The following is a 114,395-nucleotide window of genomic DNA, read 5'->3' on the forward strand; positions in this document are numbered from 1 at the left end:
CTCGAGCGCGGAAATATGCACCATTTCGCCGAGAGGTTCGGCGTGCCGGTCGTGGCCGACGAAATTGTCACGGCTCCAATAGGGAATATGCCGCATCCAGAAGGTCGCCTGTCCGGCGTAATTATTGATTGATCTATGCACGAACGGCCGGACGCAATAGGTCAATGATCGAGAATTATGTTGGTCCGCCGTCGCCCAGCTTGGATCGGGGCCTTCCCAGACATGGGGATCATCGAGCTTGACCGGAAAATCAGGATAATGGGCGCGAACCCGCCGGAGCATCCAGTCCAGGGTTATGTCGTCCAACGCTTTCTTTCGCAGCCAGCCCTCTTGGGTGAAGGTCCGGCGTTCCTGCTCGGGAATATAACCGCCGCCGACATCGGCATGGGCGCCGGCGAACCAGACTTGCTCCACCGTCATCTCGCGGCTGAAGGCCTGGAATTTTGGCTTGCGCCAGGGCGTCGCCTCGAACGGCTCCCGATGCTCGTCGATCGCCAAGGCGTGCAAGTTGCATTTCGTGATCGAACCCAAGTCGACGTTGTGAAATCCATAGGCTTCGCGATTGCGCAGCCTGAACTGGGGGAGTGGAACGCCGAGCGCGCCGACCGTGTCGAAAACGCCGACGCAGCTGATCGCGAAAGCTTCACGGGGATGCACATGCTCGGTCAAGCCGTCAAAGACCGAGGGGAGTCGGTCGTTGGGTTTTGTGTGGTAGAAGTCCCACACGCGCGCCTCGAGCTCGGGATTGCAGGAGGCTCGCTTGAGAAGCCCGGAGCAGGCGATGAGGCCGACCAGCGAGCGCGCGGTATAGGCTCCGCGAGAAAATCCGAAAATGAAAATCTGGTCGCCGGGCGCATAATACCAGGACAGAAATTTGTAGGCCCGCCGCACATTGTCGCCGAGACCGCCGCCGAAAGCGCCGCCAAAAACCCTATCGACGAGCGCGCCGGTTCCGACCCCTCGCTCGTAGAAGATGATGCGCTGCCGATTATCCTCGCTATATTCGCGGCTGCCGGCGAAATGTTTTGCGCCTGTCGCCAGACGATCCGGCTCGAGGCTCTTGTTGATCAGCTCCCTCAGCCGAACGATATTCGTGTCGTAAGGTCCGATGTCGGCGTCGTTCCAGGTGCCGTCCAACAGCAAAATCAATTGTTTCGAATCGCTTGAAGCCATCGCCGCACGTCCCCCGACAAGGCGTTGAAACAGGGATCGCCCTGCGGCGCGCCGCTTTGTCCCCAGAGGGAACGCAAAATTGCGCCGCCGCCGCTCCTCGCGCCTTGCAGGCGCTTGAGCCCCCGTAAAAAGCTAACGAATCACAATGTCTCTACGTGAGAATTTTCATCATATCACACCGCGATCGGCGCTTCGATGCGCGGATGCGGATCGTAATTCTCGAGCGCAATGTCTTCGTAGCGGAAATCCAAAATCGAACGCACCGCGCCGTTTAGAGCAAGTCGGGGCAGGGGACGGGGGTCACGCGAGAGCTGGAGGCGGGCCTGGTCCAGATGGTTCAGATAGAGATGGGCGTCGCCGAATGTGTGGATGAATTCGCCGGGCTCGAGCCCGCAGACATGGGCGATCATCCTGGTCAGAAGCGCATAGCTCGCAATGTTGAAGGGCACGCCGAGAAACGCATCGGCGGAGCGCTGATAGAGCTGGCAGGAGAGCCGCCGCGCGCCGTCAGGCGCCTCCGCGACGTGAAACTGGAACAGGCAATGGCAGGGCGCGAGCGCCATGGCCGGGAGATCCGCCGGGTTCCAGGCCGAGACAACCAGCCGGCGCGAGAAGGGATTGCGCCGGATTTCCGCGACGACGTCTGAGAGTTGATCGATGGTCCGCCCGTCGGGCGCTTGCCACGAGCGCCATTGCTTGCCGTAGATCGGGCCAAGATTGCCTTCCGCATCGGCCCATTCGTCCCAGATGCCGACGCTATGCGCCTTCAGATAGGCGATATTGGTGTCGCCCCGCAGGAACCAGAGCAATTCATGGACAATCGACGTCCAATGCAGCTTCTTGGTGGTGACGAGAGGAAAGCCGTGGGACAGGTCGAAACGGATCTGATGCCCGAAAATGGAGAGCGTTCCGGTGCCGGTGCGGTCGGCCTTTGCGTCGCCTTCGGTCAGGATCTTGGCGAGAAGGTCGAGATAGGGGCGCATGGAGACCTCGCCTGAGCGGGATGAGAGCTGTATGTCGCGCCATTTTTGGCCCGCCTGTCGCTTCTTGGCGACGGGAATTGACCGCAATATCCAATCGACATAGACGAAGCCGGAGGCGCAATCGCGACGTCTTGGGCTGCCACTTTAAGCTGAGCCGTTGGGTCGGAAACAAAGCGACAGAATGGCTCGAAGGTCGGCGCATTCGGCGCGCAGCCGATCGCGGTCTTTGATCAGGGCGGCGTTCGCGTCGCGTAAGACGGCGACCTCAGCGTTGAGCTTGTCCAACTCCTCAAGCTCATCGAGAAGAGGCCGCGCCTTGTCTGGAGCGATCATTTTGACCGGCCAATCTACGTAATTTTGTTCAATAATCTTCATCTGATAGTATTTGTGACAGATCGATGCAAGACTTTGCAATTGATCGCAGCAAGATCTCTCATGAGATTCATGGACGAAATGCGAATCGCGCAGCGTGCAGAAAATTGACAAAATGAGAACGAAAATTCCGCTGAGGGATGGCGGAGACGGAGGGATTCGAACCCTCGATAGGGCTTTACAACCCTATAACGGTTTAGCAAACCGCCGCCTTCAGCCTCTCGGCCACGTCTCCGAATCCGCCGGCGCCGACGAGTCGGCTGCAGGTCGGCGACGAGATATGCCCGAGTGGACGGGCGAAGGCAAGGGCGCTCTCCTCCTCTCTCAAGCACGCCCTTGCGCAAGCGTGGCGCTAAAGACACAACGGGCGACGGAAAGGCACTAAGCTCCTAAAAGTCGTTTTACATAGCGCGACCCGAAGCTAATGTGGCGTTGCGAACGGGGGCCAACCCGATCGTGTAGTTGGATCGGACGAGCTGAGCGGCGCGGGGCGCCTGGCGTTCGTTCGATCCGATCGAGAGGGGGGACGGCATGCTTGGCCGCCTTGATCGCTGCAGCGGGCATCTCGCCTGAGCGGCTTTGGAGACGACAAGCAAGCCGGTCCCGATCGGGTTTTTGCAACGGAGAATTGACATGAAGCTCTTCAAGGGTTTGCTCCTGGGATCGGCTGCGGCCCTCACGAGCGTGGTCGCAGCCCAAGCGGCGGACCTTCCCGCCAACAAGTCTGCCCCTATCGAATATGTTCGCGTCTGCGACGCTTACGGCGCGGGGTTCTTCTATATTCCGGGCACCGAGACCTGCTTGCGGGTAGGTGGCTTGGTTGCGGCGGAAACACGGGCCTTCAACCCGAGCTATAGCATTTCGGGCACGAGCTTTTACGCGAACGGATCGGCGCCTACGCATGCCCTCTCGGGTGGAGCGACCGCGGGCTACGGCTATATCCCGAGCGCCAGCCAATACTCCAATCAACGTTCACGCGACGCCTACTCCTTCAACGCCCTGGGCCGCGTCGAACTCGACGCGCGAACCAAATCGGATTGGGGCACGGTCCGGACCTTTCTGCGCGTCGACTCCTATTATGGCTCTGGCGGCAATTCCGCGACGGGCGCGCTGAACGGCCTAGGCCAAGGCGTGATCAATACGACCGCTGGAACGACCGTCCAACGTGAGACGACGATCGTCAACAAGGCCTTCATCCAATTTGCCGGGTTGACCGCTGGTCGCGCGCAATCGATGTTCGACTTCTACGCCGACGCTTATAACTATGACAGCTTGCGCGGCTCCAACGCGACCGTCTCTATGCTGGCCTACACGGCGACCTTCGGCGGCGGCTTCTCGGCGACCCTTTCGGTTGAGGATCAGCCTTCACGGCGCGCGAATGTCGGCAGCACATTCGCTGGCCCCCTTAATGCCGCGGGCACAGCAGCGACGGCTGTCACGGTCGGCGGCATCACTGCAACGAGCTTCCAGGCGCAGCCGGCCGGTTCCCGGATCCCTGAAATCGTCGGAAACGTTCGCTTCGATCAGCCTTGGGGCGCCGTTCAGCTCTCTGCCGCCGCCCATCAGGTCGCCGCGAGCCTTTGGGGATCGGGGTCTCTCGCTACCTCTGCGACGAGCTACGCTTACCCGGCTTTGACGACCAATTCCTACGGGTTTGCGGTTCAGGCCGGCGTCCAACTGAACATGGATTATCTCTCTCCAGGCGACAAACTCTGGCTGCAGGCAGCCTATGAAAGAGGCGCGTTCGGCTATATCGCCGGCAATAACCTCGGCTATAACTACGGCAATGGCGTCAACGCCAACCGCTATGCCGGCTCTGGGTTCACGCCCATGGATTATTCCTACGGCTGGAACCCCAATCCTGGTTCGGATTGCGTGTTCACGGGATATGGTCCTTATGCCGTTGGAGGCGGCAGCTGCCAGCTCACCTCGGGCTGGGACGTCACGGGCGCCTACAAGCATTACTGGCTCCCGACATTGGCCTCCGCGGTCTATGGCTCCTACATGGTTTACAATAATCCGCAGAACGCCCTCAACGGCTTTGGCGGCGCTGTCGGCGCGGCCAATATGAAAGAAGGGCGGGTCGGCACCAATCTCGTCTGGACGCCGCTCAAGGGCTTCGATATCGGCACGGAGTTCATGTACGTTCATCTGACGCAGTCGCGGCCCGTCGGTCTCGCCAGCGACACCCAGCTCATCAACGCCGGCTTGCCCGCGTTCAAGGCGAACAGCAACGAATATGAAGGCCGCCTCCGCATTCAGCGCGCCTTCTGATAATTGGCTCTATAAAAGGCTTCATCGATCTGGCCCGGCGTGAAAGCGCCGGGCCTTTTCCTTATGCGGTCCGAGCCGCGTGGCGTCGTGCAGCGAGCAAAAAAAAGCGGAAGGCCGCTTTATTGCGCGCCTTCCGCTTTACTTGCCTGGGTTTGGACCGGCGGCCGCTGCGGGACCCCGGAGTTATTTGATTCCTTTGCGCGTTCCTACCGGTCGCCGAGGCTCCCGCCGGCGTCGGCGAGCGCGGCGCCGACCTCGAGGCCGAGATCATCCATTGTCGTCTCCTCGACGACATTGACTTCCTCGCCCTTCGCCTGCCGTTCGGCTTCGGCCTCGGACCGCGCCACGTTGATCGTGACGTCGGCGCTGATTTCCGGGTGCAACTGGACCGGAATCGCATGAAGTCCGATTGTCTTGATCGGGGTCCTCAGGATGATTTGAGTCCGGTTCGCGCTGAAGCCGCCGGCCGTGATGGCGTCGGCGATGTCGCGGGTCGAGACCGAGCCGTAAAGATGGCCGGTCTCTCCGGCCTGGCGGATGACGACGAAGGTCTGGCCATTGAGCTTCTCAGCGATCGCCGCGGCTTCGTTCTTGGTTTCCAGATTGCGCGTCTCGAGCTGCGCGCGCTGGCTCTCGAAGCGGTTCTTATTCGCTTCGGTCGCGCGCAAGGCTTTGCCGCCAGGAAGGAGGAAATTGCGGGCGTAGCCATCCCGCACGCGGACCGTGTCGCCCATCTGGCCGAGCTTGGCGATGCGTTCGAGCAAAATTACTTCCATTATATCGCGTCCTTCATATTGATTGAACGAGGTGATTCTCAGAGTTTGCGCGCGACGGCTTTGTCCCTACGCTCGCGCAGGGAAAAGGCGGCCTCGGCGAGCCCAACCAGGCAGAACACTAGGAGCGGCCAGGGCATCAGGGTGAATAGGCCGAAATAGACGATGATGAGCACAGGCTTGCGGAACCGCCCTCCATGCGTCAGATCGTGAATGACCGAGAGCCCCTGCAGCGCGAAGGCCATCCCGAGCGCAGTCGCGACAATGGCGCTGATGAGGCCCGGAAGACGGGTGAGGAAATAGGCCGCGACGAGCGCGGCGGCGAAGACGAGGGCGTAGATTCGCGGCAGCTGAAGCTCGCGGGCGATGTTTGGCCATGGCCGTGGCAGCCGACCCGACACCTGGACGACTCGCCCAGCCAACCACAGATTCGCCAGCAGCATCACAAGGGTCGATGCGGCCATCATCGGCGCCATCGCGAGCGCCACCCATCTCGCGACGGCGTGAATATCGAGCTTGCCGGCGAGCATGGGCTGGTTGGCGGTCAGGCTCTCGAGGATCGGCGTCGCTTCCTTGATGGCGCCGTCGAGCGCGGCCTCAAATCCGCCGGCGCGAAAGCTCGCATAAAAGGCTGCGCCAACGGCGAGCGTCGCGGAGATTGCGATCGCATATGTAAAAATGCGCTCGAGGGGGCAATATTCCCGCGAGAAGGTTCGGCTAGCCGCTGAGGCGATGCTCCAAGGAAGGTTTCCCTTCGCTCGGCTCAAGGAGGCGAGATAGCTGAGCCAGAGGGCAGGGAGGCCCAAGCTGAGGAGGAATGTCAATGCTGCGAGGCCGGCGTCGTCGAGGTTGCTCGACCATTCATGCGGGCGTTGAGCCGCCGCGAGCAGAAAGACGATCAGGGGCGCAGCGGCCGTGGCGCCGATGCCGGCGACCCGGCCAAATCCGAGCATGGCGATCATGATCGGAAGAGGCGCGAGATAGGCCAAGGCGATGGCCAGCCAAGTTCCTTGGCCGACGAGGCTGAACAAGAGAGCCCCGGCCGCGCCGGCCCCGACCGCGACGGCGTGAGATGTGCCGAATGTAAAAAAGCGTTTTTTGATCATGCTCTGCTGTCCCGCTGACGGCGGTTAGGGGCGGGTCGGACTTTATCGGCTCCGCCCGTCCCAGCAATTCCGTACGGCCCGGCCGACGGTCGCTGGATATTCTACTTCTACACAAATGGAAGCCGGGCGACGATCGCGCCCGGCCCGTTCAAACTGTCAATGATCCGACCGGCGCCAAGCGCGTTCAGCGAATCACATAAGGCAGAAGCCCGAGGAAGCGGGCGCGCTTGATCGCCTTAGCGAGCTCGCGCTGCTTCTTGGCCGAAACCGCGGTGATGCGCGACGGCACGATTTTACCGCGTTCAGAAATGTAGCGCGACAGAAGGCGGGTGTCCTTGTAATCGATTTTCGGCGCGTTCGGAGCCGAAAAGGGGCAGGTTTTCCGCCGGCGGAAGAAGGGGCGGCGGGGAGCCGCTGCGGTGGTCGACATCAGAAAGTTCCCTCCTCGCTCGAGGCCGCCTCATCGCGCGGCCGGCGCGGGCCGCGGTCGCCGCGATCCCCACGGTCCGGACGGGGGCCTCTGCGGTCGCCGCGGTCAGGACGGTCGCCGCGATCATCGTCGTCGCGCTTGCGCATCATGACCGACGGTCCCGATTCGTGCGCCTCGACGCGGATGGTCATAAAGCGGATGATGTCCTCGTTGAGGCCGAGCTGACGCTCGAGCTCAGCGAGCGCCGCTGCAGGGCCGTCGATATTGAGAAGCGTGAAATGCGCCTTGCGGTTCTTCTTGATCCGATAGGCGAGGGACTTGACGCCCCAATATTCCGCTTTCTCGATCTTGCCGCCCAAGGACTCGATCACGGATTTGCATTGCTCGGTCAGGGCTTCCACCTGCTGGGCGGAAATATCCTGACGCGCGAGATAAATATGCTCATAAAGAGCCATTGCGCCTGCCTTTCTTACAGAGCGCGGCGTCGGCGCAAAGCCCTTCGAGCCTCGGACAGGCTCGATCAGACTGCGAAGGCGGAGACACAGGAAAGTGGATCAGCGCGATCCGTCCCGATGGAGTCGGGTTTCCGTTCAGCCCCCGGCCGAAGCCGCGAAGGGCGCTTTATACCCCGAATCAGCATGGAAGCAAGGCGCGCGGCCGCAGCGCTTCGAATTATCTCTAAATCTCGGTTTTGCGGCGAAAGATAGCGATGCGCAGGCCTCAAATACACGGCCCCCATTCGCCATTTGCGCGAATGCGCCAAGCCTTGAGACCTGCCTTGGCGACGACGATTCGCCCGGCCTTGGCCATGGCGACGAGATGCTTGAAGACGATCGGCGTGCGCCAGGCCAGGGGCTTCGCCGGATCGCAGACCGCCCGGTATTCGTCGCTGTCAGGATCCTCCATCAGGATCGCGCCGACACGGTCCGGCCGCAGTTGGACGCTCATGCCTCGGTCGCTTTTCCACAGGCATTCATAGTCGCGGCAGACGTCTGGTCGAGTCGCGTAGACGCCGCAGCCGCCGCTTTTCTGGCAATGCGCGCACCAAGCTCCGGCGGGCTTCGCAAATTCGGTGATTTCCAGCGCCTTGCAGCAAAAACTGCATGCGCCGCAGTCCTTTCCGGGAATGGCCAACATCGACGTCTCGCCTTGGGACCGGTTCGGATCAGGCCCAGCCTTGATGGTTTCGGATTGGATCGATCCGAAACCATCTCACTCGATTCGTAAAGTAGGAAGGCGCTTCCGTTGGGTGAAAGGCGCATGTATCCGGCGGCGCCCAGAAAGTCGCCGCGGCCTAAGAATGAAGAAGGGCGGATCGGGTGTCCGATCCGCCCTTGCGCTAGGCAGGATATTTTGAAAAGGCGTTCAATATTTGGCGACGATGGGCGCGGGCGGCGCGCCGAACTTATAGGTCAAGCCGATGCGGCCGGTGTGCAGATTCTCAGACACCGTGTGGCCCGGGAAGTAGCCCGTGTAAGCGCCGTAATTGAGGGAGTCGTAGTAGCTCTTGGTGCCCCAATTGTAGTAGCGATATTCGGCGCGCGCCGTCCAATTATCGGCGAAGGCGTATTCGACGCCGGCGCCGACGTCCCATCCATAGAGGTTCGAGCCATAGCTCCGGTCGGAGGCGAAAGCGACGGCCGAAGAGATCGGGTAGCTGATCGAATTGCGCGCGTCGGCATAGGCGAAGCCGCCGATGGCGTAGAGAAGCACGCGGTCCAAGGCGACGCCGACGCGGGCGTCGACCGAGCCGAACTGGCGGATCGCGCTGGTCGTCGTGTTGAGCGGATAGGCGATGGCGTTGCCGCTGATCCCGGCGAAATTATACTCGGCCTGCAGGCCGACCACGAACATGCCGGCTTGGATGTTGTAGCCGAAATTCAGGCCGCCGAACGGGCCGCTTTGATTGAAGCCGTAATTGGCGGAGTACGGAATAGCGTCGGGGTAGGTGAGCCCGTTATAGACGTCGAACCCGCTATGGCCGACGCCGCCGCCGACCTGCAAGGTCACGTAGCCGCCCGTCCAGGAAAAGACCGGCGGAGGCGGCAACGGCGCAGCAACGCGCGAAGGCAGGTCGGCCGCGAGCGCCGCGGTTCCCGCTGTGAGCAAAAGTCCGGCAAGCGAGCCGAACAGCCGCCGCGTGAATGCGTGTTTCATGTTGCCTCTCCCCGTCATTGTTTGGGTTTCTCTGTCGAGATCACGTTATTTCCTCATAACCATTAGCACTGGGTCGCGACGGGACAAGCTGAACTTCGCGAAAATGGCGCGCATCGCCTATGTAGAGCCAACTATTCTGACGGATGTTGCATTTTTGCGCCACGATGATGGCTTGCGACGGCGCGACAGGGGCCTCCCTGTTTCGACATCGAGCGAGCCGCAAACTAATGGCTCGGCTAGCGGCGCGGCCGCGAGGCCGAGGGGAGCGACGACTTTGGAAATCCCCATATAATGTGGGGCGATGCGCGCATTTTTGTCGCGGCCAGCGAGGATACCCGCGTCGGGCCTATGTCATCGTGAATGATTTATGGCGGCAGCCGCTTGACTTGCGTTGCCCGCAATGCGAGTCGCACTTGCTGAAAAAAGCGACAAAGCGGGATGGGATGTTCAAGGCTTTTATCTTTCCAGGGCAGGGGTCTCAATCCGTCGGCATGGGCAAGGCCTTGGCCGATTCGTTTCCCTCGGCGCGCGATGTTTTCGCCGAGGTCGATGATGCGCTGGGACAGAATCTTTCCGCGCTTATCTTTGAAGGCCCGCTGGACGAACTCACCCTGACCGCCAATGCTCAGCCAGCGCTGATGGCCGTGAGCCTCGCCGCCGTTCGCGTCCTCGAGGCCGAGGCGGGCTTGGATCTGGCGCGCGACGCGGGTTTTGTCGCTGGCCATTCTCTCGGCGAATATTCCGCTCTCGCGGCCGCCGGCTCGCTGACGATCGCTTCGACGGCGCGGTTGCTCAGACTGCGTGGCGAGGCCATGCAGGCGGCCGTGCCAGTCGGAGCGGGCGCCATGGCTGCGCTGCTCGGGATCGAATGCGAAGTGGGCGACGCGATCGCCCACGAGGCGGCCGAAGCCGCCGGGGCGGGTGAAATTTGCCAGGTCGCCAATGATAATGGTGGCGGCCAGGTCGTCGTCTCCGGAACGCGCGCCGCAGTCAATTGCGCGATCGAGATCGCGAAGGCGAAAGGCGCCCGCCGCTCCGTTCTCTTGCCGGTGTCGGCTCCTTTTCATTGCGCTCTGATGCAGCCGGCCGCAGCGGCTATGGCGGCGGCGTTGGCCGAGACCGAGATAGCGCCGCCCTGCGTCCCTCTCGTCGCCAATGTTCTCGCCGAGCCTGTGACCGCATCGGAGGACATTCGCCGCCTTCTCGTGGCGCAAGTAACGGGCGCGGTGCGCTGGCGCGAGAGCCTAGCCTATATGGCGTCGCATGGAATCGAGCTTTTCGTGGAATGCGGCGCCGGCAAGGTCCTCTCCGGCCTGGTCAAGCGGATCGCTGAGACGGCGCGGGCGCTTCCGGTAGGCGCGCCCGCGGATATCGATCTCTACAAAGCCCAGGCCTAAGGCGCGTCGGGCAAGATTTGGAGTCTCCTCAAGACATGTTCGACCTATCCGGCAAGACCGCTCTCGTGACGGGGGCGAGCGGCGGCCTCGGCCAAGCCATCGCTCGGGCGCTGCATCAGCGCGGCGCCGCCGTCGGCCTATCCGGCACGCGCGTCGAGGCGCTTGAGAAGCTCGCCCATGAACTTGGCGCGAAGGCTTTTGTTTTGCCTTGCGACCTCTCTGATAAATCAGCTGTCGAAGCGCTGGTTCCGGCCGCGGAGGCCGCGTTGGGCGGAGTCGATATTCTCGTCAACAACGCCGGCGTGACGCGCGACAATCTCTTCATGCGCATGAAGGATGAAGAGTGGGATACGGTCATCAACGTGAATTTGACCGCAATTTTTCGACTGTCGCGGGCTTGCCTCAAAGGAATGTTGCGCAAGCGCTACGGCCGCATCATCGGGATCAGCTCTGTCGTCGGCGTGACCGGCAATGCGGGGCAGGGCAATTATGCGGCCTCGAAGGCCGGCATGATCGGAATGAGCAAGAGCCTCGCCGCCGAAGTCGCGAGCCGCAACGTGACGGTCAATTGCATCGCGCCCGGCTTCATCGAAAGCCCGATGACCGATGTCCTGAACGACAAGCAGAAGACCGCAATCCTCGCCCAGGTCCCGATGGGACGCCTCGGAACCGGCGACGAGGTCGCGGCGGCGGTTGTCTATCTGGCGAGCTCCGAGGCTGCCTACGTGACCGGCCAGACGCTCCATGTCAACGGAGGAATGGCAATGATTTAAAGGGGTTATGGTGTTTGTTGGGGCGCGTCCCCCGGCTCTCGCCAACGGGAATGAAGTGTGTTACCAACCGTCGTTGAGCAGTCAGGGCGGCAGATTTTTTGGGGGATTAAGCGCTCAGGACTCTGAGCTCCCTCCAAAGCACGGTCCTTCCGGCGCGCGGATTTCGAGATCCGCAGCCGTCTGCGCCGTGATGCAGCCTAACGCCGCGCATCGATGTCGGCCAATGTCGGCAAGTTTAGTGAGGACGAGGATCAAACGACCATGAGCGATGTCGCCGAGCGCGTGAAGAAGATAGTAATTGAGCATCTTGGCGTGGATGCTGAAAAAGTCGTCGACAATGCCAATTTCATCGAGGATCTCGGCGCCGATTCCCTCGACACTGTCGAGCTGGTCATGGCTTTCGAAGAAGAGTTCAGCGTCGAAATTCCCGACGACGCGGCGGAGACCATCGTGACGGTCGGCGACGCCGTTAAATTCCTGGAGAAAGCGACCGCGGCCTAAGGCTCCGGCCGCGCCGGGGATCCTGGCCGGAATTTCTTGAATTTCAATGCGTCCAAGTGGCGGCGGCGGGATCGCGAAAAGCGGTCCCGGCGCGGAGGATTCTTTTGACTAGGGCCTAAAATGAGAAGGGTTGTCGTCACCGGTCTCGGCATGGTCTCGCCGCTCGCCTGCGGGGTCGAGCCCACTTGGAGCCGCTTGATCGCGGGTCGAAGCGCAGCGCGTCTGATCGAGGGGTTCGACACCTCCGACCTCGCATGTAAGGTCGCGATGCAGATCCCGCGCGGCGACGGCTCCGACGGGACCTTCAATCCCGACGATTGGATGGAGCCGAAAGAGCAGCGCAAAGTCGACGACTTCATCATTTACGCCATGGCGGCTGCGACTCAGGCGCTCGCCGACGCTAAATGGAAGCCGGTCTCCTACGAAGACCAGATCAAGACTGGCGTGCTGATCGGTTCTGGAATCGGCGGCCTCGTCGGCATCGCGGAGACCGCGGTGATCTTGAAAGAGAAGGGCGCGCGCCGGGTCTCGCCTTTCTTCATTCCGGGCCGCCTTATCAATCTCGCCGGCGGCTACGTGTCGATCCAGCACGGCCTCAAGGGCCCCAATCATGCGGTCGTGACCGCTTGCTCCACAGGCGCGCATGCAATCGGCGACGCCGCGCGGCTGATCGCGCTCGAAGATGCAGAGGTGATGGTCGCGGGCGGCGCCGAATCGGCGATCAGCCGCATTGGAATCGCCGGATTCTCGGCGTGCAAAGCCTTGTCGACAAATTTCAACGATCGGCCGACGCAGGCCTCGCGTCCTTACGACAAGGATCGAGACGGCTTTGTGATGGGCGAGGGCGCCGGTTGCGTCGTTCTCGAATCCTACGAGCACGCCAAAGCCCGCGGCGCGCAAATCTACGCCGAAATCATCGGCTACGGCATGTCGGGCGACGCCTATCACATCACGGCGCCGGATCCGAGCGGCGACGGCGCCTTCCGAGCGATGACGACGGCGGTCAAGCGCGCCGGGATTTCGCCGTCCGAGATCGACTATATCAATGCGCACGGCACCTCGACGCCGCTCGGCGACGAGATCGAGCTTCAAGCGGTTCAGAGGGTTGTCGGCGACGGGGCGGATACGCTGTCGATGTCGTCCACAAAATCCGCGATCGGGCATTTGCTCGGCGCGGCGGGAGCCGTCGAGGCGATTTTCTCCATTCTGGCGATGAGGGATCACATCGTCCCCCCGACGCTCAATCTCGACAATATTTCCGTCGAGACGAGGATCGATCTGGTCCCGCATCAAGCGCGAAAGCGCAAAGTCGATTGCGTCTTGTCCAATTCCTTTGGGTTTGGCGGCACCAACGCCTGCTTGATTTTCCGCCGGGCGAATTGAGCGGCCTGCAAAAATTGCCATGGGCTAAGTTGATCGGACCAGATTTCGCCATATTTTTCACGCCGGATGCGGACCAAGCCTGGATAGGCTTTGCACTTGAGAGTCGCGCCGCTCCACGAAATCGTCGAACGGCGACGCTGAATTGAGTTGATGGCGGCATGGCTTCTGAATCCGACCACGGCAGCGAGGATAAGCCCGAATCGGGGCGCGCGAACGGGCGTTTTTCTGGCCAGAGGGTGACGCCGCAAAGCCCGAATGAGGCTTTGCAGCCGGAGGCTGCGCCGCCGCCGCCGCCCATACCGCCGAGCCGGCGCCGTCCGGCTCTTTCGGCCCTGAGCGGCTTTCTGACCTTCCTTTTGCTCCTCGCGGTCGCGGCCGTGTTCGGGGTGGTTTGGAGCCAGCAGCGCCTGCGGGAACCAGGGCCGCTCGCGGCTGATAAAGTTCTCTACATCACGCCCGGCGCCGAAGTGGCTGACATTATCGCCGAACTCGACCGAGAAGGGGTGATCGACAGCCCCGTCTCGCTCAATTTGGCGCTTCTGATCGAGGGCAACCGCTCGAAGGTCAAGGCGGGCGAATATTTATTCAAGCAAAGCGCTAGCCTGCGCGACGTGATCGACACTCTGGTCAGCGGCAAGCAGGTGCTGCACGCGATTACGATTCCGGAAGGCCTGACGAGCGAGCAGATCGTCGAAAGGCTTCGCGAGAACGACGTCTTGCTCGGCGAGGTCAAGGATCTTCCCAAGGAAGGCAGCCTTTTGCCCGAAACCTATAAGGTTGCGCGCGGCACGTCGCGATCCGACGTCGTGAAGAAGATGCAGGACGACCAAAAGCGCGTCGTCGATCAGATCTGGGCGCGCCGCGCCGCGGACCTACCGCTGCGTTCGCCTTATGAGCTCGTGATCTTGGCGTCGATCGTCGAGAAGGAGACGGGCAAGGCGGATGAGAGGCCGCGCGTCGCGGGGGTCTTTATCAATCGGCTCCTGAGGAGGATGCGCCTTCAGTCTGATCCGACGATTGTTTACGGCCTCGTCGGAGGCAAAGGGACTCTCGGTCGTGGCATTACCCGAGCGGAGCTGGAGAAGCCGACGCCTTATAACACCTATGCGATCGACGGATTGCCCCAGGGACCAATTGCGAATCCCGGCCGCGCCGCGCTCGACGCCGTCGCCAACCCGTCGCGCACGCAGGAGCTCTATTTCGTGGCGGACGGAACCGGCGGGCATGTTTTCGCCGAAACGCTCGATCAACATGCGCGCAATGTCCAGAAATGGCGCCAGATCGAGAAAGACGCCAAGGACAAGGCGGAAAAGCCTGCTTCGGACATAGATAAATCCACGCCGGCGGTCGTTCCCGCGCCGGCGGGCCGCGGCGATCAGCGTGGCGCGATCGGCGGGGCCTCCGTCTATGGCTCGCTGTCCCGGCCGTCCGAGGCCGCGGCCGCGCCCGGCCTTGGTGCGGCCGCCTCGGCGATCGCGGCTGTCGCTCCTGCGGCGGACGAAAGTCGCTCTCCCGCCGGCCGCGCCGCCAATGGCAAGAAGCAGGCGAAGGGCGGCGGTGAAAAGCATGGCTCGCCGCTCAGCGCGTTCACCATGGGGCCGGGGCTTGAGGAACTCGGCATCACCGTTCGAGGACTCCAGCCTTCCCCAGCTTCGCTCGACGGCCCGATCGGCCCCTCCGAACTTGCGGACGAGCCTCCTGCGCCTGCGGCTCCTCCCGCTCGCCGAATGGCTGAGCAAAGCGCGCGCACGGATCGGGCGGATCCTTCCTGGGCCAATAATGATCAGCTGTTGGAAGTGGATGTCGCGCCGCCTCAGCAAGGGCCGGTCGCGCGGGCCTCGCGTTTCCGCTCGCTCGACGCCTCCGAGGGCAAGCCTTTCGATCCGCTGCTCGATAAGACCTACGATCTGAATTACGCCAAGACCGTGCCGGCGATGAAATAGCCGAGCCCGTCACACCGCCGTGGCGTGAAGGTCATAGGCGTCGCTGCTTTCGATTTTCACGGTTACGATATCGCCGACGCGAAGCGGCCGTCGCGAGGCGATGTGCACTTTGCCGTCGATCTCCGGCGCATCGCCTTTGGTGCGCCCCTCCGCCGATCGCGGGCCTGCGCTATCGACGATGACCGACATGCGCTTGCCGACCTTTTCCCGCAGCCGACGCGCGCTGATAGCTTGGCTCAATTCCATGAATCGGCGATAGCGGCTCTCTTGAATTTGCGGGGGCACCGGCTCGAGGCCGAGTTCATTTGCCGCGGCGCCCGCGACCGGCTCGTATTTGAAGGCGCCGACCCGGTCGAGTTTGGCCTCGGCAAGCCAATCCAGCAAGAACTGATAGTCCTCCTCCGTTTCGCCCGGAAAGCCGAGGATGAAGGTCGAGCGGATGGTCAGGTCGGGGCAGGCCGCGCGCCATTTCCGGACGCGCTCGAGCATTTGCTCATGATCGCCGGGACGCTTCATCGCCCGCAGCACATTCGGGCTCGCGTGCTGAAATGGAATGTCGAGATAAGGCAAAATCTTGCCTTCCGCCATCAACTCTATCGCCGCGTCTAGATGCGGATAGGGATAGAGATAATGGAGCCGCACCCAGACGCCGAGCGCGCCGAGCTCACGGGCGAGCTCGATGAATTTGGCCCGCACAGGTCGCTCGTGAAACAGGCTTTCGCTATATTTCAGATCGAGCCCATAGGCGCCGGTGTCCTGCGCGATGACGAGCAGCTCCTTGGCGCCTGCCGCGACAAGCGCCTCGGCCTCGCGCAAAACCTCGCCGGCCGGCCGCGAGGCGAGATCGCCGCGTAGCTTGGGAATGATGCAGAACGAGCAGCGATTGTTGCAGCCTTCTGAAATCTTCAAATAGGCGTAGTGGCTCGGCGTGAGCTTGACACTTGGTTCTGGCGACGGCTCGATCGTTCGGATCTGAGCCGGCTTGGCCGCCGCATGAACGGCCTCCATGACGGAGTCGAAGTTCTGTGGGCCCGTGATCCAGAACAGGTTCGGAAATTTGGCGCGAATGGCGTCTGGCTCGGCGCCCATGCAGCCGGTGACGATGATCTTGCCATTTTCCGCGGCGGCGGCGCCTATGGCGGCGAGCGATTCCGCCTTAGCGCTGTCGAGAAAGCCGCAGGTGTTCACGATGACTGCGTCGGCGCCGCGATGCGTCCGCGTGAGCTCATAGCCTTCCGCCCTGAGGCGATTCAGGATCTGCTCGCTGTCGACAAGGGCCTTGGGGCAGCCGAGCGACACGAAAGAAATTTTCGGCGCGGGAGCAGGTTCATCCTGCGAGGGGGCGCCGGCTTGATGTATATCGCTGATCATGCGGTTGCTTGGCACGCGCGCCTGCTCCTTGCAAGCGGGGGCGCTATGTCCAGTGGCGGCTGCGAGGCTTTTCTTCGGGCTCTCGGCTGGAAAAGCAAAAACCCGGCTTGAAGCCGGGTTCTCGCTTGCTATTCGCTCAATATTTGGCGACGACGGGCGCGGGCGGCGCCGGCGGATCGAACTTGTAGCTGAACCCGACCTGCACGCGGTTTTCCGTCGGGTGATGCGTGACGGAGGTTCCGGCGGAGTAGACCGGGATATTGGCGAAGTTCGGATAGAGCGTGTAATGTCCGAAATCGCTGTAGCGATATTCGGCCCGCACCGACCAATTATTGGTGACCGCATATTCCAGCCCGCCGCCGACCGTCCAGCCGGTGCGGCCGGTCGAAATGCTCGCCGCATAGGGAGAGCCGAACACATTAGCGCTGTGGTCGTTCTCGAAATCGGCGAAAGCGACGCCGCCAGTTCCATAAAGCAGGACACGGTCGAAGGCGACGCCGACGCGTCCGCGAATCGAGCCCTGGATCGTTTGGCGCTCGGTCGCGCTGGCCCAGAATGGGTAGCCTCCAACCGAGTAAGTGCGGCTCAGGCTCGAGCCGTCCACATCGCCCTCGAGGCCGAGAACCCACATGCCGAATTGTTGATTATAGCCGATATGGGCGCCGCCGATCACGCCGCCCGGATTAGACGAAAAGGAAAATGCCTGAGGGTAAATGAACTCCGCGCTGTCGATGCCGAAATCGCTGGCGTAGGCGCCCGGAAAATTGAGGCGCGAGGGATCATTGGCCCAGACATAGCCGATCTGCGCACCGATATAGATTCCGGTCCAGGTGAAGGGCGGCGGGGGCGCAACGATCGGCGCGCGCGACGGGAGATCCGCCGCGGCGGCCGAATGGCCGAGCGCGATGGCTCCGACCGAAGCAAGAAGAAGTCGGCGCAGCATGGGAACCTCCCTCAAATAAATTGATCTGGAAGTAGACTACGCGGATTCTTCGGACGGACAACAAAAGTCGTCGCCGGATAGGACCAGAGGATATGCAATCGGGACCTGTGTGACCGTGGAGCAACGAAGCGTGATCGCGCGGCGCGCACATAAAAAACCCGGCCATTTCTGGCCGGGCTTTCTTTCGTTTCTCGCGAAGCGCAAGCGCGCGCGAAAGACTCAGTATTTGGCGACAACCGGCGCCGGGGCGTAGCTGTCGAACTTGTAGCTGAAGCCGACCTGGACCCGGTTCTCGCTCACGTGGCGCTGGATCCACGTATTGCCGTAGACGCTAGACGGGAACACGAAGGAATTGACCAAATTGGTCTGGTAGCGGCCGAAATCGGTGTAGCGATATTCGGCGCGGACCGACCAATTGTTGGTGACGGCATATTCGAGGCCGCCGCCGACCGTCCAGCCCACCCGGGTGCTGGAGAGGCTGTCGCGGCCGCTATAGTTATACGCGGAGTAGATGGTGCCGTTCGCCGCCCAGCCATAGGCCGAGTTCACGTTTCCGCTAAATCCGCCGAAGGCGACGCCGCCTGTTCCGTAGAGCAGGACGCGGTCCCAGGCGACGCCGACGCGGCCGCGGATCGAGCCCTGAATGCCGAGATTCGTGGTCACGTTGGCGCCGATGGCGGAGTTGTAATAGGGCGACCAGCCCGACACGTTGACGGTCTTGCTGAGGCTCGAGCCGTCGACGTCGCCTTCGAGGCCGAGAACCCACTGGCCCAACTGGAGGTTGTAGCCGACATGGGCGCCGCCGATGACGCCATTATTGTTCAGGTTACGGTTGCTGAAGCCGCTGAAGATGTAGTCTCCAGCCGCATCGCCGTAGTTGCCGTTCCAGCTGACGTTATTGTTCGTCCAGGCATAGCCGATCTGGCCGCCGATATAGACGCCGGTCCAGGTGAAGATCGGAACCGGGGGAACATAGACCGGCGGCGGAGCGCGCGAGGGGAGATCGGCCGCAACGGCCGATCCGGCCAGCGCAACGGCGCCGACCGAAGCGAGGAGGAGTTTACGGATCATAGTGCTGTCTCCTTTTGGAGGGTTGGAAGCATCTGCAAATTACCCTGATTGAGTCCACCTACAATGAATAACAGGGCGAATTAGGGGCCGGCGATGCGCAATTTGGAGCGGTGTGGCTTAGCTGCAACGAACTCCCATAGGGAGTCTCCGAAAGCCGCGCTTTCCTGAAGGAAAATCGCGCGCGATCTTTAAATTTTTCGTGAATTAATGCGTTTTAGTCGCCAGTTCGTGGCGCGGCCGGGTCAGGGGCGCTCGGATTCGGCAAGGCCGGAGCGACGACTCGATGACGGCGCCCTGCCTCGCGCAAAGAATCTGAAGGCGCTGCGACATATTCGTCCTATTTTCGGCCAAAACAGGTGGGAGCGCCCGCCGGCTAAACGATCGCAAGATCATGCGGGCTGGCTCCGCCCGAGCCGGGCGGATGATAGCGGAGCGACTGCAGGCGGGGCAGGGCCTGTCATGGCGTTTTATGCCATGACGCCATGGGCGCCGATGTTCGGCGTCCATGACGGAGATTTGGAGCTGGATGCGCTATTCAATATCTCGCGACGGCGGGCGCCGCGCCGAAGGCGTCGAACTTATAGCTGAATCCGGCTCGCACCGCATTGTTGGTTTCGTGATGCTGAACGGAGGTCAAAGGCGCTGAGCCGAATGTGTTGTTCGTGAATGTTCCAAAATCCGAATAGCGATATTCAGCGCGAACTGACCAATTGTTCGTGACCGCATATTCGAGGCCGCCGCCGACCGTCCAGCCCGCGCGCCCATTGTCGATGGAATCATATCCGACATAGGTCGAATAGGTATTTGTGAAGCTGGCGAAGGCGACGCCTGCGGTCCCGTAGAATAAGACGCGATCCATGGCGAAGCCAACGCGGCCGCGGATCGAGCCGTCGATTGGCGCCTTTGTGCCATAGGTGAAGACGCCGGCGCTATAGGTCTTGTTATAGCCCGACCCCTCTATGTCTCCTTCCAATCCGAGCACGATCTGGCTGAGCTGCAAATTGTAGCCGGCATGCGCGCCGCCGACGACGCCGCTGGGGCCGAAGCTGTGGCTTCCATAGGAGCCATAAACGCCAAAGACGTTGTAATTGTCCGAGCCCCAAGCGTAGCCGATCTGTCCGCCGATATAGAGGCCGGTCCAGGTGAAGATCGGGACGGGCGGCGCATAGGCCGGCGGCGCCTCGCGATAGGGAAGGTCGGCCGCAAGGGCCGATCCGGCGACGAGGAGAGCGGTCGTCGACAGGAGTAACCGACGGATCATTGTGTGGTCCCTTTCATAGCCTTCATATCGTCTGGACGCTCCATCGGCGCCGAGCGTGAGGGCAAAGCCGCGGCGCTTCATGCGCGAGATTGGGTCCGACTCAGAGCATCTGGCCTCCATCTGCAGTTCTTGCAGGCGTTTCCGCTTCGTCAGAAGCGCGCAGGTCGAGAGGCGTACGGAGCAACAATCGGAATTGCTCAAGGGAACATGCTGAAAAAACCTTACTAAAATGTCTCGAAAGGTCCTTAGCGAAGCGCGTTAAAATTGAAGTTCAGCGTCAAATTTCTTAATTCGTGTAGCGGAAAGATGGCGGGCAAGCGTGGAAACTTGGCGAGCGCGGCCATATTTGGCCGGCGGCGAAGTGGCTTGGACCTAAATTTCCTTTGGCAGGAAGTCACTGCGCCTTGATAAGATTTGGCTGGCGGCGCGGTTTCCGTTAAAACGCCCCCATTCCATGACCGTCGGGGGCTGCATCCGCAGCGCATGCCGGGAATTTGATCGAGACCGCGTTTTGAATGGAAGGGTGGCCGAGTGGTTTAAGGCAGCGGTCTTGAAAACCGCCGTGGGTGTGAGCCCACCGTGGGTTCGAATCCCACCCCTTCCGCCAATGCGGCCGATTTTTCACTATGGCCGCCCCGCCTCTGAACAGCCCGGCGGGTTCGGCGAAAACCTATCCACGCAGGGGATGGCGAAGCCGATGTTGCCATCGGCGACGTATTTCGGCTCGGCAGTGTGATCATCGAAGTCAGGTAGGCGCGGCAAGCCAGTCGGACGGTCAATGACCGCAATGGCGTCGCCTACATGGTGCTGCTTGTTCAGAAAAGCGAGCAGACTGGCACGTATTACCGCGCCTTGGAAGAAGGCGCGGCCGCGTCCGGCGATGACCAGAATCACAGCCGTCCAGAGATGACGCGCCCGACGATCGAGCGCCAGTAGGATTTAGGCGTGAGCGACCTTGGCCGGCTCGCTTCCGGGATAGGAAAGCACCACGACCCGCGCGCCGACGGACGTCTTTTGATAAAGATCCATCACGTCCTGATTGACCATGCGGATGCAGCCGGAGGAGAAGCTTTGCCCAATGGTCCATGGCTCATTGGTGCCGTGGATGCGAAACAACGTATCCCTGTTCCCTTGCCACAGATACATCGCGCGGGCGCCGAGCGGATTTTCCGGGCCGCCATGCATGCCGGTCCCGCTTTGCAACTCGGCCATATGTTTCAGGAGATCCGGCTGACGCTCGAACATTTCCTTCGGCGGATACCAGTCCGGCCATTCCTGCTTGCTCTTGATCATCGCCTCGCCCGACCAGCCGAAGCCCTCGCGTCCGACGCCCACGCCATAGCGCGTCGCGCGTCCGCCCGATTCGACATGGTAGAGAAGATGATCGCCGGTATCGACCACGATCGTGCCTGGCGCTTCCTTGGTCGCATAGGCGACGCTCGTGCGTAGGAACGCCTGATTGACCTGCCCGTATTGGAAAGCCGGGATGGCGTAGGCGCCGTCTCTGACCTCCGCATAGATCGCATTGTAATTCGGCGTCACTGCGTCCACCGCTGGCGCGACTGAAACCGCGGCGGCGGTGACGGCGGGGTTAGGGTCTGTGCTTACGCATCCTGCGAGGCATGCGGCGGCGGACGCGGAGGCTCCGGCGACCATGGTGCGACGGTTGAGTAAAATCATAATGAGACCCAATCGAAAATGGGTTGGCGTAGTTTTGAATTTGTAAAGCGCAATTTCAGCCGGCGATATGACCTTTATGCCACGCTCGCGGGTTTTCTTTGGCCTTGCTCAGGCTAAGTTTGGACGGTTTTGAGTCCAAAGGGGGCTTCTCGCTGGCCGTTTCGCGGTCGCAGAAGGAGCTAAATCTTCATATGCCGCGCGCGACCCGTCGCCGCGCTGTCTGGGCGTTTATCAGCACGCGCCGAACCATTGGCTCAATAGTGGAAAAAGAATTGTAATAGATCACCTGTCGAGAGCCGCCTTATAGAGTTCGAGGCCGAGCGCACTGCTGCTTGTTTCAAGAACTCGGGTCAATACTGCAGGATCGTCACGTTCCGTTGGAGGGAAATCCTTGCCGCAGCCTATGATGCGCGAAACGGTAGCATACGTCGGCTCGCGCTTCTCGCTGGTCGCTCCGTCCCGCATTTCCACAGGCTGATCATGGGGCCGAACAGCCCGACCGCAATCCGGACGCGCGCGATGAATTCGATCTTCATTGAAGTGCGCAAATGTAGGTGAGACGTCGCCCACAGGGGCGCGCGTCCTGACGGCTCGCGCCAGACGTACGGAAAGCGGATGGTCCGGCTAGGAAGCGCAGCTTCGCCGCTGGCCACAGTCCAATGGCTTTGTCTGATCGACAGAGATTGCCTCGCGCTTCACCCGAGCGGATAGGCCGCCTCGACGACATAGGGTCCGCCGCCAGTTGAGGCCCGCGACGAGAATAAGACAAATCGCCGGGCTTCAAACTGTCGGGACAGAAAATAGCCCCGCGCGGATAAATATTCTGCGACCGAGCCGGCTGAGGCCGCGCGCAGGCGCGCCAGGGTGACATGCGGCGTGAACTTGCGCGGCTCTGGCGGCACGCCGATGCGCCTCAGGAGCCGCTCATGTTGCGCCTGGAGTTCGACCAAGGCGGAGGCGGGCTTCGCCTTGGCGACGATCGCGCGCGGCTTGGCGCCGCCGAACGTGCTGAGCTCCTCCAGCGTCACGGTGAAAGGCCGGCGGCGGATCTGCTCTAGCGATGAATGAATTTCATCGGCGGTGGCGTCGTTTATGTCGCCGATGAAGCGCAAGGTCAGATGATAGTTTTCGACGTCGATCCAGCGGGCGCCGGACAGGCCCCCGCGCATCATGGAGAGGTCGATGGCGAGATCGGAGGGGATCTCGAGGCCCGTGAACAAACGGGGCATAATCCCTCCTCTTGCGAGTTCGACCGTCGCGAGCGGAGGCGCGGGGCCGGGCGGATCGCGCCGCCGAAAACCCTTTAGCAGATTCGCGCGCGCCGGAAAATCTCGCCGTCGCTCCGGTCGGAAACTTATCGCGTCGTGGCCGCCTTCTGGCCGAGCCGGTCCAACAAGGCGCGGACGCTCGGCAGAATTCCCGCCACGATGCGCTCGACTCCCGCTTTGTTCGGGTGGACGCCGTCCTTGAGGGTCAGGCTCGGGTCGCCCATCACGCCGTCCAGAAAGAACGGATAGAGCAGGGCGTCATATTTTTCCGCGAGCTGCGGGAAGATCGGGTCGAAGCGTTCCTTGAACTCCTTGCCGAGGCTCGGCGTGGCCTTCATGCCCGCGATCAAGACCGGTATTTTTCGTGTTCTAAGTTCTTGCAGAATGGCGTCGAGAGCGCCGCGCGCGACCTCGGGATCGAGGCCCCGCAGCATGTCGTTCGCGCCGAGCTCCAAGATCACGGCGTCAGCGCCGTCGGCGAGGCTCCACCCGACGCGGGCTAGTCCGTCGGAGGCGGTGTCGCCCGAGACGCCGGCGTTCGTGACGTCGACGTGATAGCCTTCCTTGCGCAGCGCCGCCTCGAGAACTGCCGGGAAGGCCTCCTCCGCCGGCAAATTATAGCCCGCGGACAGGCTGTCGCCAAAGGCGACGAGCTTGACCGCGCCGCCGTCCTCCGCCGCGCGCGCCGGCGAAGACAGGAGGGCCGCCGCGAGCAGCGCCGCCGCCAATATTTGGAGACGAGCGCCAAAGGTCCCATATAGGGCTGGCTCCGACCGCGTTTTCGGAGGCGTCGGCCGGCGTCGGCGAAATCGAGGACTCATTGGGAATGGCATTGCTGGACGAACCCGCGGTTGAACTCGAAAATGTGCATTTGAGCCTGGGACGCGGCCCCGCCCGCGTTCATGTCCTGAACGGAATATCCTTGAGCGTCGCTCGCGGCGAAACGGTCGGCCTGGTCGGGCCGTCCGGGTCGGGAAAATCCACCTTGCTCATGGTCATGGCCGGGCTCGAGCAGCCCGACGCCGGAAGCGTGAAGATCGACGGGGCGCGGCTCGATGGTCTCGGCGAAGATGCGCTTGCGCGGTTCCGCGGCGCCAAGATCGGCATCGTCTTCCAATCGTTTCATCTCATCCCGACGATGACGGCGCTGGAGAATGTGGCGATTCCGCTCGAGCTTTCTGGCGTCGCGGACGCGTCCCCACGCGCGATGCGGGAGCTCGAGGCGGTCGGGCTCAAGGATAGGCGCGCCCATTATCCCGCGCAACTCTCGGGCGGCGAGCAGCAGCGCGTCGCGCTCGCGCGGGCCTTGGCGCCCAATCCTTCCATTCTCGTCGCCGATGAGCCGACCGGCAATCTCGACGAATCGACAGGGGAGAAGATCATCGAGCTGATGTTCGCGCTGAAGCGAGATCGCGGCGCGACTTTGATCCTCGTGACCCATGATCTCACGCTCTCGGCGAGATGCGACCGCGAAGTCAGGCTGCGCTCCGGCCGCATCGAAGCGCCGGCCAATGTGCTTTGGCCCAAGCTCAGAGCCTGACCATGGCCTGCGCGATTCCTCATGCGCTTGCCGGCGAGCGGGTTTTTCGCCACAGACTATTTTGTTGAGTGGAGTATTGGGACCATCGATGGCTAGCTTCATATCGCCAATCTATCTTCAATCCTTGGCTGGCGGCGCGTTGATCGGACTCGCGAGCGCTCTTTACCTGCTTCTCGATGGCCGCATCGCCGGCGTGAGCGGGATTGTGAGCGACGCCCTCCGTGTCGGCGCATCGGGCCAGACGCGCGGTCTCGCGTTCGTCGTCGGCCTCGTGCTCGGCCCGGTGCTTTATCGCCTCGCATTCGGCGCTTGGCCTCCGGTTCATCTGGGCGCCCCATTATGGTTGATAGGAGCGGCGGGCCTTCTCGTCGGCGTCGGGACGCGGCTCGGATCGGGCTGCACCAGCGGGCATGGCGTCTGCGGGCTTGCGCGCCTTTCGCCGAGATCCATGGTCGCGGTCGCGACTTTCCTGGCCGCCGGCGTCGTCACGGTCGCGACAATGAACGCTTTGAGGATTCCATGACGTCAAAGGCTCAGACGGCTGCGGCGCTCGGCGCCGGCGCAATCTTCGGCTTCGGCTTGGCCCTGTCCGGCATGCTCGACCCGGCGCGGGTGCGCGGCTTTCTCGACATTGGCGGCGCCTTCGATCCGAGCCTCGCCTTCGTGCTCGTCGGCGCCGTGACGGTCTCGAGCCTCGGCTATCTCGTCTCGCGCCGGTTGCAGCACCCGGCCCTCGTCGGCTCGTTTCATCTGCCGACGAAAACCGTCGTCGATCGGCGGCTCGTGCTCGGCTCGGCCATTTTCGGCGTCGGCTGGGGCGCTGCCGGCTTCTGCCCTGGACCGGCGGTGGCGGCTCTCTCGCTCGGCCTCGCGCCGGTCTTCCTGTTCGCCGCGATGATGTGTCTCGGCGTCCTCATTCATGATCATTGGCCGGAGCTTCGCCGGCTGGGCGCCCAACGCGGAGCGGACGCGCAAACCTGATCGCCATTCGCCATGTCGCCGCCTCAAACCGGGATCTTCGCCAATCTCTTTGATTTCGCGCTCGTCGACGCAAAGGCGGAGCATTTCGCCGCCTTGGTCGAAGCTCGCAATGTCAAAATCGAGCGGATCGTCTCGAACGGCCAGGCGAGTCCGGTGGGGTTTTGGTTCGATCAGGACTGGGCGGAATGGGTTGTGCTTTTGTCCGGTTCGGCGGGGCTGCGTTTTGAGGGCGAGCCGGAGGTCAGGATCTTGCGGCCCGGCGACCATATCCTGATCCGGGCGCATCGGAAGCATCGCGTCGAATGGACCGACCCGACCTGCGCCTCCGTTTGGCTCGCCGTCCATTTTCCTGAAGGCGCCTGACCGGCCGTTGAACGGCCATTCCCCTTCCCCTGCGGACTGCTTTTATGAAATCGCTAGCGCCCTCTATAAGCCGTGTTGATAAGGCTCCGACCCGAGGCTGGTCCGTCCGGCTCATCCTGCGGGCGGCCTTGCGCGATTTCCGCGGCGGGCTTCACGGATTTGGGATTTTTCTCGCCTGTATCGCGCTCGGCGTCGCCGCCATCGTCGGCGTCGGCTCGGTCTCGCTTTCCCTCGGCGACGGGCTCGCGCAGCAAGGCCGGGCGATCCTCGGCGGAGACGTCTCCTTCACGCTCGTCCAGCGCGAAGCGACCCGCCCCGAGCGCGATTTCCTGGCGGCGCATGGCCAATTATCCGCGGTCGCGGTCATGCGCGCGATGGCCCGGCGCGCGGGGGGCGATGCGGCGTTGGTCGAGATCAAGGCGGTCGACGAAGCCTATCCTTTGGTGGGCGCCGCCCTTCTCGATCCGGATCAAAAGCTCGATCTTGCCCTGGATGCGCGCGACGGCGACTTTGGGATCGTCGCCGAGCCCGCGCTATTCGCGAGGCTCGGCCTGGCGCTCGGCGATCGCGTCGACATTGGCGACGCGCATTTCGTGCTGCGCGCCACTCTCACCGGCGAGCCTGACCGACTGGCGGCTGGAATAGGCTTCGGTCCGCGCGTCGTCATGAGCGAGGCCGCCCTGCGCGCGACAGGCCTGCTGCAGCCGGGCTCTTTGGTTCATTGGATTTATCGCGTCGCGCTCGCGGATGGCGCGGCGCCTACGAGCGACGCCGACGCTGAGGCCTTTCTGCGCGCTGCGCATGAGGCGTTTCCAGAAGCGGGCTGGGAGGCGCGCAGCCGGAAGAATATTTCGCCCCAGTTCTCCCGCAATCTCGATCGCTTCACCCAGTTTCTCACGCTCGTCGGGCTGACGTCCCTCATCGTCGGTGGCGTCGGCGTCGCCAACGCCATCCGCGGTTATGTCGAGCGCAAAAGGACGACGATCGCCATTCTGAAATCGCTCGGCGCGACCGGATCCACCGCTTTCGCCTTGATGCTGACGCAGGCGCTTTTTGTCGCGAGCGTCGGCGTCGCCATCGGCGCGTTCGTGGGGGCGCTTCTGCCCTATGTCGCCGTTTGGGGTTTCGGCGCGATGATTCCATTTCCGCTCGCGCCTTCGATCCACCCGACGGCGATCGGGCAGGGCGTTCTCTATGGCTATCTGACGGCGCTGGCCTTTTCGATTCTGCCGCTCGGCGGAGCCCATGATTCGCCGGTCCAGTCCATTTTCCGGGAGGAGATCGAACCCGGCCGGCGCCACGCGAGGCTCCGTTACATCATCATGACCCTGGCCGCGAGCGCCGGCCTCATTGGGGCGGTCTTCGCCTTCACCTCGGACCGCGCGCTCGCAGGGATCTATCTGGCCGCGACGCTCGCGGCCTTCGTCTTGCTGCGCGGCGTCTCCGCGCTCATCATGCTCGCCGCCCGCCGCGCGCCGCTCGCCGGCGGCTTCGCCTTGCGCCTCGCTGTGGCGAATATCCATCGGCCCGGCGCGCTCACGCCGTCCGTCGTGCTCTCTTTGGGTCTCGGCCTCGCCCTCCTCGTGACCTTGACCCTGATCGACGGGAACATACGCGCGGAGCTCAAAAACGGTCTTCCCGGCGTGACGCCGAGCTTCTTCTTCGTCGATGTTCAAGATGCGAAGGTCAAAGCCTTCGCCGAATTCCTTCAGGCTCACGCTCCGGATGGGAAGATCGCCTTCGCGCCCATGCTGCGCGGCCGCATCGTCAAGCTGAACGGCGTGCGCGCCGAGGCGGCGCAGGCGAAGCCCAACGTAGCCTGGGCGCTGCAGGGAGACCGCGGCGTCACTTACGCCGATGCGGTTCCCGAAGGCTCCGAGCTCGTCAAAGGCGCCTGGTGGCCGAAGGATTACACGGGGCCGCCCTTGATTTCGGTGGACGTCGAGATCGCCCAAGGTCTGGGCCTAGCGCTTGGCGATGAGATCACGGTCAACGTCCAGGGTCGCAATATCGACGGCAAGATCGCGAATTTCCGCAAGGTCAATTGGCGGACGTTCGGGATTAATTTCGTCCTTATCTTCTCGCCGAATAGTTTCGCTGGCGCGCCGCATGGCGATCTCGCGACCCTCACCTTTCCCAACGGCGGCGATTCGGGCTTGGAGCTCGCATTGCTCCGCGAGACGGCGCGCGCCTTTCCGGGGGTGACGAGCATTCGCGTCAAGGAGGCGCTTGACGCCGCAAGCGAGATCGTCGGGCAGCTCGCGATCGCGGTCAGGGGGGCGTCGAGCGTCGCGCTTTTGACCTCGGTCCTGGTGCTCGGCGGCGCTCTCGCGGCGGGTCGCCGGGCGCGGACGCATGAGGCGGTCGTTCTCAAGACGCTGGGGGCGACGCGGCCGCGCCTTCTCGCGGCTTATTTTTATGAATACGGGCTCATCGGCCTCTGCGCTGCGCTATTCGGCGTGGCGGCGGGCGGCGGCGCCGCATATGCTATCGTGCGGCGGGTGATGGAGCTCGACTTCGTCTGGCTCTGGCCGCAGGCCCTGAGCGCCGCCGCCGCCGCGCTTGCAGTCACGATTTTCCTCGGCCTTCTCGGCGCCTGGCGCATTCTTGGCCGCAAGCCGGCGGCTTATCTGCGCGAGCTTTAGCCAACGGAAAACAAAGGCGAAATAGAGAATTTGACTTGGCTAGATTAAGGATAGTTCATGCGCCGCGGCCTTGTGCCGATGCCGCTGCTGCGCCATATTACCATCGACGCTCGTCCTGCAAAGGCAGCGGCCGGAGGCGGTCAAGCCTCCACAAACCTTAGAGGAAAACATGTCCGACTACGACCGTAACGCTGGAGCCCGCTGGGGGCAGAGCGTGGCGCGGGCCGGTCGCGCCGAAATCGACCAGGGCCTGCGCACCTATATGATGGGCGTTTACAACAACATGGTGGTGGGCCTCGCGCTGACCGGCTTGGTGGCGCTCGGCGTGAACATGCTCGCCACGACCACGGATCCCTCGATGGCGGTCGCCCATATGGGGCGTATTGGGCTGACCCAATTCGGCGTGACGCTCTACGGCAGCCCGCTCAAATATGTGGTGATGCTGGCGCCGCTCGCTTTCGTGTTCTTTTTCTCATTCCGCATCAACCAGATGTCGGCTTCGGCTGCGCGGACCTTGTTCTTCGTCTTCGCCGGGACCATGGGTCTGTCCCTGTCGTCGCTGCTTCTCGTCTACACGGGAACGTCAGTCGCGCGCGCCTTTTTCATTACGTCGGCGGCTTTCGGCGGCCTGAGCCTCTACGGCTATACCACGAAGCGCGATCTTTCGCCGATCGGCTCTTTCCTGGTGATGGGCCTCATCGGTCTCGTCCTCGCGAGCGTTGTCAATCTGTTCGTGCAGTCGAGCGGCTTCCAGTTCGGCCTGTCGATCCTGTCCGTCCTGATCTTCTCGGGCCTCACCGCTTGGGACACTCAGGCGATCAAGGAAATGTATTACGCAGGCGACGGATTCGAAGTCGCGACCAAGAAATCGGTAAATGGCGCTTTGATGCTCTATCTCGATTTCATCAATATCTTCACGGCGCTTCTGAACCTCACGGGCTCACGCAACGACTAGTCTCACGAGGGACCCGCTCTATCAGGCTCCGCGCAAGCGGAGCCTTTTTTATGTCGGGTCAGCCGGACACCAGCTTCAGCTTTTTGTCGAGAACCGCGATGACGCGGTCGAGTTCATGGCCGCGCTTGAGCACGAGCCCCGTCGCCGTCACAACAGCATAAGCGCCTTGCTTGCGCGCGAGCTTAGGCGTCTTCTCGATTCGATAGAGGGCGCATTCCGAGGCGCGCCGGTAAATCGAAAAAACCGCCTTATGGGCGGTGAAATCGAGAGCGTAATCGCGCCATTCGCCTTCGGCGACTTTGCGGCCGTAGAGATTGAGAATCTCGCGCAGTTCCCGTCGATCGAAGGAAACCGTCTCCGCGGCCCCGGCCGACGCGACGGGCTCGCATGCCCGCATGGACAAAGGCCGCGCATCCTTCGTCTTGGCGGCGAAGTCCAGGGCGCGAAAATCTTCGCTCGGCTCTGCGTCGCTCATGAGATCCGTCGCGGCTCCAACTGGCGATCCTGGTTCATCATCGCGCGACCCTTGGCTAGCGGCAAGCCGTATCTTGACGATTGGGTGACAAGTTTTTCCGCGTTTCGACTCGCGCGGCCCCTCAATATGGATTGAGCGCCGTCCAGCGGGGCGCCGAGGATCGCCCTTGCATCGACGCGGCGCAAACGCAATATCAGCGCCGTCGACCATCAAGGCGATCAATTTCGGAGGAAGGTTGGAAATGTCCGAGGCTGCGGGTCAAACGCATGCTTTTCAAGCCGATGTCGCGAGGCTTTTGCATCTGATGGTTCACTCGGTCTATTCGGACCGGGACATTTTCTTGAGGGAGCTTCTCTCCAACGCCGCAGACGCCTGCGAGAAACTTCGTTACGAAGCGCTCGCCGATCCTGCCCTCGCCACGGCGCCCTTCGCCATCGAGATCCGCATCGACAAGGATGCGCAAACGCTCGCCGTCGAGGACAATGGGATCGGAATGTCGGAGGCCGATCTCGCCGATGCGCTCGGCACGATCGCGCGTTCGGGAACCCGGGCCTTTCTCGAGCGTCTGAGCGCGGAAGGCCGCGAGGGGGCGGAGAGCCCGCAAGGCGCAGGTCCGAACCTCGATCTGATCGGCCAATTCGGCATCGGTTTCTATTCAGCTTTCATGGTCGCCGACCATGTCGACGTCTTCACGCGGCGGGCTGGATCGCATGAGGCTTTTCATTGGCGCTCCGACGGCAAAGGGAGCTTTTCGATCACGCCTTTGCCGCTCGCCGACGCACCGGCGCATGGGACGCGCGTCGTCCTGCATTTGAACGAGGCGTCCAAGGACTATCTCGAACCCGGCCGGATCGAGCGGATCGTGCGCGAGCATTCGAGCGCGCTGACGGCGCCGATCGACCTGATCGAATCGCCCGGCGCCGAAAAGCGCCGACTGACCGATGGATCGGCCCTCTGGACCAAGCCGAAAAGCGCAATCTCCGAGCATGAATATACCGAATTCTACAGGGATCTCGCGGGCCAGTTCGACGAGCCGGCGCTGACCGCCCATTGGCGCGCCGAAGGCCGCCACGAATATACCGTTCTCGCCTTTGTTCCGGGGTCGCGGCCGCTCGATCTTTTCGATCCGGCGCGCCAGGGCAGGGCCAAGCTCTATGTCCGCCATGTTCTGATCTCGGACGACGCCGACGTCTTGCCGAGATGGTTGCGCTTCGTGCGCCTCGTGGTCGATTCGGCGGACCTTCCGCTCAATGTCTCGCGCGAAATGATCCAGGAGAGCCCGCTCTTCGCCGCCATCAAGAAAGGCGTCGCCAATCGCCTGCTGCAGGAGCTGACCAAGCTGGCGGAGAGCGAGCCGGAGAAATTTGCTACCGTCTGGACGAATTTCGGCGCAGTCTTGAAGGAAGGCCTTTATGAAGACCCCGAAAAGCGCGACCCCTTGTTCGGGCTTGCGCGTTTCGCGACCTCGACCCATCCCGACGGCGGACGCAGCCTTAAGGATTATGTCGCCGGCCTGCAAACCAACCAGACGGCGATCTATTATCTTCTGGGCGAGGATGTGAAGCGGCTCGCGGCGAGCCCGCAGATCGAGGGATTCCGCGCTCGCGGCGTCGAAGTTTTGCTTTTGCCCGATCCGATCGACGCCTTTTGGGTCGCAACGGCGGTCGGCTTCGATGGGAAGCCCTTCAAATCGGTCACGCAAGGCGCGGCCGACATCAAATCCATCCCGCTGCAGAAAGGCGAGGCCGAAGAGCCAGCCCCTGAAGAGCCGCCGGCCGCGCGGCTCGCCGCTCTCTTCGCGCTCATGAAGCAAGTCCTCGGCGAGTCTGTCGCCGATGTGCGGGCGTCCGATCGGCTGGCAGAGAGCCCGGCTTGCCTTGTCGCGTCTGATTTTGGGCCGGATCGGCGGCTCGAACGCTTGCTCGCCGAGCACGGCCAGCTCGGCGCGGCGAGCAAGCCGATCCTGGAGGTCAATGGGGGTCATCCATTGATTCGGGCGTTGGTCGGCCTCGTTGGCGGGCCCGACAAGCAAAAAATCGAGGATATTGTCTGGCTTCTTTTCGACGAGGCGCGGCTGATGGAAGGCGACAAGCCGGCCGATGCGCCGCATTTCGCGACGAGGCTGACGCGAATTCTGCTCGAGGCCGCGAGCGTCGCCACGGCGTGACCATGAGCCTCGATCCGGGCGCCGGGTTCGCCTTTGTGGGAGCGACGCCGCGCGACGAGGCGCGCCGCGCGCTGGCGCGCGCCTTCGCGGCCGCCGCGATTGATTCGGCCGAGCTCGATGCGCGCCTGCTCTTATGCGCGGCGTTGGAGATCGATCACGCGGGCCTGGTCCGCGATCCAGACCGCCCGCTCGGCGCGGCCGCGGCGCGTGTCTCGGCCTTCGGGACGCGACGGCTTCGCCGCGAGCCCGTTTCTCGCATCATAGGCTACAGGGAGTTCTGGCGATCGCCGTTCAAGATCGATTCTTCGGTCCTCGACCCGCGCCCGGACACCGAAACCCTGATCGAGGCCGTGCTCGATCGAATTAGCCCTGATCTGCACCGTGAGCGCCGTCTTCTCGATCTCGGCGCAGGGTCTGGGGCCATTCTCTGCGCGCTTTTGCAGGAACTGCCGCGATCCTTCGGCGTCGGCGTCGATCTTTCGCCGGCGGCCTGCGCCATTGCACGGGATAATTTGGCGGCGCTCGGCCTCTCGTCGCGCGGGGCGATTCTCTGCGGCGACTGGACCCTCCCGTTGCGCGGCGGGTTCGATGTTCTCGCCTCCAATCCGCCCTACATAGTGCGGGACGAGATCGCCGGCCTTGAGGCGGACGTGCGCGATTTCGATCCGCGCCTCGCCCTCGACGGCGGCGAAGACGGGCTCGCGGCCTATCGGGCGATCATTTCGGCCGCGCCGGCCCACTTGGCGCCGGGCGGGACGATCGCGCTCGAACTCGGGCAGGGCCAGCGCGCGGCGGTCGAAGGGCTTTTGCGCGCCGCGGGGTTCACGCGGATCGCCGTCCGGATGGATCTTGCCGGCGTCGAGAGAGTTATCGTCGGCGAAGGCGGCGGGATCGCAATCTGATTGGCGCAGGGCGCGGAGATAATCGTAGAGCTTAGATCGCTCGCTGCTTTTCCCGACTCGCTGATCGGTCCCGGAGGACAGTGGCAAATCGGCAACGGCTTGGCCAGCAATTCAGATATTTTCCAAAAGGGACTTGGCGTATCAGGTGAAAACAGATAGGTTCTGCGTCCAAGGATCACCTTTTGGCTTCCGACAGAGAGCCGCGAGAGGCGTCGAGGTCGGCTCATCCCCCCAGGTCTAGAGCGAGACCGGGGGGTCGAGCATGATGTCCGCTTCCGGCTCCGAGGCGACCCTCGGCGCTACCGAGGTAGATGTCCCGAGACGCTTAGACTCTATCGGATCAAGGGTCGAAGATCGGCGCTGCAGCATGGCTGTGAGCGCTGCCGTTAATGGCTGGAGAGCCTGAACCCGCTCGCACCTTCGCACTTATCAATATGGTTCGATTTAGAGCCGTTGACGAAACGCCGAACCGGCGCTCCTCGACGCTCGCGGTCACGACGTCACTCAAGGATCATCGATGAGACCTGGACAGACCAATAAACGCATGCGCGGCCGCCCGAATAATAATCGCAAAGGCCCAAATCCGCTCACGCGTTCTTATGAGTCGAGCGGGCCCGACGTCAAAATCCGTGGAACAGCGCATCATATCGGCGAAAAATATCTCCAATTGGCGCGCGACGCCCAATCGGCGGGCGATCCGGTCACGGCGGAAAGCTATCTTCAGCACGCCGAGCATTATTTCCGGCTGATCGCCATGGCTCAGCAGGCGCAGCAGCAAGGGGCGGGCGGCTATCAACGCCAACCCAACGAGGCCGACGACATCGAGGACGGCGATGATTTCATCGGCATCCCGGACAGATTCGCGTCTCCGACCGAGCGTTTCGCATCTGCGCCCCAACCGACATTCGCGCCGCCGCCGCCGCAGCAAGGCGGCCCTCAGCCAAATCCGGAACGTCCTTTCTATGTCAGCCCGGAAAAGCAGGGTTACGAGCGCGCTCCTCGCCAGGAACGGTCGTTTCAAGACAAGAGCTATCCGGAAAAGACTTATCAGGAGCGGCCTTATTCCGAGCGGCCCTATGGCGAGCGCAATGGATCTGGCCGCGATTCGGACAGCCGAGGACAAGGACAGCGTGGACGCCCCCCACGCGAATATCGCAATGACGCCGCGCCGCGCGGCGAATCTCGCGTCCCTTCCGAGGAACTCGAGAGAAACGGCCTTCCTGCCTTCATCACCGCCCCTGTGCGCCCGCAACCGGAGGCGCTCGGCGCCGAACCGCCGAACGAGGCTTTTCCGGCCGCGCTTGTCGATCAGCCGGAAGCGGACCGCGATGTCGGCGGTTTCCATTTGCGCCCGCGCCGTCGTCGGCGCAGCAAGGCGGAAATGGCATTGGATCAGGCGTCCGGCGGCGGTCAAGAGAGCAACGCCAGCGATCCGGTCGGCGATTGAGCGAAACCCTTTCATCTTCCGCTTGAGTGCGACGGCGAATAATGTTTTCGTTGAGCGGCAGGTAATAAGGGAGCTTTTTCCATGATCCCGAAATTTTCCGCCGCCGCGGCTGCGGCGGCCATGATCCTGTTGGGCTCGCTTCAAGCGGAGGCGGCGCCGGTGCCGGCTTTGCCTGTCGCGCCGGAACAGCCGTCCCTCATTGTCCCGATCGCGGGCGGCTGCGGCCTCGGCTGGCATCGCGGCCCATGGGGCGGCTGTCGCCGCAATTGGGGGCCGGTCTATCGTCGTTGCTGGTTTCGTCCGACGCCTTGGGGGCCGCGCCGCGTCTGCGCATGGTGACCCTGAAATCTTGAAGCGCGCCAGCGCGCTTCGTTTGCGAGCTATGATTGCGAGACGAACGCGCCGCTTGGCAAGCGGTGCGCCGCGCCTCCGCGCGTTCGCGCCAAGATCAGGACTAAGCTCGAGCCTGTGAGGGGCGAGCGATTTCGTTGCGACCGCCGAACTCGGCCGGTCGAAAGGCGCATTGATTCGCGCCTGGACGACTTTGACCTGCCGCATTTTCTCGCGCCGGCGCCCGTGTTCCTATTTCGTCAGCTCGAATCGGCCGCCCACGAAAAAACGGACAAGAGGCTCGAGGCGCCAGCGGAATGTCGAGGCAGGCCATTCCTTTCGAAGGCTGCCCTTCCGCTCGTGGTTTTCCTCCCTACATGTCTGTCGTAAGGCCGCCGCAAGGGGTCCAATCAACATTTGGCCGCGACCTCGCCGCTTCGGGGCGGTCTCGCGGGCTGGAGGGCGTCAGTCATGAATATTGAAAAATATACCGAGAGAACCCGGGGCTTCATCCAGAGCGCTCAGTCGCTTGCCGTGCGGGAAGGCAATCAGCAGTTCACGCCCGAACATATTCTGAAGGTTCTTCTCGACGACCCGGAGGGACTCGCCGCCGGCCTGATCGATAAGGCGGGCGGCAATTCGCGCGACGCCCTTGTCGCGGCCGAGCTCGCGCTGGGCAAGCTGCCGAAAGTTCACGGCTCGGGCGCGGGCCAAGTCTATCTCGCGCCGGCGATGGCGCGCCTGTTCGACAACGCCGAGCAGATCGCGCAAAAGGCCGGCGATTCCTATGTCACGGTCGAGCGGTTGCTGCTGGCCCTCGCCATGGAGAAGGGCGCCGAAGCCGGCAAGATCCTCGAAAAGGCGGGCGTGACCCCACAAGGCCTGAACAAGGCCATTGAGGATTTGCGCAAGGGCCGCACCGCCGACAATCCGACGGCCGAGAATGCCTATGACGCCCTGAAGAAATATGCCCGCGATCTGACCGAGGCGGCGCGGACGGGCAAGCTCGACCCGGTCATCGGCCGCGATGAGGAGATTCGCCGGACCATCCAGGTCCTCTCGCGGCGGACCAAGAATAATCCCGTGCTGATCGGCGAGCCCGGCGTCGGCAAGACCGCCATCGTCGAGGGTCTGGCGCTGCGCATCATTAATGGCGACGTGCCCGAGAGCCTGCGCGACAAAAAGCTTCTGGCGCTCGACATGGGATCGCTGATCGCCGGGGCGAAATATCGCGGCGAGTTTGAGGAGAGGCTGAAGGCCATCCTCAACGAGATCACCGCAGCGGCTGGCGGCGTCATCCTGTTCATCGACGAGATGCATACGCTCGTCGGCGCCGGCAAGGCGGATGGCGCCATGGACGCCTCAAATCTATTGAAGCCCGCGCTCGCGCGCGGCGAGCTTCATTGCATCGGCGCGACCACGCTCGACGAATATCGCAAGCATGTCGAGAAGGACGCCGCCTTGGCGCGTCGCTTCCAGCCTGTGTTCGTCTCAGAGCCGACGGTCGAGGACACGATCTCGATCTTGCGTGGCTTGAAGGAAAAATATGCGCTGCATCACGGCGTCCGCATCACTGATGCAGCGATCGTCGCGGCTGCGACCCTCTCCAACCGCTACATAGCCGACCGTTTTTTGCCGGACAAAGCGATCGATCTCATCGATGAGGCGAGCGCGCGCCTGCGCATGGCGATCGATTCCAAGCCCGAGGAGCTGGACGAGCTCGACCGCCGAATCATCCAGCTCAAGATCGAGCAGGAGGCTCTGAAGAAAGAGACCGATGTCGCGTCGAAGGACCGGCTCGACAAGCTCGAGGGCGAACTGGCGGGCCTCGAGGAACAGGCGGCTGTGCTGACGACGCGCTGGCGCGCCGAGAAGGATAAGCTTGGCTCCGAGCAGAAATTGAAGGAGCAGCTCGAAGCAGCCACGGCTCAACTCGAGCAGGCCACGAGGCGCGGCGAATATCAGCGCGCGGGCGAGCTGACCTATGGCCTCATCCCCGAGCTTCAGGCTAAGTTGAAGGAGGTCGAGGCGAAGCGCGGCGAGGCGCTCGTCGAGGAGGCCGTGACGGCGGACCATGTCGCGCAAGTCGTCTCGCGCTGGACCGGCGTTCCGGTCGACAAGATGCTCGAAGGCGAGCGCGACAAGCTGCTTGCGATGGAGCAGGCGATCGGCAAACGGGTCGTCGGCCAGGCCGAGGCGGTCAAGGCCGTCTCGACCGCCGTGCGCCGCGCTCGGGCTGGACTCCAGGACCCCAATCGCCCGATCGGCTCCTTCATGTTCCTGGGCCCGACCGGCGTCGGCAAGACCGAGCTCACCAAGGCGCTCGCGGCTTTCCTCTTTGACGACGAGACCGCGCTGCTGCGAATCGACATGTCGGAATATATGGAGAAACACTCCGTAGCCCGGCTGATCGGCGCGCCTCCCGGCTATGTTGGCTATGAGGAAGGCGGCGCGCTAACGGAGGCCGTGCGCCGCAGGCCCTATCAGGTCGTCCTTTTCGATGAGATAGAGAAGGCCCACCCGGACGTCTTCAACATCCTTTTGCAGGTGCTCGACGACGGCCGGCTCACCGACGGGCAGGGCCGAACCGTCGATTTCCGCAATGTGCTGATCGTCATGACCTCGAATCTCGGCGCGGATTTTCTCGTGCTGCAGAAGGAGGGCGAGGATTCGAGCGCCGTCCATGCCGAGGTGATGCAGGTTGTGCGCGCGCATTTCCGTCCGGAATTCCTGAACCGAATCGACGAGATCATTCTATTCCATCGCCTGCGCCGCGAGGACATGGGCGCGATCGTCGACATTCAGTTCGGCCGGCTCGCGAAATTGCTCGAGGATCGCAAGATTGCGCTTGATCTTCGTCCGGAAGCCCGCGTCTGGCTCGCCGACAAAGGCTATGACCCAGCCTATGGTGCGAGGCCTTTGAAGCGGGTCATTCAGAAGAGCGTGCAGGACCCGCTGGCGGAGGCGATCCTGTCCGGCGCGATAAGGGATGGCGAGACCGTCGTCATCGGCGCCGATTCGAAGGGGCTTGTGATCCGGGATCGGAACGCCAGCGCAGCGGCGTGAGCCTTCCTTGGGGCGGAAAAATATTTTCGTTCTGCATTGGGAGCATCTCGCAATGCGGGCAGATTGCATTTCTTTATGACGGTTGATGTCACCCGTTCTGTTCGTGTACTGATCTTTTCAGATATATCCGAATAGCGGCACAAGTTCTAACCGCAAACTTTGTCTCTTCATTGGAGCCAACTTATCATGGCTACGTTCAGTACAGCAGACTTCCAGAAGTCTGATATAAAGACAAGTTTTTCTGGTCCATATATACGTCTTTCCGCAGTGCTAATAAGACTTCATATCAGTCAAGATTTATGGGGTAAATTGATAAATGCTAAGTTAATAGGTGATCTTAAGTTTGAGCAAGATAGAACTGTTTGGTGTAAAGACGATGATGTCCGTGCGGTTGTCGCCTTGCTGAATGAATCGGAGAGGTTCCGTAATTCAAAAGGAATGACGTCCGATCTATATGCTGATATTCAGCGTGAAATTAAAGATCGTGATTTCATTTTAGATGCAAGCATGTCGGCAGATATTTTGCGTGAGACGTCAGTTCCAGCACAATACTTAAATTCTTACTCTGATTTGCGGAGGCTTACTGTTCACAGGTATCCTATGCTGCTCACGTATCTCGGCATCGACGGTGCCTTGACGCCGGAATCTGAAGACCGCCTTCACCGGACTATGCTCAAGTTATTCGATCGCATTTACGAGATACAAGATTGTTTCGATCCGCAGCTTCTATGTCTTGGTTCGATCAATCGGTATCGCGAATCAATCGATGACGTGACCACTCTGCTTATTGAAGGTCTTAGGTCTGAGGTTCTTTACGGCTCGGACGTGACCCCTTGCCACAGGGTCAAGGCAATTCATGCCCTGTTGCAGGAGTTTGCCACCAAACTAGTTCAGATTACGAATGCTCTTATTGAGGAGCGGCGAGCAATCCTTGCGGGGGAGAAGCAAGCAGCTTCGCAACGTGCAGCAGCTGCCGTTGTTGGCACCGCTGCGACAGTTGGCTTGCTCGCCTTGTTCTCTAACTGACTTATCCCTCAACATGCAACCTTGACGCCACGGCGTCACTACGTGAGCCTACGACCAACTGGATGGCTGGTTCTAGAGTAGTATGTCGAGATTGACGTGAAACGGGCCCAATCGCGGTCGTCGGAATCGCGACGGAAAGATCTGGCTTGCCGACAAAGGCTATGATCCGGCCTATGGCGCGAGGCCTTTGAAGCGGGTCGTTCAGAAGAGCGTGCAGGACCCGCTAGCCAAGGCGATCCTGTCCCGTACGATAAGGGATGGCGAGACCGTCGTCATCGGTGCCGACGCGAGCGGTATTCTGATCGGCGACAAAGCCGCCGCGCGGGCGGCGTGAGTTTGAACTGTCATCGCCTCGATCAGACGGAGTCCTGGTCGAGGCGGTTATCCCGCGATCGCCCTCGCGCTCGCGCAAAATGAGATCAGGCCGGCCGAGGTGGAGGAGACAGGTTACGGTCAGTAACGCAAAGCAAAACAGCGATCTCCGGCCGGGCTTGTGTTTGATTGGTCGGCCTGATAATTGCTTCTGCTTCATGTGGTTGCAACAGAGGAGACCGACACATGCAACTGGCTGAGGCTTATTCGAACAAAAGCGTTGACGAGATCAAGGCGGCGCTCGCGGGCGCGACCTTGAGGGTTTATTCCTGCCCACAGCCCGCCACGCCGGACAAGCCGATCATTCGTAATGATCTCCTTGCGGAATTCACGCTCGGTTCGCCGGCGGTAAATGGCGACGAGCCCGTGGCCGAAGCGGTGCCCGCCAAGAAAGTGGGCACGCCCCTGTTTTCGCGCGCGACGACGCCCGATGGCGCCACGATCGCTGATTTCAGCACCGGCCCCGGCGATTCCGACATCAAGCTCGCCGAAGTGTCTTGCTCCAAGGATGCGCCCGTCAAGCTTATTAAGCTTCAGGTCCGTCCTGAGGTTGCGAATGGCAAGCAGCCGGTCAGCCCGCGCGACAAGATGATCGAAGAGCAGAACATCACCCAGATTTCGCACGAGAAGACCTACGCCTGGAACGACGATTTCGCGTCGAGGAAGACAAAGTAAAGGTCCAACCGCAAACTTTTCTGCTTGGCGGCGCGACAGGCCAAGCGTCGCGCCGCCGCTGACAGCCGCCGGACAATAGGGCTGGCTGATGAAATTCATGTCGGAAATGTCGCGCGCCGAGGCGTCTGTCCGTGAGATCTAAACGGGCGCCTGCCCGAGGTTGAGGCTCTATTCCCACGGCAATTCGCGACGCCTGGAAAAGCCTGTTCTGCGTGGCTTCGTATTTTGGCGGAGCGGTTCTGGCTGCGGCGGATTGCGATGGCCAGCCGATTATGAGCCATGTCGCGGGCGAGAGTTTGGGCGTTCTGCTGTTTGTCTGCGCGACAAATTGGGCTGAAACGTCTAGCGCCCGACACTGAGGGCGGGAAATTCCGACGTGCTTGACGCGGCGAAAGTTGCAGCGAAAGCCCGACCGCGGTCCGCGCTCGGGCTTTCGCTTTTTTAGTCTGGCTTCGGCGTGGGCGTCGTCCGCAGAGGCGGCAAGGCGTCCGCCATCGCTAGTTGCAACATCATTCGATCGAGGAGATCTTGATCGGGGCGTTCAAATCGGCGTGAATTACTTTGATGCCGGCCTTTTCCACATCCGCGACGGTCGGATACCAGGTCGATTCATGGTCGAGCCCGCCGTATTTATTCAAGACCATGACATATTTGGATTTTTTATCGATTTCGCAGCGCATGCCTTTGCCCGGTTGGTCGATCGGCCGGGTCTTGCCGTCCCAATCGATGAAATATCCTTCGGGCGCATCGGGTGCGTCGGTCATTGTCGGTTCCCTTACAAAATGCTTAACAATTATGCCAAGCAGGTCTCGGGCCAGAGTCCGAGTCGAGCCCCTTCAGACTTCGCCTAGACGAATGCGAAGGGCCGGGCGCAAGGATGTCATCTGTTTTTAGTTTCTTTGGTCTCGTCGCAGAGAGTTTTGCGCAAAAGTCTTGCATCGCGACCTGGACGGGTCCGCCTAAACGCTGTGGCGGATCAGCAAAAACCTATTAAAAAACATGACCTTCAGCCCATCTTGGGTTATAGTTCATAAATCAGTATCAAACCTTTCCCAAAAGCAGAAAGTACGCAGCATCCATGGCCGAACCCGCCGCCGCGCCGCCGATTTCCCCTGAAGCAGAAGCCTATTACGGCGCCGATTCGATCAAGGTCCTGCGTGGCCTGGACGCTGTGCGCAAACGGCCCGGCATGTATATCGGCGACACGGATGACGGCTCTGGCCTGCATCATATGGTCTATGAGGTCGTCGACAACGCCATAGACGAGGCTCTGGCGGGCTATGCGACGCGAGTCACGGTGACGCTCAACGCCGACGGCTCTGTCGCCGTCACCGACGATGGGCGCGGGATTCCAACCGACATCCATGCCGAGGAAGGCGTCTCCGCGGCGGAAGTCATCATGACGCAGCTCCACGCCGGCGGGAAATTCGATCAAAATTCCTACAAGGTTTCAGGCGGATTGCACGGCGTCGGCGTCTCGGTGGTGAACGCCCTTTCGACCTGGCTGACGCTTCGAATCTGGCGCGACGGCAAGGAGCATTTCATCCGCTTCGAGCATGGCGACGCCGTCGGGTCGCTCGAAGTCACAGGCCCGGCGCCTCTGATCGACGGCAAGCCGAAGCGCGGCACCGAGGTGACGTTTCTGGCTTCGCCCGCGACCTTCACCATGGTCGATTATGATTATGGGACCATCGAGCATCGCCTGCGCGAGCTCGCCTTCCTCAATTCGGGCGTCAGGATCGAGCTCACGGATTCGCGCGGTGCCGAGATCAAACGGGAGGAGCTTTTCTACGAGGGTGGGCTCGAGGCTTTCGTGCGCTATCTCGATCGCGCCAAATCGCCGCTGATCGCGAGCCCGATCCTCATGAAGGGCGAGCGCGAGAAGATCGTCGTCGAGGTCGCCTTGTGGTGGAACGATTCCTACCACGAGCATGTGCTCGCCTTCACCAACAACATTCCGCAGCGCGACGGCGGAACTCACCTGGCTGGATTTCGCGGCGCGCTGACTCGGCAGGTGACGGGCTATGCGGATCGCTCCGGCCTCAGCAAGAAGGAAAAGGTCGACCTGACCGGAGACGATTGCCGCGAGGGTCTGACCTGCGTCCTCTCCGTGAAAGTGCCCGACCCGAAATTTTCCTCTCAGACCAAGGAGAAGCTCGTCTCCTCCGAAGTGCGGCCTGCGGTCGAAGGCCTCGTCAGCGAGATGCTCGGCCATTGGTTCGAGGAGCATCCGCACGAGGCGCGGGCCGTCGTCGGGAAAGTGTTGGAGGCGGCGCAGGCGCGCGAGGCGGCGCGCAAGGCGCGCGAGCTCACCCGGCGCAAGGGCGCGCTCGACGTCGCTAATCTGCCGGGCAAGCTCGCCGATTGCCAGGAGCGCGATCCGGCCAAGGCCGAACTGTTCCTGGTCGAGGGCGATTCCGCAGGAGGCTCCGCGAAGCAAGGGCGCAATCGCGAATATCAGGCCGTGCTGCCCTTGCGCGGCAAAATCCTCAATGTCGAGCGTGCGCGCTTCGACAAAATGCTTTCGAGCCAGGAAATCGGCACGCTCATCACGGCGCTCGGCACCGGCATCGGCCGCGACGATTTCAATCCGGATAAGCTGCGCTATCACAAGGTCATCATCATGACCGACGCGGATGTCGACGGCTCGCATATCCGCACTCTGCTCTTGACCTTCTTCTTCCGTCAGATGCGCGAGCTCATCGAGCGCGGCCATCTCTATATCGCGCAGCCGCCGCTCTATAAGGTCAAGCGCGGCGCTTCGGAGCAATATTTGAAGGATGAACGCGCGCGCGAGGATTATTTGATTGGCAACGGGCTTGACGGGGCCGTGTTGCGGCTTGCGGGCGGCGTCGAGCGCGCCGGTGCCGATCTCCGCGCCATTGTCGAGGAGGCGCGGAGCGTCCGACAGGGACTCGCCGGGCTGCACTCGCGCTATGATCGCTCCGTTGTGGAGCAGGCGGCGATCGCCGGCGCCTTGAAGCCCATCTCCTCTGAAAACGCGGCCGAGGCGGAGGCGATCGCCGAATCGATCGCCGCGCGTCTCGATGAATTCGCCGAGGATATGGAGCGAGGCTGGCGCGGCCGCGTCGAGAACGGCGGCTATGTCTTCGTGCGCGAGCTGCGCGGCGTTCTTCATGCCGCGACTCTTGACGCAGGTCTTCTCGCTTCGGCCGAAGCGCGCCGCCTCAATGATCACGCCCAGAGCCTGCATGACATCTTCGCCCGTCCGGCGCTTTTCCTGCGCCGAAGCGATGAGACGCAGGTGTCGGGGCCGGGCGATCTCGTCGAGGCGGTCATGGCCGCGGGGCAGAAGGGCATTTCGCTGATGCAGCGCTACAAAGGCCTCGGCGAGATGAACCCCGGTCAGCTCTGGGAGACGACGCTCGACCGCGAGGCGAGATCCTTGCTGCAGGTCAAGATCAAGGAAGGCGACGACGCCGACGATATTTTCGTGAAGCTCATGGGCGACGTCGTCGAGCCGCGCCGCGAGTTCATCCAGGAGAACGCGTTGAGCGTCGCCAATCTGGATGTGTGAGGCGCGTGCGTGACCGACAACGCAGAAGTCTGACTATTTCGAGGGGGGGTAGTCTGACTCAGTTTGCATGGAAATCCAACTCGCTTACGCTGTAGGCGACACGTTCGCGTATGGCCGGCGTCGATGAAAGCTCCTTTTCGCATTGCGACGGCCCAGAGCCGCATCACCCCGGATGTTCGCGAGAACGGGCGACAAGTCCGCGATCTGATGTCCGCCGCCAAGGCCGCGGGCAGTCGACTTGTCCATTTCTCGGAGGGGGCCCTGTCAGGATATGTCAAATCGCAAATTAATGATTGGACAGAAGTGGATTGGGGGGCGCTCCGCGAGGAATTGGATGCTGTCTCCAACCATGCGGCCCGCCTTGGTCTATGGACAGTTCTAGGCAGCAATCACCGGCTCGCGCCGCCCGATCGTCCCCATAACAGCCTTTATGTCATATCGGATGAGGGGGCTCTGGTTGGACGATACGATAAACGTCTTTGTTCGCATGCCGAGCTGAGCGACTGGTATACGCCCGGAGTCGAAGCTTTCGTCTTCGATGTCGACGGAGTTCGCTTCGGTGCCGCGCTTTGTATCGAAGTGCAATTCCCGGAATTATTCATCGATTATGGGAGACGCAATGTGGATTGCATGTTGTTCTCCGCCTATTCCAATGATCCGATCTTCGGGCTTTTAGCGCGGGCCCACGCCGCGACCAACAACTTTTGGCTGAGCGTCTCTATTCCTGCGTTATCGGACAATCGTCTGTCCGCCGGCTTAATCGGACCTGACGGCTATTTGCTCGCGCAAGCCGAAACAAATGGCGTGGAACTCTTGGTTCATGGAGAGATCGACAAGGAAAGCCCACAGTTCGACATTGCGATCAACAAGGCGCGGCCCTGGCGCGCCGCTGTGAGATATGGCGCGATATATGCGCCACGCCGCGTGACGGACGGACGGATCGACGATCGAACGTCATTCTTCACCGCTTGACCGACCAAAGCGACGAGTGGAAAGCAGCGCCAATTCATGGTGCGGAAGGCTTGATGCGCTCGTCCTGATAAGCCATTGGAGGGCGTTTTAAGTTGCGAGGCTGCGAACAGACCGGCTGTCCGAATTCCGGCCGTTGTCAGCAACCTCCATTCATCTCATGGCCGATATGCTCGCCACACTCGGTGCCATGAGATGAATGGCGGCGGCTTGCGATCTCACTTGGTAATTTCCCTGGCGAGGCGGCGTTTACGCCCAATTGGAGCGATCATCATGCAGACCAAGACCTTCGAGGTGACCCATAGCGACGCGGAATGGCGTCAGCTTCTGACCCCTGAGCAATATGAAGTGTTGCGCGGCCATGGAACGGAGGCGCCGGGCAGCTGCGCGCTCAATCATGAGAAGCGCGCCGGAACCTTTTTCTGCGCGGGCTGCGGCCAGAAGCTATTCGTCGCCAAGATGAAATTCGAGAGCGGCACCGGTTGGCCGAGCTTCAACGATCCGGTCGAGGGCGCGATCGAGACGACCGAGGACCGCAGCTATGGGATGCGGCGCACCGAGGTTCATTGCAGCCGCTGCGGCGGACATCTCGGTCATGTCTTTCCCGACGGCCCGCCGCCGACAGGCTTGCGCTATTGCATCAATGGCGTCGCGCTGAATTTCGAGGCGGAGTAGGGCGCTTTCGGCTCCGCTGCGCGCGCTTTTTCCCTTTTCGTACAAATTCGCCGCAACGCGTGACCACGCGTTGCGGCTTGAATCGAAAAAATCACGAACCCGTTTTAATCGCTCGCCTTTGATCGTCGCGGCGCCCCCTCCGGTCCCGGCGATCCAAACGTGAGGAGATCGTCGATCGATTTTTTCTGCGCTTTCGACCATTGGACGAATTGTCCGCAGATCTCTGGTTTTGGGGCGCGCGAGTCTTTCGATTTCTTCTCCCGCGGAGTCTCAGTGCAGCGCAGTGACATGAAATTTTGCAGGCTCATCGAAAGCTGCAGCGAATAATCCGAAGAATAAAGTTGGGAAGCGCTGAAAACGGCGCCGGAAGCGACATTGCCATAATACATCATTCGGAAACTTTGCTCCGTTTGCGGCCGCAGGCTGGCGTCGAGCTTCAAATGAGCGCCATTGGCGGAAAATTCCGGCAGGATGGCCACGTTCGGAAAGCCGGCGGTCTGGTGGCATCCCATGCAGGAGGCTTTCGCATTGTCGACAGGGCCGGCGAGCCTCCCGCCATAGCCCAAATGATCAAAATTGAGGGGAGGGGTCGCCAAATCCTTGACGGCTTGCTCGTTGATCCATTGCTCGGTGAGCTTTTCCCGGCTGCAAGGTCCATCGGGGCCGGCGCAGGTTTCGGCGAAGGCGACCTTCGGATTGTTGCCCCATTGCAACCCGAGCGGAACCATACGTTTCCACGGCGTGTCCCCTTGGGCGTTCCCGTCATAGCCGAAGGTGCCGAGCAGCCATCCGGTGAGGCTGCGGTCGTCGCGGACCGAAACGTCGATCTGGATGAGGCGAATCGCGCCGATGGCGCGCTCGAAGCGCGAGATCGGTCCCTTGTTGCGCCAGCTCGGATCGTCATTGACGAACACATGCGCTTTCCATTCGAGCGCGTTCTTCACGATCGGCAATTGCGTCTCGTTCACCGTCGAAAAGAGAAGCTTGATGATGAAGGAGCCATTCGGGAAATTATTGAGCCCGGCCGGATCAGGGTTCAGCGCCCCAGGTTTCGGATTGTTCGGATCGCAATAGACTTGCCCGACGCCGAAGCCCGCGCGATCGTTGAGATAGGCGCCCGACCAAGTGTCGACGAAATCATTCTGCAGCGTGCTGAGAGTTTTACCCGACGAATCGAATTCATGGGTGAAGCCATGAACGAATTCGCGTCCGTCCGTGCCGGGCCAGTCCGATGCGACCTCGGTGTTCCAGTCCATCCATGGCATGCCGTACCATTTCCGAACCTTATTATCTTCGACGTAGAAATCGACGTCGACATTGCCTTCGAGGCCGTAGTCGAGAAGCGCCTGGAGATAGGCGCGCGGATCTACAGGACCGCCGTTCTCGAAGCCGATCTTGAGCCATGGATAATCTTCCATGGGAGGCAGATGGTTCGGATAATCCTGGCTGAGCTTGAAGACGCGGCCAGCGTAGCTTGTGGGCGGATCGCCGCCCTGGCCCTGGCGATAGAAATCCTTGAACGTCCCGCGCACGCAATCTTTTCGCGCGAGCTGGTTACGTGTGGAGTCATCTGTGGCCTCGGCCGATTGGATGAGGATTGCGCTTGTGAATAGGAACGCCGAAATGGCGAGGAAAAGCGTGCGGCTTCGCGTCGTCATGCTGAATCCTCCTGGCATATTGCAGCGCCCGCGGACAGGGGGGCCGCTCGATGCGCAATAGCTCAAATTTCAAATGCTCAAGCGCCTTCTCGTCAATCGCCGAGACTAATGCTCGATGTCTAGCGACGGGATATTCCCAGATGAGGCCGGCGTGAAACTTTCTTATGCGCCGTATGATCTAAAATACCTCGCATTTGGCCGCCGATTCGGCGAAAAAGCGAAATATTTCCAGCTGAAGCGGAAATATTAAAGCGCGGGTCTCCGCTCTGGACGCCTGCGAATCCATCGCTTCGCTTTCTTACCGGCAAGCATAAGACGCTGATCTCATCCACGCTAGGCCTCGCAGTTCCCAGCGCCGATCGCGCTGTCAATCGCTCATGATCAGCGCCCAGTAGACTTTATAGCGCGTGCCTGGCGCATAGGCTGTCGCAACGCCCAGGCGGCGCATATGCGGGTCGAGCAGATTGGCGTTATGACCCGGAGAGTGGCGCCAACCTGCCATCACGTCCGCCAAGGCAAAATAGCCCGCGGAAACATTTTCGACGGCGGTCCTTTGGCCGAGCTTCGCCGCGTCGAGGCGTTTTCTCAGCGTCCCCTCAACCTCATGGCTCAATTGATCTTGCGCGGCCATGGCGTTGGCCTGCGCCTGCGCGAGTTTCTGCAGAATTGGATCGGGCTCGACCGCGGAAAACGCATGTTCGCGCCGATATTGCGAGATCGCGTCCGCTGCGGCTGCGGGATCGACATGCGTCTGACTCGCGGCGCACTCCCGCGGAGAAGCTTCGATTAGAGCTGATCGCCGCGGCTCCTCGGCGCAGGATGCGAGCAGGAGCGACATGATGAGGGACGTCGAGCGAAAGGCGCATTTTTGCATGGGTGTGCGGACGCTCTGAAAAGATCATGCCCTTGGCGTTCATCGTTGCGCGATTTTGCGAGGAGGCGGCGCCTTTCGCAAGGCTTTGGTCCCGCTTCGATCTTTCGCCGTGGAGAGATCTGCGCCGCAGAGGGCTCGCGGAGGAGGGCGGGCGCCTGAACCGGAGCGCTTGCCGCGGCGGCGCGTCTAATGAATAGGGGCGCTTAATGAGTTGGTGCGGCAATGCCTGAGCTGGGGCGGAAGTCCGCCTGAAGTTCTCCAATGTGCTTGCAGCGTAAGTCTGCGCGTTATAGAACCCGGTTTGATCGCTTCAAGCTCCCTTCGTCTAGCGGTCTAGGACGTCGCCCTCTCACGGCGAAAACAGGGGTTCGAGTCCCCTAGGGAGCGCCAAGCAAATCAATAACTTAGATTGATTTTCACCTTCGTCTCACACAGCTGTCTCACACAAGCGCTTCCTGCCTTTTGGAGCGAATGCGCCGATAGCCCGCGATCTGACGCGAAGAGCTTTTCCAGTAAGATTGCGGCGGCGCGCTTGAAGACAGCGGCTGAGCATTGACCGAATCGGCCGGAGCCGATCTCCTGCGCCCATGGGCAATCTTTACAGTCTCACCAGAAGCCAAGGGGCCATGCGCCGGCTTTTTCGGATCAAGCGCGATCTGACCGGCAACCTACCGGCCCTGCCGGCGGTCTATCCTGGCACCCTAGCGCCCGTGATCCATTTCGCGCTGGGCGGTGAGCGCGAGCTTTCCTTGATGCGCTGGGGCTTCCCGCCGCCGCCAAACCTCGGCAAGGCTCCTGTCACGAATGTGCGCAATCTGAAGTCGCCCTGTTGGCGCGGCTGGCTGAAGGCGAAATGGCGCTGCCTCGTGCCGGCGACGTCGTTTTACGAATGGACCGACAGCCGGCCAAAAGTCACGCATTGGTTCGCCCTCGACGAGAGCCGGCCGATTTTCGCTTTCGCGGGGATTTGGCGCTTATGGACGGGCGAGCGGAAGGGCGAGACGGGCGAGCATCGGCTCTTTGCGTTTTTGACGACGGAGTCGAATGACGTCGTGCGGCCGATCCACGCCAAGGCCATGCCCGTTCTGTTCACGACGGCCGAGGAATGGGGCGCCTGGCTCACGTTTCCTGTCGACGAAGCGACGGCTCTGCAGAGGCCTTTGTCGAATGAGGCACCACGGATCGTCGCGACGGAGGAGAAGAGCCATCGAGCCCCTCTTCCATAGCTATTAGAAAAATCCGAGCCTCTTCGGGGTCGGTTCGATCGTGGTGTGCATTGCGCCAGAAACGGCTATCGAAAGCGTCCCTAATGCAGGTTTAGAATGCTTTGCTCCTTATATCTTAATAGTGAGGCACTTGGCAGGACACCGTCAAAGAGGCACAAAAGCGGGCATGCCGACCCGCCGACCGAGGACAGTAGCCGAATGTCCCTCGTTGCTCCTTAACTTCGAAATCAGCCGTTCCCCTAGCCAAAGACGCTTTAATCCCTGTAAACAGTACATGTTATGGTGTTAAAATGCAAAGTTTGCGGCGCGCCAGTTCCTCCTGAAAAGAGGGACTGCCAAGCCTGTGGCGAAGACAATGGCGCTCCCAATGTTCGACTGGCTCAGTCTGAAGCCGAGCGAAAGGCTCTGATGCGCCGACTGAAGGACTCTGAAACCTCAACCAAGGCCCGCAACTGCGGCGATGTGCTTGACCGTTTCGCCGACGCGGTTCTCACGTCTTACGCTGTAATCGCGCGATCACTTGCCGTTGTCCAGGATTTGGTTGAAGGAGGTCGAACGTACACTAATTACCATAGACAACTAGCCTCGGGCGCGAGGCTAGCCGAAGACAATGAGTGGGACCGGACCCGGACTCAGGTGGATGCCGCGCTGTTTCCTAACTTCCATCAAGAGGTTGTTTTTGCTTCGCTAAGCCTCGATTGTCGTGGAATGTCGGGGTATGGCGAGTATGTGATGGTGCTAAAGGAGCCTCTGATCGCCCGACGGGCATCTGTTTTCGAAGCAAACCCCTACGACCTTGTCGATAAGCTAGGCTGGTTATTAACTAAGCCAATTCCGCCTGGCTATCGGGCGCCTTGGAATGAGAGGCAGCTGCTTGCAAAGGCGAAACTTCATTCAGAGCTGACGGCAGCCACAGCAGATGCCGACTTCCCGTCGATCTTAGCCTGTGACCGCGGCGGTACGGGGAATAGCGACTTTATCGAGGTGCATATTTACGGTCCCTTGAACATGCACACGATAGAGAAGGTGGTTGGTCCGAAGCCCCGGACCAGAGAGGATCGTTTGATCTTCAAGCGGCTCGAGCAAAAGCTCTCTGAGATCGGCGCAAAGCTGGAGACGACGTGATGGAAGCTTTAATTTCGGGCGTCGCCGCGCGGGTAGTATTTCTGTCCGGCGCAGAAGTGTCTTACATCGACGCTGAGCAGCCCACGGAAAGACACGTCTCCAACCGCGCTTCACTACCGTATCTTCTTGCGGACGCCTATGACGTCGAATTATTGAGTGACGCCACGGTAGAGCAAGCGTTCGACATCCTTCTAAAAAAGTGGAGCATAGACAGATCGCTGAGAATGCTTCAGGTTGCTCTCGATTCTGAAGAATCTGCGGCGATGCGCGAAGAAGCTGCATCTTATCTTTCTTCCCTCATTCGGCCGCAGGGCGTTAGAGGTGGCGTAGAGAACGCTGCGTTCTCATTGGCATTGCCTGAGAGTTCTGATGCAAACGAGCTGGAAAACCTTTCGTGGCGGGATAACGACCTTTCCGAACTACTAGGAAAACTGATTTCCCACCAAGGTGAGATCGTAGCTGTACGACGTGCCTGGGATTCCCTGCCGGACCAGTTGTTTATTGGTCACCAAAACCGCAGCCGTGCGGAGTTAGTTGCAGTTTCGACCGGGGCTTTTCGAGAACTGGCCGAGGCTTTGAAGGATTTGGCGCGTCTAGAAAGTGCCATTTCCAACTGCTACTTCAAGCTCAAATCGCAGCCAAATTACAGAGAGATTGTCCAGCAATGGACCGGGAATTTTGCCAATAAGAATATAAGGCGCAGAACGAAGCGCAATAACGAGATTTACGAGAAATTAACAGAAGAGGATGAGTCGTACATCTCATTCTTGTCTACTCCAATACATGAACAGTTCGTCAATGTTAGCAAACAAAAACGTGGTATTGTTGAACAATTAGAAAAAGGAAATGATAGTCGCGCCCGCAGTTTCACGGAGCAACTAATTAATTCCCAACTTTTGAATGGGAAACCTGAGTACGCTGCGAAGTCACTATGTTCTCTGGCGCAGGAGGCGCGGCGTGTCGGCAACACTAATCTGCAATTGGAATGGGTTCATCGAGCAACACAGATTGCGCCTGAAGACGCTTGGGCTCACGGCCAGGCTGGGGATGTATACTTTTCCGTGGCTCGCTTCAACGAAGCGTACAGCGAGTACGAAGCTGCAAGCCGTTGGGGTATGGGCCGTCGTGGAGAAACCGGTCAAGCAAAAGTCCTTGCAGCGACTGGTCACTTGGATGATGCGCTGAAATTGTGTGCACTCGTCATCGCCAAATACCCAAACGATCCCGAAGCTTATAGCTCTCGCGCGCAATACAGCGAGATACTACGCGAGATGTGGCGCCTTGAAGATGCGCTCCTATCTTATGAGGAAGCCGTTGAGAAGTATCCCGACCAACGCGCCCTGCGCTGTGGTCGGGCTGCCGTTTTATCTGATATGTCTCGGCTTACCGAAGCGTTGGAAGCTTATAATGGAGTCATTCGTGACTTTCCAGGCGACGTTTTTGCCATGACAGGTCGTGCGGATGTTTTGAAGAACCTTGGAGAGTTGGAGGCGTCGCTTGACGCCTACAATGAAGCTATTGCGCAGTTTCCTTTCGAGCCGGTTCCACTTTGCGGAAAAGCTGAAGTGCTGCGCTCGATGGGCCGATTTGACGATGCATTTGCAACCTATCGCGATGCTAAAGAACGGTTCCCTTATCACCCTGGCGCATTTTCCGGGGTTGCAGAAGTTTACAACGACCTAGAGAACTTCGATGCTGCTCTCGCTGCTTACGAAGAGGCCCTAAAGCAGTTCACGCATGACCGCAGAGTTCGGAACGGCCACGCCAACACGCTGCGATATGCTGGGCGCTTCCACGAAGCTCTACAGGAATACGAACGCATCGTTCACCAGTTTCCATACGACCTTGTAAGTCTCTGCGCTCGAGCGAATATGTTGAAGGCTCTCGGCCATTATGACGACGCGCTAAGGGCTTACGACGCAGTGCTGGATCAGCGTCCAAATTACTCATATGCGCGTCACGCGAAAGCAGCGATATACGTGATCCAAAGTGAATTCGATAAGGCTATAGAGCTAATTCCTGATCGCATTCCTAGAACGTCATCCGATTGGGTTGCACTTCATACTCGCGGTATGCTGCATCTAAGGAAAGAGGAATTTGAAGCAGCTCTAGACATCTTTACCAAAGGCGTCCTTGGAAGCCCCTTTCACGAGAATCGACGTTACTTTGAAAATGCGTTGGCGGCCACAAAGCTTCGCCTCGGCCATTTCCAAGAAGCGATCAATCATATTCGGCACACAGATACCGTAGTGTCGCACTTGTTTATGTCGCACTCATACGCTGCCTTGGGTAATGTCGAAGAGGCTCGAAAGGAGCTCGCCGCTGTTAACGACAATTCTTTACCGTCATTGATTGAGTTGAGGGATGAAATAGCTGCCCAGTTCAGATTAGTTGACCACCCTCCACAGCGGGGGCGAGCTTGGCTCCTTGATCGAGAAAGCGAAGTTCTACTTCAAGCAGCGTGATGTGATGTTGGCGAGTGAGGTGTCTCAAGTGAGCTACCTAAGAGGGGTACGGTGAGGACTCATGTTTTTGGAAGACGACAGACCTTTCTGACGCATCTCCCTCGCCGCTATCCCACCAGAGCCTTAAGGCCTTTTTCTGCGTAAGGCCGTGGCCTTCCGGGACAGTCCGCTTCTTTTCACGAGCGGCGTCATTGTGGACACAACCTGCGGCTTTTGCGCTAGTCTTTGGCGGCCTTCGACCAATCAACAGGCAGTGCCGCCTTGAATCGTCTACAGATGCGGGTGACGATCAAATCCGACGCGTGGTTTGCTGCCACAGCCAGTCCCCCCGACAAAGCGCAGCCTCTTAGGCAGGTTCGCGGGAGATCTGAGGGCGTCGGCGACGCCAGATCCTCAAAGAACGCACCGCAGCGCTCCACTCCAGGGTTCGGCGGCAAGCAGATCACGCCCTCCCCCCCACTAGATGCGCGAGCAGATCCGTTATCCGCACGTCGGCGCCGTATTTGTCGGCGAGCCGGGCGAGACGCTTGCTCCCGTGCCGGCTGCATTTGGTGCAGGCGAGCCAAACCCGTACATAGGGATGAGGCCAGGGTGTCGTCGTCCGTGTATAGAACATTAGCGCGCGATCAAGGGCCTGTGATCGCCGCCGTCCAAGTCGCCGTTGCGCAAGAAGCAGACATGCAATACCGCGTTGAAGCCGGTCAAGGTAGAACCGCTTCCGAATTGCGTTGGACCGGTGTTTCATCACGTCGGTGTCGCGACGGGGACTGATGGTTCGACGGGGTTTGCCGGATATTCCTTTAGGCGCATAACCTTCGCAATCGTTGCGTGCCGAACGGTTTCCTTGTCGACGCCGAAATGCAATCTCCTATGACAATTTGGGCAGACCGCCACAGCGTTGTCGGTCTGATCCGGCCCGCCCTCCGCTAACGGCCGCACGTGATGGACCTCGAGAAAGGGCTCCCCGCTAGCATCTTTAAACGGCGCAGGGAGATCACAAACCTCACAAGTGCCACCGGCGGCGATCAAGACCCACCCGATCACATTAGGGTCGCGCAAATAACGCGTATATGAAGCTGTTGTCTTTCCGACGGCGCCAGTACCGGCAGGCGGAGGATTCGAAGCTCCGGCTTCCTCCATTTTTCGCTTCGCGCGACGCACCCGGTTACGAAGTTCGTTCGGATCGGAGGTCGGTTGTTCGGGTTGCAACGTTCGGTAGTCGGTCGGCTCAGCATCCGATCGGTGTAAGGGCACCGACCCGCGATCGTCGGCCGGCGCTATTCCCCTATTTCGTGCCAGCCGATCTTCCAGCTCACCCGCGGTGCGGCCGATCGCATCGGGCCACTGGAGAGTAAGCCGGAGCTTTTTGGTCGGATTGCCGCCCTTCTTGCCAGGTTTACGGCCGAGCGCTGCCGACTCCCGCCCAAGTTCGTGTCGAAATCTCTCGAGGTTGCCGAGGGCGGCCAGATCCAGAGGAAATGAAAAGCTGGGCGCAGAAATGCGCCGCCGCTCGGCGGCCCAATTGCGCGTCACGTTGCTGTAGACCTCGACGTCAGTCAGTTTCGCCGACTCTTGGCCTAGACGCCGGAGCAAGAGCTCAAGACCGAGGGCGTAATCAGCGTTGCGAGGCGGCCGTGGTCCGCCCTCCCCACCACCCCGAGACTCTATAACGAGGTAAGCACCGTCGGGCGCAGGCTCGACGGTGAAGATTGCATCGAGTTCATGTCCTTTGTCGTCAAGCGGTTTCATTGCAATCTCCGCGTGGGTGGGTCGCCCCCTAATCAGCGAGGACTTTTGACCTTCGCTTGGGCACCAAAGACGACACAGGTGATCGTTGCAGGGGCGGCGAACCAATGGTTCTAATCGCCGAGCTTGAAGGCGACCTCTTAAAATTCAGCGCTTCCGACCTTCCAAGAGTCGTAGACCTCTTACCATCCGCCCACCACTCTTCTAAAAGCTCAGTTCTCCGGTAAGCTCACGCGCTATGGCCGGAGCCACGGCCGGCGCTGCGATGATCTCGCGCCGCTCGACCAGCCTGGCGACTGGACGTTGGACAGTTAGCCGGTAGGCGAGCGCCGCGTGCTCGCGGCAATAGGGACACGGGAGGCGTCCGACCAAGCGGCCCCGTTCGATCGGAGCGCCGCAATAGAGAATCGCGCCGCGGCGGCCCCCGGCTGAGGCATCGGCGACAGGCCAGCGACAATCCCCGCGCTCGAGATCTTCGATCGTCAGCACGCCCTCAGCGCCCCGCCGGGGCGAACATATCGGAAAGCCCTCGGCTCTCAGTGAGCCCTAAGGCCGCTGCGCCTGCGCGTTGCGCCGCCGGAGGATTGGACCGCAACCGCGTCACCGCCTGGTTTCTGAGATAGGCTTGGATCGGCGTCGACATGAGCGCGCGCCCCGCGAGCGCCGGTGCGGCGACAGAAGCCACGGCCGCCGCGGGATGGCCGGCGATCAAAGCGCCGACAGCGCCGCCGCCTTCAAGCGCGCCTATCATGCGCATCGCTTGCTGACGCGGGACAGTCCCGGAGTTCGGCAGGGGTGGTAAGACGCCTGCTCCGGCGCGCGCGAGCTCGACGAGATCGCCATGACCTCTCACATAGTCGGATTTCGACCGAGCCGCGACGGCCGAACGCAGCTGCGCAGGCGAGAGTGCGCCTTGCGCCGTCTGTTCCCCGGCGCCGGCCATCGCCTTCTCCAGCGTTTTCATGTTCCCGTAATGCCGGCGCGCTTCGTTCCATGCCGCGGCGTCGGCCGGCGAGATCGAGCGCGTCATGGCCGCGTCCATCGCGTCCCGAACGCCTCGCAGCGCGTCGGCTGCCGGCGGATCGGCGAAGCGAAGGGCGTCGGCCTGCTTCGTCAACATTGAGCGCGTGTTTTGATAGCGCTCGCCATGAAGGGCGAAAGACGGGTCGGAGAGGTCGGCGATGATATTTTCGATCATCGGCCGTTGCTGCGCCGGGACGGCCGCGTTGCGGTAATCGCGCCGGACCGTGTCGATAGCGTCACGGAACGCCTGGTCTTTCGCCATCACGTTCCGGCTCGACAGGTCGTTGAACCTGTCGCCGATCGCCCGCGCCCCTTGGCGCATCACGTCCGGCGTGGCGAGCTGACCTTCAACCGGCGCGACGCCCATGCGCGCGAGGCCGGCGTTTGTGAATTGGCTTCTCTGACGCTCTGCAATGCGCTCGGCGCCGCCCCCAGCAAAGGGCGCGTCGCTGATCGCGCTTTCGAGCCATTGAAGCGGCTTGCTTCCGGTTTCCTGTCCCGCGGTCATCTCGACGCCTTCACGGCGAAGAGCGTCGACTAGCGGCCGGCGGGCTTCGGGGATCGTCAGAGGGCTGACCACTCGGCTCGGCGCATTGAGGATGGCAGGTCCTGCGAAGCTCCCCAGGACGCCGGCCACGGCCCGCGCCGCCGGCTCCCACTTCGTGCCTTTCGTCGCTTGGCCCGCGGCTTCCGACGTCACACCAGGGACGACGCCAAAGCGGATTGCGTTGAGCGCGCGAGCCGCCGTGCTGCCGGGCATGGCGATCGCGCCAGGGATCATCTCGCCGACGGTGCGCGCGTAGGCCGCTGTTTTGGATTGCGGCTCATGCAGCGCCCTGTCGAGATTGGCCCGAAACGCGTCTTCAGCGCCGTTGACGCCAAAGCCGCCTTCCTTTTGCGCTTGCTCCCGCTTCGCCTTCGTCTCGGCGGACACTGGCGGCATTCCGAGCGCGTAGCGCCCTGCGCCCTCAACAGCGCCGACGATGGTGTGCATGGCGCGCTGGCCCAAGTTCCCGAGCGTGACCGGCGTCAAGGCGAGCTCCGACGCGCCGCGCACGACGCCGCTCCCCAAAGATTTCAGCGCATCCATTGTGGGACTGTCTTTGGCTGCCGCGGGCGGGCGCGCTTGCCGGCGCGCGATCTCGGCTGCAAACGGATTGCTGCTCTTGGCCGACGCGGCGGGCGCCGCGGGCTCCCGGCTTTGTCGGCGCGTGATCTCGACCGCGAAGGGGTTCTCTTCGCTCATTACTGACCGTCCCTACCGAGAGCGCGCATGAGGTTTTGCATGAAAGGCGTCGTCATCGACGCCGGGCCGACGGGGAGAGGCTGCGGCTGAAGCATTTGCGGCGGCGCTGTCATCCGCGGTTGCGATTGCGCCGGCGCGACGGGAGGCGTGCTCGGCGTGGCGGGAGCCGTCGGCGCAGCTGTTTCCACGTCATCGGCAGCGGCCGGGACGGCGGGCGCCTGAGCAGCGCCGCCCGAAGCAGCCAGAGCGGCCGGCGTGGGGGCGGCTGGGGCGCTAGTCGCCCAAGTCGCCGGAGAAGCGGCGCTTGAAGCGGCCGGAGCGCTGCTCGGCGCTGACGAGCCGGGAGCAGGAGCCGGCGGAGCCGCTTGAGAGTTGAGCTCGTCATAGCGAGCGCGAAGCGCCGGCAAATGCTCGTCGGGAACGGTGCTTGGATCGAGCGTCTTGATTTGATCAAGCGTCATCGTGCTCGGATCGAGCGGCGCCGGCGCCGGCGTTCCGACAGACGCGCTCTTGACCGACGGAACAGCCCCGCTTTCGATCGCAGCGACATCCTGCTTGCCGAGCGGCCGGCTTGGATCGAACGGAGACATGATCGGGTGAGCGGCATAATAGTTTTGCACCGTCGCCGCCCAATTCTCGCGGTTCTTCGGGTCGGTCGCCAGCTGCGCCAGCGCCAGTTTATCCCGCTGGTCTTGCTCCATGACGTCGAGCATGGCGAGAGAGCCGCTTTTTGATTGCGAAAGACCCGGCTTGGCCTCCAAAGCCCGCAAGAACTCGGCTTGAGCCGGGCGCGGCGAGATCGCCTTTGACGCGGCCGTCGCCAAACGGAACCCGACGCTGTTGATCAAATCGGCTTCCGGGACGCCCGCGAGATCTTCGCCCACAATGTTGCCGAGCGCCCGCCTGGCCTTCAGCGCATATTCGGCGGCCGGGCCGTAAGTGATATTGTCGCCGCCCCTTTGGATGGCGTCGCGCATGGTGCCGATGTCGTTCAGCACAGAAGGCGCGGTCCCGCCGGCGGCGGCGACGTCGCCGATTTGCTTGCCGACGGCCTCGCCATAAGACCTATTTATCGCGCTCTCAGGCCCGCCGATGTTGATTTGTTGACCGCCGCCTTGAGAGAGCGCCCAACGCTGCATCGGCGTCGGATTGGCGTATTCGGCCGGCGTCATGGCGGCAGTGATCCTCGCCGCGACGTTCGTGTTCGTCTCGGGCTTCGTGACGTCCTTGTCGACGCCTTTGAGCGTCGAGACTTCGCCGGTCGCCGGGTCAGTGCGGAAGAGGGTGACGCCGGGAGCGGCCGACGCCTGGCCGTAAATCGGCGCGCGGTTCGGATCGCCTGGAAATTGGATGCTCTGGTCTTGAGACAGCACCTTCGGTCCGAACATCTCAGTGAGCTTCAAGTCCTTCTCGGCAGCTTCCTTCTGCGTCTGCGAAGCGCGCGATCCGGCGTAGCCGTGGAGCGCGATGTTGCCCATGTCGAGCGATGCAGGCGTTGCTCCAATCCGTTGCGATAGGGCAAACTCGTACGCGGCTTGCGGGTTGGCATATCCCGCGTCTTGAAAATCTTGAACGTCAGCCTCGTCGCGGGCGATCTTCGCGCGCGCGGCCTCTTGCCGTTGCGCAGCGGCGCGCTCGGATTTGATCTTTCCCGAAAGATAAATGTCGGTCCCGCTCGGCGGCGTAAACAGGCGGCTGAGATTGTCGAACCCGGCCTGAATGCCGTTCCCGGCGCTGCCGTTCGTGTACCAGGGGTTGGTTTTCACCGGCGAAGCTCCACGACATTATCGCCGCGATCGGCGTTGGATTGGGGCGGCGTCGGCGTCGGGCTGGCGGCGTTGACCCGGCGCGCCAGAGACACAACCTGTACGTCTTGAAGCTTGTGGATGTTGAACACAGCGGCCGCGCGGGCGGCCTCGAGATCGTCGCGCAGCCCTTCCATCGCCTGGGCGTTCAAGAGAAATTCCAGCTCGGCGCGGAACACTTTGGCTGCGGCCGTCGAGAAAGCCAGATCGGCCGCCGCGAAATCGAGTTCCTCGCCGCTGGTGTGTACCGGCACTTTGCCGGCGAGCGGGTCGCCTTGCTCCAAAACGGCGGCGTCGCCGAAATCCGACCAACAGCGTGTAAGACCTTCGAGCCCTTCAAAACCGAGGTCGAGAGCGGGCCGGAGCCGGTCCGGCGCGACTTTCTCGACGTGCGCGCGTGCACGGCGGATCTCGGCCACGATGCCGGCGGCGGAAAGATCGTCGCCCCACTCTGGATAGTCGGTGCAGGTGTCGGGGCCTTCGTACTCGACGGAAATGCGCGGCCCGCGCGAGCTTGAGATTAGCGCTTCGACGGCCTCCAGAAGCGCCTCAATCGGCGTATCGCTGAACCGGACGCGCACGAACTTCGTGTGAACGAACTCAGGTCCGGAGTTGCTGCGCATGAAGCGCGCAAACTCATCAAAAACGTCCTGTGGTGTTTGCGCCATCGGCGTCGCCTTCTGTTGCAGCGCGCGCCGCATTAATTACAGCTCGCTCGCTCTTACGAGCTGTAATATAAAAACCCGACTTTGTCAAGTTTGTGCCTGTTACATGGCGGGGCAGCGCGCGATGCGGCTTTTTGTTGGATTGTGTTGAATTAGCCGGGTGGGCCTGGCGCCACGGCCTGGCCGCCGGCATAGATGCGAGCAAAAGTTCGGGAGCGGCGAATTTTGGGGTGTGCGTGGGGAGCCGCTCAGGGGTGGTCGGCGGAGTGTGCCGGCAGGGTGGCGGGCCGGCCCTCCCGCCGCGCCTGCCAGACCCCTGACCGGCCGACGCCGGCCGCGCGCGTCGATCAGCGCAGCGCGCGCTCGGAACCCTCTTCGCCCTCAACCGGTAGGCCGCGCCGTCGGAGCTCGGCCCGAAGCATAATCAGCGATACTTGCGCGCGGTCTCGTATGCGCCGGGCCTCATCCGTGCACCGACGCTTGATCGCCGGGCTTTTGGTCGCTTTGGCGAGCGCGGCGAGGGCGGCCAAGGCCGCTTTGATTTCGGCCGCATTGGTCGCCGTGTTGAGTGCTTTGATTGCGGAAAACATCGCAGCCTCATCCATGCGCAAACCTCAACTCTCGGGGAGCTTGGTAGGTTGGACCGATTATGCCACGCGGGCAAGTTCAAAATATCGACGATTAGGCGGCATTGAGGAGCGCCTCCACTAGCCCCGTGAGCGAGAGTGATTGTGCTGCATCCAAACCAGTCTCGCGCGTCGAGATGCCTTCTCTTCCCTAGCCCTTTGTTGTGCCGCCGGGTCTGTCTCCTCCCGCGTTTGGCGCTTTCGCTTCTCTAAGAGTGCGAGAAGATCCGCCTCGTCAATGAGCACGGGGCGGCCGGGGATGTAGGGCAGCTGGCCCGAATTGCGCAGCCGCTTCACAGTTGACGTCGAGCAGCAAAGCCGCTCTGCGACTTCGCTCTCAAGCAAAAGTGTAATCTGCTTCGACGTCATCGGGGTCGGTAAACTTTATCGCGGCGTTTCGCTCTTCGCCTTTCCCCTCCCGATCGAGACCCGCGCCGAGCGACGCTTCCCTTGAGCGCCGATAGGGCCGCGCCGGATACCTCGAACCGATAGCCTCGACATGGTGCGACGGGCTCTCCGCTCTTCGGCAAAGGCCGCCGCGAACGCCTTTTCGATTGGCGCGCCGGAGCCGCTCCACGATAATTCGGTCTGCGGATCGGTCATGATGACGCGCCACGCTCTACCTTTCGCGCGGTAAGCGTCGACTTCAAGGCCGCGAGTCGCTATGTCCTCAAACATAGCTAAGAGCGTCGAGTTGTCTTTCGGCGCAGGGGCGTTTGTTGTGATAGTTATTATGGAGACTCTCTTGTGGGGAAATTGAGTTGACGACCAATAGGTGCGCACACCACGAGTTTACCGTCAAGAATTTTGTGTATAAGTCATTGATTTTATGTATGTATTAAGGACGTCTGTAATACAGACAAAAGAAAGCTCGCATCTATAGCCTTGAAACTGAGCGGCTTATTTGCATCGCTATCCGTTCAGAACTGTAGGGCGTTGTAGGATTGCCGCGCGCCGTCACCTCGCAGGCGAGCGCGCCGAGCGCCATTGTGTGGGCCGGCGCAAGCCGATCAAAAGAGCTTGGCCTCGTGACAGCCCGAGCAAGGCCTGATATTGCCTATCACACACATTGTTGTTGACTTTTGATAGGCTAGCTATCACATTGTCTTTACTTCTAGTGATAGGGTTTAGCGGGGGTTACGGCGATGATAATCGGGTATGCGCGGACAAGCACAGTTGAGCAGAAAGCCGGTTTCGAGGCGCAAGAGCGCGATCTAAAGGCCGCCGGCGTCGAGCGGGTTTTCATGGAGCAAACGTCATCCGTCGGCCCGCGTAAGGAGCTCGAAGCCGCGATTGATTTCGCCCGCGAAGGCGACGTTTTTGTCGTGACCAAGCTCGACCGGCTTGCTCGTTCGCTAGCGCACGTGCTCCAGATAGACGCGCGACTTGAGGCGAAGGGCGTGACGCTTAGGATTATGGCGCTTGGGATCGACACGGCGACGCCAACGGGTCGGTTGATGCTCGGCATGCTCGGGTCCGTGGCTCAATTCGAACGTGAAATAATGCTCGAGCGGCAAAGAGAGGGCATCGCGAAGGCCAAAGGCGAGGGAAAATACAAGGGCCGGGCGCCAACGGCCCGCGCGAAGGCGGACGAAATCGTCGCGCTGGCGGCGCAAGGCAAGACGCGAGAGGCCATCGCCAAGGAATTGGGCGTTGGCGTCGCGTCGGTCTACCGCGCCTTGAAGGCCGCGGCATAAAAGGGTCAGTCGAAGCAAGGGGGCAAGCCGGCGGCTGATGCGCCTGCCTCGCCTCGCGCAAGATCGCGCTCCGCCTGTTTCAGGACGCGCTCGGCCTTTTTTACCGCACGGTCCAGTTCGCTAGGCGTCATCTGGGAAAACGGCTTGGCGTCATCAAGCTCGTTCGCTTTGTCGAAAATCCCGCTCGCGCGCAAGATCGCGACGCCAGCTGTCGCCCGTGCTGGCGCAGGCGCCTTCGTGTCCTTCGCGACGGCTAGGAGCGCCGTGTAGGCGGCTCTCGCGCCGTCGCGCCGGATTTCCCGCCGCAGATCATCAAAATCGGTCGACGTCTGCGGTTCGTTGGCTTGCTTCTTCGTGGTCATGCAAACACCCCTTCTCGATAAGTTCGCCAATCAATCGAGCCGGCCGGAGCCTGCGGCGGGCGTGGAGCGGCCTTCGCCGCTTTCGGTGGCCTGCCACGCCGCTTTTTGAGCGGCGGACGCTCAGCGGCCGGGGCTGGCCGGTTTTCGGCCGCCGCGATGAGCTCCTGAAGCCACGCGGCGTTCTTGCGCGCCTGCTTTTGGCGCTCGCGGCCTGACTTCGGCCCAGGCAGTCGGTTTCGCATTGCGGCGCTCCGCCGCTCGAAAAGCTCGCGCTCGGCCGGCGTCATCGCGGCGACCTTTTCGGCGCGCGCCTTCGCCGCCTTCGCCCGTCGGGCTTCGACAAGCTTCACTTTGCGCGCGACGGCGGCCTCTCTCTTCGACCCTGGCGCTGGTGGTTGTAGCCGGTGCCAGTCCTTGCCTTTCGGGACGCGGCCCCCGTGGAACCGACACCGGCCATTCGGCAAAGCCCGTTGCTCGCACGGCTCGCCGTCGCGCTTCCGGCGCGCGCCGCACTTCGGCCCCGCCCAGCTCGCTTTGTTCATCGCGGCGAATTGGGCGCGGCATGCCGCCCTGAACTCCGGCGAAGCGCTGTGGAGACGAAAGGCCATCGGTACGGATCGGGTTTTCACGCCGGCGCGCCTTTCCTGCTCATGGGCCAAGATCTTCCACAACGAAACGTAACATTATAACGTTCTACTTTCCAGCGATCGAAACCCGTCTTTGAGATCGGGTTTCGCATCCGCATCCGATCCGCCGTCGCGCCCGCTTCTCATTTTCTTTGGACAACTTCGGACCGTCGCTGGCCCGCTCGCTCGGTCGATCCGCCGGCCGCACCGCTCGGACATCTTGTCTTCGCGCTTTTCTTTGGATGTGTGGGGTTCGCTCGCATCCTAATTTCCAATTAATCAGAAAGGCCGCAGATCAAATCGACGCTTGGCCTTAGTTTCCTGTGTCAGCTCTGCACGCTGGCTCTGCCTGCTGGCTTGGCGTGCTTGCCCCTTCTAAGAAAGGGGCAAGCACACGCCAGGAGAAGCGGGGGCTTTTTTTGGCGTGTAATCTTGGCGTGTAATTGATTTCGTCCAACACATTGATAAATAGCGATATTTTTGCTATTTGGCATGTTTGGCGTATTCTGGCGTGTTAGCTCTTGGCGCGTGAAAATCACACGCCAAAAGCACACGCCAAGAGGCCCCTTTTTGGCGTGTGGTTTTTCAATGAAAAACATCCGGGTTTTCGCCGTTGAGAAAGACATCTTGTCCGTTAACAGGTTTCAAAGACTGCGAGCCATCCCTGGTCAGAACATACAATTTGCCGCGCTTTCTGATTAGTTTGTCGCGCTCCAGCGCTTTCAGGCGCCACTCCAATTTCGCCTTCGTGACGCTGAGCGCTGCACTTCTTCGCCTCAGGGACGCTTCGGGGTTGTCGCGCAAGGTGATGAGGATGCGCCGGTCAAGGCCAGCGTCGCTAGCCTCGCGAGCTTCGACGGCAGCCTCCGTCGAGGGCCGTAGAACCGGGGCCTGGATCAACCGGCCATCTTTGTCGCAAACCGCGGGGCAGGTTTCGAGAGCCAGTTGAAACTCGATTGGCTGAAAGTTTTCGCCGCGAATTTTCCCAAACCATCCAAGCCGACAGCCTCCTGGCTCGTCGCGCGTCGGGCATCCGGTCCCCCACAACGTCATGTTCCCGTCAACTTCGTTCACGACCGATCCGGCTCCGAGCGGGACAAGGTTGTCCTCGCCCGCGTTCTTCGTCGGGTGTGCAGCGATCACGACTGCCGGCTTGCCGGGGAGCAGACCGAACGGCCGCCAGCGGCGAATAAATTGAAGGCCTTGAGTTGGACTATTGACGTCGTCGCCCGTAAACGCGGCCATGAGCGTATCGACGATGACGAGCAAGAACGGTCCAACTCCACACTCTGAAAGGCGTTGCACGTCGGCCAATATCGCCTCGGGGGGCTTTTTCGCGTCGAGCACGTAGAGCCGCCGGTCGAGCGCGGACGCGTCCGCGCCGTAAGCGTGAGCGGCGATCATGAGCTTCATACGGAAGTCTTCGGGGTTCTCGAACGTGCAATAGAGCACGCGGCCTTTTTCGACCTCAAGACCGAGAATGTCTTTTCGTCCGGTTGCGACGGCGAGCGCCAGAGCGGACAGAAACGCGGTTTTGCCGGCCCCGGTTTTTCCGGTCAGCGTGTATAGATACGCCGTCATGAAAAGTGGCTGGACGACGTAATTCAGCGGCGTGTACTCGGCCGTGAACTCGGAGAACGATTTAGGGCGCGCGCCGGCCTTCGCCACTGTATCCCGGCTTGGCGCATCGTCCTCAATAACGTTGAGGAAGACCTCAGGCGCGGTGCTTGACCTCTCGGCCCATTCGGCCGCCTGTGTAACGTATGCAGGGTCGGCGCTCGCCATCGCATGGGTGAATTTCCCGCCGCTGTGCTTGATCGCTAGCCGGTAAATGTACAGCGCGCCGAGCCGGCTATCCGTGAAGCTGTCCCATGTCGTCTCGTCGTGATGGGCGTCGCGCTTCGCCCAGCGCGCCGCCCATTCGCTGAACGCCTCGAACCCGCGAGCATTGTCCTCATACGCGCCGAAGCAAGCGCGCGCGACCTCGACATACGCCTTGCGGTCCTCGAACGCGCCGTCATTTGGGAGCGCCTTCATGGCAAGGTCCAAAATATCGGGATCGCCGCGCAAGTCCGCTTGGGTTTGAACGAACCTCTTGACCTCGGCTGTTGGGACTGGCGTGAAATCAACGTTGAGCGGCCGGCCCTTGACGTGGCGCGTCTCGAAAGGCGCTCCCTCGTCATGCCTGCCTTCATAGAACAGCCGGTTCAGGTCAGCGCCGCTCTCGTCAATCTTGAAGCCGAGCTCAGCAGCCGTCGCGAAATAGCCCCGCCTCCAAGTGAGGCGCGCGGCCGTAGGGTTTTCGAACGCGCTGGCGATCCACGGCTTTTCGAGTGGAATAACGACGCGGAACCGCGGCTTTTCGCTCCTATGCGAATGGGTCGTATAGATGACAGCCTCTAGGCCTCGCGCCTTGAGACTGGCCTCCGCGGCGGTTATGGACATGCCGCCGTCGTCCAGATCGAACACACAGGCGCTGATGCTCTGCACAGCGCTGCCTGAGCGCCTGCGCTCCTGTCGCATCGCGCCGTCTTTGCCGCGAACGTCGCTCAAACCGAGCGACGTCGGGATAAAGCAGCTGCCATGCTTTGGACCCGCCACGTGCTTCAACAGCCGCTCTCGGACCTCAGGCCAAGGCATCTTGACGGCCTCGGGCCACGTCGGCTGCGTCTTGCCAGTGGCGTAGGTCTCGCCGAACGTGATTTGAACCTCGACGTCGGCGCCCGGACTTTCGGCCGGCAAGGCCGCCGGAGTGGGAGTGTCCAACGTCACGAGCTCAGCGGCTGGCTCGGGCGGCGTCTCAGCCTTGGTCGCGGCGGGCGGCGATGGCGGCAACAACCCGACATCAATGCAAAACCTGATTGCCGCGTTGGCGCGCGATGGCTTGCCGCTCGTCGCGTCGATCATCTCGGCTTCAGTCGCGCCGAGAGCGGCGAATAAATCGGCCTCCGGGCGAGTGTCTTGGAGCGCGAGTTCGGCAAACGCCAGGATATCTTTAAGAGGAAGAGCCTTGCAACATTCTGCGTTTTCGGGTAGATGATTTAGTGTCATCTGTTGAAACTTTCTGGAATACCGGGCTTCGCTAATCCCCTTAGCGGAGCCCGTTTTCATTTGCGGCTGCTTGAGTCCTTGGCTTCGCGAATGCCGGCGGCGCGAGTGTCGTCAGTGATTGGCTGCACCGTTGGCGCGGGGCGGCAGCGGCGGAGGCGTCGGTTTGATCGGCGGCGTTGGTTCTACGGACATGGAAATATTGCCTGTTTTGATCGCTGATAGAATTTGTGCGCTCGATTATTCAGGGGACTTATCGCTCGTGTGGTCTGAGTTTCGCGTGGACGACGCTGCCGCAGGAGCCGCAACTTGGGAAGCAGCGACGCGCGCGAGGCTCTCAGTAGAGATCCAGCCGCGCCCATTGTCCTGCATGACATGTTCGAGGTCGCCCGAAATGACGCGCTCTTTGACGAATTCGATAGGCTGACCGAGCGACTCCGCGGCGGCGCCGACGGTAGTAAATCCCAAGCTCTCGTAAAGAGCGCAGGTCGCCATGTCGCGGTTGATCTTTTCATCAAGCAGCGGCGCGAGCGCGCGTCTCAGCGCCGCAACGTCGCTTGCCCGCACGGCGTTGAAAACACGCTTGGCGAACTTGTCGCGGCAATTGTCTGGGAGCGCAGCCGAGCAGTCAAAGGGCACTCGCATTCGGCCGCCGGGGATCTTCTTCACGGCCGAATAAATGATCCAGCCTTTCGTCGATTGTACGGGCCACTCGCCAACGCGCGCGCGCCGGATGCGATACTTACAGCCGGGGTTGGCGGCGAACCAAGCGCGGTCGTCAGCGTAAAAACTTGGCGTCGTCATAATTGCGCATCTCCGCTTTTTGGGTGCTGCGCTGTGAAGGCCGTCTCGGCTTCGATTTGCTTGATAGGCCCAGCACAGGCAAAGACGGTAATCGGGCCGCCCTTTCGCCTATCGTCGGCGGCGGGGGGAGAGCGCGAAGGATCGGAGAGTGGCGGCTCCACCAACGCGTCGAGAGGCAACTAGCGCGGGCGACATCCGCAGGCAGGCGACAACATCAGCCCAAAGTCGCTGGCGCCAGGGCTCGACAATCTTGGTCATCATGAGGCACCGCCGGTTAGCCAGTTCGCCCGCGCGATTTCGGAGCGTTTCTGCCGCGCGGCCTTGCCGCGCTCTGACGCTGTCCACGGCTCGGCGCTCTCTATGAGCTTGACGAGGCTGGATGTCTCGACGAGGACCCGGCCAGCAAGCCGTTTTAGGACTAGGTTGCCGCGGGCCGCCTCACGACGGATTGACGTTTGCGAAAGGCCGCTCACTTGGCTGGCGAGCGCGAGCTGCGTTAGGGGGCGGTCCCTCCACGGCAGTTCATCTTTTTTGCGAGCATGGCCGGTCCCGGCTCGCGGCGTGACAGCCACTTGCGGGTCTTTCTTTTTGGTTTGCATGGTGTCCTCGTCTCAAACAGACTAAGGTGCCAAGCATACACAGACATACACGACAGACAAACGAGCGAGTGCGCCCAACAGCGCCCAACTAACGCAGTTAAGTGTTTGGCGAGACTTAGCTACGGAATGTTGAACACAAGCAGTCACAGTGAAAATAAATGTTGGAAGGGTTGTTTTGGTCGCTACGCCGCATCCTCCTCGACGACTTGCAACTGGACCAGGGCGGCTGGCGCGAGCGTCATAATGGCGCGCCGGGCGAGCTCCTCCGTGGCGTCGACGATAAAGGCCGCATAATGCTTTTCGATCATCGCCGTGCTTGTATCGTGAAGCGCCGCCACGAGGCGCACCGGCAGGCCGCAACGCAAGCCGCGCACGATTGATGTATGGCGCAACGCGTACATGACTGTCCCGGCTGGCAGGCCGGCCGAGGCGACCGCTGCGCTCCAAAGTCGAAGCGCTTCGCTCGCTGTTTTCCAGGCTTGCCGGTCGACCCGTTCCCACTTGAAAGGCCCAGTCTGTCGCGAGTGCCAGCGCATCAACAGCGGCTCATGCCCACGGCGACCGTTCAGCGCCGGCTTCAATCTGGAGACGACGTCATCTCCGACCGGGACGGCAATGCGCGCCGCCTGCTTAACGCCACGGCCCTTCTTGGAAACCGGGAGCATCACCCGGAGCCTGTCGACTTGAACGTCTGCGACCGTGAGCGCGGCGAGCTGAGAGAAGCGGGCGCCGGTCGAAGCCGCGAGAAGCACGAGACGACCGAAGTCGCCGGTCTCATCCAACGCAAAGGCTGCATCCGCAAGGCCTCGAACGTCGGCGTCCGATAGCACCTGGCGCCGGGCCTCCGTCGCGGACGGCAAGGCCTTCGTGCCGGACTTTATGTCGCCTAGGATGTGCGCCGGAAGTTCGCGGCGCTGCCTCTCGACAGCGGCGTTGAGCGCCGCCCGAAGATCGTTCAAAAGGCGATTTATGGTCGAAGGGCGAAGCGTGTTCGGCAATCCGTCGCGCCAACGCCGGATGCTTGCGGCGGTCAGCTTCGAAAGCTTCAGCTCGGCAAAGCGCTCATCGGACAAGACATGCTTCCCGAGCCGCGACTTGGCGTCGGCCCCGCTCGCTGATTTGGCTTCGCGCTCCGAGATGTACGCCTCGATCGCCGAACGCACGGTCGGAGCCGTGGCGACGACGTCGCCCGTTTGGCGCGCTTCGATGCCTGCGTATTGCTGGCGCCCCCAGCTGAGGGCGGCGGCGATCGCCTGCGGATAGGGCAGGGCGTCCGGTCCGGCCCCAGCATCATCGGCCGGCGCGATCCGCTCTTCAACTCGAGCGCCAGCAATGACGATCTTGGCGACCCAAGACCCGACCCCACGCGTCGGCTTTCGGTAGCCGAGCGAGAGGCCGCCGCGTCCGCCGGAAATGCCGCTCCAATAGGGGTTGCGGTTCGCGGCGAGCTTCGCGCGCTTGGCCGGAGTGTCGAATGCCGCTTTTTCGGTCGCCATGCTGGTCCGTCTCACACAACGTCTCACACAGCGGTATAGACTAGCTAGACAATAAGAGCGAGCGGCAATAAGTGTTTTCAATAAGTTAGCGCTAGTCTGGACAGTCTGAGCAAGCGTCTCGCGGCCCTCTCACGGCGAAAACAGGGGTTCGAGTCCCCTAGGGAGCGCCAAGGAAATCAAAGGGTTAGCCGGATTCGGCAATCGACTCCGAGGGGCGTCTCGCACGAGCGCTTCCCACTATTCGGAGCGAATGAGCCGACGTCGCGATCGGGAGGCTCGACCTTCGTCGTAACGTCGCCTCAAGCACAATCATCGCGCTCGTGTTGCTCGTCCAATAGCTTCGCCCCTTGCATGGGCAGGCGGGTAAGATGGCGTGTCGTTTCGGGTCCGGCGACGCGACGCCCCGTTTCGCGGATGCGTCGCCGCTGACCCTTCGCCGATCATATCGTCAAACATTCTCCGCCGCGCGATCAAGGGGTCGCCCATCATATCGGTCGACACAGTCGTCCCCGCAGCGGCGCTAAGGCTTTTCGCCAGCGCGGAGTTTCGCCACGATGCCCTCATATTCAGCGATCGCTTGCTTGAGCGACAGGGCGTTTTTCTGGGCCGCGCCGACCAATGGGCCAGGCGCCTTGCGTTCGTCGTTTGGCGTCGCCCCGCTCTCCAGCGCCTCGAGTTGCCGTCGCAAACGAGGGAGCGTCACTTCCTCGATGCGCCGGAGGTAATCCTCCATATACGCCATAGTCGGCTCCCCATCTGTTTCGCATCGAGCATATAGGAGCCGAAGAAAGCGCGCGATCGCAACATTGGCGGAAGGGGCCACGGAATTAGGCTCGACGATCTGGAACTTTTCGAGCCAAGATCATTGCGATCGATTCCTCCTAAATATTCGAGCTGGAGGCAGGCGGAGAGACGGATTCTATATTTCGGTCGGCCTCTTTGAGGCAAAAGTCGAGGGCGTCCTTGAAGGATGTGGCGCAGAAATCCGCTTTCGTCCCGGCGCAAAGCGCGTCCAGCCGGGCGGGATCGCTCCGCCAGAATCCGGCGAGCACCTTGGTGTCCCCAAGGCGTCGGCGAAGGCGCCGCACCGCGAATCGCGCCCTTGCGACATTCAAATCGGCGTCGAAGAAGGAGAGGCACACGATCTGTGGGCTCGTCTCCGCGAGGCGAGAAATGCGGCCGACCGTCAATGTGGCGGCGGATTGGACGTCGGCGGCGAGGTCGTGCTTTTCGAGAACTTGTGCGAAAAGCGCCGCAGCGGCTTCATCCGGGAGCGTATAGCCGCCGATGCAGACAATCCGGTGCCTCTTCAACCCGTTCGGCGCCGGGGCCGGCGTCTGATCGACGCCCGCGGGAAGCGAGGAGCCGCTTTCGCTCGACGGGCCGGTCGGCGCAGGGCTAGACCGCTCGCCGGCCTCGATCTGGGCGTGGAGCTCGGCCTGCGCGCGCGTCGCCGGCTCCTGGATCTCATCGGCTTGATCGGCAAGGTCGTCGATGAGCTCGTCGATCGTTTGTTGCATCCGATTCTGTCGGCTCATGTCCAGCACGCCGCGGCGAAGATCCGTTTGCGCCATCGACAGCGCGGGAAGCGCCACCGAGTCGCAATAATCGACGAACGAATTGCCTTGCAGAAAGGCTTCCGCTTGGTCGGCGATCTCGGAGGCGTCTCCGACGAGCAGACGCTGATAGAAGGTCTCGGTGGGAGTTAGGGGCGGCGCGTCGCCGAAGATGACTTCGAGAAATCTCAGCCGCTCCACATGCCGGCCGAGTACCACGAGGCAGACCGTGAGCGGCGTGGAGAGCACAAGGCCGATGGGGCCCCACATCGCGGTCCAGAATGTCGCCGCGATCACGACGGCGATCGGCGAAAGTCCCGTATTGCGTCCATAGAGCCATGGCTCGACCGCGTTGCCAATGATCGGTTCGACGATGAGGAACAGGGCGGCCGTCGCGAGCGCCATGCCCCAACCGGGGTCGATCGCGGCGGCGAGCGCGATTGGAAAGGCTGCAGCTATAAATGAGCCGATATAGGGCACGAAACGCAGCAAAAAAGCCGACATGCCCCAAAGAATGGGACTGGGCAGGCCGATCGCATAAAGGCCAATGGCGACGATGACGCCGAATGACGCGTTGACGAGAGTCTGCGTCAAGAAAAATCGGCTGAGCCGCGCCGCGGCGTCGTTCATCGCCAGGGTCGTGCGCTGCAGATCGTCCGCGCCGGCGAGCTTGATGAAGCGATTGCGAAGGTCCTCGCGCTGGAGGAGAATGAAGATGACGAAGACGACGACGATCGCGGTCGTCTCCAAGGGGGAAAGCGCTGAACCGGCGATGGTCTGGGCCAGCGCGAAGGGGCCTTTGGACGGCTGCCGGATTTCCACCGGAATGGGTGGCTGCTCGTTCTGGCTCGCGCCCGAGGCGCCTTTTTGGCGGTTTTCGCGCGCGGGCGCATCAGAAGGCGCTGTCTGGCGCGGATGCGGTTCGATGACGGCCTGCAGCGCCTGCGACACTTTTCCAAACAGTGGGTTGTCGGCCGCAGCCGCGCTCAACCTCTCGATTTTCTCGTTGATCGTCGCTTGATAGTTCGGAAGGTCGACCACGAGCTCGGAAACCTGCCGCGTCAGGAGCGTGCTGGTCGTGAAGGCGACGCCCAAGGCTAGAAGGACGATGATCACGACGGAAAGGAGTCGGCCGAGGCCCCAGCGCCGCAGCAGGAGAATGGGCGGCGAGAGAACAAAACTCACCAGGATCGCGACCGCGATCGGAATGAGCACGTTGCGCCCGACGTAAAGCGTGGTCACGACGAATGCGATGAGGAAGAGCGTCGCGAGCATTTCGAGCGTGCGCGCTGGATCGGGCTGTAATTGCGGACGCGTTGTTGGGCTTTGCAGAAAGTCGCTCATCGGCGTCCCAGTCTGGCGGAAAGCGTCAGCAACGTCGCACGCGGCTCGAGGTTCCGCCTGCTCCGGCGCGGCTATTAACAGGATTGCCGGGAGGGTCTGGTCCCGGCGACGCCAGTTCCCGCGGGTCGGGTCAGGAAGGGCGCCTGTCGTCATCGACCCGATGAAAGAACCCTAAAGCGCTTCTTCTCACGCCGAATATGAGGTCCGCCTGGGCGTGTCCGTTCAAGATTTTGACGTCGGCCGCCGCGGATCGGACATGCCGAGCATCGCGAAATTCAAGGCGCGGCGCAATGGCGCCAAATTGGACGCTGGGCAGCGCATCGGCAGGCAGAATCGACTCGCTCGATCAAGAAATCGATCGACCTTCATAAGCCCGGGCTATCGAAGTTCGATCCGCCAGCGCCGCGACAATTTTCCAAGCGTGGGACGCCTGGACTGAACAGCGAAAGCGGCTCGGATCGGGTTGTCATCAAACATTCAAATGGACGCTAGTAAGTAGCGCCAACTCGAAGCTTATCGAGTTGAAGCCCATATCAAAGAAGGCGCGAATAATGAAAATCTTGAAGGTGCTTTGCGCCGCCGGCGCGAGCCTTATCGCGTTGTCGGCGAGCCTCGTCGCCGGCGCGGAGGAGCAACGCGAATACGGCCGGCCGCTGAAGATGTCCTATGTTCCAAATAGCTTGGCCCAGTCGACGATCAGCCTTGGGCCTTGGGCCCTGCATGAGGCGACTGGCCAGTTCAAACATGACGCCTCCGGCATCGTTCCGACCACGGCGGGGCCGCCCTATGCGAATTCAGGCGTTCCTTACGCGGCTTATTGCGGATCGAATGGCCAGGTCACGGTCAATCCCGGCGTCAGCCTGATGCAGCCTTACTATTTTCCCTTCGTGCGCCGGCGCGGCGCCGTTCTCGAAGGATTTTTCGATTATCGTCCGCGCAACGAGCAGGAAGCTTTGGTGGCCGCGACTTCGAGCGATTGGGGCGCCACTTGGACCTTCAAGGGCGAGGCGCTGGCGCTCAATCCGTACTGTCCGTGGGATGCGACCGACCCGGACAATCTCAATCTGAATGTCAATGGCGTGGAGACCGCCTACGGCTCCTCCAGCGCCAATGCGGCTGACAACGGCCTCGGCCACCCTGTTGTCCTCGACATCAACGGCGTACAGCGCGTTTATGAGCTCAATCGCGCGAATGGCCACATCGACTCCGATCAGCTCGTGGTGCATGCGCTCCGGTCGACGACGCCAGGCTCTCTGACGGGGTTGCCGCAGCTCGGCTATGTGAGCCCGCTCGCCTCCGGCGGCTATCCGACGCTCGAGTCGACGGCGACTTCGACGACTGGCCTCATCAATCCGGATGCGATCATGGGGGCTGTGCGCGCGGGGTGGACGACGACTGTCGTTTATGTGTCGAAGACCCTCGACGCCGACACGAGTTTTCCGACTGCGCAGCAATGCCCGAAGACGCCCGCCTTCGCGCTCACCAACCTGGTCAATGGCAAGGCGCGCAAAACGAACCATGACGTCACGACGGTGCGGATTGCGACCACGACGGACGGCGTGAACTTCACGGACGTCGGCGCCGCGCAGGGTCTCAACGATCCGACCACAGTCGCGTTGAACGGCATCCGCTATCTCGGCAGCGGCAGCATCCTCAGCCTTGCGGACGGGCGCTACGGCATGTTTTTCGGCGCCGGCAACTGCCTTGACAACGATTCCGACGGGTTCCATTTCATCGGCTATGCGGAGACCCAGAATCGGGTGAATGGCGCAGGCGACCTTTTGAAGTGGCGCGTGATCAACGGGTTGGACAATCCGATCTTGTCAACTGATACGGTCACCGATCCGTCTGGGCCGCGAGCCTATCCGTTGAACGCTCCGATCGTGAATGTCCGCGGCGCGGACGCCTTGACGTTGGCCCAAGTCGCGCCGTTCACGCCGATCGCGGGCGGCTATAATTCGAACTTCTTCAGCGGCAGAGTCTATGATCCGCAAGCGCTCTACACGGACCGCCAGACCGTGACGATCGTCTTCGCGGGCTACAATACGCCGCAACCAAGCAATAATCTCGGCGATTATCGCTCGATCGGTCGATTCCAGCTGCGCTTCCCGGAAGGATATGTCGCGCCGTTCTGATCCGTTGCGAGGGAGTGGGCTAACGCCCGCTCCCACCCGCTCTGGATAGGATGAAAGCGTTCGCAAGGGGCGGCAACCCTTGCGATGCGCGGAGAAAAAGTAGGGGCGCTTATTGAATGAAGCCGGCGCGTATCGCCTTCGCGACGGCATGGGCGCGATTGACGGCATTCAATTTCTCGCGGGCCGCTTCGATTTGTTTTTTCACGGTTTCCGGCGAAATATTGAGTATGATTGCGATGTCCTCCGTCGATTTCCCCTCGGCCACCCATTGAAGCGTTTCAATTTGCCGTCTTGTCATGCCGTCTCCCCGAGTCGGCCGCAGTTCGATGACGCGTTGACTTCGATTCACGAATTCGCGGGCGCGGACAGGTCAGCCTGGATCGCCGTATCCCACCCGAACGCGACACGATCATAATTGATCGATATGCCTCTTCGCATCGCGGCTTCGGCGCGTCATTTTGACCGTCGCGCCTTGCGCGAACGTATCCGGGGCGGGTCACTTCTGAATGCAGCTGATGAGTCTCGCAGCGAATCGCTTCGCTTCGCCTTGCCGACGCCATTGCGGGAGTCGCTGCCGCGTTTTCGCTATTCGCGAGGCTGACGGAGGATGCGAAAACAGATAAGGAGCAGCTGGAGCCGCACCATATGGAATTCTTCGCAGAGCCTTCTATTTCTTAAATATTCACTTCCTGACGAAAGGCGAATCTATGTTCGAGGATTTGAAATTGCGCGGGTTTGCAGCCGCGGCCGTCGCGATTGCGATGGCCGGAGGTCCAGCGCAAGCCATTCCGACGGCGCCGATCGGCAAGCTGGTCTCGTCCCAGCCCGACGGCGCGATCGCGCCGGAACAGATTCGGGCCGGCGGGCGTCATGCCGGCGGCCATCGGCCCGGCGGCGGCGGCTGGCATGGCGGCCACAGACCCGGCGGAGGTTGGCACGGCGGCAATGGACCTGGCGGCGGTTGGCATGGACGCCCCCCGGCGGCTCGCCCCCCTGTCGGTCGCCCACCGGTGGGGGGTCGTCCGCCCGTGGCCCCCCCTCCCGTCGGTCGCCCGCCAGTTGGTCGCCCGCCCGTCGTCGCGCCTCCGCCGGTTGGCGCCGCTTGGGTGCGTCCCTACTACTGGGCGCCCGGCGCGGCGATCGGTTTCGTCACCGCAGCGACCGCCGCGGCCTGGGCCTCTGCGCCGCCGCAGCCGGGCCTCTGTTGGTATTATACCGATCCGAGCCGTCGGAACGGTTTCTGGGACACCTGTCCGCGTTGATGATGAAATTGGAGGCGTAGAAATTGCGCAACATTGTCAGACTAGGCCTCGTCCTGCTGATTGTGGGATTAGGCGCCCAAACCTTCGCGCAACAAGACAAGCGCCAGGTTCGACCGCCGCCGGCTCCTGCTCCGGCTCCCGCTCCTGTTGAAAAAAAGCAGGACGCCGCGAAACCCAATATCGTCGTCATTTGGGGCGACGATATTGGTCAGTCCAACATCAGCGCCTACACGAATGGGTTGATGGGCTACCGCACGCCCAATATCGATTCGATCGCCCAGGACGGGGTGATCTTCACCGATTACTATGGCGAGCAGAGCTGCACGGCTGGACGCTCGGCCTTCATCACCGGGCAAAGCGTGTTTCGCACCGGCCTGAGCAAAGTCGGGCTGCCCGGCGCGGATATGGGCCTGCGCAAGGAAGATCCCACCATCGCCGAATTGCTCAAGGCGCAAGGCTACGCCACCGGCCAGTTTGGCAAGAACCATCTCGGCGACAAGGATGAATTTCTCCCCACCGCGCATGGATTCGACGAGTTCTACGGTAATCTCTACCACCTCAACGCCGAGGAGGAGCCGGAGCTTCCCGATTATCCAAAGACGGACGATCCGGAGTTTCCGAACTTCCGCAAGAATTTCGGCCCGCGCGGCGTGATTCACAGCTTCGCCAATCCGGACGGCACGCAGAAGATCGAGGACACGGGGCCTCTGACCCGCAAGCGGATGGAGACGATCGACGACGACATCGCCGATCGCGCCGCCGGTTTCATCGAGAAGCAGGCCAAGGCCGGCAAGCCGATGTTTGTCTGGGTGAATTTCACCCATATGCACTTCCGAACCCATGTGAAGCCGGAAAGCCTCGGCCAGGCCGGGCGCTGGCTCGGACCCTATGCGGACGCGATGATCGATCATGATCGCAACGTCGGGACCGTTCTCGCCAAGTTGAAGCAATTGGGGCTCGACGACAATACGCTCGTCTTCTACTCGACCGATAATGGGCCGCATATGAACTCCTGGCCGGACGCGGCCATGACTCCCTTCCGCAATGAAAAGAATTCCAATTGGGAAGGCGCCTATCGCGTGCCGGCGATGGTCCGTTGGCCGGGCAAGATCAAGCCGGGCTCGGTGTCGAACGAGATTGTCTCGCATCTCGACTGGCTGCCAACCTTCCTTGCGATCGCCGGCGCGCCGGACGTTAAGGAGAAGCTGTTGAGCGGCTACAAGCTCGGCAAGGAAACCTTCAAGGTCCATCTCGACGGTTATAATCTTCTCCCTTATCTCACGGGGGAGGAGAAAAAATCGCCGCGCAAAGAGTTCTTCTATTTTTCCGACGATGGCGACTTGACCGCTTTGCGCTACGACAATTGGAAATTCGTCTTCGCCGAGCAGAGGGCGCCAGGGACATTGCAGGTCTGGGCCGAGCCCTACACGCATCTGCGCGTGCCGATGATCTTCAGTCTGCGGCTCGATCCTTATGAGCGGGCCAATGTCACGTCGAACACATATTATGATTGGTTGCTCGACCACGCGTTCATGCTGGTTCCGGCGCAAACCTATGTTGGGAAGTTCTTGGCGACGTTCAAGGATTATCCGCCGCGCCAAAAGGCGGCCAGCTTCTCGATCGATCAGGCGTTGGAGAAGTTGCAGCAGCCGAGCGGAGACTAGCGCGCGCTCCAATCGGAGGATTTATCCGATCGACGAGAAAATCAGGGCTTTGGATCTCGGATCCGAAGCCCTGCCGCGAAATTCATCGCAGCAGGGCGCGCGTTTCCCGCCGCGCTCTTCCACATTGTGGAGGTGTGGCGGAGGGGCGTTTAATGGGTTGATGCGCTTCGCTATCCGCCGGCGCGCGACGGGTAGTGAAGCTCGTCAATGGCGCAGGTCAGGAAATAGACCGCCATATCCGCATCGGCGCGCTCGGCGAGATCGCGCGCTTCTTTGCATTTCACGATCGCCTCGGCGCGGAGAAAATCGCCGATGTCTTGGGCGGGTTGGGTAATATAGGACGCCGCCTCAATCGGCGGGCTCAGGCGTCGGAACCAAGGAAATGTAAATTTCATGATAGAAAACTCGCATAACGGCCGACTATCGGCGCAAATTTCGCCGGGCTCGGTCACGAGAAATTCTTAAGTCGAAGACGCCAAAGTAGGCCGAATAAAAAGATATGAACTTGAAACAGATCAGTAATTTAGTGCATTCGCGCACATGCCTGCTTTTGGGAGGCGTTTCCGCCTTTGGCGCCTGGGCGATGCTAATTTGTGATGGAAATTATTAATTATTATAAAATCGTCCGATGTGCGCGGCAATTCCTTGGCGCGCCTCGGATGATTTTGACGCAACCCATAAGCGCCTTTGCGCTTGGCCGGGCGCGAGCTTGAGCAAGGGCGCACGCGCGCCGTCGCCTCGGCGGGAGGGCGGCCAGCGCGAAGCGCGTTCAGGATTCTCCCAGCGAGGTCTGCTCAGAGCATGTTCCGAAAAATCCGATCAAATTTTCGGACCAGAACATGCTCCAACTCATGCGCGCGCTCTTCGCGATTGGAGCGCGTCCATTCAACCGGAACCAGCTTTAAAGTTCGCGGCCGATAGCGATCGCGGTGACGGGCGTGTCGACCGTTTCGAGCGCTTCCTTGCGCTTGGGGCGGAACCGGTTCTTCTTGCGAATTGGCGCCGACAATTGCTTCTCGACCACGGTCACGTCCGGGAATTTTGCGACCGTCGCTTTAAACTCGTCGTAGAGCTTTTGATAATCGTCGACGTCATGCGCCCAATAGCGCAATTGCGTCGAGAAGACCCGGCCATAGGTCTTGACGAGATGCGTTCTAACCTTCTCGTCCTCGGGGACGAGCCAGCGCGGCTCGAACTTGTTCGCGTCCGTGCTCAAGGCGCGAATGCCGGTTTCGAGCATATAGAAATAACCGTCTTCATTACCGTTCGCGCCGATGGCGACGAGCGCGCCCGTATCGGGATTATAAAGATCATATCCCGTCTCGACTTCATGCGCCGTGCTCGAGGAATAAACCTCAAAATCGCCCAGATGCGCCTCGTCGACCTCGAGAACCTTCTCGGTGACCGCCTCGATCATGCGGCAGGCCTTGTCATAGACGAGGCTCACGCCGACGTTGCAATTCGTGATCCAATCCGGAAAGGAATTGTCGATGAGCTTGGTCAGGCGCGCCTCGATCGGCAAGGCGAAAAACGCTCTGGCGTATTTGATGTCGTAACCTGTGCTCATCGGCTTGTCCGGCTCCCTGGAGCATCCGGCCGAAAAGCCGCGGAGGTTTCGGATCGGCAGGATGCGTTGAAACTCAAATCGAAAGGGGGCGACGTTTTCGCACGCCCGATGCTTTCGATTGGCGCCGCGCGGACGCGGCTGCTGAGCGCCAGTTCAAGCAAGAACTGAACCATAGGGTCCGTCGGAAAGCCGGCGCGCCCCGCCTCGAGCATCGGCGATCTCTCCGAAGATCGGTTGGAATTCGCGCGCGAGAACGGCGTCGGCCTCGCCCATGGTCGTCGGCCGCCCGAGGTCGAGGAGGCTGGTCACTCCGAGATGGGAGGAGGCGACGCCGCAAGGGGTGATTCCGGAGAAATGATCGAGCCGCGGCGCGACGTTCAGGGCGATCCCATGGAACGAGACCCAGCGCCGGATTCTCACGCCGATCGCGGCGATCTTGTCCTCGGCGATTTCTCCAGCGCTTCCGCGCGGCTTATCGGGACGTCGAACCCACACCCCGACGCGATCCTCGCGCCGCTCTCCGGCGACGTCGAAGGCGGCGAGGCTCGCGATCAGCCAGTCCTCGAGGCTCGCGACGAAGGCGCGCAAATCGGGGCGGTGGCGTTTCAGGTCAAGCATTACATAGGCGACCCTCTGGCCGGGGCCATGATAGGTGTAGCGCCCGCCGCGTCCGGTTCGATGGACCGGGAAGCGCGGATCAATCAGATCGGCGTCCTGAGCCGAGGTTCCGGCGGTATAGATGGGCGGATGCTCGACGAGCCAGACTTGTTCCGCCGCCGCGTCCGCTGCGATCGCTTCCACGCGGGCCTCCATGGCGGCGACGGCCTCTTCATAAGGCGTCAGGCCGTCGGATACCCGCCATTCGATGGGTTCGCCGCGGCTCTTGGGCAGCATGACGCCAGCCCGGCCATCGCGCGGAGCGGTGTTCCTGTCGCTAGTCATAAAGACTTATAGCGCCGCGCGGGGCCAAGCGCATGTCCCGCGTCGATTTGCTCTCATTTGGCCGCTTGGCCTTGCCACCTTCCCGGCGATTTGTTAGACGACCCGCCAAGCCCTTCGGCGCGGATGCGCCGCTGCGATGCTTGCGGCCATGGCGGAATTGGTAGACGCGCTAGCTTGAGGTGCTAGTTGGGAGACCAGTGGAGGTTCGAGTCCTCTTGGCCGCACCATTTCTCCCTCTCCAAATCCAATGGAGCCTTAAAATTAAAGGGCTCGTGGTTGGGGCGCCTAATTTGCCGGCTCGGCCGGGACCTTAGGCGGGGAGGCCTTCGCTTTTCCCTTGCGGCCGGCATGCGTTTCTTTCGCGAAGACGTCCGTGATGATCTTGTCGGTCTCGGACGTCCAGCCGGGAGGCGCCGCGCGCAATGCCGGCGGCTCCGCGCCCGGCTTTACATGCACGATCTTGAAGCCGCGGCGCTTGAGTTCGCGCAGGAAGGCTGGCATCATGAGGGCCGTCTGCTGTTTCGTGTCATGGAACAGGACGATCCCGCGGCCGTCCTTCTCGAGTCGATCTAGGACCAAGGCGAGCTGGGCCTCCGGCGTCATGGGCGTCCAATCCGACGCCCAAAGATCGGCACCGAACACGGCGATGTTTCGCGCCGAGAGCCATTCGATCAGCGCGGGCGTGTCGGCGAAGCCCGGAAATCTGAAGAAAGGCGTTCGCGGGACGGCGCCAGCGGCGCCATAGGCGGCGATCTCGTCCGCCGCGACGCCTTTTTCGATCTCCGCGCGGGCCGCCTGATCGCTCAAGCGCCGCAGCGTCGCCCCGGGATGCGAGAATGTGTGATGGCCGATCGTATGGCCCTCGGCGACGGCGCGGCGCACCAGCGCGGGCATGGCCGCCGCATTGCGCCCGACCAGAAAGAAAGTGGCCTTCACGCATTCGCTCGCCAGCGCGTCGAGAATCTTCGCAGTCGGAGGCGCAGGCCCGTCGTCGAAAGTGAGGATCACTTCGCGATCTTCGAGCGCTAGGGTTTGTGGATATGATTTCAGCCCGACCTGAAACCCACCTCGCGCGTCGAGCTCCAGGGTCCGGCTCACGCCGAGCGCGTCGGCCGGGCAGGCGAGGGCGCGCGCCGCCGCGGGAAGCGACGGCAGGAGGGTGGTGGCGCCGAAGGCGACGGGCCAGACCAGCCTAGCCAAGAGCGGACGCGGGACGGCGGCCCGCCTCGGCTGCGCCTCTTGGTTGGGTTCAGCTTTGTCGATCGGCGATACGGCTCCGAATCGGCCGAATAGCCGTTCGCCATGATTCGCTGAGCGCATTTTAGTCATTCGGCGCCTTTCGCATCCTTCGCCCATCCGGCGTCCCTGTGGAGAAAAAAGCTCCAAGACAGGCGGACAAAAAGCATGTTCCGGAAAAATTGATCGACCTTTTCGATAAGAATCTGCCCCAGGTTTTTGACTTCAGCGAGTCCACCGTCGATCGAAGGACTCCATCCGATCCGGAATCGCTTCAGGGGCTTTCAGTTTCCCTTGACGATGAAAGCCCGTTATGAACCGAGCCATTCGAGACGAAACTCCTATGCGCCCGTGATCAATATAAACGACGACTGTGACGTCAAAACGGCGCATCCGGACCGGCTTCCTGGAGACGCCGAGTCGATCTACGCCGAGAATGGCGCGGTCGATCCGCGCTTCCTTCGCGAAGTCACCGAGGCCGTCGCCGCCGGCGACGGCGCGGCGGCCTGTGAATTGGCCGGACGCCTCCATGAGGCGGATCTCGGCGCCCTCATCGCTGCGCTCGAGCCGGACCTGCGCGCCAGCCTCGTCCAGCTCATGGGGCGCGATTTCGATTTCGCCGCTCTCACCGAAATGGATCATCATATCCGCGAGGAAATTCTCGCGGAGCTGCCGACCGAGACCGTTGCGGAAGGCGTGCGGGAGCTCGAAAGCGACGACGCGGTCATCATTCTCGAAGATCTCGATAAAGAGGATCAGGCCGAGATTCTCGAGGCCTTGCCCGCGCTCGACAGGGCGCAACTGCAGCGCTCGCTGGACTATCCAGACTATTCGGCCGGCCGCCTCATGCAGACGAGTTTCGTCACCGCGCCGCCTTTCTGGACAGCCCGTCAAGCGATCGACGTCATGCGCGACGCCGACGAAGAGACCTTGCCGGATAATTTCTTCGAGATCTTCATCGTCGATCCAGCGCATCGGCTGCTTGGCAATATTTTCCTCGACACCTTGCTGCGGGCGCGAAGCTCCGCGCGACTCGAGGAGATCATGTGCGCCGACCGCCGCCGGGTGGAGGCGACGGAGGATCGCGAAGAGGTCGCGCGCATTTTCCAGCGCTACAATCTCGTCTCGGTTCCGGTCGTCGACGAAGCCGAGCGCCTCGTTGGCGTGATCACCATCGACGACATCGTCGACGTGATCCAGGAAGAGGCCGACGCCGAAGTGAAGGCGCTCGGCGGCGTGTCCGAGGACGAGGAATTGTCCGACACGGTCTGGTGGACCACGAAGAGCCGCTTTCTGTGGCTCTTCGTCAATCTAATCACGGCTTTCATCGCCTCGTCCGTGCTTGGCCTGTTCGAGGGATCGTTGCAGAAAATGGTCGCGCTCGCGGTGCTCGCGCCGATCGTCGCGAGCCAGGGCGGCAACGCCGCGACGCAGACCATGACCGTTGCGGTGCGCGCCCTCGCGACTCGCGAGCTGTCGCGCGCGAACGCGCTGCGCGTCATCTTGCGCGAGGTCTTTGTCGGCGCCCTGAACGGCGCCGCTTTCGGCCTCATCACTGGCCTGGTCGCGGCCCTCTGGTTTGGGCTCGCCGGGCTCGGCGCGGTCATCGCCCTCGCCATGCTGACCAATCTCATCGCCGGCGCGCTCGGCGGCATCTTGATCCCGCAGGTGCTCAATAAGCTGGAGATCGACCCCGCGGTGTCGTCGAGCGCCTTCGTCACCACAGTGACGGATGTCGTGGGCTACGGGTCCTTCTTGGGGATCGCGACGCTGTGGTTCGGGCTTGCGTGACCGAAGTCGCGGTGTTCAGACGTAGCGGATCGTCGTGAACATCCCTGCTTCCATGTGGTAGAGCAGGTGGCAGTGGAGCGCCCACCAGCCGGGATTGTCGGCGTCGAAGGCGACCGTAACGCTGGTTGCGGGCGGCACAAGCACCGTGTCGCGCATGGCGCCCGGGAAACGGCTCCCGTTGATCGCGACGACCTGAAACACATGCCCATGCAAATGCATGGGATGCGGCATCGTCGTCTTATTGACGAAGAGCAGCTCCACGCGCTCGCCGGCGGCGACGGGCAGCGGCGGCGCGTCCTTGGTCCATTCGACGCCATTAATCGACCACTGGTATCCTTCCATGGCGCCGGTGAGGTTCAGTTCATGGCGACGATCCGCCTTGCGCCGGGCGAGCGCTTTCACCGCACGCAGCCGGCGCTCAAGCTCAAGGGTTAGCGGCGGCGCGGAGGACTCTGCAAGTTCAGGGAGGCGCGGGACCGCGCCGCCTCCGGCGACAAGAATCACGCCGGTCTGCTTGCGATCGCCCTCGAGCCGAGCCAGCACGGGATAGGCCGCCGCGCCGCGCGGGATCCTCAGCCTGACGTCGAGCCGTTGCGCGACCGTAATGGGAAAGCTGCGGCCCCGGATCGGGATAATCCGGCGCCCGTCGACGGCGATCAGCTCTCCTTCGAGCGGTCCAAGGTCGATATGGTAGGCGCTCATCGACGAGCTGTTGATGATGCGCAACAGCACCGCCTCGCCGGCCTCGACCTTCACGACATCGGGGTCGGCCAGCGTGCGCTCATTGGCGAGAAAGGCGTCATAGGCGACGTCGTTCAAATCCGGTTTCGCCGGCGCCGTCGGCATGGGCATGTTGGGGTTAGCCGCCATCATGGCGGCGTGCTCCGCGGGCGACATGCCTGAATGGCTCATGCCGGTCATGGCGGCGCCGCTGCGCAGGCCCTGATAAATCTCCTCGGGCGGAGTGAAGCTGAAATCGGCGAGCATGATGATGACGCTCTGCTCGCCGGCGCGCGCGCCTTTGTCGTGAATGATAAGCGGCGCGGACAAGAGAAGCTGCTCCTGCAGCCCCACATGGGAATGCATCCAATAGGTGCCGCCGAATGTGAGCGGGAAATCGAAATCGGCGGATTCGCCCGGCGCAATGGCAGGCCCGGAAATGCCCGGCACGCCGTCTTGTTGCGAAGGCGGCGTAAGCCCGTGCCAATGGATGAGGCTCGGCTCCGCGAGCCTGTTCTCGAGGCGCACGCGGAAAGGCTGGCTGACCCTGGCGACCAGTCCGGGCGTTCCGTCCGATTGGCGGACGCAAAGCGCCGACGCGGCTTTCCCGTTCACTTCTATGGTGCGGCGCTCGATCCGCAGGACGGTCGGGGCCGAGTCCATCGCCCGAGCGCCAGCAAGAGGCGCAAGCCCCGCCGCGAGGGAACCGGTCAGAAAGTCGCGACGCGAAAGCTTTGTCGGCATTTCTATTGCGGGTTCTCCAGGCTGAATGTCTCCGTGGTCTCGTCATAGGCGAAAAGCTCGCCGTAGCGGCCCCAGTTGACGACGCTTTTCAAGGTCCGCTCGGCATATTCGTCGGACATGTAATCCTCGAGCTCCTCGAGAAAGCGCACCGACCGCGCCGTATGCGTCGGGCGATCGTCGAGCACGAGCTTGATCCGCGCGGCGAGCGGAACATAGGCCATCAGATGATCGCCGAACAGTTTCTTGCGCACGTCGACTTCGGCGTCGGCGAAGCGCAGCCCCGCCGGCGTCAATTTGATGTCGCCCTCTTCGATCTCGGCGAAGCGCAGGAGCTGCAAGGTTTCGCCGACCGGGAAAAGCTCGTCGATCTCCATTTGCAGGCTGTCGGCCAAGGCCGGCAAATCGGCCCGGCCGCTGTAGGGCTCGGCGGCGATTTCCTCGATCATGCCGGCGATCGTGTTGGTCGAGATTTGGGGCAGGGCCATGGCGAAGCCGAGGCCCGGGAAGGCCCCGTCGCGGCCGGGCCCCACCGGCTCGGGACGCTTGGTCATGAGCGCATAGATCTTATCGACCAATTGGCGGAATTCGGGATCGAGCCGATTGCGCGGATGTTGCAAGTTGACGTGGATCTCGGCGGCGACGCGGCCGGGATTGGAGGCCAGCACGATGATGCGGTTGCACATCAGGACCGCCTCTTCGATATTATGCGTCACCATGAGGATCGCCTTGATCGGCATGCGGCCTTCGACCCAGAGGTCGAGGAGGTCGGTGCGCAGCGTTTCGGCGGTGAGCACGTCGAGCGCCGAGAAAGGCTCGTCCATCAGCAGAATATTGGGATGGACGACGAGCGCGCGAGCGAAGCCGACGCGCTGGCGCATGCCGCCCGACAACTCCTTGGGGAACGCCGATTCGAATCCGTCGAGGCCGATGAGGTCGATCGCCTTCAGGGCGCGCCGGCGCGCGTCGGCGGCGGGGATTTTTTTCGCTCTGAGGCCGAGCTCCACATTGGCGAGAACCGAAAGCCAAGGGAAAAGGGCGAAGCTCTGAAACACCATGGCGACGCCGTCGACAGGACCATCGACCGGCCGGCCGAGATAGTCGACCTCGCCGTCCGACGCTTTCGTCAACCCGGAGACGATGCGCAAAAGCGAGGATTTGCCGCAGCCCGAGCGCCCGAGCAGACCGACGATCTCGTTCTCGTTCAAGGTGAGCGACACCTTGTCCAGAACCGCCGGACCTTGCTCGCCCGAGCCCGTCTGGTAGTGCTGGCAGACGTTCCTCACCTGGAGCAGCGGCTTCTTGGCGGCCGTGGAGGCCCGCGCAGTCACTTCGAGCATGGAATTACCTCAATCAATTCGCAGCCTTCTCTCGCCCATGGCGAAAAGCGGCCGCCAGAACAGGCGGTTGAACATGATGACGAAGATCGACATGACGGCGACGCCGAGTACGATCTTCGGAAAGTCGCCATCGGCGGTGGCTTCCGCGATATAGGCCCCGATCCCGTGCGCGGAAATCGTCTGGTCGCCCCATTTGACATATTCGGCGACGATCGCGGCGTTCCAGGATCCGCCGGACGCAGTCAACGCGCCGGTGACATAATAGGGGAAGATCCCGGGGATGATGACGCTCTTCCACCAGTCCCAGCCGTGAATGTGAAAATTGGCGGCCGCTTCCTTGAGGTCGTTGGGGAAGGCCGACGCGCCGGCGATCACGTTGAACAATATGTACCATTGCGTGCCGAACACGATCAGGAAGCTCAGCCAAATGTCCGGATTGAGGGCGAAGCGCACGATGAGCACGACGGCGACCGGAAAAATGACATTGGCCGGAAAGGCGGCCAGGAATTGCGCCAGCGGCTGGATCTTCTCAGCGAGCGCCGGCCTGAGGCCGATCCAGACGCCGACCGGAACCCAGATGAGAGTCGCCAGCGCCATAAGCAAGACCACGCGCACCATGGTGATGAGCGTGAGCAGGATGGCTTCCCGCAAGTCGCCCCATGACAAGGTCTGACGCACGTAATCGACGACGAGCCAGGCCGACCAAAGCGTGACGAGCACGACCAGGATCAGCCAAAGCGCGTCGATGAGCCAGCTCACTCGGTTGCGGCGCGGCGCGGCTTCCAGCGCGCGCGGCCGCAATCCTGGCAGCTCGAGCCGCCAGAGCGCGATGTTCTGGAACATCAAGCCAGGCCCGCGCATGAGGGCGCGCACCCATTGCGTCCGGGTGAAGAGCTGAGTCACCCAGGAGCGCTCTTTGGTCTGGCTCGCGGTGAGCTCGACCCGGAAGCGCGAGCCGAAGACGACGAGGGGACGAAACAGCAATTGATCATAGGCGATGATCACGACCAGCATGGCGAGGATCGCGGCGATGACGGCGCCGATGCTCTTCTGCTCAATGGCGAGCGCGAGATAGGCCCCGATTCCAGGCAGCTTGACCGTGGTGTCGCCGACCGCGATCGCTTCTGAGGCGACGACGAAGAACCAGCCGCCGGACATGGACATCATCGTGTTCCAGATCAGGCCGGGCATGGCGAAAGGCGCCTCGAGCTGCCAGAATTTCTGCCATCCGGAAAGCTGAAAGCCGCGCGCCACTTCGTTGAGATCGCGCGGGACGGTGCGCAGCGACTGGTAGAAGGAAAAGGCCATGTTCCAGGCTTGCGAGGTGAAGATCGCGAAGACGGCGGCGCATTCCGCGCCGAGGATTGAGCCCGGGAAAAGGCCGAGGAAAAAAGTGACCGTGAAGGATAGGAAGCCGAGGATCGGGACCGACTGCAGGACGTCGAGGATCGGAATCAGGATCATCTCGGCGCGTCGGCTCTTCGCCGCCAAGGTCGCATAGGTGAACGTGAAAAGAAGTGAGGCCCCGATCGCCGCGAACATCCGTAAGGTGGTGCGCAGCGCGTAATAGGGTAGATTTCTGACGTCGAGCGAGGTGACCGTCGATTCAGGCGCTTCGAGCGGCACGGTCAGGCCGCCAGAAATGTGCGAAATCGCGATGAAGCCGGCGAAGATCAGCGCAAGGGCGAAGAGGTCATATTGGTTGGGAAGGGCCTTGCGGCCGAGCGATGCGAAGGCGACGAACCGAGGCAGCATGGCGGCCTTTCACTGATCGGCGGTTGAGGCTTGGGCGAGGCGACGACTCGAAGGGCCGGGGCCACGAATTACTTTGGCTTTTCTTGTCGAGATGCGTGACGAACGGATGACGGCCGACGGCTTCCGAGGCGCTTTCTTTGCCCCTACGCATTGGCTCGTCAGCCTTATGATCGCGCGGATCGGCTCTGTCCAGCCATCCGAGCGGTGAATTAGATTTGTTCTGGGCCGACGGAGCAGGGCCAATTCGTCCCACCGTCGCACGAATCAAGGGTGGCCGCTTTTTCGACGTGTTAACGCCCTATTACCGCCTTTGCTTTAAGTTGCCTTAGTCAAATTGCGGGCGCCGAACCATGCCGAATTTTCCCTTTGCGCTTCTCGCGCTTCCTCTCATGTTCCTGGTGGCGGGATGCGCCGGCGGGGGCATTGTCGACGACGCGATGCCACGCCCGATGGATTATGAAATTCACGGCATAGACGTCTCGAAATATCAGGGCGAGATCGATTGGGACAGCGTTCGCGCCTCGGGCGTTCGGTTCGCCTGGATCAAGGCGACCGAAGGCGGCGACCATATCGACGAGAAATTCGCCCGCAATTGGGCCGCGGCCAAGGCCGCCGGCGTGCCGCGCGGCGCCTATCATTTCGCCTATTGGTGCCGGCCGGCCGAGGAGCAAGCAGCCTGGTTCACCGCCAATGTGCCGCCGGACCCGGACGCCCTGCCGCCCGTCCTCGACGTCGAATGGAACGGCCAGTCGAAGACCTGCGCCAAGCGCGTGCCGCGCGATGTGGCGATCGCGCAAATGAAAATCATCCTGGCCGCGATGGAGCGGGCCTATGGCAAGAAGCCGGTCATCTATACGGCCGTCGATTTCCACCGCGACATCATGCAAGGGGAGTTCACGGAATATCCGATCTGGGTCCGCAGCGTGAAAAGCCATCCGTCGGTCAAATATGGCGCGCGGCGCTGGCATTTCTGGCAACATACGGCGGAGGGGCATGTTCCCGGCATTCGCGGCTACGTCGATCGCAACGCCTTCAACGGCACGGCGGCCGAATGGCAGGCATGGCTCGCCAGCGCGACTTCCGGCTCCTCGCACGCCGCGAGCGAGCCCCCCGCAGCCATACGTTCGGCGCAGGCGCGGCTCTAATCCGGCGCGGCTTGCGCCGCAGTTCCCCTGAATTCGAAAGAAGAAAGGCCGCCCTTTCGAGGCGGCCTTTCCATTGCCGGACCGCGCGGTCCGAAATTCCTGACGACGTTCAGGAGGCGACGGCCTCGAAGACGTGAAGCCAGGTCCGGGCCCGCAGCGTGAGACAATGAGACACTGGATCACCTCCTTTCGTGAGTTGAAGATGAGCGAATATAGAGTTCGGGCGGTCCTTTGCCAATGGCCGCATTCGGCCGCAATGGGGCGCGCTTCACTTGGTCGCAATGACCATTGAATCTGGTCCGACAAGCGCCTCGACGCGCGTCTCGGCGAAGCCCGCCTCCCGCATCCAGCCTTGGCAGTCGGCTCCGGTGTAATCGAATCCGCCCGGCGTCTCGATCAGCATGTTCAGGCTCATGAGCAGGCCGAAGGCGTTATGCCGCCGTTCGTCGTCGATCAGCGCTTCGTAGACGATGAGGACTCCGCCCTTGTGCAGGGCGTCATAGGCTTTGGCGAGCAGCATGCGCTTTTGAGCCAGATCCCAATCGTGCAGGATATGGCCCATAATGATCACATCCGCTGTGGGGAGCGGGTCCGAGAAGAAATTGCCGCCGTGAAACGCAATTCGATCCGCGACGCCGCTGCGCTGCGCGAATTCCTCGAAGATCGGCTGCACTTGTGGGAGATCGAACCCGGCGCCGGCGAGATGCGGATAGGCGTGCGCCAGCGTCACGGCGACCATGCCTTGCGCCGCGCCGACGTCGACGAAGCTCTTGTAGTTCCTCCAAGGGAATTTCGCGGCGATGGCCTGGGCCGCGCCTGCGCTGACGCCGCTCATGGCCGAAAGAAAGCCGAGCAGGCGGTCCGGATCGGCGTAAAGCGTCGCGAAAAGATCCGCAGACGTCTTGCTTTCGTTCTGTGGCTTTCCGGTCTTTAGCGCGTCGGTCAGCGCGCCCCAAAAACCATAAAGTCGCGCATTGGCCATTTCGAGCAGGCCGCCGACGTAGCTCGGTTTGGCGCGGTCGAGAAATAGATCCGCGTCGGCGCTATTGGCGTAGAGCCCGTTTTGCCGATCGAGCAGGCCGAGCGCGACCAGGGCGTCGAAAAAGTCGCGGGCGCCGCGATCATGCAGGCCCACCTTTTGCGTCAAAGCCGCTAGATCGAGCGGTCGCTTGGCGAGTTCGGTGAAGATCCCAAGCTCGACGGCGCTCAAAAGGGCTTTGGCTCCCCAAAACCCAAAGCCGATCCCGAAAATTTTCTCGGGCGTCGGGGCAATGCTCATGCCTTTCTCCCTGTTGGTTTCTTAAGCAGCGGCGAAGCGCGCCAGGGCCTTTTCGGCAATCATGCGCGCGATTGGAATCGCGGAGGTCGCGGCCGGCGAAGGCGCGTTGCAGACATGCAGCATGCGCGGCGTTTCGGCAAAGAGGAAGTCATGCGCCAGAGTCCCGTCGCGGAGGACGGCCTGGGCGCGGATGCCGGCGAATGGCTCTGCGAGATCCTCTAACGTGAGGCTCGGATAATATTTCCGGCATTGGGCGAGATAGTAGCTTTTTGAAAGGGCGCTTCTGAGCTCCGAGGCGCCGGCGCCGAGATGGGCGACGATCGCCCGCCAAAATCCAGGGAAGGCGGCATAGGCGGCGACATCGCGGAGATTGAAGGAAAATTTCTCATAGCCTTCGCGGGCGAAGCCGAGCATGGCGTTGGGGCCGACGATGACCCCGCCACCGATCGTCCGCGTCAGATGGACCCCGACAAAAGGCAAGGTCGGATCGGGAATCGGATAGATCAGGCGGCTGACGAGGGCCGTCCGCGCCGAAGGCAGCGCATAAAACTCGCCGCGAAACGGCACGATCTGATGATTGATGGCGACGCCTGCCAGCCGGGCGAGTCGGTCCGATTGCAGGCCCGCGCAGACGACGAGCGATTTTACGCGCAACGTCTCGGCAGCGGAGGAGACGGCGACCGTCTCGGCCTCTTCCGTGATGGCCGCGATTTCGGCGCCGAGCCGCAACTCGCCGCCCGCGGCCGCGATCATGCGCGCGAGGGCGGCGCAGATCCCCGGATAATCGACGATCGCCGTAGACGGCAGGAAGAGCGCGGCGAGGCCCGCGACATAGGGCTCACGCCGCGCGAGCTCGGCGCCGTCGATCCGCTCGGCTTCGACGCCATTTTGCTTCGCCCGCTCATGGAGAGCGTCCATCCGGGCGATCTCCATTGCATTCGTCGCGACGAGATATTTGCCGCAAGTCTCGATCGCGACTCCATGCTCGGCGCAAAACGCCTTGGTCGCTTCGGCGCCTTCTCGGCAAAGGCGGGCCTTCAGGCTTCCGGGCGTGTAATAGACGCCCGAATGAACGACCCCACTATTATGCCCGGTCTGATGTCGAGCAATGCCGTCTTCCTTCTCGAATATGATGATCGACGCGCCGGGCCGTGCGCGAAGGATTTCCGCGGCGGTCGCGAGGCCGACGATCCCTGCGCCGACGACGCCAAAGTCATAGATCATCCCGATGCGCTTTCCTTGGTCATGATCGAGGCGGCGTCTTTCAGCCGCCTCGGAGAGCGGCTTCGAGCGCCTGCCGAAAATGCGCCAGTTCAGTGGGATCGACGTCGGAGACGGCCCAAAAATCGACTGCGCCGTCGCGCCAGGCGAGAATATGATAGCCGGCGACGGTTTGCGGGCTCTCCGGCGCCGGCCCATGCGCTGGAAGCTCGGTCAGGCTGATAAAATGTTCCTTGCGGCGATAAACGAGCGTCGCCGCGGGCGCGCCGTCGACGACGTCGATCCGGCCGCCGGCGAGGGGAAAGCCCTCGGCCCCGAGGTCCGCGACCTGAGGCGCGAGCGCGAAGCGCGCGGCGAACCAGGGCTTCACCATGTGCCGATCGGAAGAGGCGACGTCGACGGGCTGGCCGGAAAGAAGGCCGCGCTTGTGACCGGCCAAAAGCACATCGGCCAGGGACGCGTTCGCGACGCCAGTCTCTTGTCCTGCGGGACGAAGCGCCAAAGCCAAATAGGTCGAGGACGAGGCGAGCCCTGCGGCGATCAGGGCCGAAGCCGCCAGGGCGCGCCAGGAAGGCGCGGGCTGTGACGCGGCGGCGCCGGATGAGGCGGCCATCGCTTCGATGCGACGCCGCAGCGCGGGCGGCGCGACGGGCTTTCCGATCTCGCGGCCGACGAGCGAGCGGAGACCGCGCAGCGCGGCATATTCGCGCGCCAACGCCGCATTCTCCGCCAAGCGGGATTCGACCTCGAGCATTCCGGCCGCGTCGAGTTCGCCGTCGATCGCCGCGTGCAGAAGCAGGACTTCGTCGCCTGGTTTCATTTCAGCTCGGTCCTCGCCAATGTTGCGATGACATGGCGGCGGGCGCGGGCGAGCCGCGACATCACCGTGCCGACCGGCGCGCCAGTCATTTCCGCGATTTCGCGATAGCTCAAAGAGCTGATGTCGCGCAGCACGAAAGTCTCCTTATACGGCGGCGGCAGCGCCGCGATCGCCGCTTCGAGAGCGGCGGCCTCGCATTTTTCGATCAAGGCTTCCTCGGGCGACGCGCCGTCGTCGGGCAAAGCCTCCGCCTCGAACGAGGCGCTAGCCTCCAACGCCTTCGGCCGATTGCGGGCGAGCCACGTGAAGGTCGCATTGCGGGTGATCGCAAGCAACCAGGCGCGGGCGTCGCCGCCGGCATAGCGATCGAGGCCTTTCAGGGCGCGCAGGCAAGCCTCCTGCACGATGTCCTCCGCATCCGCGCCATTGCCGCAGAGCCATCGCGCGAGCCCATAGGCGTCGTCGAGGTGGGGAAGCACCACCTCGGCGAATTGTTCATTCAAGGTCTTGTCCGCCACGCCGCGACTGGCTCCGAAGGGGCCGTGATGGCCGACATACGACTAGGCCGCGCGAACCGATTTGATCAAGACAAAGCCGCTCCAGCGTGCGAAGATTGATGCTGGACTTTTGCCGTCTTGTCGCAATTAAGAGCGACGATTCCGAAGCGGTGGATTTATTCTTTCATCCGCTCGATCCCACAATGCGTCGCGTAAGCTGGCTCGACGCGACACCGGCCGGGTCATGCGGCCCGGCGTTTTGTCAATTCAAAGATCAGTAGTCGGCTCGACGCTTGCTTGCCCGGCGACGCGTCGTCGATCACGGCGACGCGCGTCGCCGAACGATTGAAAGGCGGACGATCGACATAGACTCCGCTTCCTAAATTGGCCCGCGTTCGAATCGTATGCGTCGGAAGGTCGAGATTGGCGGGTTTTCGCTGGGGATCGCTCACCTCTTCGGTGATAAGCGCATAGCGCCAGGCGCCGGCCTCTAGATTGGTCAATACGCGTTCGATTTGTTCATTCGTCAAATGCTGCAAAACTTGGCGAATAAGTATTAAATCGCCTGAAGGTAAGGCGGCCGCCGTCAGATCAGCGACATGAAAGCTCACTTGTGGAATGTCGCGATAGCGCTTCGCATTGATCTCGATAATATAGGATGACGCGTCCAGCGCGACGCATTTTTTGACATTGTCGCAGAGCTTTGATCCGACATAAAAGTCGCCGCATCCCGCATCGACGATGGTTTCCACGCCATGCCGCTTGATATAATCCTGCACGAACCGCAGATAGCGCTCGGCGAATAATCCCTCGCTGCCGAGACCCGACAAGGAAGTCCCCTGCCGCCACATCCCTTTCTTGTAGATTTCGTTAAATGCGTCGGGCAGGGAAAGCCGCTGCAATCGCCGTTCGCGATAAAGCATCCGCATTCTGCCGATCGGTTTCGAGATCTTTGCAGGAAGGATTCTTTTGACGAAATCCTTGAAAGCCATCGGCGCCTCCCGCTCTGAATTGAGGTGACGTTCGCCTTACATCGAGGATTTTTGGGTGAAATCCGTCGGCTATCTCGTTTCCCAAATTTTCCGGCTACGGGCTTCATCGATGGGCTCGCGCTTTTCCAGGGCCAATTCACGCGTTGAAGGTCGGCGACGTGGCCTTGAGGCAGTCAAAATGCACGATTAATTCTGGTTTATCTAGGGCCGCTCACGATTTGACGAGTGTTGCGGTACGACTGTCATCTGTGCATACATTAAAGAATAAGCGAGGGCTTGATATGACAACGAGTAAGCGAATTTTGTACCTTGATTATACTAAGGGGTACGCGATCATTCTCGTTGTCCTCGGCCATACGATCGGCGGGCTTGAGAAAGTGGGCGTCGTGTCGCCGGCCGGCTTCTACGCGACCCTTAGCGACGTCATCTACACCTTTCATATGCCTCTGTTTTTCTTCGTTTCCGGATTTTTGTCCGCGCGGCTGGCAGCCCAGCCGCCGCGGGCTTTCGCCTCAGGTGCTTTTTTGACGATCGTCGCGCCTTACCTCATTTGGTCATGGATCTTCTTGTCGATGAATGTGGCGTTCCCCAATGGCGCCAATGCACATTTTTCACGATCCGACTTCATCGACATTCTGGCGCCGGGACGCTCGATCGGAGTCTACTGGTTCCTCTATGCTCTTTTGGTCGCGCGGCTCGCTTATTACGTCGCCGCGCGGATTTCGAGAACGCTCGTCCTGGCCCTGTTTGGGGCCTTTTCGCTGACTTATCTATTTTGCCAAGCTTTCTTGGCCGGCGTCGAGGATCTGTCAGTGTTCGCCGGGACGATCTTCAAATTCAGCCAGGGCGGAACCTTTGTGGGATTCGGCTTGATTGCGGCGACGAATGAAAATGTGAAGGAGGCAATCCTCTCCGCCCGGCGCTTGCCGTGGTGGGCCGTGGGTTGGATCGGCGCGGCGGCGCTCGTCATTCGCTATCCGGCTTTCGAGGTTTTGCGTTTCGCGACCGGTTTTTGCGGAACCGCGCTCACTCTCTCGCTCGCGCGCTGGATCGAGTTCAAGAGCCCGTATCAGCCGCAATTCCTGTCCAATATCGGCAAGGCCACGATCGCCATCTTTGTCGCCCATGTGATTTTCGCTGCGGCGATTCGGAGCCTCTTGCTCAAGCTCGGCGTTCACGGCGCCTTCGTCCATGTCGTCTTCGGCACGACGGCCGGCGTGATTTTTCCGATGGTCCTATTCTATGCCGCAAATTATTGGCGCATCGCGCCCTGGGTCGGGTTCGGTAAGAACGCGCCCGTCTTCGCGGGGGGATTGCCACCTTTTGCAACGGCCTTGCGCGCGTTTCGAAAATCATGAGCGCGTTCTTCTGACCACGCCCCGTTCCTCGAAAACATCTGGCCCGCCTAATGACCTACACGCTCGTGATCGCCAATAAGGCCTATTCGTCCTGGTCCTTTCGTCCCTGGCTCTTGATGCGGCATTTCGACATTCCCTTCGAGGAAATCGTCGTTCCGCTCGCGCAAGAAGGCACTAGGGCCGAGATCTTGCGCTACGCGCCGAGCGGAAAATGCCCCTCGCTTCAGGACGGCGACATTCGCGTCTGGGATTCGCTTTCCATCATCGAATATCTGGCCGAGCGGCATCCGCATCTTCCGATCTGGCCAGAGCCGCAGGCGGCGCGCGCCGAGGCGCGTTCGCTTTCGGCCGAAATGCATTCGGGTTTCATGGCTCTGCGAGCGCTTCTGCCGATGAACATGCGCCGGCCGGTTTCCAAGCGCGAGCTGACGCCTGAGGCGGCGGTGGACGTCGCCCGCCTCGAGCAGGCTTTCGCCGAGGCGCGGGAGCAGTTCGGCAAAGAGGGGGCTTTTCTTTTCGGCGCTTTCTCGGCGGTCGACGCGATGTTCGCGCCAGTCGTCAATCGCCTCCATGTCTATGACGTCGCGGTTGCGCCGGCGACGCGCGCCTATATGGAGGCGGTCATGGCGCTGCCGGCATGGCGGAGTTGGAGCGCCGACGCTGCGGTTGAATGCTGGAAAATCGAGAAATACGAAGCCCTCTGAGACCGACCGTCGCGCCCGACGGAGCGCATTGCGCGTCGCGGCGGCGGAGAATTCCTCAGCGGACCGCTCAAAGCGCTTGCCGTTCTCGCGCTTTGGTCCAACTTATAAGGGCGACATGGATCCAAAAGCCGTGTGGGGAGCCAAGTGAATCGAACGGGAGGCAAGGGCGGAGCGCTCACGCCTCAGCCCAGCGCGAAATCGGACATCGACGCATTTCTCGGCGCGGCTGAGAAGGTTCCGGCGGCGCAGGCGAGCGGGAAGGGACGGCTCGTTTTCGCGCTCGACGCGACGATGAGTCGGCAAGCAACGTGGGATCTCGCCCAATCCGTCCAAGGCAAGATGTTCGCGACCGCCGCCGCGCATGGCGGCCTCGAGGTTCAGCTCATCTATTATCGCGGCTTCGGCGAATGCAAAGCCTCGAACTTCATGTCCGGCGGGCAGGGGCTCGCCTCGCTCATGACGCGGATTTCGGTGGGCGCCGGCCAGACGCAAATCGAAAAAGTGCTGCGCCATGTCCGCGACGAGACGCGGAAAACCCCCATTCGCGCCTTGGTCTTCGTCGGCGACGCGATGGAGGAGGAGTTCGACCTCCTCGCCGGGCTCGCGGGCGAGCTTGGACTGCTTGGCGTGAAGGCCTTCCTATTTCAGGAGGGGCGCGACGGCGTCGCAGAGCGGGCCTTTCGTCACATCGCCTTGCTGACCGGGGGCGCCTATGCGACATTCGACGCTTCCGCTCCGGAGCGGCTCATCGCGCTTCTCTCCGCCGCCGCCGCCTATGCCGCGGGCGGACGAAGGGCGCTTGAATTCGAAGCGCGCGCGCGGGGGGCGGCGGCGGCAAATCTCCTCTTATCGCAATTGCGTTGAGTCACCTGGAATGCTGTACCTCCTCGCCGGATTCTTGGTCTTTTGGATCGGGCTTTATGCGCTCAAGGCTTTCGCCCAAGCTAATCCCGCGGCGCTCGCCCAACTTCTCCGCCGGGCCGGCGGGTGGGCGGCGCTTGTCGTCGCCGGATTTCTCTTGTTGCGTGGGCGCGTCGATATGGCGATCGGCCTCGGCGGCCTCGCGGCCTGGCTATTGAGGATCAGCTACGGCTCCCGCTTCGGCCTGTTCAGATCGGTCGGAGGGGCCGGCGCTCGCCGCGCGTCCTGCGTGAGATCGGCCATGATCGAGATGGAGCTCGATCACGCCACAGGGAAGATGCGCGGGGTCATTCTCGCAGGGCCGGACGAAGGCAAGCAGTTAGATGCTCTGACGCGGCCGCAATGCGAACTCCTTCACCGTCTTTGCTGCCGGGACGATCCCGATGGCGCGCGGCTTCTGGAAGCCTATCTTGACCGCCGGTTTCCCGGCTGGCGTCCAGCAGAGGATCAGTGGCGCGACGAGGGGAGCGCCGGCGCGCCGCGCCGGGCCGGCGCCATGTCCAAGGATGAAGCTTATGAGGTTTTGGGGCTTCAAAAAGGCGCCTCTCGGGAGGAAGTCGTTCGCTCGCACCGTTCTTTGATGAAAAAGCTGCATCCAGATCACGGCGGGACGACGGATTTGGCTGCGCGAGTCAACGAAGCGAAGGATGTCCTGATGCGACGTCATCAGTAGGGGTCCGGAAAGGTTCGAGTTTGATGCCCGTTTGGGCGAGATTGGCGAAATCGAGATGGACGGCGGCCAGCTGCCGCAATTTCAGTTTTTTGTCGCGAAACAGGAAAATCCCGAACGCTTGAGCGTTTTGCAGGCGAGTTCGGCGCTATCAGCCTGGAGGCCGGCGAAACGGGCGCGATAAAGCGTTTCGGACCCTTTCTGCACTTTTTCCGTAAAGGGCAGCGCCGAATTCAGAGCTTTCGCGCCTTCCGACTTGGCGCGTGCGAGCAGCGCGGTCGCCTTGGCGATGTCGTCGGTGGCTCCGATTTGGATCATCCAGCCGCTGTGGGCGGCGGCCGGGCGGTGGGACTCGGCGGTCGAAAGAGAAGCCGTCTTCTCGGCGCTGCGCTCCCTCGCCGGCGCAGCCGAGGCTGTGTGGGTCGGCGAGGGGGTTGCGCTCGCCGCGGCCGCCCCATGGCCTGAATGCGACGTCGAGCCGTCAGGCGCGGCGGCCCTCGAGCCGGTTTCTTTTTCCGCGCCGCGCATGTCCTCGGCTTGCGTCTTCGCGGCTCCCGAGACGAAGGCCGGGCGTGGTCTTTGGAAGGGTATTGTAGGGTCGATCGATGCGACGCGAAATGGGTCGGCGCTGGCCGTGAGATTGGCGGGAGCGACCGTCGCCGAGGCTCGCGGGCTCGGCTTCTGATCCAGGTTCGCAGAGGCGTTCTTGACCTCGAGTTCCTGATGCGTCGGCGCGGGCCTGGGCGCTTCGAGCGTCGCGACGGCCTCGCCGGAATTCCCTTCGGAGATCGCGGCCGCTGTGCGGACCGTCGCGCCGCTCTCGATATTGTCCTCGATCAGACCCGCCATGAGTCGGTCGCGCGAGGCCGCGCTGGCGCCGCCCAGGACGGCGGCGACGATGAAATGCCCGTCGCGCTTCACAGAAGCGAGAAGATTGAATCCAGAGGCGCGGATATAGCCGGTCTTTATCCCGTCCATGCCCTCGAGGCGATCCATGAGATGATTATGATTTGCGATGGCCGCGCCGCCATAATGGAAGACATGGGTCGAGAAATAACGATATTCGCGCGGGAAGCGGTCCTGGATCGCGCGGCCGAGGAGCGCGAGGTCATGCGCGGTCGTCACTTGCTCGTCGTTGGGCAGGCCGGAAGCGTTGGCGAAATGCGTGCGGCTCATGCCGAGCGCATGGGCCTTTCGCGTCATCAATTCGGCAAAGGTGTCCTCGTCGCCGCCGATGCGCTCGGCGATCGCGACGGCGATGTCATTGGCGGAGCGCGTGACGACCGCCTTGATCGCATCCTCGACGCTGATCGTCTCGCCGGGGCGCAGGCCGAGCTTCGTCGGGGCCTGGCGCGCGGCATGGGCGGAAACCCGAACGTCGCTGTCGAGGCGGAGGCTCCCTTTTTCGAGCTGCTCGAACAGGAGGTACAAGGTCATCACCTTGGTGATCGACGCCGGATGTCGAATCTCGTTCTCGTTGCGTGCAAAAAGCGTTTGCCCGGAATTGGCGTCGACGACGATCGCCGCGAAATTTCTTGGGTTCACGCTGGTCAGGGAGCGCGGACGGTGGCCTAAATGGACGTGATGCGCGTGACGCGAAAAATGCGCACGGGCGGCGGCATGGTGAGAGTGATGGCGGGCCTCGGCGGGCGTGGCCGCGATGCCGCCCGCAAGAACCATCGTGAAACCATATAGGGCGACGGCAAAATTTGTGCGACGAACTGTCGCGCCCAATTTCATCATGTCAGGCATCCTCTGTCTGCGACATGCAATGGTTCTCTCGGAGACGCTAAATCCGGGCGGTTACCGAGGGGTTAAGAGCGCGACTTGAAGCGCCGCCAAATGTTTCAATTCGAGCTTATGCTGCGCTGCAAGATCAAGTTGACGTGATTTGTGCGCTGCACTATATCTAAGTTGCTACAGGCTTACGAACGCGCCTGTGGCAAGAAGCCGCCCCTACGAGGGACGAAACGGCGCATGCTCGGCGAAGGAAAATCAAATGGCCTATCAAATCGATGATTTCCAGAAATTCGGCAAGGAGCAACTCGAAGCCGCGACAAACGTAACGTCCAACTTGACCAAGAGCTGGCAGACGATCGCCGCCGAGGCCACGGAATATTCGAAAAAGTCGCTGGAAAACAGCTCGGCTTTCCTCGAGAAATTGCTCGGCGCCAAGTCCTTTGAAAGCGCCATTCAAATTCAGTCGGAATACGCCAAAAACTCGTATGCGGGCTTCATCGCGCAGGCCACGAAACTCGGCGAGATCTATTCCAACCTCGCTAAGGAAGCCTTCAAGCCGATCGAGACGGCGATTTCCAAAGTTCAATCCTTTAAAGAATAGTCCGCCTCCGGTTGCGCTGGCGGATGCGCAGAGCCTTCGTTGCAATTTCGTGGTTGCGCCGCGGAAGTCTCGGATCGCAATTCCTCTGGACTGCCTTCTGAGAGGCTCGGCACAGGCCGGGCCTTTTTTGTGCGCGCCGACATGAAGACGCTTGGGGGGCGATGCGCTCCGAAGAGGCTGAATGTGTCGACGCGCTTCGCGTCGGCGAAGCGCTTGACGATCGACCATCGGATTGCGTCGCGACGCAATCCACGATGATGAGCCGCGATGTCGGCAGCCTAGGCTGTGAAACGGCTGCGGCCCTGTGGCTGTCGCCTTTGATTGGGAAGCGACAGAACGCATTGAACGGGGTGAATGTCATGGCGGAGATCGAGCAAGACGCAGCGTCCTCGACGTACGACGCGGAGGAAGCCCAGCAAGACGCCGTTGGGGCTGAAGCCGTCGCGCCTGCGGCGGATGAGACGATCGAAATCGAAACGGCGGCCGAGAGCGCTCCTGAAGCCGTTGTGCTGCAAGAGGCCGTGTCTCATGACAATGTTCCCGATCGACCTGAGCGGCAAGACAGGCTCGTTTCTCCAAATGCAGGCGAGGCTCACGCCCGATCTGGCTTGAGCGAGATCGCAGCGGAGGCGAGTGAGTACTCCCGACGCTCGTTCGAGAACGGCGCCCAATTCATTCAAGAGCTCATCGGCGCAAAGTCTTTTTCGAACGCCGTTCAGATCCAGGCGGCCTACGCGAAGACTTCTTTTGCCGGATTCATCTCCTATGTGACCAGGGTGCGCGAGATTTATTCGGGCTTCAATCGGTTCGGCTCCGGCCATTGGCGGCGCGGATCCTGAGGGCGGCGCGCATTCACGGCTCATGGATAGGATAAAGCTTCAAAAGCTCGGCTTTCGCCGGGCTTTTTTTATGAATTTCTATGACGATGACGCTGCCTATTTGAGCGGCGCCGAAAATGTGCTCTGAGCTTTTAAATTGATCCGCGCATTACAATTTCGTCAGCGACGCGCCCCGGATCTTCAAGCTCGCGCGATCGCCGCCGTGGCCGCGCGCGATTTCTTCATTCGACGCGGCGCAGTTTTTGCTGAAAATCCTTTCGGGCTCATCTTGGAGGCCTACCTGTCTTGGAGGCTTGGCTTGCGGCTCGTCTTCGACCCTCGGCGCGCCGCGGAGCTGCCGATTCATCGCGCGGCTCGATTCCCTCTTGCGAGGAAAGCGCGCGCGTTGTTCACTTGGGTTTCGGTCTCGGGTTTCGTACTGGCCAAAAAGGCGCGGCGAGTTATCTATAATTGGAAGGCGAGGACCTTGGTTGTGACGGACGGACTTCTTCGGCGAATCTCTTTCCGGGCTGAATGGCCCGGTCGCGGCGACGCGGGCGCCGGAATTGGGCTCGCCGACGCAAGAGAGAGTGTCCGCGGGTCGATCCGCGCGGCCAAGGACCCGCAACGGGGGGGCGACGGCGGGTCAGGTTCGGGAACGGCGGTGATCACTCGGTCGAAGACGCAAACGCGGAGACCGAGCATGTATCGGGTCCTGTTGCTGAACGACGATTATACGCCGATGGATTTCGTGGTCGCGGTCCTGAAGAAATATTTCAACAAGGGACCGGAGGAGGCGATGCGAATCATGCTTCATGTTCACCAACATGGCGTCGGCGAATGCGGAGTCTTCACCTACGAGGTCGCCGAGACCAAAGTCACGCAAGTCATGGATTACGCCCGCAAGCATCAGCACCCGTTGCAATGCATCATGGAAAAGAAATGAGAGGTTGGAGCCAATGCCGTCCTTCTCCCGCAATCTCGAGCAATCGCTCCATCGCGCTCTCGCCGTCGCCAATGAGCGTCACCACGAATATGCGACGCTGGAGCATTTACTTCTCAGTCTGACAGAGGACAGCGATTCAGCGGCCGTGCTGCGCGCCTGCTCAGTCGATCTGGAACTCTTGAAGAAGAATTTGCGCGAATATATCGACCAGGAGCTCGACAATCTGGTCGGCGACGGCCGCGAGGACGCCAAGCCGACGGCGGGCTTCCAGCGGGTCATTCAACGCGCCGTGATCCATGTGCAGTCGTCGGGACGCGAAGAGGTCACGGGCGCCAATGTGCTCGTCGCGATCTTCGCCGAGCGCGAGAGCCACGCCGCCTATTTCCTGCAAGAGCAGGACATGACCCGCTACGACGCGGTCAACTACATCAGCCATGGCATCGCCAAGCGGCCTGGCCTTTCCGACGCCTCGAAGACGCCGCGCGGCGCCGAGGAGGAGGCGGAGGGGCGCGACGCGAAAGAGGGCAAGGACGGAGGCGATTCCAAGAAGAAGGAAGGCGCGCTCGACGCCTATTGCGTCAATCTCAACAAGAAGGCGCGCGAGGGACGGATTGATCCTCTGATCGGGCGCGAAGCGGAAGTTCAGCGCACGATCCAGGTCTTGTGCCGGCGCCACAAGAACAACCCTCTGTTGGTCGGCGACCCGGGCGTTGGCAAGACAGCGATCGCTGAAGGCCTCGCCCGCAAGATCGTCAAGTCCGAAGTGCCGGAAGTTCTCGCGGAAGCGACGGTTTTCGCGCTCGACATGGGCACCTTGCTGGCCGGAACCCGCTATCGCGGCGATTTCGAAGAGCGCCTGAAACAGGTCATGAAGGAGATCGAGAACCACAAGAAGGCGATCCTCTTCATCGACGAAATTCACACGGTCATCGGCGCGGGCGCAACGTCCGGCGGCGCAATGGATGCGTCCAATCTTTTGAAGCCAGCGCTCGCGCAAGGCTCGCTGCGTTGCATCGGCTCGACGACCTACAAGGAATATCGGCAATATTTCGAGAAGGATCGCGCGCTCGTCCGGCGTTTCCAGAAGATCGACGTGAATGAGCCTTCGATCCCCGACGCCATCGAGATCATGAAGGGCCTGAAGCCTTATTTCGAAGAATTCCACAAGATCCGCTACACCAATGAAGCGGTCAAGGCGGCGGTCGAGCTTTCGGCGCGCTACATTCACGACCGCAAGCTGCCGGATAAGGCGATCGACGTGATCGACGAGACCGGCGCGAGCCAGATGCTGCTGCCTGAAAACAAGAGAAAGAAGACGATCGGCATCAAGGAGGTCGAGGCGACCATTGCGACAATGGCCCGGATTCCGCCCAAGACCGTCTCGAAGGACGACGCCGAGGTTCTCGAGCATCTGACCGAAACGCTTGAGCGGGTGGTCTACGGCCAGAACAAGGCGATCGAGGCGCTGACCGCGGCGATCAAGCTGGCGCGGGCCGGCTTGCGCGACGGTGAGAAGCCGATCGGCAGCTATCTCTTCTCCGGCCCGACCGGCGTCGGCAAGACCGAGGTCGCGCGCCAGCTCGCCGTGAGCCTCGGCGTCGAGCTCGTCCGCTTCGACATGTCGGAATATATGGAGCGCCACACGGTCTCGCGGCTCATCGGCGCGCCTCCCGGCTATGTCGGGTTCGATCAGGGCGGGCTTTTGACCGACGCGATCGATCAGCATCCGCATTGCGTGTTGCTTCTCGACGAAATCGAGAAGGCCCACCCGGATCTCTACAACATCCTGTTGCAGGTGATGGATCATGGCAAGCTCACGGATCACAGCGGCAAGCAGGTCGATTTCCGCAATGTGATCTTGATCATGACGACAAACGCCGGCGCCGCCGATATGCAGCGCTCAGCCTATGGCTTCACGAAGTCGAAGCGCGAAGGCGAGGATGTCGAAGCGATCAACCGCATGTTCGCGCCGGAATTCCGCAACCGGCTCGATGCGGTCGTCACCTTCGGCCATTTGCCGACGGCGGTTATCAGCAAGGTGGTCGACAAGTTCATCATGCAGCTCGAGGCGCAGCTCGCCGACCGCAATGTCGCGATCGAGCTCACCGACGAGGCGCGCAATTGGCTGGTCGAGCACGGCTATGACGAGCAGATGGGCGCGCGGCCGATGGCGCGCGTCATCCAGCAGACCATCAAGACGCCTCTGGCCGACGAGGTCCTGTTCGGCCGCTTGAAGAATGGCGGAACGGTGCGCGTCGTGGTCACGGCGGAAGAGGACGGCGTGCGGAAACTCGGCTTCGTCTTCCCCGAAGGTCCGATTTTGCCGCGGCCCGAGCGGGATATTGTCGAAGCCGGCAAGAAGCGGGTTCGCGCCGAGCCGGAAGTTCGCCGCGCTAAATCACGCCGCCTCAAGGCGAATGACGCCTCCGGAGATCCGGACGACGATCAGGCCGAGACGGTCGGCGGCGAGGAGCCGGACCTGAAGAACTGAGCGTCGGCGACGTGATGAAATAATTATGGGGCTGCGACCGATGTCGCGGCCTCTTTTGATTTTGTGTTGTTGATTTGCTCTTTGAGCATCTTCCAATCGGATATGCTCAATCATTTGAATACGGAGCGATTTCCTATCGAACGCAGGAATCCATGCGCTCGGAAAGCGCATGCGCGGCTCGCCGCGGCGGCGCGGGGCGATTGAGGTCAGGCCTCCTCCAGCGCCGCCGAGATCTTCTTGCGGAAACCGTCGAGGATCTCCGGCTTTTCCATCGCGCCCGTATGGGGCCGCAAGGCGACGTCGGCCCAGCGCGGCAGAATATGGAAATGCAGATGGAAAACGATTTGGCCGCCGGCTGGCTCGTTGAATTGCTGGATCGTGATCCCGTCGGCGTCGAGAGCCTTCCGCACCGCGCGGGCGATTCTCTGCAATGGTCCCATCAAAGCGGCGAGGCTCGCGGGCTCGACGTCGAAAATATTGCGCGCGGGCGCCTTGGGGATCAAAAGGACATGGCCGTCCGCGCGGGGCATGATGTCCATCAGCGCCAGGGCGTGCTCGTCCTCATAGACCTTATGGCAGGGCAATTCGCCGCGCAGGATCCTGGCGAAGACATTCGCATCGTCATAAGGCGCAGGCGTCATCGCGTTTCCTCCCTCGTTCGACTCGATTTGAGGGGAAGCGCGCGCGGGGTCAAGGCCCCTTCTTGAATGGCGTCAGCTCGCCATATTCCTCCATCGCCGCATCGATATGGACACGCTCCCTCTGGAGATATTCGTCGATCGCGCGGGCGAAGCGCTTGTCGGCGATGTCATGCGCGGAATAAGTCGGAACCGGTCCGTAGCCGCGGGCGAGCTTGTGCTCCCCCTGGGCGCCGGCCTCGACCCGGGCGAGTCCGCGTAGAATCGCGAATTCGATCGCCTGATAATAGCAGACCTCGAAATGCAGGAAGGGATGCTCCTCGATCGCGCCCCAATTGCGCCCATAGAGCGCGTCCTTGCCGATGAAATTGATCGCGCCCGCGATATAGCGTCCGTTGCGTTTCGCCATCACCAGCAGGATATGATCGGCCATGGCCGCGCCGACCGCGGAAAAAAACGCGCGGGTGAGATAGGGCGTGCCCCATTTGCGCGCGCCCGTGTCCTGGTAGAAGAGGAAGAAACTGTCCCAATGCGCCTCCGTGATAGCGGCCCCGGTCAGACGCTCGATCTCAATGCCGGGCGCGAGCGCCTCCTTGCGCTCCCGGCGGATCATCTTGCGCTTGCGCGAGGCGAGATCGGCGAGGAAAGCCTCGAAATCGGCGTAGCCTTTGTTGATGAAATGAAACTGCTGGCCTGTCCGCTGGAGAAATCCGGCGGCGCCGAGAGTCTCCCATTCCGCCCGCGTCGGAAAGGTGACGTGAATGGACGAGGCGCCGATTTTCTCGCGCCAGGCCCTTGAGCCCGCGATGAGGGTTTGACGCGCCGTCTCGCCATGCCCCGGCGCGACCAGAAGTCGCCGCCCGGTCGCCGGCGTGAAGGGAGAGGCGATCTGAAGCTTGGGATAATATTGCACGCCCGCCCGCTGATAGGCGTCGGCCCAGCCGAAATCGAAGACATATTCGCCCATGGAATGGGTCTTCAAATAGGCGGGGGCGGCGGCGGACAAACGTCCGGCGGCGTCCTTCACCACAATATGCGTGGGCGTCCAGCCGTGGCGCGGCGCGACCGATTTGGAGCTTTCGAGCGCCTGCAGGAAGGCGTGGGTGATGAAAGGATTGAATCGCTCGATGTCCTGCGCGCAGGGTTGCGACTCGGTCGAATCGCCGATTGGAATCGACTCGTCGCCCTCGGGCCGCAAGGCGGCCGGGATTTCATGAGCTTCGGGATTGGCGCAGGCGTCCCATTGCGCGGCGTCGATCTCGTCCATCGATTGGGCGATATGGACCGTGTAGGGCAAAGGCATGGCGGCTCATCCTCAGCCGGAGCCTCATTTCGTCTCGGCTCGCTTCGCATCTGCAATAAAGACGCCGCGCCCCGACTGCGGGATGCGAAAAAGTGGAATCCGCAATTTCGCGAAAATTCCCGCCCTTATTTTGGAAGCTCGATCACTTTGCATGCTTTTAGTTTTTTCCATCCTAAAAAAGCGTCGCGTCTCAAGGCCGCCGTAGCCGAGCGATTGCGCAATCGGCGGCTTCGACGCCGGTCGCATAGGCGCCATGCGCGGTCGTGAAATCACGCGCCGAGCACGCTTCGCCGACGAAAAACAGGCGCTCGTCCACCGGCGCTGCGAGACAAGCGCGGGCGTCCGCGCGGCCGGGCAGAGCGTAAGAATAGGATCCGCCTGCGAATTGATCGCGCGCCCAAGAGGTTTCGCTGACGAGGCGCAGCCGGGCGCGGATGTTTTCGCCAAAAAGCCCGGCGAGTTCGCCGACGGCGAAGGTGAGGAAGGCGCCGGGCCCCTCGGCCTCAAGATCATGGGCGAGCGCGCCGCCGAAAAACCCTTCGATGAGCGGGCGGCCGAAGGGACGCAAATGATAGCTACCGGTCGCTGTCTTGCGCGGATCGCCGAAGAGATGGCCGTCGATCGGAAGGGCCTCCGCTGCATCGAGCGTCATCACGAGCTTGTCGGCGAGCCCCAGCGGCAGCGCAGAAGCCGCCTCGACCTTTTCCCGCAGCTCGGGCTGGAACCTGATTGACCCAGCGGCGAGCAGCGATGTGGGCACGGTCACGATCACGGCCTTCGTCGTCAGCGCGCCGCGCGACGTCTCTACGCGTAGGTTCCGCCCCGAGTGATCGACAAGCGAAACAGCGCAGTCGAGCGCGATCGGCAAGCCCGCGCCCATGCAGGCGATCGTCGCCCCAAAGCCCTCGCGCACGCGCCAATTGAGGCCGCTATCGGCGTAGAAAGACAGGTCCTTCGCGGAGACCCTATCGAGCTCCGCGCCGTTCATGAAGCTGCTTTCTGCGTCGATCAAGGGATTCCACGGACATCCGGGCTCGAGAAGCCGCGCGGCCGCAAAATCTGGCCCGTTCGGGTCCACTGCCGCGAGACGCGTCTGGAAGCGCTCCGCAGCGGCCTGAAAAGCATCCTGGTCCTCCCGACTAAAGCCGAGATCCAGGCTCTGCGACGTCCAAACCGGATCCGTCCTGTCGAGTGTGAGCCCGGCCGCTTCGGCGATGCGCGTCCAAGGATTCCGGTCGGCTGAATGAAGCCATCCGCATCCGAGATCGAGCGCATGGCCGCCGATCCTGCGGGTCCAGGCGCGCCCGCCGATTCGATCCCTAGCTTCGAGCACGACCAGAGCAACGCCGGCGGCGGCGAGTCGCGCAGCCGCGCCTAAACCCGAGGCGCCGGCGCCGATGACGACGACCTCGGGATGGCTCGGCAGCGGTGACGTTGCGAGACGTCCGTCTTGCGCGATCTGCGCCATTTGCGTCTCAGATCACGGCGCCTCTGGATGAATATCAAGACGCATCGTGATTGAGCCTCGAAAGCGAGAGCGTGACGTTATGCGAAGCACCGAATTCCATTTTTCGCACCCCGCTCTGGCCGATTGACGTTCGCGCGCTTGGTCGCTTTGAAGCCGAAAATATCATCATGCTCATGATATCGATTTATTCTATCAACATGATTGCGCGTAAGATCGCCAATTCAAGCTAGCACAGGGCATGTCATGACGACCATTTGGGTGCGCAAGTCCATCGCCGTTCTCGAGGCTGAGGCGACAATTGTCGAAGGCGGGGCAGGCGAAAAGGCTCAATTGCATCGGACGCTGTCCCTGACGAGCCTCATCGCGCTTGGCATCGGCTGCATCATCGGCGCGGGCATATTCGTGCTGACCGGCCACGCCGCCGCAGCCTATGCCGGCCCAGCCGTCGCATTGTCCTTCGTCCTCGCCGGCCTCGTCTGCGCCTTCGCGGGCCTTTGCTACGCAGAGATGGCCTCGACCGTCCCGGTCGCCGGCAGCGCCTATGCCTACGCCTATGCGACGATGGGTGAATTCATCGCCTGGATCATCGGCTGGGACCTCATCCTCGAATATGCCTTCGGCGCGACAACAGTCGCGATCGGATGGTCCGGCTATGTCGCAAGCTTCCTGAAGGATCTGGGCGTCATCGTGCCGCCCCACTTGGCGAGCGCGCCGCTTACTTTTGACCCGGCGAGCGGCGTCTGGGTCCAGACCGGCGCCCTGTTCAACATTCCGGCGGCCTTAATCGTCATCATGGTCACGGCTTTGCTGGTCGTCGGCATCCGTGAATCGGCCCGGGTGAATAATGCGATCGTGCTCATCAAGCTCCTGATCATCGTCGCCTTCATCCTTGTCGGGATATGGTCGGTCTCCACCGCGAATTGGGTGACCGCGAGCAATCCGACGGGGTCGTTTATTCCGCCGAATATCGGCCCCGGCGAATATGGCTGGAGTGGAATCGTGCGCGGCGCCGGCGTTGTCTTCTTCGCCTATATCGGCTTCGACGCCGTGTCGACGGCGGCGCAAGAGGCGCATAACCCGCAGCGGGACATGCCGATCGGCATATTGGGCTCGCTCGCGATTTGCACCATACTCTATGTGCTGGTCGGGATCGTCATCACCGGGGTCGTGCCCTTCGATAAGCTGAACGTGCCTGACCCGATCGCCCTCGGCGTCGACGCCATCGGCCTTGGCTGGTTCTCCGCCATCATCAAATTCGGCGCGATCCTCGGATTGAGCTCGGTGGTCCTGGTGCTCTTGCTCGGCCAGTCCCGCATCTTTTACTCGATGGCGCATGACGGGTTGCTTCCGCCCTTCGCCGCCAAGGTGCATCCGCGCTTTCGGACCCCTTATGTCACCACGATCCTGACTGGCGTCATCGTCGCCATCCTGTCGGGCCTGCTGCCCATCGGCCTCGTCGGCGAGCTTGTCAGCATCGGCACCCTATTCGCCTTCGTCGTGGTCAGTTTCGGCGTCCTCGCGCTCCGGATCAGGAATCCCGAGATTCGCCGCCCGTTCAAGACGCCCTTCGTCTTCGTCGTGGCGCCGCTCGGCGCCGCTTCGGCGATCTTCCTGATGTTCGGCCTGCCGAGCGACACTTGGATTCGTCTCGCGGTTTGGCTCGTGATCGGCCTTGCGATTTATTTCTTCTATGGCCGCAAGCACAGCCATGCGGGGAATAGGCGTCTCGGTCTCGTCAAGCCGGCGAAACGATAGGCAAAAAACATAAGGCGCGGCGTTGATCGCCGCGCCTTCATGAGGCCATGCGTCTGGGCCCCGGCAAACCTTACACGCGGCGGGCGATGGATTTGAGAAAGCCCTGGTAATCTTCGGTCAGCTCTTGATCGACCGCGGCCATCGAGGCGAGCAGAAGCGCGGCGATGAAGCTTTCGTCGTTGCGCTCGTCCGCAAGCGCCTCCTTGATCGGGGGGACATTTTCCTCGGGCTTGACGAGCTGCGACTTCAGCTGCGTCGAGAGCGTGGTCCATTGCTGGCGAACCCAGGCCGCGAGCGGGCCGACCAATTCGACCTTGAAGTTTGATTTGCGGATCTTCTCGAGGAAGCGGACGCCCGCGTTCCAGGTATCCTTCGGCTCGAAATGGCCATCTTCCATCAAGGTCTTGCCGATCATGCCGATGTGATCCTCGAGGGTTTCGGGCTTGGCGTCCGGCTCCTGCTTGAAATGCCAAAAGGCGAAAGAGCCGGGGAAGTTCTCGCCGTAAAGCGCGACGAGGTCCTTTTCAACCTTGTCGAAGGCGGCTTTATCCGCCTTCAAGGCCGAGGCTATGCCGAAGGCGAAGATGGAATCGTCGGCGATGGTCTTGACCCCGGTCGTGTTGAGGTCGGACTTCGAAAGCGGTGGAATCGAGCCGTCGGGGTTGGGCTGAGCCTTGCCGGCGCGTTGCGCCATGACATGGGCCGTCACTTCGAGCCAGCCGGTCAAGCTCGAAGAGAAAAGGCTCGGATCGACCTCGGTGATGGACCGGTTCATCGGGTCTTTACGTCGCAATACTTCATTCATGGGTCGATCCTCGACGCCTTCCTGGTCGGTGCTTGATGGGTCGAACGAAACAGCTTCGGCGTCAGCGCTTCCGCAGATCGCGCTGTTTCGCCCGTACAGGGACTAAAGCGGCGCGGGCTTGATGCGCGCAGGAGGAGAAAAAGGACAGGCTGCAAAAGAGCCCGACGACCGCCGAGGCGCAGAGGGCATTCCAGATCAGGGAATTCATCCAAGCTCTCCAATTATTCAATGTGCCGCATTTTCGAACAAGCGGGCGACGGCTTCGCCGTCTCCGATTTTCGTCAATGCTTTGGCCGCTCCTTTTTGTCTCGCCTTCCGCCGGCTCCGTCACAAGGGTTGGCCGAGCCAGCGCAGCCGGTCCAAAGCGCCTTGCAGGATATAGGCCGCGGCCATCCGGTCGACGACTTCGGCGCGTTTGGCGCGCGAGGCGTCCTGATCGATGAGGGCGCGAGTCACGGCCGCCGTCGAGAGCCGCTCGTCCCAAAAGACGCAAGGGCGGGCCGTCAATCCGCCGAGGTTGCGGACGAAGGCGCGGGTCGCTTGCACGCGCGGGCCTTCCGAGCCGTCCATGTTGAGCGGAAGGCCGATGACGAGCGCCGCGACGTCGAATTTATCCGCAAGCTCGACGAGGCGGGCGGCGTCCTTGGTGAATTTCGTGCGGCGGATGGTCTCGAGCGGCGTCGCAATCCGGCGCTCGACATCCGAAAGCGCAAGGCCGATCGTCTTCGTGCCGAGATCGACGCCGATGAGCCTTTGCCGCGCGCCGATGCGCGGCTGCAAGTCGACGAGCTCGAGAGTTTCCGTCGTCATCTCTCCTCCATCGCAGAAGCGCATCGTGCGAGAGCTTGCGTGCAAGCGCGCCCAAAGCCCGATCCATGCCTCTATGCGCGGCGCCGGCTTCGTCTTAAATCATCTGCGGCGGTTTGGTGGAGGATTTGCGCATGAAACTCATTTGGCTCGGCCATTCGGCGTTCCGCGTCGAACTCGGCGAGGCGATCATCCTGATCGATCCATTTTTACGCGGGAACTCCAAATTCACCGGCGATTTCGCAGCCGCGACGGAAGGGGCGACGCATATCGTCCTGACCCACGGACATGACGATCACATCGGCGACGCCGCCGAGATCGCCGTCGCGAGCGGCGCTGAGGTCGTCTCCAATTACGAGATCTGTATGTTTCTACAGTCGCAAGGCGCGGCCAATATCAATCCGGGTAATACCGGCGGCGCGATCGACTGCGGCGCTTTCAGCGTGAGCCTCACTCAGGCGCTGCATTCGTCGGGGACCGTCTTCAACGGCCAGTCGATCTATCTCGGGAGCCCGAATGGCGTGGTGATCAAACCGCGACAGGGCCCAACGCTTTATCATATGGGCGACACTGACATTTTCTCTGACATGGCGTTGATCGATGAGATCCATCAGCCGAAGATCGGCCTTGTTCCGGTGGGCGATCGCTTCACCATGAGCGGCGCGACGGCGGCTCTCGCGGTCAGGCGCTTTTTCAGTTTCGAGACCGTCGTTCCTTGCCATTACGGCACTTTCGATCTGTTGAGCCCAGACCCGAGCGCCTTCGTCGCGGCCATGCAGGGCGCGCCGACACAGATCGCCGCTTTGCAGATCGGCGAGAGCCTGGCGCTCTGAACGCGGCTCGTCGCGTAGAGAAATCGAGCTAAGATCGAAGCGAGGCCGTCAAGGACTAAAGTCAGCGCCGCGTGGCGGCAGGAGGATGAAATGGACATTGCATGGGAGGTTCTCCATGACCCTACGGTTCGCGAAATCGCCGCCTGGCTCGGCGCGATCGCGGTCGTCGGGCTTTGGATCTTTTTCGCCCGCGCCATGGTCGCCGCGCGCGTGAAGCAGTTCAAGCGCGAGCAGGCGGAGCGGGAGGCGCGGGATCGCGCCGCTGAAACGGACGAGGCGCCGAAAGAATAGGGATCAGCTGCCGGCCGGTCCGAGCATTGCTTGCGCCTAAGGCCCGGTGCTATAGGCACGTCTTCGCTGAATTCCCAAATCATCAAGGAAGAGCACATGTCGGTCGACCAAGCGACCGTGCGGCGCATCGCGCATCTAGCCCGCATCAAGGTCAATGAGGACGACGTGCCTCATCTTCAAGGCGAGCTCAACGCCATACTCGCATTTGTCGAGGAATTGGCGAGCGTCAATGTCGAAGGGGTCGAGCCGATGACCTCGGCCATGCCGGTCCCGATGAAAAAGCGCGCAGACATCGTGACCGATGGCGACATGGCCGACGCGATCGTCGCCAATGCGCCGGCCGTGGAGGATCATTTCTTCGTCGTGCCCAAAGTCGTGGAATAGGAGCGGACGCAATCTTGACCGAACTCACCGATCTCTCCCTCGCCGACGCGCGGCGGGCGCTCCTGAACAAAGAAGTCTCCGCCGTAGATCTCGCCAAGGCGCAAATCGCGGCCATCGAGCAGGCCCGCGCGCTGAACGCCTTCATCAAGGAGACGCCAGAGGTCGCGCTCGCTATGGCGGCGGATTCCGACGCGCGGATCGCGCGGGGGGAGGCAGGGCCGCTCGAGGGCGTGCCGCTCGGGATCAAGGATCTCTATTGCACGGCGGGCGTCCAGACCACGGCGGCGAGCCATATTCTCGAGGGCTTCACGCCGGCCTATGAATCGACCGTCTCGGCCAATCTCTGGCGCGACGGCGCGGTGATGCTCGGCAAGCTCAATCTCGACGAATTCGCGATGGGCTCGTCGAATGAAACCTCCTATTTCGGCCCGGTGATCTCGCCCTGGCGGCGTGTTGGTTCGGACGCCGCGCTTGTGCCCGGCGGCTCGTCGGGGGGCTCGGCGGCGGCCGTTGCGGCGCGGCTTTGTTTCGGCGCGACCGCGACAGACACCGGCGGGTCGATCCGCCAGCCGGCGGCTTTCACGGGGACCGTCGGCATCAAGCCGACCTATGGCCGCTGCTCGCGCTGGGGCATCGTCGCCTTCGCCTCCTCGCTCGATCAGGCCGGCCCGATCGCGCGCACGGTGCGCGACGCGGCCATCCTGTTGCGCTCCATGGCCGGCCACGATCCCAAGGACACGACCTCCGTCGATCTGCCTGTGCCCGATTACGAGGCGGCGGTCGGCCGCTCGATCAAGGGCATGAAGATCGGCATTCCGAAAGAGTATCGGCTCGACGGCATGCCGGCCGAGATCGAAAGCCTTTGGAGCCAGGGCGTCGAATGGCTGAAGGCCGCCGGCGCGACGATCGTCGACATTTCCCTTCCGCATACGCGCTACGCCTTGCCGGCCTATTACATCGTGGCGCCGGCCGAGGCCTCCTCAAACCTCGCGCGCTATGACGGCGTGCGCTTCGGCCTGCGCGTTCCCGGCAAGGACATTGCCGATATGTATGAGAGCACGCGCGCGGCGGGCTTCGGCAAGGAGGTGCGCCGGCGCATCCTGATCGGCACCTATGTGCTCTCGGCCGGCTATTACGACGCCTATTATGTGCGGGCGCAGAAGATCAGAACTTTGATCAAGGGCGATTTCGAGAGCGCTTTCGCGGCGGGCGTGGACGCCATTTTGACTCCGGCGACGCCGTCGGCCGCTTTCGGCGTCGGCGAGAAAGGCTCCGCCGATCCGGTGGAGATGTATTTGAACGACATATTCACTGTGACCGTGAATATGGCTGGCTTGCCGGGCATAGCCGTGCCGGCTGGAACATCGTCCGAGGGATTGCCTCTCGGCCTCCAACTGATCGGCCGCGCCTTTGACGAGGAAACCTTGTTCGCGGCGGCGGAGGTCATTGAGCAATCCGCGCCGAAGGTTTCCTTGCCAGCCAGATGGTGGGCGTAGCGCGCTCTATCGAGCGATCGCGGCGAACGTGCGGGCTTCGCCTAGCTGCGCTTACGAAAAGACCGCCATCGCTGTTTCGTTGACCAGACGCCCCCCGAGGGCCATTCTGAGTCCATGCTGAAAGCCGCAGCGGCGCGCGCGGCGGATTTTTTGACGGACCTAGATCATGAACACGCACGCAAACCCCTCGAAGCTCATCAAGGGCGCGACCGGCGACTGGGAGGTCGTCATCGGCATGGAGATTCATGCCCAGGTCACGTCGCGCTCGAAGCTCTTCTCAGGCGCCTCGACCACGTTCGGCGAAGAGCCCAACGCCAATGTATCGCTCGTCGACGCCGCCATGCCGGGCATGCTGCCGGTCATCAATGAGGAATGCGTGGCGCAGGCGGTGCGCACCGGGCTTGGCCTCGAAGCCAAGATCAATCTTCGCTCGGTGTTCGACCGCAAGAACTATTTCTATCCCGACCTCCCGCAGGGCTATCAGATCTCTCAGTACAAGAGTCCGATCGTCGGCGAGGGCGTCGTGCTCGTCGACGTTTCGCCGACCGAGCAGATCGAGGTCGGAATCGAGCGGCTGCATCTCGAGCAGGACGCCGGCAAGTCGCTGCACGACCAGTCGGCGACGGACTCCTTCGTCGATCTCAACCGCTCCGGCGTCGCGCTGATGGAGATCGTGTCGAAGCCCGACATGCGCTCGTCGGACGAGGCCCGCGCCTATGTCTCCAAGCTACGCACCATCTTGCGCTACATCGGCTCGTGCGACGGCAATATGGAGCAGGGATCGCTGCGCGCCGACGTCAATGTCTCGGTGCGTCGGCCGGGCGGGCCGCTTGGCACGCGCTGCGAAATCAAGAACGTCAATTCGATCCGCTTCATCGGCCAGGCGATCGAGGTCGAGGCGCGCCGACAGATCGCCATTCTCGAAGACGGCGGCAAGATCGATCAGGAGACGCGGCTCTTCGATCCGGGTCGCGGCGAGACGCGTTCGATGCGCTCCAAGGAAGAGGCGCATGATTATCGTTATTTCCCCGATCCCGATTTGCTTCCGCTCGAATTCGATCAGGGCTATGTGGACCGCCTCGCAGCGGAATTGCCAGAATTGCCGGACGCGAAGAAGGCGCGCTTCATCAAGGATTACGGGCTGCCGCCCTATGACGCCGGCGTGCTCGTCGCCGATAAGGAGACGGCCGATTACTTCGAGGCGGCTGTCCAACACGGCGATGCGCGGCGCGACGCGAAGCTTGTCGCCAATTGGATCACGGGCGACGTTGCGGCTTTCGCGAATTCTATCGGCTTGTCGGTCGCGCAGACCCATATCAAGCCTGCGCAAGTCGCAGGGATCGTCGATCTCATCAGCGATGGAACGATCTCGGGCAAGATTGCGAAGGACCTTCTCGCGATCATCGTCGGCGAAGAGAAAGACGGCGATCCGCGCGCGATCGTCGAGGCGCGCGGGATGAAGCAGGTTACCGACGCTGGCGCGATCGCCGGCGCCGTCGACGCCATCATCGCAGCCAATCCCGACAAGGTCGCGCAGGCGCAGGCCAAGCCCTCGATGCTTGGATGGTTCGTTGGTCAGGTCATGAAAGAGACCGGCGGCAAGGCCAATCCGCAAGCTGTCAACGAGCTTCTGAAAGCGAAGCTCGGCATTTGAAAATGCTGGACGACCCGCGAATCACATGAGGTGATTCGCGGGTCGTCGCGCGATTGAAGCCGCTATGTCGACGCGCCGGCTCGAGCGCGTCGATTTTTTTTGCTTACGCACGATTTTTTTTTATCCGCGACGTGCGTCCTGGATTCGCGCTGCGTTCAGGTTTCGCGATAGCCGTCATGCGGCCCCGACGCGTGCTCTAAAGCGCTCTCGGCATAGATGCGAAGACGCCTCGCGTAGGCCGCGCGAAGGACAGAGACCGTGGTCGCGCAAGACGCCAAGGCATGATTTTCGAGGCGCGTCAAAACTGAATAGAGCCCATGAAAATCAAAGACTTTTCCTTCAGCAATAGAAGCTCTCGACAATCGGATGCGGGCTGCGTTCGAGCGATCGCATAATGCGCCTGCAAGCGCTTCCGCGCCTTTGCGAAAGCGCAAATGGCGCAGACTGCAAAACGTTGCAACGAGGCGAATTTCAAATGCCGATCGACGCCGGAAGCATGGCTCTAAAACGCATCAACCGCGCTTGTCTCGCGCATGTTGCCGTCGTTGTTGAAGTAACGCCTCTTGCACGACTGCTTAACAACGCTACGCTATGCGAGCCTCTAGTCGGCGCATCATACCGGCTGACAA

General features: G+C 61.7%; 102 protein-coding genes, 4 tRNA genes and 2 pseudogenes (1 of these 108 cut by a window edge). 50 read left to right on the top strand and 58 right to left on the bottom strand.

Annotated features, from left to right (window positions below):
- From METAC_RS25075 to METAC_RS0103820, 4 genes are all read right to left on the bottom strand, one after another.
- Positions 1–1,173 carry the 5' portion of a DUF2235 domain-containing protein gene (locus METAC_RS25075; protein WP_051335367.1) on the bottom strand. It extends 279 nt beyond the left edge of the window, so 1,173 of the gene's 1,452 nt are visible here — the first part of the coding sequence; its start codon is at positions 1,171–1,173; its stop codon lies beyond the left edge, outside the window.
- Between the two features lie 173 nt (positions 1,174–1,346).
- Positions 1,347–2,156, bottom strand: a complete 810-nt coding sequence (locus METAC_RS0103810; protein WP_026605991.1) for a thymidylate synthase — start codon at positions 2,154–2,156, stop codon at positions 1,347–1,349.
- 144 nt (positions 2,157–2,300) lie between these two features.
- Positions 2,301–2,531, bottom strand: coding sequence for a hypothetical protein (locus tag METAC_RS25655; RefSeq protein ID WP_156898100.1), 231 nt, complete (start codon positions 2,529–2,531; stop codon positions 2,301–2,303).
- A gap of 138 nt (positions 2,532–2,669) precedes the next feature.
- A tRNA-Ser gene (locus METAC_RS0103820) sits at positions 2,670–2,763 on the bottom strand.
- Positions 2,764–3,161: 398 nt separating this feature from the next.
- On the opposite strand from METAC_RS0103820, the gene METAC_RS0103825 reads away from it, so the two are divergent.
- Positions 3,162–4,802, top strand: a complete 1,641-nt coding sequence (locus tag METAC_RS0103825; protein ID WP_026605993.1) for a porin — start codon at positions 3,162–3,164, stop codon at positions 4,800–4,802.
- 206 nt (positions 4,803–5,008) lie between these two features.
- Here the strand turns inward: METAC_RS0103825 and rplI are convergent, their stop codons facing one another.
- The 6 genes from rplI to METAC_RS0103860 all read right to left on the bottom strand — a co-directional run bounded on the left by rplI (position 5,009) and on the right by METAC_RS0103860 (position 9,268).
- Positions 5,009–5,578: a 50S ribosomal protein L9 gene (gene rplI / locus METAC_RS0103830; protein ID WP_026605994.1), complete on the bottom strand. Its 570-nt coding sequence runs from the start codon at positions 5,576–5,578 to the stop codon at positions 5,009–5,011.
- A gap of 38 nt (positions 5,579–5,616) precedes the next feature.
- Positions 5,617–6,681 carry a YybS family protein gene (locus METAC_RS0103835; protein ID WP_026605995.1) on the bottom strand — a complete coding sequence of 355 codons (1,065 nt, stop codon included), beginning with the start codon at positions 6,679–6,681 and terminating at the stop codon, positions 5,617–5,619.
- A 184-nt stretch (positions 6,682–6,865) separates the two neighbouring features.
- A complete protein-coding gene (gene rpsR / locus METAC_RS0103840) occupies positions 6,866–7,111 on the bottom strand; it encodes a 30S ribosomal protein S18 (protein WP_026605996.1) in 246 nt (81 codons plus the stop codon).
- On the bottom strand, positions 7,111–7,566 hold the full coding sequence (gene rpsF, locus METAC_RS0103845) for a 30S ribosomal protein S6 (RefSeq protein ID WP_026605997.1): 456 nt from the start codon (positions 7,564–7,566) through the stop codon (positions 7,111–7,113). Before rpsF ends, rpsR begins: the two co-directional genes overlap by 1 nt.
- Before the next feature lie 265 nt (positions 7,567–7,831).
- Positions 7,832–8,248, bottom strand: coding sequence for a hypothetical protein (locus METAC_RS0103855; RefSeq protein ID WP_026605999.1), 417 nt, complete (start codon positions 8,246–8,248; stop codon positions 7,832–7,834).
- A gap of 228 nt (positions 8,249–8,476) precedes the next feature.
- Positions 8,477–9,268, bottom strand: coding sequence for an outer membrane protein (locus METAC_RS0103860; protein ID WP_026606000.1), 792 nt, complete (start codon positions 9,266–9,268; stop codon positions 8,477–8,479).
- Between the two features lie 443 nt (positions 9,269–9,711).
- Here METAC_RS0103860 and fabD point away from each other — a divergent pair, with 443 nt between their 5' ends.
- The 5 genes from fabD (at position 9,712) to mltG (ending at position 15,265) form a co-directional block, all read left to right on the top strand.
- Entirely contained in the window at positions 9,712–10,665 is a 954-nt protein-coding gene (gene fabD, locus METAC_RS0103865; RefSeq protein WP_026606001.1) for an ACP S-malonyltransferase, read from the top strand.
- Between the two features lie 35 nt (positions 10,666–10,700).
- Positions 10,701–11,438: a 3-oxoacyl-[acyl-carrier-protein] reductase gene (fabG, locus tag METAC_RS0103870; RefSeq protein ID WP_026606002.1), complete on the top strand. Its 738-nt coding sequence runs from the start codon at positions 10,701–10,703 to the stop codon at positions 11,436–11,438.
- A 261-nt stretch (positions 11,439–11,699) separates the two neighbouring features.
- Complete coding sequence (locus tag METAC_RS0103875) at positions 11,700–11,939, top strand: acyl carrier protein (RefSeq protein WP_026606003.1); 240 nt, start codon at positions 11,700–11,702, stop codon at positions 11,937–11,939.
- A gap of 120 nt (positions 11,940–12,059) precedes the next feature.
- Complete coding sequence (gene fabF / locus METAC_RS0103880) at positions 12,060–13,322, top strand: beta-ketoacyl-ACP synthase II (protein ID WP_026606004.1); 1,263 nt, start codon at positions 12,060–12,062, stop codon at positions 13,320–13,322.
- Positions 13,323–13,480: 158 nt separating this feature from the next.
- A complete protein-coding gene (gene mltG, locus METAC_RS0103885) occupies positions 13,481–15,265 on the top strand; it encodes an endolytic transglycosylase MltG (RefSeq protein WP_026606005.1) in 1,785 nt (594 codons plus the stop codon).
- A 9-nt stretch (positions 15,266–15,274) separates the two neighbouring features.
- Here mltG and rimO read toward each other — a convergent pair whose 3' ends face one another.
- The 4 genes from rimO to METAC_RS0103915 all read right to left on the bottom strand — a co-directional run bounded on the left by rimO (position 15,275) and on the right by METAC_RS0103915 (position 19,911).
- A complete protein-coding gene (gene rimO / locus METAC_RS0103890; RefSeq protein ID WP_051335369.1) occupies positions 15,275–16,636 on the bottom strand; it encodes a 30S ribosomal protein S12 methylthiotransferase RimO in 1,362 nt (453 codons plus the stop codon).
- Positions 16,637–16,772: 136 nt separating this feature from the next.
- On the bottom strand, positions 16,773–17,579 hold the full coding sequence (locus METAC_RS0103895; protein ID WP_026606007.1) for an outer membrane protein: 807 nt from the start codon (positions 17,577–17,579) through the stop codon (positions 16,773–16,775).
- Positions 17,580–17,798: 219 nt separating this feature from the next.
- On the bottom strand, positions 17,799–18,650 hold the full coding sequence (locus METAC_RS0103905) for an outer membrane protein (RefSeq protein WP_026606008.1): 852 nt from the start codon (positions 18,648–18,650) through the stop codon (positions 17,799–17,801).
- Between the two features lie 535 nt (positions 18,651–19,185).
- Positions 19,186–19,911 (bottom strand): outer membrane protein, encoded by a 726-nt coding sequence (locus tag METAC_RS0103915; RefSeq protein WP_026606009.1) that lies wholly within the window; start codon positions 19,909–19,911, stop codon positions 19,186–19,188.
- 517 nt (positions 19,912–20,428) lie between these two features.
- Between METAC_RS0103915 and METAC_RS0103925 the strand changes: the two genes are divergently transcribed.
- A tRNA-Ser gene (locus METAC_RS0103925) sits at positions 20,429–20,518 on the top strand.
- A gap of 17 nt (positions 20,519–20,535) precedes the next feature.
- Here METAC_RS0103925 and METAC_RS0103930 read toward each other — a convergent pair.
- From METAC_RS0103930 to METAC_RS22245, 4 genes are all read right to left on the bottom strand, one after another.
- The gene (locus tag METAC_RS0103930) at positions 20,536–20,805 is read right to left on the bottom strand and encodes a hypothetical protein (protein ID WP_026606010.1); all 270 of its coding nucleotides are present in this window, start codon (positions 20,803–20,805) and stop codon (positions 20,536–20,538) included.
- A gap of 45 nt (positions 20,806–20,850) precedes the next feature.
- Positions 20,851–21,591, bottom strand: a complete 741-nt coding sequence (locus METAC_RS0103935; RefSeq protein ID WP_026606011.1) for a L,D-transpeptidase — start codon at positions 21,589–21,591, stop codon at positions 20,851–20,853.
- Between the two features lie 695 nt (positions 21,592–22,286).
- The gene (gene thpR / locus METAC_RS0103945) at positions 22,287–22,820 is read right to left on the bottom strand and encodes an RNA 2',3'-cyclic phosphodiesterase (protein ID WP_026606012.1); all 534 of its coding nucleotides are present in this window, start codon (positions 22,818–22,820) and stop codon (positions 22,287–22,289) included.
- 125 nt (positions 22,821–22,945) lie between these two features.
- Positions 22,946–23,587 (bottom strand): arylesterase, encoded by a 642-nt coding sequence (locus METAC_RS22245; RefSeq protein WP_425338903.1) that lies wholly within the window; start codon positions 23,585–23,587, stop codon positions 22,946–22,948.
- 98 nt (positions 23,588–23,685) lie between these two features.
- Between METAC_RS22245 and METAC_RS0103955 the strand changes: the two genes are divergently transcribed.
- The 6 genes from METAC_RS0103955 (at position 23,686) to METAC_RS0103980 (ending at position 29,343) form a co-directional block, all read left to right on the top strand.
- A complete protein-coding gene (locus METAC_RS0103955; protein WP_156898101.1) occupies positions 23,686–24,399 on the top strand; it encodes an ABC transporter ATP-binding protein in 714 nt (237 codons plus the stop codon).
- Positions 24,400–24,487: 88 nt separating this feature from the next.
- On the top strand, positions 24,488–24,922 hold the full coding sequence (locus METAC_RS0103960) for a YeeE/YedE family protein (RefSeq protein WP_036255258.1): 435 nt from the start codon (positions 24,488–24,490) through the stop codon (positions 24,920–24,922).
- Positions 24,919–25,380 carry a YeeE/YedE family protein gene (locus METAC_RS0103965; RefSeq protein WP_026606015.1) on the top strand — a complete coding sequence of 154 codons (462 nt, stop codon included), beginning with the start codon at positions 24,919–24,921 and terminating at the stop codon, positions 25,378–25,380. Before METAC_RS0103960 ends, METAC_RS0103965 begins: the two co-directional genes overlap by 4 nt.
- A 12-nt stretch (positions 25,381–25,392) precedes the next feature.
- A complete protein-coding gene (locus METAC_RS22250; protein ID WP_036255260.1) occupies positions 25,393–25,743 on the top strand; it encodes a cupin domain-containing protein in 351 nt (116 codons plus the stop codon).
- Positions 25,744–25,871: 128 nt separating this feature from the next.
- The gene (locus tag METAC_RS0103975) at positions 25,872–28,388 is read left to right on the top strand and encodes an ABC transporter permease (protein WP_342446936.1); all 2,517 of its coding nucleotides are present in this window, start codon (positions 25,872–25,874) and stop codon (positions 28,386–28,388) included.
- Between the two features lie 169 nt (positions 28,389–28,557).
- On the top strand, positions 28,558–29,343 hold the full coding sequence (locus tag METAC_RS0103980; RefSeq protein WP_026606017.1) for a Bax inhibitor-1/YccA family protein: 786 nt from the start codon (positions 28,558–28,560) through the stop codon (positions 29,341–29,343).
- A gap of 58 nt (positions 29,344–29,401) precedes the next feature.
- On the opposite strand, the gene METAC_RS0103985 is transcribed toward METAC_RS0103980, so the two are convergent.
- Entirely contained in the window at positions 29,402–29,818 is a 417-nt protein-coding gene (locus METAC_RS0103985; RefSeq protein ID WP_051335774.1) for a DUF2794 domain-containing protein, read from the bottom strand.
- Positions 29,819–30,059: 241 nt separating this feature from the next.
- Here METAC_RS0103985 and htpG point away from each other — a divergent pair, with 241 nt between their 5' ends.
- The 8 genes and pseudogenes from htpG (at position 30,060) to METAC_RS0104030 (ending at position 39,803) form a co-directional block, all read left to right on the top strand.
- Positions 30,060–31,985, top strand: coding sequence for a molecular chaperone HtpG (gene htpG / locus METAC_RS0103990; RefSeq protein WP_026606019.1), 1,926 nt, complete (start codon positions 30,060–30,062; stop codon positions 31,983–31,985).
- Between the two features lie 2 nt (positions 31,986–31,987).
- Complete coding sequence (prmC, locus tag METAC_RS0103995) at positions 31,988–32,887, top strand: peptide chain release factor N(5)-glutamine methyltransferase (RefSeq protein WP_051335370.1); 900 nt, start codon at positions 31,988–31,990, stop codon at positions 32,885–32,887.
- A 517-nt stretch (positions 32,888–33,404) separates the two neighbouring features.
- Positions 33,405–34,334: a DUF4167 domain-containing protein gene (locus METAC_RS22255; RefSeq protein ID WP_051335371.1), complete on the top strand. Its 930-nt coding sequence runs from the start codon at positions 33,405–33,407 to the stop codon at positions 34,332–34,334.
- An 81-nt stretch (positions 34,335–34,415) separates the two neighbouring features.
- The gene (locus METAC_RS0104005) at positions 34,416–34,673 is read left to right on the top strand and encodes a GCG_CRPN prefix-to-repeats domain-containing protein (protein WP_026606021.1); all 258 of its coding nucleotides are present in this window, start codon (positions 34,416–34,418) and stop codon (positions 34,671–34,673) included.
- Positions 34,674–35,135: 462 nt separating this feature from the next.
- Entirely contained in the window at positions 35,136–37,730 is a 2,595-nt protein-coding gene (gene clpB, locus METAC_RS0104015) for an ATP-dependent chaperone ClpB (RefSeq protein ID WP_026606023.1), read from the top strand.
- Between the two features lie 186 nt (positions 37,731–37,916).
- Complete coding sequence (locus METAC_RS26310; protein WP_156898102.1) at positions 37,917–38,756, top strand: hypothetical protein; 840 nt, start codon at positions 37,917–37,919, stop codon at positions 38,754–38,756.
- A gap of 130 nt (positions 38,757–38,886) precedes the next feature.
- Positions 38,887–39,090, top strand: a pseudogene (locus tag METAC_RS25660) (hypothetical protein); the annotation flags it as partial.
- A gap of 224 nt (positions 39,091–39,314) precedes the next feature.
- Positions 39,315–39,803: a hypothetical protein gene (locus METAC_RS0104030; RefSeq protein ID WP_026606025.1), complete on the top strand. Its 489-nt coding sequence runs from the start codon at positions 39,315–39,317 to the stop codon at positions 39,801–39,803.
- A gap of 509 nt (positions 39,804–40,312) precedes the next feature.
- Here METAC_RS0104030 and METAC_RS0104035 read toward each other — a convergent pair.
- Complete coding sequence (locus METAC_RS0104035) at positions 40,313–40,567, bottom strand: hypothetical protein (protein WP_026606026.1); 255 nt, start codon at positions 40,565–40,567, stop codon at positions 40,313–40,315.
- Between the two features lie 314 nt (positions 40,568–40,881).
- Between METAC_RS0104035 and gyrB the strand changes: the two genes are divergently transcribed.
- The 3 genes from gyrB to msrB all read left to right on the top strand — a co-directional run bounded on the left by gyrB (position 40,882) and on the right by msrB (position 44,985).
- Positions 40,882–43,341, top strand: coding sequence for a DNA topoisomerase (ATP-hydrolyzing) subunit B (gene gyrB / locus METAC_RS0104040; RefSeq protein WP_026606027.1), 2,460 nt, complete (start codon positions 40,882–40,884; stop codon positions 43,339–43,341).
- 123 nt (positions 43,342–43,464) lie between these two features.
- Positions 43,465–44,313 carry a carbon-nitrogen hydrolase family protein gene (locus METAC_RS22260; protein WP_036255265.1) on the top strand — a complete coding sequence of 283 codons (849 nt, stop codon included), beginning with the start codon at positions 43,465–43,467 and terminating at the stop codon, positions 44,311–44,313.
- 270 nt (positions 44,314–44,583) lie between these two features.
- On the top strand, positions 44,584–44,985 hold the full coding sequence (msrB, locus tag METAC_RS0104050; RefSeq protein WP_026606028.1) for a peptide-methionine (R)-S-oxide reductase MsrB: 402 nt from the start codon (positions 44,584–44,586) through the stop codon (positions 44,983–44,985).
- A 104-nt stretch (positions 44,986–45,089) separates the two neighbouring features.
- On the opposite strand, the gene METAC_RS0104055 is transcribed toward msrB, so the two are convergent.
- Positions 45,090–46,643 (bottom strand): hypothetical protein, encoded by a 1,554-nt coding sequence (locus METAC_RS0104055; RefSeq protein WP_026606029.1) that lies wholly within the window; start codon positions 46,641–46,643, stop codon positions 45,090–45,092.
- Between the two features lie 367 nt (positions 46,644–47,010).
- A complete protein-coding gene (locus METAC_RS0104065) occupies positions 47,011–47,517 on the bottom strand; it encodes a CAP domain-containing protein (RefSeq protein ID WP_026606030.1) in 507 nt (168 codons plus the stop codon).
- A gap of 314 nt (positions 47,518–47,831) precedes the next feature.
- Here METAC_RS0104065 and METAC_RS0104075 point away from each other — a divergent pair.
- The 4 genes from METAC_RS0104075 to METAC_RS0104090 all read left to right on the top strand — a co-directional run bounded on the left by METAC_RS0104075 (position 47,832) and on the right by METAC_RS0104090 (position 52,333).
- Positions 47,832–47,907, top strand: a tRNA-Glu gene (locus tag METAC_RS0104075).
- A gap of 197 nt (positions 47,908–48,104) precedes the next feature.
- Complete coding sequence (locus tag METAC_RS0104080; protein WP_026606031.1) at positions 48,105–48,743, top strand: SOS response-associated peptidase; 639 nt, start codon at positions 48,105–48,107, stop codon at positions 48,741–48,743.
- A gap of 408 nt (positions 48,744–49,151) precedes the next feature.
- Positions 49,152–49,868: a hypothetical protein gene (locus METAC_RS0104085; protein WP_026606032.1), complete on the top strand. Its 717-nt coding sequence runs from the start codon at positions 49,152–49,154 to the stop codon at positions 49,866–49,868.
- A complete protein-coding gene (locus tag METAC_RS0104090) occupies positions 49,868–52,333 on the top strand; it encodes a tetratricopeptide repeat protein (protein ID WP_026606033.1) in 2,466 nt (821 codons plus the stop codon). The genes METAC_RS0104085 and METAC_RS0104090 overlap by 1 nt, the downstream gene beginning before the upstream one ends.
- A 442-nt stretch (positions 52,334–52,775) precedes the next feature.
- Here METAC_RS0104090 and METAC_RS26315 read toward each other — a convergent pair whose 3' ends face one another.
- From METAC_RS26315 to METAC_RS22275, 8 genes are all read right to left on the bottom strand, one after another.
- On the bottom strand, positions 52,776–52,949 hold the full coding sequence (locus tag METAC_RS26315; RefSeq protein WP_156898104.1) for a hypothetical protein: 174 nt from the start codon (positions 52,947–52,949) through the stop codon (positions 52,776–52,778).
- A 128-nt stretch (positions 52,950–53,077) separates the two neighbouring features.
- The gene (locus tag METAC_RS26715) at positions 53,078–54,082 is read right to left on the bottom strand and encodes an HNH endonuclease (RefSeq protein ID WP_051335372.1); all 1,005 of its coding nucleotides are present in this window, start codon (positions 54,080–54,082) and stop codon (positions 53,078–53,080) included.
- A gap of 201 nt (positions 54,083–54,283) precedes the next feature.
- On the bottom strand, positions 54,284–54,568 hold the full coding sequence (locus METAC_RS0104105; protein ID WP_026606034.1) for a hypothetical protein: 285 nt from the start codon (positions 54,566–54,568) through the stop codon (positions 54,284–54,286).
- A 4-nt stretch (positions 54,569–54,572) separates the two neighbouring features.
- The gene (locus METAC_RS0104110) at positions 54,573–56,348 is read right to left on the bottom strand and encodes a hypothetical protein (RefSeq protein WP_026606035.1); all 1,776 of its coding nucleotides are present in this window, start codon (positions 56,346–56,348) and stop codon (positions 54,573–54,575) included.
- Positions 56,348–58,114 carry a hypothetical protein gene (locus METAC_RS0104115; RefSeq protein WP_026606036.1) on the bottom strand — a complete coding sequence of 589 codons (1,767 nt, stop codon included), beginning with the start codon at positions 58,112–58,114 and terminating at the stop codon, positions 56,348–56,350. Before METAC_RS0104115 ends, METAC_RS0104110 begins: the two co-directional genes overlap by 1 nt.
- The gene (locus METAC_RS0104120; RefSeq protein ID WP_156898105.1) at positions 58,111–58,821 is read right to left on the bottom strand and encodes a hypothetical protein; all 711 of its coding nucleotides are present in this window, start codon (positions 58,819–58,821) and stop codon (positions 58,111–58,113) included. Before METAC_RS0104120 ends, METAC_RS0104115 begins: the two co-directional genes overlap by 4 nt.
- Positions 58,822–59,165: 344 nt before the next feature.
- Positions 59,166–59,408, bottom strand: coding sequence for a hypothetical protein (locus tag METAC_RS0104125; RefSeq protein WP_156898106.1), 243 nt, complete (start codon positions 59,406–59,408; stop codon positions 59,166–59,168).
- Positions 59,409–59,525: 117 nt separating this feature from the next.
- Positions 59,526–59,813 carry a helix-turn-helix transcriptional regulator gene (locus tag METAC_RS22275; RefSeq protein WP_036255268.1) on the bottom strand — a complete coding sequence of 96 codons (288 nt, stop codon included), beginning with the start codon at positions 59,811–59,813 and terminating at the stop codon, positions 59,526–59,528.
- Positions 59,814–60,589: 776 nt separating this feature from the next.
- Between METAC_RS22275 and METAC_RS0104140 the strand changes: the two genes are divergently transcribed.
- Complete coding sequence (locus METAC_RS0104140) at positions 60,590–61,141, top strand: recombinase family protein (protein WP_026606040.1); 552 nt, start codon at positions 60,590–60,592, stop codon at positions 61,139–61,141.
- A gap of 5 nt (positions 61,142–61,146) precedes the next feature.
- Here METAC_RS0104140 and METAC_RS0104145 read toward each other — a convergent pair whose 3' ends face one another.
- From METAC_RS0104145 to METAC_RS22285, 9 genes and pseudogenes are all read right to left on the bottom strand, one after another.
- A complete protein-coding gene (locus METAC_RS0104145; protein ID WP_026606041.1) occupies positions 61,147–61,503 on the bottom strand; it encodes a hypothetical protein in 357 nt (118 codons plus the stop codon).
- Entirely contained in the window at positions 61,500–61,853 is a 354-nt protein-coding gene (locus METAC_RS26720; protein ID WP_198017164.1) for a hypothetical protein, read from the bottom strand. The genes METAC_RS0104145 and METAC_RS26720 overlap by 4 nt, the downstream gene beginning before the upstream one ends.
- A 93-nt stretch (positions 61,854–61,946) precedes the next feature.
- A pseudogene (locus tag METAC_RS27425) lies at positions 61,947–62,111 on the bottom strand (hypothetical protein); the annotation flags it as partial.
- A gap of 603 nt (positions 62,112–62,714) precedes the next feature.
- Positions 62,715–65,036, bottom strand: coding sequence for an AAA family ATPase (locus tag METAC_RS0104155; protein ID WP_210162536.1), 2,322 nt, complete (start codon positions 65,034–65,036; stop codon positions 62,715–62,717).
- Between the two features lie 381 nt (positions 65,037–65,417).
- On the bottom strand, positions 65,418–65,822 hold the full coding sequence (locus METAC_RS0104160) for a hypothetical protein (RefSeq protein WP_156898108.1): 405 nt from the start codon (positions 65,820–65,822) through the stop codon (positions 65,418–65,420).
- A 416-nt stretch (positions 65,823–66,238) separates the two neighbouring features.
- On the bottom strand, positions 66,239–66,580 hold the full coding sequence (locus METAC_RS0104165; RefSeq protein WP_026606044.1) for a hypothetical protein: 342 nt from the start codon (positions 66,578–66,580) through the stop codon (positions 66,239–66,241).
- Between the two features lie 182 nt (positions 66,581–66,762).
- Positions 66,763–68,076, bottom strand: a complete 1,314-nt coding sequence (locus METAC_RS0104170) for a tyrosine-type recombinase/integrase (RefSeq protein ID WP_026606045.1) — start codon at positions 68,074–68,076, stop codon at positions 66,763–66,765.
- A gap of 520 nt (positions 68,077–68,596) precedes the next feature.
- Positions 68,597–68,818, bottom strand: coding sequence for a hypothetical protein (locus tag METAC_RS0104175; protein WP_156898109.1), 222 nt, complete (start codon positions 68,816–68,818; stop codon positions 68,597–68,599).
- 139 nt (positions 68,819–68,957) lie between these two features.
- A complete protein-coding gene (locus METAC_RS22285; protein ID WP_051335373.1) occupies positions 68,958–70,976 on the bottom strand; it encodes an AI-2E family transporter in 2,019 nt (672 codons plus the stop codon).
- 551 nt (positions 70,977–71,527) lie between these two features.
- On the opposite strand from METAC_RS22285, the gene METAC_RS0104190 reads away from it, so the two are divergent.
- Entirely contained in the window at positions 71,528–73,111 is a 1,584-nt protein-coding gene (locus METAC_RS0104190; RefSeq protein ID WP_026606048.1) for a hypothetical protein, read from the top strand.
- A gap of 109 nt (positions 73,112–73,220) precedes the next feature.
- On the opposite strand, the gene METAC_RS0104195 is transcribed toward METAC_RS0104190, so the two are convergent.
- On the bottom strand, positions 73,221–73,409 hold the full coding sequence (locus tag METAC_RS0104195) for a response regulator transcription factor (RefSeq protein ID WP_026606049.1): 189 nt from the start codon (positions 73,407–73,409) through the stop codon (positions 73,221–73,223).
- 409 nt (positions 73,410–73,818) lie between these two features.
- On the opposite strand from METAC_RS0104195, the gene METAC_RS26320 reads away from it, so the two are divergent.
- Positions 73,819–74,373, top strand: coding sequence for a hypothetical protein (locus METAC_RS26320; protein WP_156898110.1), 555 nt, complete (start codon positions 73,819–73,821; stop codon positions 74,371–74,373).
- A 23-nt stretch (positions 74,374–74,396) separates the two neighbouring features.
- The gene (locus METAC_RS22290; protein WP_084143446.1) at positions 74,397–76,037 is read left to right on the top strand and encodes an arylsulfatase; all 1,641 of its coding nucleotides are present in this window, start codon (positions 74,397–74,399) and stop codon (positions 76,035–76,037) included.
- 170 nt (positions 76,038–76,207) lie between these two features.
- On the opposite strand, the gene METAC_RS0104215 is transcribed toward METAC_RS22290, so the two are convergent.
- From METAC_RS0104215 to lipB, 3 genes are all read right to left on the bottom strand, one after another.
- Entirely contained in the window at positions 76,208–76,432 is a 225-nt protein-coding gene (locus METAC_RS0104215; RefSeq protein ID WP_026606052.1) for a hypothetical protein, read from the bottom strand.
- Positions 76,433–76,938: 506 nt separating this feature from the next.
- A complete protein-coding gene (locus METAC_RS0104230; RefSeq protein WP_026606053.1) occupies positions 76,939–77,604 on the bottom strand; it encodes a hypothetical protein in 666 nt (221 codons plus the stop codon).
- Positions 77,605–77,757: 153 nt separating this feature from the next.
- Positions 77,758–78,498 (bottom strand): lipoyl(octanoyl) transferase LipB, encoded by a 741-nt coding sequence (lipB, locus tag METAC_RS22295; protein ID WP_051335777.1) that lies wholly within the window; start codon positions 78,496–78,498, stop codon positions 77,758–77,760.
- A gap of 190 nt (positions 78,499–78,688) precedes the next feature.
- Here lipB and METAC_RS0104240 point away from each other — a divergent pair.
- Positions 78,689–78,773: transfer RNA gene (locus METAC_RS0104240), tRNA-Leu, on the top strand.
- Positions 78,774–78,831: 58 nt separating this feature from the next.
- On the opposite strand, the gene METAC_RS22300 is transcribed toward METAC_RS0104240, so the two are convergent.
- Complete coding sequence (locus METAC_RS22300; RefSeq protein ID WP_084143903.1) at positions 78,832–79,866, bottom strand: polysaccharide deacetylase family protein; 1,035 nt, start codon at positions 79,864–79,866, stop codon at positions 78,832–78,834.
- Positions 79,867–79,913: 47 nt separating this feature from the next.
- Between METAC_RS22300 and METAC_RS26725 the strand changes: the two genes are divergently transcribed.
- Both METAC_RS26725 and mgtE read left to right on the top strand, forming a co-directional pair.
- The gene (locus tag METAC_RS26725) at positions 79,914–80,099 is read left to right on the top strand and encodes a hypothetical protein (RefSeq protein ID WP_026606054.1); all 186 of its coding nucleotides are present in this window, start codon (positions 79,914–79,916) and stop codon (positions 80,097–80,099) included.
- Between the two features lie 43 nt (positions 80,100–80,142).
- A complete protein-coding gene (mgtE, locus tag METAC_RS0104255; RefSeq protein WP_026606055.1) occupies positions 80,143–81,573 on the top strand; it encodes a magnesium transporter in 1,431 nt (476 codons plus the stop codon).
- Between the two features lie 15 nt (positions 81,574–81,588).
- Here the strand turns inward: mgtE and METAC_RS0104260 are convergent, their stop codons facing one another.
- Genes METAC_RS0104260 through METAC_RS0104270 form a run of 3 tightly spaced genes read right to left on the bottom strand, consistent with a single transcriptional unit; the run spans position 81,589 to position 86,129 of the window.
- On the bottom strand, positions 81,589–83,037 hold the full coding sequence (locus METAC_RS0104260) for a multicopper oxidase family protein (protein ID WP_026606056.1): 1,449 nt from the start codon (positions 83,035–83,037) through the stop codon (positions 81,589–81,591).
- A gap of 2 nt (positions 83,038–83,039) precedes the next feature.
- Complete coding sequence (locus METAC_RS0104265; protein WP_026606057.1) at positions 83,040–84,374, bottom strand: ABC transporter ATP-binding protein; 1,335 nt, start codon at positions 84,372–84,374, stop codon at positions 83,040–83,042.
- 9 nt (positions 84,375–84,383) lie between these two features.
- Positions 84,384–86,129 carry an ABC transporter permease gene (locus tag METAC_RS0104270; protein ID WP_026606058.1) on the bottom strand — a complete coding sequence of 582 codons (1,746 nt, stop codon included), beginning with the start codon at positions 86,127–86,129 and terminating at the stop codon, positions 84,384–84,386.
- Positions 86,130–86,479: 350 nt separating this feature from the next.
- Here METAC_RS0104270 and METAC_RS22305 point away from each other — a divergent pair, with 350 nt between their 5' ends.
- Positions 86,480–87,274, top strand: coding sequence for a glycoside hydrolase family 25 protein (locus METAC_RS22305; RefSeq protein ID WP_084143449.1), 795 nt, complete (start codon positions 86,480–86,482; stop codon positions 87,272–87,274).
- Positions 87,275–87,542: 268 nt separating this feature from the next.
- On the opposite strand, the gene METAC_RS0104285 is transcribed toward METAC_RS22305, so the two are convergent.
- The 5 genes from METAC_RS0104285 to METAC_RS0104305 all read right to left on the bottom strand — a co-directional run bounded on the left by METAC_RS0104285 (position 87,543) and on the right by METAC_RS0104305 (position 92,083).
- Positions 87,543–88,553: a methyltransferase gene (locus METAC_RS0104285; protein WP_026606059.1), complete on the bottom strand. Its 1,011-nt coding sequence runs from the start codon at positions 88,551–88,553 to the stop codon at positions 87,543–87,545.
- 21 nt (positions 88,554–88,574) lie between these two features.
- On the bottom strand, positions 88,575–89,777 hold the full coding sequence (lhgO, locus tag METAC_RS0104290) for an L-2-hydroxyglutarate oxidase (RefSeq protein ID WP_026606060.1): 1,203 nt from the start codon (positions 89,775–89,777) through the stop codon (positions 88,575–88,577).
- A gap of 40 nt (positions 89,778–89,817) precedes the next feature.
- On the bottom strand, positions 89,818–90,594 hold the full coding sequence (locus tag METAC_RS0104295) for an anti-sigma factor family protein (protein WP_026606061.1): 777 nt from the start codon (positions 90,592–90,594) through the stop codon (positions 89,818–89,820).
- On the bottom strand, positions 90,591–91,112 hold the full coding sequence (locus METAC_RS0104300; protein ID WP_026606062.1) for a sigma-70 family RNA polymerase sigma factor: 522 nt from the start codon (positions 91,110–91,112) through the stop codon (positions 90,591–90,593). The genes METAC_RS0104295 and METAC_RS0104300 overlap by 4 nt, the downstream gene beginning before the upstream one ends.
- Before the next feature lie 221 nt (positions 91,113–91,333).
- Entirely contained in the window at positions 91,334–92,083 is a 750-nt protein-coding gene (locus METAC_RS0104305) for a class I SAM-dependent methyltransferase (RefSeq protein WP_026606063.1), read from the bottom strand.
- Between the two features lie 302 nt (positions 92,084–92,385).
- Here METAC_RS0104305 and METAC_RS0104310 point away from each other — a divergent pair, with 302 nt between their 5' ends.
- From METAC_RS0104310 to METAC_RS27010, 4 genes are all read left to right on the top strand, one after another.
- Positions 92,386–93,441, top strand: coding sequence for an acyltransferase family protein (locus tag METAC_RS0104310; RefSeq protein ID WP_026606064.1), 1,056 nt, complete (start codon positions 92,386–92,388; stop codon positions 93,439–93,441).
- Between the two features lie 50 nt (positions 93,442–93,491).
- Positions 93,492–94,145, top strand: coding sequence for a glutathione S-transferase family protein (locus METAC_RS0104315; RefSeq protein WP_026606065.1), 654 nt, complete (start codon positions 93,492–93,494; stop codon positions 94,143–94,145).
- A 144-nt stretch (positions 94,146–94,289) separates the two neighbouring features.
- A complete protein-coding gene (locus METAC_RS0104320; RefSeq protein WP_026606066.1) occupies positions 94,290–95,009 on the top strand; it encodes a hypothetical protein in 720 nt (239 codons plus the stop codon).
- Between the two features lie 10 nt (positions 95,010–95,019).
- Positions 95,020–95,739, top strand: coding sequence for a DnaJ domain-containing protein (locus tag METAC_RS27010; RefSeq protein WP_026606067.1), 720 nt, complete (start codon positions 95,020–95,022; stop codon positions 95,737–95,739).
- 81 nt (positions 95,740–95,820) lie between these two features.
- Here the strand turns inward: METAC_RS27010 and METAC_RS0104330 are convergent, their stop codons facing one another.
- Complete coding sequence (locus METAC_RS0104330) at positions 95,821–97,479, bottom strand: D-alanyl-D-alanine carboxypeptidase (protein ID WP_026606068.1); 1,659 nt, start codon at positions 97,477–97,479, stop codon at positions 95,821–95,823.
- Between the two features lie 256 nt (positions 97,480–97,735).
- On the opposite strand from METAC_RS0104330, the gene METAC_RS0104335 reads away from it, so the two are divergent.
- The 4 genes from METAC_RS0104335 (at position 97,736) to clpA (ending at position 102,332) form a co-directional block, all read left to right on the top strand.
- A complete protein-coding gene (locus METAC_RS0104335; protein ID WP_026606069.1) occupies positions 97,736–98,077 on the top strand; it encodes a phasin family protein in 342 nt (113 codons plus the stop codon).
- A gap of 161 nt (positions 98,078–98,238) precedes the next feature.
- Positions 98,239–98,916 carry a phasin family protein gene (locus METAC_RS22310; RefSeq protein WP_036255277.1) on the top strand — a complete coding sequence of 226 codons (678 nt, stop codon included), beginning with the start codon at positions 98,239–98,241 and terminating at the stop codon, positions 98,914–98,916.
- Positions 98,917–99,460: 544 nt separating this feature from the next.
- A complete protein-coding gene (gene clpS, locus METAC_RS0104350) occupies positions 99,461–99,841 on the top strand; it encodes an ATP-dependent Clp protease adapter ClpS (RefSeq protein ID WP_051335779.1) in 381 nt (126 codons plus the stop codon).
- 13 nt (positions 99,842–99,854) lie between these two features.
- Positions 99,855–102,332: an ATP-dependent Clp protease ATP-binding subunit ClpA gene (gene clpA, locus METAC_RS0104355; RefSeq protein ID WP_026606071.1), complete on the top strand. Its 2,478-nt coding sequence runs from the start codon at positions 99,855–99,857 to the stop codon at positions 102,330–102,332.
- Positions 102,333–102,538: 206 nt separating this feature from the next.
- On the opposite strand, the gene METAC_RS0104365 is transcribed toward clpA, so the two are convergent.
- The 3 genes from METAC_RS0104365 to METAC_RS0104375 form a co-directional block, all read right to left on the bottom strand.
- Positions 102,539–102,973 carry an HIT family protein gene (locus METAC_RS0104365; RefSeq protein ID WP_026606072.1) on the bottom strand — a complete coding sequence of 145 codons (435 nt, stop codon included), beginning with the start codon at positions 102,971–102,973 and terminating at the stop codon, positions 102,539–102,541.
- Positions 102,974–103,022: 49 nt separating this feature from the next.
- Complete coding sequence (locus METAC_RS0104370) at positions 103,023–104,273, bottom strand: GNAT family N-acetyltransferase (protein WP_026606073.1); 1,251 nt, start codon at positions 104,271–104,273, stop codon at positions 103,023–103,025.
- Between the two features lie 190 nt (positions 104,274–104,463).
- Positions 104,464–105,741 carry a flavin monoamine oxidase family protein gene (locus tag METAC_RS0104375; RefSeq protein WP_036255279.1) on the bottom strand — a complete coding sequence of 426 codons (1,278 nt, stop codon included), beginning with the start codon at positions 105,739–105,741 and terminating at the stop codon, positions 104,464–104,466.
- A gap of 243 nt (positions 105,742–105,984) precedes the next feature.
- On the opposite strand from METAC_RS0104375, the gene METAC_RS22315 reads away from it, so the two are divergent.
- Positions 105,985–107,496 (top strand): amino acid permease, encoded by a 1,512-nt coding sequence (locus METAC_RS22315; protein ID WP_036255282.1) that lies wholly within the window; start codon positions 105,985–105,987, stop codon positions 107,494–107,496.
- Positions 107,497–107,566: 70 nt separating this feature from the next.
- On the opposite strand, the gene METAC_RS0104390 is transcribed toward METAC_RS22315, so the two are convergent.
- Positions 107,567–108,301: a hypothetical protein gene (locus METAC_RS0104390; RefSeq protein WP_026606076.1), complete on the bottom strand. Its 735-nt coding sequence runs from the start codon at positions 108,299–108,301 to the stop codon at positions 107,567–107,569.
- A gap of 327 nt (positions 108,302–108,628) precedes the next feature.
- Positions 108,629–109,111, bottom strand: coding sequence for a Holliday junction resolvase RuvX (ruvX, locus tag METAC_RS0104400; RefSeq protein WP_026606078.1), 483 nt, complete (start codon positions 109,109–109,111; stop codon positions 108,629–108,631).
- Positions 109,112–109,242: 131 nt separating this feature from the next.
- On the opposite strand from ruvX, the gene METAC_RS0104405 reads away from it, so the two are divergent.
- From METAC_RS0104405 to gatB, 5 genes are all read left to right on the top strand, one after another.
- Positions 109,243–109,941, top strand: coding sequence for a metal-dependent hydrolase (locus METAC_RS0104405; protein ID WP_026606079.1), 699 nt, complete (start codon positions 109,243–109,245; stop codon positions 109,939–109,941).
- Positions 109,942–110,031: 90 nt separating this feature from the next.
- Complete coding sequence (locus METAC_RS0104410; protein WP_026606080.1) at positions 110,032–110,232, top strand: hypothetical protein; 201 nt, start codon at positions 110,032–110,034, stop codon at positions 110,230–110,232.
- Between the two features lie 96 nt (positions 110,233–110,328).
- Positions 110,329–110,616, top strand: a complete 288-nt coding sequence (gatC, locus tag METAC_RS0104415) for an Asp-tRNA(Asn)/Glu-tRNA(Gln) amidotransferase subunit GatC (protein ID WP_026606081.1) — start codon at positions 110,329–110,331, stop codon at positions 110,614–110,616.
- 14 nt (positions 110,617–110,630) lie between these two features.
- Complete coding sequence (gene gatA, locus METAC_RS0104420; protein ID WP_026606082.1) at positions 110,631–112,112, top strand: Asp-tRNA(Asn)/Glu-tRNA(Gln) amidotransferase subunit GatA; 1,482 nt, start codon at positions 110,631–110,633, stop codon at positions 112,110–112,112.
- Between the two features lie 166 nt (positions 112,113–112,278).
- Positions 112,279–113,766: an Asp-tRNA(Asn)/Glu-tRNA(Gln) amidotransferase subunit GatB gene (gene gatB, locus METAC_RS0104425; RefSeq protein WP_026606083.1), complete on the top strand. Its 1,488-nt coding sequence runs from the start codon at positions 112,279–112,281 to the stop codon at positions 113,764–113,766.
- Positions 113,767–114,395 lie beyond the last annotated feature (629 nt).

The organism is Methylocapsa acidiphila B2 (assembly GCF_000427445.1).
GTDB lineage: Bacteria > Pseudomonadota > Alphaproteobacteria > Rhizobiales > Beijerinckiaceae > Methylocapsa > Methylocapsa acidiphila.

Bases quoted from the DNA above. Each gene is read 5' to 3' on its own strand.
- METAC_RS22275 (WP_036255268.1), bottom strand. From the start codon at position 59,813: ATGACGTCGAAGCAGATTACACTTTTGCTTGAGAGCGAAGTCGCAGAG.
- METAC_RS0104330 (WP_026606068.1), bottom strand. From the start codon at position 97,479: ATGATGAAATTGGGCGCGACAGTTCGTCGCACAAATTTTGCCGTCGCC.
- clpB (WP_026606023.1), top strand. From the start codon at position 35,136: ATGAATATTGAAAAATATACCGAGAGAACCCGGGGCTTCATCCAGAGC.
- METAC_RS0104080 (WP_026606031.1), top strand. From the start codon at position 48,105: ATGGGCAATCTTTACAGTCTCACCAGAAGCCAAGGGGCCATGCGCCGG.
- METAC_RS22300 (WP_084143903.1), bottom strand. From the start codon at position 79,866: ATGCGCTCAGCGAATCATGGCGAACGGCTATTCGGCCGATTCGGAGCC.
- lhgO (WP_026606060.1), bottom strand. From the start codon at position 89,777: ATGATCTATGACTTTGGCGTCGTCGGCGCAGGGATCGTCGGCCTCGCG.
- METAC_RS0104090 (WP_026606033.1), top strand. From the start codon at position 49,868: ATGGAAGCTTTAATTTCGGGCGTCGCCGCGCGGGTAGTATTTCTGTCC.
- lipB (WP_051335777.1), bottom strand. From the start codon at position 78,498: ATGCTGCCCAAGAGCCGCGGCGAACCCATCGAATGGCGGGTATCCGAC.
- METAC_RS0104215 (WP_026606052.1), bottom strand. From the start codon at position 76,432: ATGAAATTTACATTTCCTTGGTTCCGACGCCTGAGCCCGCCGATTGAG.
- msrB (WP_026606028.1), top strand. From the start codon at position 44,584: ATGCAGACCAAGACCTTCGAGGTGACCCATAGCGACGCGGAATGGCGT.
- METAC_RS0104270 (WP_026606058.1), bottom strand. From the start codon at position 86,129: ATGCTGCCTCGGTTCGTCGCCTTCGCATCGCTCGGCCGCAAGGCCCTT.
- METAC_RS0104165 (WP_026606044.1), bottom strand. From the start codon at position 66,580: ATGCAAACCAAAAAGAAAGACCCGCAAGTGGCTGTCACGCCGCGAGCC.
- METAC_RS0103960 (WP_036255258.1), top strand. From the start codon at position 24,488: ATGGCTAGCTTCATATCGCCAATCTATCTTCAATCCTTGGCTGGCGGC.
- gatC (WP_026606081.1), top strand. From the start codon at position 110,329: ATGTCGGTCGACCAAGCGACCGTGCGGCGCATCGCGCATCTAGCCCGC.
- METAC_RS0104005 (WP_026606021.1), top strand. From the start codon at position 34,416: ATGATCCCGAAATTTTCCGCCGCCGCGGCTGCGGCGGCCATGATCCTG.
- METAC_RS0104160 (WP_156898108.1), bottom strand. From the start codon at position 65,822: ATGCGAGTGCCCTTTGACTGCTCGGCTGCGCTCCCAGACAATTGCCGC.
- METAC_RS0103835 (WP_026605995.1), bottom strand. From the start codon at position 6,681: ATGATCAAAAAACGCTTTTTTACATTCGGCACATCTCACGCCGTCGCG.
- METAC_RS0104035 (WP_026606026.1), bottom strand. From the start codon at position 40,567: ATGACCGACGCACCCGATGCGCCCGAAGGATATTTCATCGATTGGGAC.
- METAC_RS0104195 (WP_026606049.1), bottom strand. From the start codon at position 73,409: ATGACAAGACGGCAAATTGAAACGCTTCAATGGGTGGCCGAGGGGAAA.
- METAC_RS0104390 (WP_026606076.1), bottom strand. From the start codon at position 108,301: ATGAATGAAGTATTGCGACGTAAAGACCCGATGAACCGGTCCATCACC.
- METAC_RS0104140 (WP_026606040.1), top strand. From the start codon at position 60,590: ATGATAATCGGGTATGCGCGGACAAGCACAGTTGAGCAGAAAGCCGGT.
- METAC_RS22250 (WP_036255260.1), top strand. From the start codon at position 25,393: ATGTCGCCGCCTCAAACCGGGATCTTCGCCAATCTCTTTGATTTCGCG.
- clpA (WP_026606071.1), top strand. From the start codon at position 99,855: ATGCCGTCCTTCTCCCGCAATCTCGAGCAATCGCTCCATCGCGCTCTC.
- htpG (WP_026606019.1), top strand. From the start codon at position 30,060: ATGTCCGAGGCTGCGGGTCAAACGCATGCTTTTCAAGCCGATGTCGCG.
- gatB (WP_026606083.1), top strand. From the start codon at position 112,279: ATGAACACGCACGCAAACCCCTCGAAGCTCATCAAGGGCGCGACCGGC.
- METAC_RS0104265 (WP_026606057.1), bottom strand. From the start codon at position 84,374: ATGCTCGAAGTGACTGCGCGGGCCTCCACGGCCGCCAAGAAGCCGCTG.
- fabD (WP_026606001.1), top strand. From the start codon at position 9,712: ATGTTCAAGGCTTTTATCTTTCCAGGGCAGGGGTCTCAATCCGTCGGC.
- METAC_RS0104065 (WP_026606030.1), bottom strand. From the start codon at position 47,517: ATGCAAAAATGCGCCTTTCGCTCGACGTCCCTCATCATGTCGCTCCTG.
- METAC_RS0104145 (WP_026606041.1), bottom strand. From the start codon at position 61,503: ATGACCACGAAGAAGCAAGCCAACGAACCGCAGACGTCGACCGATTTT.
- rplI (WP_026605994.1), bottom strand. From the start codon at position 5,578: ATGGAAGTAATTTTGCTCGAACGCATCGCCAAGCTCGGCCAGATGGGC.
- METAC_RS22315 (WP_036255282.1), top strand. From the start codon at position 105,985: ATGACGACCATTTGGGTGCGCAAGTCCATCGCCGTTCTCGAGGCTGAG.
- METAC_RS0104170 (WP_026606045.1), bottom strand. From the start codon at position 68,076: ATGGCGACCGAAAAAGCGGCATTCGACACTCCGGCCAAGCGCGCGAAG.
- METAC_RS0103860 (WP_026606000.1), bottom strand. From the start codon at position 9,268: ATGAAACACGCATTCACGCGGCGGCTGTTCGGCTCGCTTGCCGGACTT.
- METAC_RS22285 (WP_051335373.1), bottom strand. From the start codon at position 70,976: ATGAGCGACTTTCTGCAAAGCCCAACAACGCGTCCGCAATTACAGCCC.
- METAC_RS0103905 (WP_026606008.1), bottom strand. From the start codon at position 18,650: ATGATCCGTAAACTCCTCCTCGCTTCGGTCGGCGCCGTTGCGCTGGCC.
- fabG (WP_026606002.1), top strand. From the start codon at position 10,701: ATGTTCGACCTATCCGGCAAGACCGCTCTCGTGACGGGGGCGAGCGGC.
- METAC_RS0104370 (WP_026606073.1), bottom strand. From the start codon at position 104,273: ATGCCTTTGCCCTACACGGTCCATATCGCCCAATCGATGGACGAGATC.
- thpR (WP_026606012.1), bottom strand. From the start codon at position 22,820: ATGCCCCGTTTGTTCACGGGCCTCGAGATCCCCTCCGATCTCGCCATC.
- METAC_RS0104110 (WP_026606035.1), bottom strand. From the start codon at position 56,348: ATGAGCGAAGAGAACCCCTTCGCGGTCGAGATCACGCGCCGACAAAGC.
- METAC_RS0104335 (WP_026606069.1), top strand. From the start codon at position 97,736: ATGGCCTATCAAATCGATGATTTCCAGAAATTCGGCAAGGAGCAACTC.
- METAC_RS22260 (WP_036255265.1), top strand. From the start codon at position 43,465: ATGAAAGCTCCTTTTCGCATTGCGACGGCCCAGAGCCGCATCACCCCG.
- ruvX (WP_026606078.1), bottom strand. From the start codon at position 109,111: ATGACGACGGAAACTCTCGAGCTCGTCGACTTGCAGCCGCGCATCGGC.
- METAC_RS26320 (WP_156898110.1), top strand. From the start codon at position 73,819: ATGTTCGAGGATTTGAAATTGCGCGGGTTTGCAGCCGCGGCCGTCGCG.
- METAC_RS26310 (WP_156898102.1), top strand. From the start codon at position 37,917: ATGGCTACGTTCAGTACAGCAGACTTCCAGAAGTCTGATATAAAGACA.
- METAC_RS26715 (WP_051335372.1), bottom strand. From the start codon at position 54,082: ATGAAACCGCTTGACGACAAAGGACATGAACTCGATGCAATCTTCACC.
- METAC_RS0104410 (WP_026606080.1), top strand. From the start codon at position 110,032: ATGGACATTGCATGGGAGGTTCTCCATGACCCTACGGTTCGCGAAATC.
- METAC_RS0104030 (WP_026606025.1), top strand. From the start codon at position 39,315: ATGCAACTGGCTGAGGCTTATTCGAACAAAAGCGTTGACGAGATCAAG.
- METAC_RS0104055 (WP_026606029.1), bottom strand. From the start codon at position 46,643: ATGACGACGCGAAGCCGCACGCTTTTCCTCGCCATTTCGGCGTTCCTA.
- METAC_RS0104230 (WP_026606053.1), bottom strand. From the start codon at position 77,604: ATGAGCACAGGTTACGACATCAAATACGCCAGAGCGTTTTTCGCCTTG.
- gyrB (WP_026606027.1), top strand. From the start codon at position 40,882: ATGGCCGAACCCGCCGCCGCGCCGCCGATTTCCCCTGAAGCAGAAGCC.
- METAC_RS0103895 (WP_026606007.1), bottom strand. From the start codon at position 17,579: ATGCTGCGCCGACTTCTTCTTGCTTCGGTCGGAGCCATCGCGCTCGGC.
- METAC_RS27010 (WP_026606067.1), top strand. From the start codon at position 95,020: ATGCTGTACCTCCTCGCCGGATTCTTGGTCTTTTGGATCGGGCTTTAT.
- METAC_RS0104190 (WP_026606048.1), top strand. From the start codon at position 71,528: ATGAAAATCTTGAAGGTGCTTTGCGCCGCCGGCGCGAGCCTTATCGCG.
- METAC_RS25655 (WP_156898100.1), bottom strand. From the start codon at position 2,531: ATGAAGATTATTGAACAAAATTACGTAGATTGGCCGGTCAAAATGATC.
- rpsR (WP_026605996.1), bottom strand. From the start codon at position 7,111: ATGTCGACCACCGCAGCGGCTCCCCGCCGCCCCTTCTTCCGCCGGCGG.
- METAC_RS0104120 (WP_156898105.1), bottom strand. From the start codon at position 58,821: ATGGCGCAAACACCACAGGACGTTTTTGATGAGTTTGCGCGCTTCATG.
- METAC_RS0103980 (WP_026606017.1), top strand. From the start codon at position 28,558: ATGTCCGACTACGACCGTAACGCTGGAGCCCGCTGGGGGCAGAGCGTG.
- METAC_RS22310 (WP_036255277.1), top strand. From the start codon at position 98,239: ATGCGCTCCGAAGAGGCTGAATGTGTCGACGCGCTTCGCGTCGGCGAA.
- METAC_RS22255 (WP_051335371.1), top strand. From the start codon at position 33,405: ATGAGACCTGGACAGACCAATAAACGCATGCGCGGCCGCCCGAATAAT.
- METAC_RS0103875 (WP_026606003.1), top strand. From the start codon at position 11,700: ATGAGCGATGTCGCCGAGCGCGTGAAGAAGATAGTAATTGAGCATCTT.
- METAC_RS0103985 (WP_051335774.1), bottom strand. From the start codon at position 29,818: ATGAGCGACGCAGAGCCGAGCGAAGATTTTCGCGCCCTGGACTTCGCC.
- METAC_RS0103855 (WP_026605999.1), bottom strand. From the start codon at position 8,248: ATGTTGGCCATTCCCGGAAAGGACTGCGGCGCATGCAGTTTTTGCTGC.
- METAC_RS0104175 (WP_156898109.1), bottom strand. From the start codon at position 68,818: ATGGCGTATATGGAGGATTACCTCCGGCGCATCGAGGAAGTGACGCTC.
- mltG (WP_026606005.1), top strand. From the start codon at position 13,481: ATGGCTTCTGAATCCGACCACGGCAGCGAGGATAAGCCCGAATCGGGG.
- METAC_RS0104305 (WP_026606063.1), bottom strand. From the start codon at position 92,083: ATGGCTTTCAAGGATTTCGTCAAAAGAATCCTTCCTGCAAAGATCTCG.
- prmC (WP_051335370.1), top strand. From the start codon at position 31,988: ATGAGCCTCGATCCGGGCGCCGGGTTCGCCTTTGTGGGAGCGACGCCG.
- rpsF (WP_026605997.1), bottom strand. From the start codon at position 7,566: ATGGCTCTTTATGAGCATATTTATCTCGCGCGTCAGGATATTTCCGCC.
- METAC_RS22305 (WP_084143449.1), top strand. From the start codon at position 86,480: ATGCCGAATTTTCCCTTTGCGCTTCTCGCGCTTCCTCTCATGTTCCTG.
- METAC_RS0104295 (WP_026606061.1), bottom strand. From the start codon at position 90,594: ATGAAACCAGGCGACGAAGTCCTGCTTCTGCACGCGGCGATCGACGGC.
- METAC_RS26315 (WP_156898104.1), bottom strand. From the start codon at position 52,949: ATGTTCTATACACGGACGACGACACCCTGGCCTCATCCCTATGTACGG.
- METAC_RS0104375 (WP_036255279.1), bottom strand. From the start codon at position 105,741: ATGGCGCAGATCGCGCAAGACGGACGTCTCGCAACGTCACCGCTGCCG.
- METAC_RS0104155 (WP_210162536.1), bottom strand. From the start codon at position 65,036: ATGATCGACGCGACGAGCGGCAAGCCATCGCGCGCCAACGCGGCAATC.
- fabF (WP_026606004.1), top strand. From the start codon at position 12,060: ATGAGAAGGGTTGTCGTCACCGGTCTCGGCATGGTCTCGCCGCTCGCC.
- METAC_RS0104260 (WP_026606056.1), bottom strand. From the start codon at position 83,037: ATGCCGACAAAGCTTTCGCGTCGCGACTTTCTGACCGGTTCCCTCGCG.
- METAC_RS0104285 (WP_026606059.1), bottom strand. From the start codon at position 88,553: ATGAGCATTGCCCCGACGCCCGAGAAAATTTTCGGGATCGGCTTTGGG.
- METAC_RS0103915 (WP_026606009.1), bottom strand. From the start codon at position 19,911: ATGATCCGTCGGTTACTCCTGTCGACGACCGCTCTCCTCGTCGCCGGA.
- METAC_RS0104085 (WP_026606032.1), top strand. From the start codon at position 49,152: ATGCGCCGACTGAAGGACTCTGAAACCTCAACCAAGGCCCGCAACTGC.
- rimO (WP_051335369.1), bottom strand. From the start codon at position 16,636: ATGATCAGCGATATACATCAAGCCGGCGCCCCCTCGCAGGATGAACCT.
- METAC_RS0104125 (WP_156898106.1), bottom strand. From the start codon at position 59,408: ATGTTTTCCGCAATCAAAGCACTCAACACGGCGACCAATGCGGCCGAA.
- METAC_RS0104365 (WP_026606072.1), bottom strand. From the start codon at position 102,973: ATGACGCCTGCGCCTTATGACGATGCGAATGTCTTCGCCAGGATCCTG.
- METAC_RS0103955 (WP_156898101.1), top strand. From the start codon at position 23,686: ATGGCATTGCTGGACGAACCCGCGGTTGAACTCGAAAATGTGCATTTG.
- METAC_RS0103935 (WP_026606011.1), bottom strand. From the start codon at position 21,591: ATGATTTTACTCAACCGTCGCACCATGGTCGCCGGAGCCTCCGCGTCC.
- METAC_RS0103965 (WP_026606015.1), top strand. From the start codon at position 24,919: ATGACGTCAAAGGCTCAGACGGCTGCGGCGCTCGGCGCCGGCGCAATC.
- METAC_RS0103825 (WP_026605993.1), top strand. From the start codon at position 3,162: ATGAAGCTCTTCAAGGGTTTGCTCCTGGGATCGGCTGCGGCCCTCACG.
- METAC_RS0103810 (WP_026605991.1), bottom strand. From the start codon at position 2,156: ATGCGCCCCTATCTCGACCTTCTCGCCAAGATCCTGACCGAAGGCGAC.
- METAC_RS0104405 (WP_026606079.1), top strand. From the start codon at position 109,243: ATGAAACTCATTTGGCTCGGCCATTCGGCGTTCCGCGTCGAACTCGGC.
- METAC_RS0104315 (WP_026606065.1), top strand. From the start codon at position 93,492: ATGACCTACACGCTCGTGATCGCCAATAAGGCCTATTCGTCCTGGTCC.